At 64.0% G+C, this 112,148-nt stretch carries 105 protein-coding genes, 1 tRNA gene and 1 riboswitch (2 of these 107 running past the window's edge); of the genes, 47 read left to right on the plus strand and 59 right to left on the minus strand.

Annotation, left to right across the window (positions count from 1 at the left end; translation table 11 throughout):
- From AC5I5I_RS15095 to AC5I5I_RS15125, 7 genes are all read right to left on the minus strand, one after another.
- Window positions 1–197 carry the 5' portion of a DUF808 domain-containing protein gene (locus AC5I5I_RS15095; RefSeq protein WP_495974422.1) on the minus strand. 802 nt of this gene lie to the left of the window's left edge, so the window shows 197 of its 999 coding nt (coding positions 1–197); it begins with the start codon at window positions 195–197; its stop codon lies beyond the left edge, outside the window.
- 57 nt (window positions 198–254) lie between these two features.
- Window positions 255–2,117, minus strand: coding sequence for an adenylyl-sulfate kinase (cysC, locus tag AC5I5I_RS15100; protein WP_495974424.1), 1,863 nt, complete (start codon window positions 2,115–2,117; stop codon window positions 255–257).
- Entirely contained in the window at window positions 2,117–3,025 is a 909-nt protein-coding gene (cysD, locus tag AC5I5I_RS15105; protein WP_495974426.1) for a sulfate adenylyltransferase subunit CysD, read from the minus strand. Before cysD ends, cysC begins: the two co-directional genes overlap by 1 nt.
- 188 nt (window positions 3,026–3,213) lie before the next feature.
- The gene (locus AC5I5I_RS15110; RefSeq protein WP_495974428.1) at window positions 3,214–3,861 is read right to left on the minus strand and encodes a cupin domain-containing protein; all 648 of its coding nucleotides are present in this window, start codon (window positions 3,859–3,861) and stop codon (window positions 3,214–3,216) included.
- 21 nt (window positions 3,862–3,882) lie between these two features.
- Entirely contained in the window at window positions 3,883–4,383 is a 501-nt protein-coding gene (locus AC5I5I_RS15115) for a DUF3237 domain-containing protein (RefSeq protein ID WP_495974430.1), read from the minus strand.
- A gap of 68 nt (window positions 4,384–4,451) precedes the next feature.
- Complete coding sequence (locus AC5I5I_RS15120; RefSeq protein WP_495974432.1) at window positions 4,452–6,650, minus strand: amylo-alpha-1,6-glucosidase; 2,199 nt, start codon at window positions 6,648–6,650, stop codon at window positions 4,452–4,454.
- A gap of 9 nt (window positions 6,651–6,659) precedes the next feature.
- Window positions 6,660–7,757: a glycosyltransferase family 4 protein gene (locus tag AC5I5I_RS15125; protein ID WP_495974787.1), complete on the minus strand. Its 1,098-nt coding sequence runs from the start codon at window positions 7,755–7,757 to the stop codon at window positions 6,660–6,662.
- Between the two features lie 250 nt (window positions 7,758–8,007).
- Here AC5I5I_RS15125 and AC5I5I_RS15130 point away from each other — a divergent pair, with 250 nt between their 5' ends.
- The gene (locus AC5I5I_RS15130; protein WP_495974434.1) at window positions 8,008–10,335 is read left to right on the plus strand and encodes a xanthine dehydrogenase family protein molybdopterin-binding subunit; all 2,328 of its coding nucleotides are present in this window, start codon (window positions 8,008–8,010) and stop codon (window positions 10,333–10,335) included.
- Between the two features lie 9 nt (window positions 10,336–10,344).
- On the opposite strand, the gene AC5I5I_RS15135 is transcribed toward AC5I5I_RS15130, so the two are convergent.
- The 4 genes from AC5I5I_RS15135 to AC5I5I_RS15150 form a co-directional block, all read right to left on the minus strand.
- Entirely contained in the window at window positions 10,345–10,836 is a 492-nt protein-coding gene (locus AC5I5I_RS15135; RefSeq protein ID WP_495974436.1) for a CYTH domain-containing protein, read from the minus strand.
- A 62-nt stretch (window positions 10,837–10,898) separates the two neighbouring features.
- On the minus strand, window positions 10,899–11,735 hold the full coding sequence (locus tag AC5I5I_RS15140; RefSeq protein ID WP_495974438.1) for a hypothetical protein: 837 nt from the start codon (window positions 11,733–11,735) through the stop codon (window positions 10,899–10,901).
- An 85-nt stretch (window positions 11,736–11,820) separates the two neighbouring features.
- Window positions 11,821–12,078 (minus strand): hypothetical protein, encoded by a 258-nt coding sequence (locus tag AC5I5I_RS15145; protein WP_495974440.1) that lies wholly within the window; start codon window positions 12,076–12,078, stop codon window positions 11,821–11,823.
- Between the two features lie 658 nt (window positions 12,079–12,736).
- On the minus strand, window positions 12,737–12,889 hold the full coding sequence (locus AC5I5I_RS15150) for a hypothetical protein (RefSeq protein WP_495974442.1): 153 nt from the start codon (window positions 12,887–12,889) through the stop codon (window positions 12,737–12,739).
- 300 nt (window positions 12,890–13,189) lie between these two features.
- Between AC5I5I_RS15150 and recA the strand changes: the two genes are divergently transcribed.
- The 3 genes from recA to AC5I5I_RS15165 all read left to right on the plus strand — a co-directional run bounded on the left by recA (window position 13,190) and on the right by AC5I5I_RS15165 (window position 19,323).
- Window positions 13,190–14,278 carry a recombinase RecA gene (recA, locus tag AC5I5I_RS15155; RefSeq protein ID WP_495974444.1) on the plus strand — a complete coding sequence of 363 codons (1,089 nt, stop codon included), beginning with the start codon at window positions 13,190–13,192 and terminating at the stop codon, window positions 14,276–14,278.
- Window positions 14,279–14,705: 427 nt separating this feature from the next.
- The gene (gene alaS / locus AC5I5I_RS15160; protein WP_495974446.1) at window positions 14,706–17,372 is read left to right on the plus strand and encodes an alanine--tRNA ligase; all 2,667 of its coding nucleotides are present in this window, start codon (window positions 14,706–14,708) and stop codon (window positions 17,370–17,372) included.
- 160 nt (window positions 17,373–17,532) lie between these two features.
- A complete protein-coding gene (locus AC5I5I_RS15165) occupies window positions 17,533–19,323 on the plus strand; it encodes a cation:proton antiporter domain-containing protein (RefSeq protein WP_495974448.1) in 1,791 nt (596 codons plus the stop codon).
- Between the two features lie 132 nt (window positions 19,324–19,455).
- Here the strand turns inward: AC5I5I_RS15165 and AC5I5I_RS15170 are convergent, their stop codons facing one another.
- The gene (locus AC5I5I_RS15170) at window positions 19,456–20,667 is read right to left on the minus strand and encodes an NADP-dependent isocitrate dehydrogenase (RefSeq protein ID WP_495974450.1); all 1,212 of its coding nucleotides are present in this window, start codon (window positions 20,665–20,667) and stop codon (window positions 19,456–19,458) included.
- Window positions 20,668–21,032: 365 nt separating this feature from the next.
- Between AC5I5I_RS15170 and AC5I5I_RS15175 the strand changes: the two genes are divergently transcribed.
- On the plus strand, window positions 21,033–21,545 hold the full coding sequence (locus tag AC5I5I_RS15175) for a peptidase associated/transthyretin-like domain-containing protein (protein ID WP_495974452.1): 513 nt from the start codon (window positions 21,033–21,035) through the stop codon (window positions 21,543–21,545).
- 28 nt (window positions 21,546–21,573) lie between these two features.
- Window positions 21,574–22,203: a ferric reductase-like transmembrane domain-containing protein gene (locus AC5I5I_RS15180; protein WP_495974454.1), complete on the plus strand. Its 630-nt coding sequence runs from the start codon at window positions 21,574–21,576 to the stop codon at window positions 22,201–22,203.
- A 159-nt stretch (window positions 22,204–22,362) separates the two neighbouring features.
- Here the strand turns inward: AC5I5I_RS15180 and AC5I5I_RS15185 are convergent, their stop codons facing one another.
- From AC5I5I_RS15185 to AC5I5I_RS15200, 4 genes are all read right to left on the minus strand, one after another.
- Window positions 22,363–24,585: an NADP-dependent isocitrate dehydrogenase gene (locus AC5I5I_RS15185; RefSeq protein WP_495974456.1), complete on the minus strand. Its 2,223-nt coding sequence runs from the start codon at window positions 24,583–24,585 to the stop codon at window positions 22,363–22,365.
- Window positions 24,586–24,802: 217 nt separating this feature from the next.
- Complete coding sequence (locus AC5I5I_RS15190) at window positions 24,803–26,524, minus strand: carbamoyltransferase C-terminal domain-containing protein (RefSeq protein WP_495974458.1); 1,722 nt, start codon at window positions 26,522–26,524, stop codon at window positions 24,803–24,805.
- Between the two features lie 77 nt (window positions 26,525–26,601).
- The gene (locus tag AC5I5I_RS15195) at window positions 26,602–27,399 is read right to left on the minus strand and encodes a hypothetical protein (RefSeq protein WP_495974460.1); all 798 of its coding nucleotides are present in this window, start codon (window positions 27,397–27,399) and stop codon (window positions 26,602–26,604) included.
- A 3-nt stretch (window positions 27,400–27,402) separates the two neighbouring features.
- Window positions 27,403–28,194 (minus strand): hypothetical protein, encoded by a 792-nt coding sequence (locus AC5I5I_RS15200; protein WP_495758421.1) that lies wholly within the window; start codon window positions 28,192–28,194, stop codon window positions 27,403–27,405.
- A 138-nt stretch (window positions 28,195–28,332) separates the two neighbouring features.
- On the opposite strand from AC5I5I_RS15200, the gene AC5I5I_RS15205 reads away from it, so the two are divergent.
- Window positions 28,333–29,556: a TrmJ/YjtD family RNA methyltransferase gene (locus AC5I5I_RS15205; RefSeq protein ID WP_495974462.1), complete on the plus strand. Its 1,224-nt coding sequence runs from the start codon at window positions 28,333–28,335 to the stop codon at window positions 29,554–29,556.
- A 4-nt stretch (window positions 29,557–29,560) separates the two neighbouring features.
- On the opposite strand, the gene AC5I5I_RS15210 is transcribed toward AC5I5I_RS15205, so the two are convergent.
- The 3 genes from AC5I5I_RS15210 to AC5I5I_RS15220 are packed head-to-tail and all read right to left on the minus strand — an operon-like array spanning window position 29,561 to window position 31,341.
- Entirely contained in the window at window positions 29,561–30,337 is a 777-nt protein-coding gene (locus AC5I5I_RS15210; RefSeq protein WP_495974464.1) for an HpcH/HpaI aldolase family protein, read from the minus strand.
- Between the two features lie 23 nt (window positions 30,338–30,360).
- Window positions 30,361–31,008, minus strand: coding sequence for a class I SAM-dependent methyltransferase (locus AC5I5I_RS15215; RefSeq protein WP_495974466.1), 648 nt, complete (start codon window positions 31,006–31,008; stop codon window positions 30,361–30,363).
- Between the two features lie 15 nt (window positions 31,009–31,023).
- A complete protein-coding gene (locus AC5I5I_RS15220) occupies window positions 31,024–31,341 on the minus strand; it encodes a DUF1476 domain-containing protein (protein WP_495974468.1) in 318 nt (105 codons plus the stop codon).
- A gap of 503 nt (window positions 31,342–31,844) precedes the next feature.
- Between AC5I5I_RS15220 and purC the strand changes: the two genes are divergently transcribed.
- From purC to AC5I5I_RS15245, 5 genes are all read left to right on the plus strand, one after another.
- A complete protein-coding gene (purC, locus tag AC5I5I_RS15225; protein ID WP_495974470.1) occupies window positions 31,845–32,612 on the plus strand; it encodes a phosphoribosylaminoimidazolesuccinocarboxamide synthase in 768 nt (255 codons plus the stop codon).
- A gap of 3 nt (window positions 32,613–32,615) precedes the next feature.
- Window positions 32,616–33,305 carry a hypothetical protein gene (locus AC5I5I_RS15230; RefSeq protein ID WP_495974472.1) on the plus strand — a complete coding sequence of 230 codons (690 nt, stop codon included), beginning with the start codon at window positions 32,616–32,618 and terminating at the stop codon, window positions 33,303–33,305.
- 81 nt (window positions 33,306–33,386) lie between these two features.
- Entirely contained in the window at window positions 33,387–33,626 is a 240-nt protein-coding gene (gene purS / locus AC5I5I_RS15235; RefSeq protein ID WP_495974474.1) for a phosphoribosylformylglycinamidine synthase subunit PurS, read from the plus strand.
- A gap of 15 nt (window positions 33,627–33,641) precedes the next feature.
- The gene (purQ, locus tag AC5I5I_RS15240) at window positions 33,642–34,343 is read left to right on the plus strand and encodes a phosphoribosylformylglycinamidine synthase subunit PurQ (RefSeq protein ID WP_495974476.1); all 702 of its coding nucleotides are present in this window, start codon (window positions 33,642–33,644) and stop codon (window positions 34,341–34,343) included.
- 82 nt (window positions 34,344–34,425) lie between these two features.
- On the plus strand, window positions 34,426–34,704 hold the full coding sequence (locus AC5I5I_RS15245; protein WP_495974478.1) for a hypothetical protein: 279 nt from the start codon (window positions 34,426–34,428) through the stop codon (window positions 34,702–34,704).
- 52 nt (window positions 34,705–34,756) lie between these two features.
- On the opposite strand, the gene AC5I5I_RS15250 is transcribed toward AC5I5I_RS15245, so the two are convergent.
- Complete coding sequence (locus tag AC5I5I_RS15250; RefSeq protein ID WP_495974480.1) at window positions 34,757–36,439, minus strand: methyl-accepting chemotaxis protein; 1,683 nt, start codon at window positions 36,437–36,439, stop codon at window positions 34,757–34,759.
- A gap of 192 nt (window positions 36,440–36,631) precedes the next feature.
- Between AC5I5I_RS15250 and purL the strand changes: the two genes are divergently transcribed.
- Window positions 36,632–38,845, plus strand: coding sequence for a phosphoribosylformylglycinamidine synthase subunit PurL (gene purL, locus AC5I5I_RS15255; protein WP_495974482.1), 2,214 nt, complete (start codon window positions 36,632–36,634; stop codon window positions 38,843–38,845).
- On the opposite strand, the gene AC5I5I_RS15260 is transcribed toward purL, so the two are convergent.
- A complete protein-coding gene (locus tag AC5I5I_RS15260) occupies window positions 38,842–39,549 on the minus strand; it encodes a hypothetical protein (protein WP_495974484.1) in 708 nt (235 codons plus the stop codon). The two genes, purL and AC5I5I_RS15260, sit on opposite strands and share 4 nt — an antisense overlap.
- Window positions 39,550–39,636: 87 nt before the next feature.
- Entirely contained in the window at window positions 39,637–40,383 is a 747-nt protein-coding gene (locus AC5I5I_RS15265; RefSeq protein WP_495974486.1) for a hypothetical protein, read from the minus strand.
- A gap of 187 nt (window positions 40,384–40,570) precedes the next feature.
- Between AC5I5I_RS15265 and AC5I5I_RS15270 the strand changes: the two genes are divergently transcribed.
- The 3 genes from AC5I5I_RS15270 (at window position 40,571) to AC5I5I_RS15280 (ending at window position 41,815) form a co-directional block, all read left to right on the plus strand.
- The gene (locus AC5I5I_RS15270; protein ID WP_495974488.1) at window positions 40,571–40,807 is read left to right on the plus strand and encodes a BolA family protein; all 237 of its coding nucleotides are present in this window, start codon (window positions 40,571–40,573) and stop codon (window positions 40,805–40,807) included.
- Between the two features lie 101 nt (window positions 40,808–40,908).
- Window positions 40,909–41,247, plus strand: coding sequence for a Grx4 family monothiol glutaredoxin (grxD, locus tag AC5I5I_RS15275; protein WP_495974490.1), 339 nt, complete (start codon window positions 40,909–40,911; stop codon window positions 41,245–41,247).
- 214 nt (window positions 41,248–41,461) lie between these two features.
- Entirely contained in the window at window positions 41,462–41,815 is a 354-nt protein-coding gene (locus AC5I5I_RS15280; protein WP_495974492.1) for an HdeA/HdeB family chaperone, read from the plus strand.
- A gap of 57 nt (window positions 41,816–41,872) precedes the next feature.
- Here the strand turns inward: AC5I5I_RS15280 and AC5I5I_RS15285 are convergent, their stop codons facing one another.
- Window positions 41,873–42,295 (minus strand): hypothetical protein, encoded by a 423-nt coding sequence (locus AC5I5I_RS15285; RefSeq protein ID WP_495974494.1) that lies wholly within the window; start codon window positions 42,293–42,295, stop codon window positions 41,873–41,875.
- A 142-nt stretch (window positions 42,296–42,437) separates the two neighbouring features.
- Entirely contained in the window at window positions 42,438–43,055 is a 618-nt protein-coding gene (rpsD, locus tag AC5I5I_RS15290) for a 30S ribosomal protein S4 (protein WP_495974496.1), read from the minus strand.
- A gap of 278 nt (window positions 43,056–43,333) precedes the next feature.
- On the opposite strand from rpsD, the gene AC5I5I_RS15295 reads away from it, so the two are divergent.
- Window positions 43,334–43,960: an SOUL family heme-binding protein gene (locus AC5I5I_RS15295; protein WP_495974498.1), complete on the plus strand. Its 627-nt coding sequence runs from the start codon at window positions 43,334–43,336 to the stop codon at window positions 43,958–43,960.
- A gap of 39 nt (window positions 43,961–43,999) precedes the next feature.
- Here AC5I5I_RS15295 and AC5I5I_RS15300 read toward each other — a convergent pair whose 3' ends face one another.
- From AC5I5I_RS15300 to AC5I5I_RS15310, 3 genes are read right to left on the minus strand one after another with little or no spacing between them, the layout of a single operon-like run.
- Window positions 44,000–44,584 carry a hypothetical protein gene (locus AC5I5I_RS15300; protein ID WP_495974500.1) on the minus strand — a complete coding sequence of 195 codons (585 nt, stop codon included), beginning with the start codon at window positions 44,582–44,584 and terminating at the stop codon, window positions 44,000–44,002.
- A gap of 12 nt (window positions 44,585–44,596) precedes the next feature.
- Window positions 44,597–45,373: a glutamate racemase gene (murI, locus tag AC5I5I_RS15305; RefSeq protein ID WP_495974502.1), complete on the minus strand. Its 777-nt coding sequence runs from the start codon at window positions 45,371–45,373 to the stop codon at window positions 44,597–44,599.
- A gap of 21 nt (window positions 45,374–45,394) precedes the next feature.
- Window positions 45,395–46,201 carry an aspartate dehydrogenase gene (locus AC5I5I_RS15310; RefSeq protein ID WP_495974504.1) on the minus strand — a complete coding sequence of 269 codons (807 nt, stop codon included), beginning with the start codon at window positions 46,199–46,201 and terminating at the stop codon, window positions 45,395–45,397.
- Between the two features lie 120 nt (window positions 46,202–46,321).
- On the opposite strand from AC5I5I_RS15310, the gene AC5I5I_RS15315 reads away from it, so the two are divergent.
- Both AC5I5I_RS15315 and AC5I5I_RS15320 read left to right on the plus strand, forming a co-directional pair.
- Entirely contained in the window at window positions 46,322–47,317 is a 996-nt protein-coding gene (locus AC5I5I_RS15315) for a Bug family tripartite tricarboxylate transporter substrate binding protein (RefSeq protein ID WP_495974506.1), read from the plus strand.
- Window positions 47,318–47,499: 182 nt separating this feature from the next.
- A complete protein-coding gene (locus AC5I5I_RS15320) occupies window positions 47,500–47,868 on the plus strand; it encodes a response regulator (RefSeq protein ID WP_495974508.1) in 369 nt (122 codons plus the stop codon).
- Window positions 47,869–48,200: 332 nt separating this feature from the next.
- Here the strand turns inward: AC5I5I_RS15320 and AC5I5I_RS15325 are convergent, their stop codons facing one another.
- From AC5I5I_RS15325 to AC5I5I_RS15345, 5 genes are all read right to left on the minus strand, one after another.
- Window positions 48,201–49,379 carry a hypothetical protein gene (locus AC5I5I_RS15325; protein ID WP_495974510.1) on the minus strand — a complete coding sequence of 393 codons (1,179 nt, stop codon included), beginning with the start codon at window positions 49,377–49,379 and terminating at the stop codon, window positions 48,201–48,203.
- Between the two features lie 117 nt (window positions 49,380–49,496).
- On the minus strand, window positions 49,497–50,708 hold the full coding sequence (locus AC5I5I_RS15330; protein ID WP_495974512.1) for a CaiB/BaiF CoA transferase family protein: 1,212 nt from the start codon (window positions 50,706–50,708) through the stop codon (window positions 49,497–49,499).
- A gap of 48 nt (window positions 50,709–50,756) precedes the next feature.
- Window positions 50,757–52,583 (minus strand): B12-binding domain-containing radical SAM protein, encoded by a 1,827-nt coding sequence (locus AC5I5I_RS15335; protein ID WP_495974514.1) that lies wholly within the window; start codon window positions 52,581–52,583, stop codon window positions 50,757–50,759.
- Window positions 52,584–52,664: 81 nt separating this feature from the next.
- Window positions 52,665–53,093, minus strand: coding sequence for a hypothetical protein (locus AC5I5I_RS15340; RefSeq protein WP_495974516.1), 429 nt, complete (start codon window positions 53,091–53,093; stop codon window positions 52,665–52,667).
- 14 nt (window positions 53,094–53,107) lie between these two features.
- Complete coding sequence (locus tag AC5I5I_RS15345; protein ID WP_495974518.1) at window positions 53,108–56,299, minus strand: CHAT domain-containing tetratricopeptide repeat protein; 3,192 nt, start codon at window positions 56,297–56,299, stop codon at window positions 53,108–53,110.
- 172 nt (window positions 56,300–56,471) lie between these two features.
- Between AC5I5I_RS15345 and AC5I5I_RS15350 the strand changes: the two genes are divergently transcribed.
- The 5 genes from AC5I5I_RS15350 to AC5I5I_RS15370 all read left to right on the plus strand — a co-directional run bounded on the left by AC5I5I_RS15350 (window position 56,472) and on the right by AC5I5I_RS15370 (window position 60,155).
- Window positions 56,472–57,848: an ethanolamine ammonia-lyase subunit EutB gene (locus AC5I5I_RS15350; RefSeq protein WP_495974520.1), complete on the plus strand. Its 1,377-nt coding sequence runs from the start codon at window positions 56,472–56,474 to the stop codon at window positions 57,846–57,848.
- Window positions 57,845–58,612, plus strand: a complete 768-nt coding sequence (eutC, locus tag AC5I5I_RS15355) for an ethanolamine ammonia-lyase subunit EutC (RefSeq protein ID WP_495974522.1) — start codon at window positions 57,845–57,847, stop codon at window positions 58,610–58,612. The genes AC5I5I_RS15350 and eutC overlap by 4 nt, the downstream gene beginning before the upstream one ends.
- Window positions 58,613–58,704: 92 nt before the next feature.
- Window positions 58,705–58,893, plus strand: a complete 189-nt coding sequence (locus AC5I5I_RS15360) for a hypothetical protein (protein ID WP_495974524.1) — start codon at window positions 58,705–58,707, stop codon at window positions 58,891–58,893.
- 83 nt (window positions 58,894–58,976) lie between these two features.
- Window positions 58,977–59,050, plus strand: a tRNA-Gln gene (locus AC5I5I_RS15365).
- 469 nt (window positions 59,051–59,519) lie between these two features.
- Window positions 59,520–60,155, plus strand: coding sequence for a GDSL-type esterase/lipase family protein (locus AC5I5I_RS15370; RefSeq protein ID WP_495974526.1), 636 nt, complete (start codon window positions 59,520–59,522; stop codon window positions 60,153–60,155).
- Between the two features lie 22 nt (window positions 60,156–60,177).
- Here the strand turns inward: AC5I5I_RS15370 and AC5I5I_RS15375 are convergent, their stop codons facing one another.
- The 6 genes from AC5I5I_RS15375 to AC5I5I_RS15400 form a co-directional block, all read right to left on the minus strand.
- The gene (locus AC5I5I_RS15375; RefSeq protein ID WP_495974528.1) at window positions 60,178–61,050 is read right to left on the minus strand and encodes an amidohydrolase family protein; all 873 of its coding nucleotides are present in this window, start codon (window positions 61,048–61,050) and stop codon (window positions 60,178–60,180) included.
- 46 nt (window positions 61,051–61,096) lie between these two features.
- The gene (locus tag AC5I5I_RS15380) at window positions 61,097–62,968 is read right to left on the minus strand and encodes an AMP-binding protein (protein WP_495974530.1); all 1,872 of its coding nucleotides are present in this window, start codon (window positions 62,966–62,968) and stop codon (window positions 61,097–61,099) included.
- A 111-nt stretch (window positions 62,969–63,079) separates the two neighbouring features.
- Window positions 63,080–63,268: a hypothetical protein gene (locus tag AC5I5I_RS15385; protein WP_495974532.1), complete on the minus strand. Its 189-nt coding sequence runs from the start codon at window positions 63,266–63,268 to the stop codon at window positions 63,080–63,082.
- Between the two features lie 88 nt (window positions 63,269–63,356).
- Window positions 63,357–64,091 (minus strand): bestrophin-like domain, encoded by a 735-nt coding sequence (locus AC5I5I_RS15390; protein WP_495974534.1) that lies wholly within the window; start codon window positions 64,089–64,091, stop codon window positions 63,357–63,359.
- Window positions 64,092–64,122: 31 nt separating this feature from the next.
- Complete coding sequence (locus tag AC5I5I_RS15395; protein ID WP_495974536.1) at window positions 64,123–65,337, minus strand: O-succinylhomoserine sulfhydrylase; 1,215 nt, start codon at window positions 65,335–65,337, stop codon at window positions 64,123–64,125.
- 82 nt (window positions 65,338–65,419) lie between these two features.
- A riboswitch (SAM riboswitch) is annotated at window positions 65,420–65,498 on the minus strand.
- Window positions 65,499–65,534: 36 nt separating this feature from the next.
- A complete protein-coding gene (locus AC5I5I_RS15400; RefSeq protein ID WP_495974538.1) occupies window positions 65,535–67,904 on the minus strand; it encodes a xanthine dehydrogenase family protein molybdopterin-binding subunit in 2,370 nt (789 codons plus the stop codon).
- Window positions 67,905–68,143: 239 nt separating this feature from the next.
- On the opposite strand from AC5I5I_RS15400, the gene AC5I5I_RS15405 reads away from it, so the two are divergent.
- Together AC5I5I_RS15405 and AC5I5I_RS15410 are read left to right on the plus strand one after the other, a co-directional pair.
- Window positions 68,144–69,361, plus strand: a complete 1,218-nt coding sequence (locus tag AC5I5I_RS15405) for a Ppx/GppA phosphatase family protein (RefSeq protein ID WP_495974540.1) — start codon at window positions 68,144–68,146, stop codon at window positions 69,359–69,361.
- Complete coding sequence (locus AC5I5I_RS15410; RefSeq protein WP_495974542.1) at window positions 69,358–70,056, plus strand: RlmE family RNA methyltransferase; 699 nt, start codon at window positions 69,358–69,360, stop codon at window positions 70,054–70,056. The genes AC5I5I_RS15405 and AC5I5I_RS15410 overlap by 4 nt, the downstream gene beginning before the upstream one ends.
- A 7-nt stretch (window positions 70,057–70,063) precedes the next feature.
- On the opposite strand, the gene AC5I5I_RS15415 is transcribed toward AC5I5I_RS15410, so the two are convergent.
- Complete coding sequence (locus AC5I5I_RS15415) at window positions 70,064–70,597, minus strand: hypothetical protein (protein ID WP_495974544.1); 534 nt, start codon at window positions 70,595–70,597, stop codon at window positions 70,064–70,066.
- A 257-nt stretch (window positions 70,598–70,854) separates the two neighbouring features.
- On the opposite strand from AC5I5I_RS15415, the gene AC5I5I_RS15420 reads away from it, so the two are divergent.
- Entirely contained in the window at window positions 70,855–71,223 is a 369-nt protein-coding gene (locus AC5I5I_RS15420) for an HU family DNA-binding protein (protein WP_495974546.1), read from the plus strand.
- A gap of 122 nt (window positions 71,224–71,345) precedes the next feature.
- Here AC5I5I_RS15420 and AC5I5I_RS15425 read toward each other — a convergent pair whose 3' ends face one another.
- Entirely contained in the window at window positions 71,346–72,806 is a 1,461-nt protein-coding gene (locus AC5I5I_RS15425; RefSeq protein ID WP_495974548.1) for a DHA2 family efflux MFS transporter permease subunit, read from the minus strand.
- Between the two features lie 147 nt (window positions 72,807–72,953).
- Here AC5I5I_RS15425 and AC5I5I_RS15430 point away from each other — a divergent pair, with 147 nt between their 5' ends.
- Window positions 72,954–73,208 carry a hypothetical protein gene (locus tag AC5I5I_RS15430; RefSeq protein WP_495974550.1) on the plus strand — a complete coding sequence of 85 codons (255 nt, stop codon included), beginning with the start codon at window positions 72,954–72,956 and terminating at the stop codon, window positions 73,206–73,208.
- Window positions 73,209–73,266: 58 nt separating this feature from the next.
- Here the strand turns inward: AC5I5I_RS15430 and AC5I5I_RS15435 are convergent, their stop codons facing one another.
- Both AC5I5I_RS15435 and AC5I5I_RS15440 read right to left on the minus strand, forming a co-directional pair.
- Complete coding sequence (locus AC5I5I_RS15435) at window positions 73,267–74,439, minus strand: caspase family protein (protein ID WP_495974552.1); 1,173 nt, start codon at window positions 74,437–74,439, stop codon at window positions 73,267–73,269.
- 94 nt (window positions 74,440–74,533) lie between these two features.
- Window positions 74,534–74,950, minus strand: a complete 417-nt coding sequence (locus AC5I5I_RS15440; protein WP_495974554.1) for a hypothetical protein — start codon at window positions 74,948–74,950, stop codon at window positions 74,534–74,536.
- A gap of 135 nt (window positions 74,951–75,085) precedes the next feature.
- Between AC5I5I_RS15440 and AC5I5I_RS15445 the strand changes: the two genes are divergently transcribed.
- Both AC5I5I_RS15445 and guaB read left to right on the plus strand, forming a co-directional pair.
- On the plus strand, window positions 75,086–75,886 hold the full coding sequence (locus AC5I5I_RS15445; protein WP_495974789.1) for a helix-turn-helix domain-containing protein: 801 nt from the start codon (window positions 75,086–75,088) through the stop codon (window positions 75,884–75,886).
- Window positions 75,887–75,984: 98 nt separating this feature from the next.
- Entirely contained in the window at window positions 75,985–77,493 is a 1,509-nt protein-coding gene (gene guaB / locus AC5I5I_RS15450) for an IMP dehydrogenase (protein ID WP_495974556.1), read from the plus strand.
- 58 nt (window positions 77,494–77,551) lie between these two features.
- Here guaB and AC5I5I_RS15455 read toward each other — a convergent pair whose 3' ends face one another.
- The 3 genes from AC5I5I_RS15455 to AC5I5I_RS15465 form a co-directional block, all read right to left on the minus strand.
- Complete coding sequence (locus AC5I5I_RS15455) at window positions 77,552–77,905, minus strand: DUF4870 family protein (RefSeq protein WP_495974558.1); 354 nt, start codon at window positions 77,903–77,905, stop codon at window positions 77,552–77,554.
- A gap of 149 nt (window positions 77,906–78,054) precedes the next feature.
- The gene (locus AC5I5I_RS15460; protein WP_495974560.1) at window positions 78,055–78,432 is read right to left on the minus strand and encodes a DUF4870 family protein; all 378 of its coding nucleotides are present in this window, start codon (window positions 78,430–78,432) and stop codon (window positions 78,055–78,057) included.
- A gap of 74 nt (window positions 78,433–78,506) precedes the next feature.
- Window positions 78,507–79,217 (minus strand): hypothetical protein, encoded by a 711-nt coding sequence (locus AC5I5I_RS15465; RefSeq protein WP_495974562.1) that lies wholly within the window; start codon window positions 79,215–79,217, stop codon window positions 78,507–78,509.
- Between the two features lie 114 nt (window positions 79,218–79,331).
- On the opposite strand from AC5I5I_RS15465, the gene curA reads away from it, so the two are divergent.
- The 3 genes from curA (at window position 79,332) to AC5I5I_RS15480 (ending at window position 82,263) form a co-directional block, all read left to right on the plus strand.
- Window positions 79,332–80,345 carry an NADPH-dependent curcumin/dihydrocurcumin reductase gene (gene curA, locus AC5I5I_RS15470; protein ID WP_495974564.1) on the plus strand — a complete coding sequence of 338 codons (1,014 nt, stop codon included), beginning with the start codon at window positions 79,332–79,334 and terminating at the stop codon, window positions 80,343–80,345.
- Window positions 80,346–80,522: 177 nt separating this feature from the next.
- Entirely contained in the window at window positions 80,523–80,939 is a 417-nt protein-coding gene (locus AC5I5I_RS15475; protein ID WP_495974566.1) for an MAPEG family protein, read from the plus strand.
- Window positions 80,940–80,964: 25 nt separating this feature from the next.
- Complete coding sequence (locus AC5I5I_RS15480; protein WP_495974568.1) at window positions 80,965–82,263, plus strand: RsmB/NOP family class I SAM-dependent RNA methyltransferase; 1,299 nt, start codon at window positions 80,965–80,967, stop codon at window positions 82,261–82,263.
- Window positions 82,264–82,320: 57 nt separating this feature from the next.
- Here the strand turns inward: AC5I5I_RS15480 and amaB are convergent, their stop codons facing one another.
- Window positions 82,321–83,862: an L-piperidine-6-carboxylate dehydrogenase gene (amaB, locus tag AC5I5I_RS15485; RefSeq protein WP_495974570.1), complete on the minus strand. Its 1,542-nt coding sequence runs from the start codon at window positions 83,860–83,862 to the stop codon at window positions 82,321–82,323.
- A 265-nt stretch (window positions 83,863–84,127) separates the two neighbouring features.
- Between amaB and guaA the strand changes: the two genes are divergently transcribed.
- Window positions 84,128–85,690 (plus strand): glutamine-hydrolyzing GMP synthase, encoded by a 1,563-nt coding sequence (guaA, locus tag AC5I5I_RS15490; RefSeq protein WP_495974572.1) that lies wholly within the window; start codon window positions 84,128–84,130, stop codon window positions 85,688–85,690.
- Window positions 85,691–85,731: 41 nt separating this feature from the next.
- Here the strand turns inward: guaA and AC5I5I_RS15495 are convergent, their stop codons facing one another.
- The gene (locus tag AC5I5I_RS15495; RefSeq protein WP_495974574.1) at window positions 85,732–86,931 is read right to left on the minus strand and encodes an MFS transporter; all 1,200 of its coding nucleotides are present in this window, start codon (window positions 86,929–86,931) and stop codon (window positions 85,732–85,734) included.
- Window positions 86,932–87,090: 159 nt separating this feature from the next.
- Here AC5I5I_RS15495 and AC5I5I_RS15500 point away from each other — a divergent pair, with 159 nt between their 5' ends.
- The 3 genes from AC5I5I_RS15500 to AC5I5I_RS15510 all read left to right on the plus strand — a co-directional run bounded on the left by AC5I5I_RS15500 (window position 87,091) and on the right by AC5I5I_RS15510 (window position 89,444).
- Window positions 87,091–88,272: a cytochrome P450 gene (locus tag AC5I5I_RS15500; RefSeq protein ID WP_495974576.1), complete on the plus strand. Its 1,182-nt coding sequence runs from the start codon at window positions 87,091–87,093 to the stop codon at window positions 88,270–88,272.
- Window positions 88,273–88,293: 21 nt separating this feature from the next.
- The gene (locus AC5I5I_RS15505; RefSeq protein ID WP_495974578.1) at window positions 88,294–88,509 is read left to right on the plus strand and encodes a hypothetical protein; all 216 of its coding nucleotides are present in this window, start codon (window positions 88,294–88,296) and stop codon (window positions 88,507–88,509) included.
- 110 nt (window positions 88,510–88,619) lie between these two features.
- Complete coding sequence (locus AC5I5I_RS15510) at window positions 88,620–89,444, plus strand: alpha/beta fold hydrolase (protein WP_495974580.1); 825 nt, start codon at window positions 88,620–88,622, stop codon at window positions 89,442–89,444.
- A gap of 336 nt (window positions 89,445–89,780) precedes the next feature.
- Here AC5I5I_RS15510 and AC5I5I_RS15515 read toward each other — a convergent pair whose 3' ends face one another.
- Window positions 89,781–90,791, minus strand: coding sequence for an isopenicillin N synthase family dioxygenase (locus AC5I5I_RS15515; RefSeq protein ID WP_495974582.1), 1,011 nt, complete (start codon window positions 90,789–90,791; stop codon window positions 89,781–89,783).
- 457 nt (window positions 90,792–91,248) lie between these two features.
- Here AC5I5I_RS15515 and AC5I5I_RS15520 point away from each other — a divergent pair, with 457 nt between their 5' ends.
- The 5 genes from AC5I5I_RS15520 (at window position 91,249) to AC5I5I_RS15540 (ending at window position 95,576) form a co-directional block, all read left to right on the plus strand.
- Entirely contained in the window at window positions 91,249–92,265 is a 1,017-nt protein-coding gene (locus AC5I5I_RS15520; protein WP_495974584.1) for an alpha/beta fold hydrolase, read from the plus strand.
- Between the two features lie 63 nt (window positions 92,266–92,328).
- On the plus strand, window positions 92,329–92,796 hold the full coding sequence (locus tag AC5I5I_RS15525) for a cytochrome P460 family protein (RefSeq protein ID WP_495974791.1): 468 nt from the start codon (window positions 92,329–92,331) through the stop codon (window positions 92,794–92,796).
- A gap of 167 nt (window positions 92,797–92,963) precedes the next feature.
- On the plus strand, window positions 92,964–93,422 hold the full coding sequence (locus AC5I5I_RS15530; RefSeq protein ID WP_495974586.1) for a carboxymuconolactone decarboxylase family protein: 459 nt from the start codon (window positions 92,964–92,966) through the stop codon (window positions 93,420–93,422).
- Window positions 93,423–93,427: 5 nt separating this feature from the next.
- Complete coding sequence (locus AC5I5I_RS15535; RefSeq protein WP_495974588.1) at window positions 93,428–94,312, plus strand: sigma-70 family RNA polymerase sigma factor; 885 nt, start codon at window positions 93,428–93,430, stop codon at window positions 94,310–94,312.
- 169 nt (window positions 94,313–94,481) lie between these two features.
- Window positions 94,482–95,576 carry a Rieske 2Fe-2S domain-containing protein gene (locus AC5I5I_RS15540; protein WP_495974590.1) on the plus strand — a complete coding sequence of 365 codons (1,095 nt, stop codon included), beginning with the start codon at window positions 94,482–94,484 and terminating at the stop codon, window positions 95,574–95,576.
- Between the two features lie 15 nt (window positions 95,577–95,591).
- On the opposite strand, the gene AC5I5I_RS15545 is transcribed toward AC5I5I_RS15540, so the two are convergent.
- The 5 genes from AC5I5I_RS15545 to AC5I5I_RS15565 all read right to left on the minus strand — a co-directional run bounded on the left by AC5I5I_RS15545 (window position 95,592) and on the right by AC5I5I_RS15565 (window position 99,677).
- A complete protein-coding gene (locus AC5I5I_RS15545) occupies window positions 95,592–96,716 on the minus strand; it encodes a hypothetical protein (protein WP_495974592.1) in 1,125 nt (374 codons plus the stop codon).
- 94 nt (window positions 96,717–96,810) lie between these two features.
- Complete coding sequence (locus AC5I5I_RS15550; RefSeq protein WP_495974594.1) at window positions 96,811–97,836, minus strand: TRAP transporter substrate-binding protein; 1,026 nt, start codon at window positions 97,834–97,836, stop codon at window positions 96,811–96,813.
- 43 nt (window positions 97,837–97,879) lie between these two features.
- Window positions 97,880–98,626 (minus strand): GntR family transcriptional regulator, encoded by a 747-nt coding sequence (locus AC5I5I_RS15555; RefSeq protein ID WP_495974596.1) that lies wholly within the window; start codon window positions 98,624–98,626, stop codon window positions 97,880–97,882.
- Window positions 98,627–98,847: 221 nt separating this feature from the next.
- Window positions 98,848–99,327 carry an SRPBCC family protein gene (locus tag AC5I5I_RS15560; RefSeq protein WP_495974598.1) on the minus strand — a complete coding sequence of 160 codons (480 nt, stop codon included), beginning with the start codon at window positions 99,325–99,327 and terminating at the stop codon, window positions 98,848–98,850.
- On the minus strand, window positions 99,324–99,677 hold the full coding sequence (locus tag AC5I5I_RS15565; protein ID WP_495974600.1) for an ArsR/SmtB family transcription factor: 354 nt from the start codon (window positions 99,675–99,677) through the stop codon (window positions 99,324–99,326). Before AC5I5I_RS15565 ends, AC5I5I_RS15560 begins: the two co-directional genes overlap by 4 nt.
- A 183-nt stretch (window positions 99,678–99,860) precedes the next feature.
- Here AC5I5I_RS15565 and AC5I5I_RS15570 point away from each other — a divergent pair, with 183 nt between their 5' ends.
- Window positions 99,861–100,211, plus strand: coding sequence for an ArsC family reductase (locus AC5I5I_RS15570; protein WP_495974602.1), 351 nt, complete (start codon window positions 99,861–99,863; stop codon window positions 100,209–100,211).
- Window positions 100,212–100,285: 74 nt separating this feature from the next.
- Here AC5I5I_RS15570 and AC5I5I_RS15575 read toward each other — a convergent pair whose 3' ends face one another.
- The gene (locus AC5I5I_RS15575) at window positions 100,286–101,293 is read right to left on the minus strand and encodes a metal-dependent hydrolase (RefSeq protein ID WP_495974604.1); all 1,008 of its coding nucleotides are present in this window, start codon (window positions 101,291–101,293) and stop codon (window positions 100,286–100,288) included.
- Between the two features lie 137 nt (window positions 101,294–101,430).
- On the minus strand, window positions 101,431–102,393 hold the full coding sequence (locus AC5I5I_RS15580; protein WP_495974606.1) for a Bug family tripartite tricarboxylate transporter substrate binding protein: 963 nt from the start codon (window positions 102,391–102,393) through the stop codon (window positions 101,431–101,433).
- A 308-nt stretch (window positions 102,394–102,701) separates the two neighbouring features.
- On the opposite strand from AC5I5I_RS15580, the gene AC5I5I_RS15585 reads away from it, so the two are divergent.
- Window positions 102,702–103,286: an NnrU family protein gene (locus AC5I5I_RS15585; protein ID WP_495974608.1), complete on the plus strand. Its 585-nt coding sequence runs from the start codon at window positions 102,702–102,704 to the stop codon at window positions 103,284–103,286.
- Window positions 103,287–103,315: 29 nt separating this feature from the next.
- Here AC5I5I_RS15585 and AC5I5I_RS15590 read toward each other — a convergent pair whose 3' ends face one another.
- The 3 genes from AC5I5I_RS15590 to AC5I5I_RS15600 all read right to left on the minus strand — a co-directional run bounded on the left by AC5I5I_RS15590 (window position 103,316) and on the right by AC5I5I_RS15600 (window position 107,220).
- Window positions 103,316–104,539, minus strand: a complete 1,224-nt coding sequence (locus AC5I5I_RS15590; protein WP_495974610.1) for a sensor domain-containing diguanylate cyclase — start codon at window positions 104,537–104,539, stop codon at window positions 103,316–103,318.
- 124 nt (window positions 104,540–104,663) lie between these two features.
- Window positions 104,664–105,614, minus strand: a complete 951-nt coding sequence (locus tag AC5I5I_RS15595) for an acetamidase/formamidase family protein (RefSeq protein WP_495974612.1) — start codon at window positions 105,612–105,614, stop codon at window positions 104,664–104,666.
- 181 nt (window positions 105,615–105,795) lie between these two features.
- Window positions 105,796–107,220 carry an arylsulfatase B gene (locus AC5I5I_RS15600; protein WP_495974614.1) on the minus strand — a complete coding sequence of 475 codons (1,425 nt, stop codon included), beginning with the start codon at window positions 107,218–107,220 and terminating at the stop codon, window positions 105,796–105,798.
- 188 nt (window positions 107,221–107,408) lie between these two features.
- Between AC5I5I_RS15600 and AC5I5I_RS15605 the strand changes: the two genes are divergently transcribed.
- Window positions 107,409–108,437 (plus strand): AraC family transcriptional regulator, encoded by a 1,029-nt coding sequence (locus tag AC5I5I_RS15605; protein ID WP_495974616.1) that lies wholly within the window; start codon window positions 107,409–107,411, stop codon window positions 108,435–108,437.
- On the opposite strand, the gene AC5I5I_RS15610 is transcribed toward AC5I5I_RS15605, so the two are convergent.
- Entirely contained in the window at window positions 108,434–109,924 is a 1,491-nt protein-coding gene (locus AC5I5I_RS15610; RefSeq protein ID WP_495974618.1) for an amino acid permease, read from the minus strand. The genes AC5I5I_RS15605 and AC5I5I_RS15610 overlap by 4 nt on opposite strands.
- Window positions 109,925–110,148: 224 nt before the next feature.
- Here AC5I5I_RS15610 and panB point away from each other — a divergent pair, with 224 nt between their 5' ends.
- Window positions 110,149–110,973: a 3-methyl-2-oxobutanoate hydroxymethyltransferase gene (gene panB, locus AC5I5I_RS15615; RefSeq protein ID WP_495974620.1), complete on the plus strand. Its 825-nt coding sequence runs from the start codon at window positions 110,149–110,151 to the stop codon at window positions 110,971–110,973.
- Window positions 110,974–111,087: 114 nt separating this feature from the next.
- On the plus strand, window positions 111,088–112,148 hold the 5' portion of the coding sequence (ampC, locus tag AC5I5I_RS15620; protein ID WP_495974622.1) for a class C beta-lactamase. The gene runs 109 nt beyond the window's last position; 1,061 of the gene's 1,170 nt are visible here — the first part of the coding sequence; its start codon is at window positions 111,088–111,090; its stop codon lies beyond the right edge, outside the window.

Raw genomic sequence — 112,148 nt, forward strand, 5'->3', positions numbered from 1 at the left:
TTGCGGACGATCGGGATTTCGCGCACCGCGGCAAAGCCCATCATGTAGCGCGGGGTCACAGCAGCGTCATCGATGACTACGCCGGCGGCCTTGGCGCCCGCCTTTGCCGCCTGGGTGGCGATGTCATCGAGTTGTGCCGCGGCCACCTTGGCGATGGCGGCGACATCATCGAGAAGGGCGAGTAGACCGACGCTCACGACCGGATCGTTCCTAGCGAAGGACGGTCCAACGCGGTGCCGGCCCGTTGGTTCCGTTCAGCGCGCAATCACACCGCGCCGCGCCATCTGGGCGATGACCTGTTCGGCCATCTCCTCCGGCGAACCTTGCTCGGTATGCAGCCTGATTTCGGGCTCGAGCGGCGGCTCGTAGGGGGAGTCGATGCCGGTGACGTGAAACGCCTTGCCGGCCCGCGCCTTGGCGTAGAGCCCCTTGGGATCGCGCTCCTCGCAGATGGCGAGCGGGGTATCGACGAAAACCTCGAGGAATTCACCCGGCTCGTGACGCTCGCGCACGGATTGCCGTTCATTGCGGAACGGCGAGACGAAGGCACACAGCACCACCAGACCCGCATCCACCATGAGACGGGCGACTTCGCCGGCGCGGCGCACATTTTCCACGCGGTCGGCTTCGGTGAAGCCGAGATCGCGGTTCAGCCCGAGCCGCATATTGTCACCGTCGAGCGCGTAGGTGTGGATGCCCCGCAGGCTGAGTTTCTGTTCGACGATATTGAGAATCGTGGATTTCCCCGCACTCGGCAATCCGGTGAACCAGACGGTCGCCGGGCGCTGGGCCTTCATCTTGGCGCGGAACGCCTTGTCGATTTCGTAGCTCTGCTTGACCAGGTTGCTGGCGCGGTAGAGCGCAAAATCGGCCATGCCCGCGCCCGCAGTGGCGCCGGTCTGCCGGTCGATCAGAATGAACGCGCCGGTCTCGCGATTCGTGATGTAGGGGTCGAATGCGATCGGCTCGGTGGTAGCGATGTTGCAATAGCCGATGTCGTTGATGTTGAGTGTCGTCACCGCCGCGTGTTCGCCGGTTTCGATATCGGTGCCGTGCTTCAGCGCGGTGATGGTTGCGGCCACCGTGTGGGTGCCGATCCGGAGCGAATAGGTGCGACCGGGCAGCATCGGATTCTCGTTCAACCACACCAGATGCGCGGAGAACTGGTCGGCAACCTGGGGCGCGGCATCCACCGGAGTCAAAATATCTCCACGCGACACGTCGACCTGGTCGGCAAGCTCGATGGTCGCCGCCTGACCGGTTTCGACGCTGTCGACGGTGTCGGGATAGATGTAGATTTCCCTGATCGTGGACGGGCGCAGCGAGCGTCCGACGATGATGCTGTCGCCACGGTTGAGCACGCCTGACGACATGTAGCCGGCATAGCCGCGCCCGCCGGACTGCGTCCGCACCACCGATTGCACATGAAAGCGCGCCGGCTGCTCGTGCTGGTGCGTCGAGATCGGCACGGTCTCGAGATGCTGCAGCACGGTCGGCCCCTTGTACCAGGGCATGCGCTCGCTGCGGCGCACGATATTTTCGCCGTCGCGCGCGACGATCGGGATCGCCTCGACATGCTCGAAGGCAAGCTGCCCCGCGAACACCTGATACTCGTCGCGGATGGCGTTGAACGGCGCCTCCCGGCAATCGACCAGATCCATCTTGTTGACGACCAGCAGAACCCGCCGGATGCCGAGCAACGACAGAATGCGGCTATGGCGGAGCGTCTGCCGGGTCAGGCCGGCCTTGGCGTCGACCAGCAGCAGCGCGAACTCGGCGTTGGAGGCGCCGGTCACCATATTGCGGGTATATTGCTCGTGGCCCGGTGTGTCGGCGACGATGAAAGCGCGCTTCGGCGTGCCGAAATAGCGATAGGCGACGTCGATGGTGATGCCTTGTTCGCGCTCGGCCTCCAGGCCGTCGAGCAGCAAGGCGTAGTCGAGGTCGTCGCCGGTGGTTCCGAATTTCTTCGACAGGTGAACGAGGTTTGCCATCTGGTCGTCCGGCACCGAGCCGGTTTCCACCATCAAGCGGCCGATCAGGGTCGACTTGCCATCGTCCACCGCGCCGCAGGCGAGGAAGCGCAGATGATCGCGTTCGCTGACAGGGGCGCGCATCAGAAGTAACCCTCGCGCTTCTTGCGTTCCATCGACGACACCTCGTCGGCATCGATCAGGCGGCCGGCGCGCTCCGACTGTCGCGTCGTCCGCAATTCCTCGACGATGTCGGAGACGCTTGCGGCCTCCGACAACACCGCTGCGGATAGCGGATAGCAGCCGAGCGAGCGGAAGCGGATCAAGACCTCCCGGCTCTGCTCTCCCGGCAGCATTTCAAACCTGTGGTCGTCCACCATGATTAGGCTGCCGCCGCGTTCGACCACCGGGCGTTTCTCGGCGAAATACAGCGGCACCACGGGGATGTCTTCTGCGAGGATGTATTCCCACACGTCGAGTTCGGTCCAGTTCGAGAGCGGGAACACCCGCATGGTCTCGTCGTCGGCGATCTGCGGATTGTACAGATGCCAGAGTTCTGGCCGCTGCCGCCGCGGATCCCAGGAATGGTTCGGTCCGCGCACCGAGAAGATGCGCTCCTTGGAACGGCTCGGCTCCTCGTCACGCCGCGCACCGCCGATGGCGGCGTCGAACTTGTACGCGTCGAGCGCTTCGCGGAGCGCGACGGTCTTCATCTCCCGGGTCCAGACGGACGATCCCGAGCGGATCGGATGGACGCCGTTCTCGAGCGCTTTTTTGTTGGTGTGGACGATCAGGTTCAGATCGAGTTCCGACTTCATGCGCTCGCGATGGGTGATCATGTCCCGGAATTTCCAGGTGGTATCGATATGCAGCGCGGTGAACGGGATCTTTGCCGGGTGGAAGGCCTTGCGGCACAGATGCAGGAGGACGCTCGAATCCTTGCCGATCGAATACATCAGCACCGGGCGTTCGAACGCTGCCGCGGTCTCGCGCAGGATGACGATAGCTTCCGTCTCAAGACTGGACAGATGGCGGGAGAGATTGCGGGTCATGATGGCCGTTTGGGGAAAAAAATTCCATGCGGGGCTTCGGGCCGGTCGGGAAATTCTACCTTTCGGCCCGATAGTTAGCAGCCAAGGGGTGCTTTCGGACGGCGCTATTTAGCGGCGCGGCAGGGGCCTGTCGAGGTTTGATTCAACACCCGAACCGAGCCTTTCGGCTAGGCCAGCTGTCAGCGCCTTTAGTGTCGCCGTACGATCGGCATGTCCGCATAGACCTTGTAGGACTGCGATTTCGGCTTCGCCTTGTCCTCTTCGTTGACATACTGGATCGAGCTCTTCCCGAGCAGCGCTTGCGGCAGGATCATCACCCGGATGAAGCGGCTCGGCCGGTCGAGTGCGGCTTGGGCAAAGACCGGTTCGGATCCGGATTCGAACCACGCACCACCCGGGCCGTAACTGGTCGATCGGCCGTGCGTATCGATGCGGATGCCGCCTTCGATCAGGCATCGGATCCCTGGGCCCTGGTGCCTGTGCAGATAGGCCACTCCCCCCGGTGGAAAGGCGACGCTGTCGCCGCGAAGCAGCAGATCACCGGCCGGCAGATATTCGAGTGGAGCGGCAAGCCTGGTACGCGACGCAACGCCGTTTGCGATCACCACATCGTCGCCTGCCGATTGCGACAGTTCGTAACGCCAGCACATCGCCCCGCCGGGGCCGGCGACAATCCTGGCGGCGCCGTCGCCGTGCCAGGTTTCGCCGTCGATCGCCGACACCCCCGCGACCGATATCGCACCGTGCAGGACGAAAATCATGCGCGGCTCGGCCGCGAGCGTCATCACGGCGCCGTCGCTGAAAACGTCCTCAACCAAACGCAGGATCGGGTTCATGTTCTCTGACTTGGCTTCTGGTTAGAGGATTTCGAACACGCTGTAGACCGGGCCGGTCGCCAGCCGGTGGCCATAGGCGACCGAAGCGATCAGGTTGAGAAAATTGTATTTCTCCGATGCGGTCTCGAAATAGGGCGTGGCGCGCATGTAGTAGAGCGAAGGATTGACGACTTCGCCCTTGGCGATGCGGTCGAGCACATCCTTCGGTCCGTGGCGGATGCCGCGATAGGTCATTCCGATCAGGGCGCCGTCGTCGGTCTCCATCACGCAGCGCACGTCAAGCATCCAGGCGCCGTCGGCGCGCACCGCCTGCCAGTCGCTGCCGCCCGACAGAATTTTGCCACGCAGTCTTTCGCCCTCGAAGCGGCCGCCGGTGATTTCGCCGACGCGGCGGTCAACCCCCGGGGTTTTGCCGATGACGCTGGCGGGCTTCACCGCCAGTTCGAACAGGAATAACGGCCGCAGCCGCAGCTCCGTCATTTCGCGCGGCAGGATCGACGCAAGAGATGCGCGATCGACCATGGCATTTCCCCCATTACCACTTTTTTCGCAGCCTAGACGCATGGCAGCGCGCGGTCGAGGGCGTTCTGTCAGCTCAGGAGCACCGCCACCTTGACGTGGCCCTCGTTGCGCAAAAGACGGATGGCGACGCCTGTGTCCTGTCGATGGATGGCAAGGTCGACGCTCAGCGCGCCGACACGGAGGTCGCGCAAAACAATCTCATCGAGAAACGGCGGAAGTGCCGGGTCGCGCAGGCTGATCTCGTTTCGCTCGGGATCGAATTCGATTCCGAGGGCGGCCTGGATCATCAAAAACGGCGCGCCGGCCGCCCAGGCCTGCGGCGCGCAGGCCACCGGATACAGGGTCGGGCCGCGGCCGCGCGAGCGCTGAAATCCGCAATAGAGTTCGGGAAGCCGCCGCAGATCCATATAGACTGCCGCATCGAACATTGCCCGGAATACGCGCATGACTGCGTTCTTGTGGCCGTAATGCGCAAAGCCCGCGGCAATCAGCGAATTGTCGTGCGGCCAGACTGACCCATTGTGATAGGACATCGGATTGTAGCGCGGCTCCTCGCGCGCGAGCGTCCGGATTCCCCAGCCGGAGAAGAATGTCGGCTGCAAGAGTTGCTGCGCCACCAGGGCGGCACGTTCCGCCGATGCGATGCCGCTGAACAGCACCTGTCCGGCATTCGAACTGCGCACCCGGCAAGGCCGCTTGCGCCCGTCCAGCGCAAGCGCGTAACTGCCGATATCCTCGCACCAGAACGCGTCTTCGAACCGCAATCGCAGCTCTTCAGCGGAGCGCGCCAGCCGGTCGGCCGTGTCGCGATGCCCGAGTCGACGCGCGATCTTTGCTGCGTTCGCCTTGGCTGCATAAACATAGCCTTGCACCTCGCACAACGCGATCGGTCCGGCAGCGGTGGTGCCATCGGAATGGAAAATCGAATCGTGGGAGTCCTTCCAGCCCTGATTGATCAGCCCATCGTCATTGGCACGGTGATATTCGACGAAGCCATCGCCGTCAGGATCGCCCGGTCCATCGATCCAGCTGATGGCGCGCTCGATATTCGGCCAGAGTTCGTTTAGCAGGCCGACATCGCCGGTGCGATCGAGATACAGACCCGCCAGCAGTACGAACAACGGCGTGGAATCAACGCTGCCATAATAGCGGCGGAACGGTACCTCGCCCAAATGCGCCATTTCCCCGTTTCGCATTTCGTGCAGAATCTTGCCGGGTTCGGCGTCGGCAGCCCGATCGAATGTATCTGCCTGCAACGCCGCAAGGTGGCGCAACACGCCGCGCGCGATCTCGGGCCGGCACCACAGCATCTGGATTGCCGTGATGATGCCGTCGCGGCCGAACGCGGTCGAGTACCAGGGAATGCCGGCATAGGGATAGGGGCCATGCTCGGTCACGGTCAGCAGCATTGCGAGATCGGACGTGCAGCGGCACAGCATCTCGTTGAAGATCGCGTTCGATGTTGTGATCGCGGTCTGGCCGCGGCTCGCGGCTTTTCGTGCCTGAAGGGCCGAGCGCATGCTGCGCCGGAACGGCGGTGGTAAGGATGCGCGCGCGTCCTCGCGACATTGCACGGCGAGATCGATTATCTCGAATTTCCCGGGTGCCAGCGCGAGATTATATGTGGCCATGCCGGTCGACAGCTGGTCAGGGGGCGGTTCGAAAGTCAGCGCGGTACACCGCAGGGTGTCGTCGAGTCCGCAATATTTCATCTGGACCTGACCGGACGTAATAATTTCGGTCGTGGCCCGGCCTCGACGCTCGCGCCGCATACCGCGGACCTCGAACAGATCCGCAAAATCGCTCGAAAAGGAAAGGCCGAGAACGCTGCTGACCGCGCGGTCTCCGTGATTCTGGACCCGCAGCCGCTGATAGGCGGTGTTATTCCAAAGAAAGACCGTCCGGATGATGTGAAGTGTGTCCTTCGGCAGCACGAGCTTCTGCTCGAAGTAAATGTCGGGATTGGTCAGATCGACGGTCAGCAGCGCATTGTCGTCGCGCACATTGGAACCGAGCGACAGCAGTTGAGTGCCGTTGAGTTGCAGTTCAAGAAGCCCGAGAAAACGCGTGTCGCGGCAATACAGGCCGTCAGCGCCTCCGGGCGTGGCGCCGATGTCGCCGTGGCTGTCGAAAATTGCAAAGCAGTCATCGTGTTTGAGATTCCGGCGAGGACGCGTGGATGGACCCGTCGCCGGAATGTAGAAGGGCACCTCGGCAATCTGCTCGATCAGTTGCGCTGTCGGCTCCTGCTGTTTCGGCCGTTGCAAAGCCAAAACCTATAGTCCGGACGCGATGACTTGAGGCGGCGCCATGTCCGGTTTCACAAATGAAGCGGGACTGTTTCCGGCTGCTTGCAGGGCGCGGTAAACGGCGACATAGTCCATGGCCATTCGGGTGGCGGAGAATCGTTGCTCGAACCGCCTCCTGATCTTCCGCCGGTCGAGTCCGATGACACCCGGCAATGCGGCCACCGCCTGGTCGACGCTGTCGACAACCGCGCCGGTGATGCCGTCCTCCACGATCTCAGGCACCGACCCGCAGCCGAAAGCGAGGACCGGCGTACCGCAGGCCATCGCCTCGATCATGACGAGGCCGAACGGCTCCGGCCAATCAATCGGGAATAGCAGCGCACTGGCTTCACCGAGAAAATCGCTCTTCTGGCGCTCGTTGATCTCGCCGATGAACTCGATTCCGTCGCTCTCATTGATGAGGGGTGCGATCTGCTCGCGAAAATAGGCTTCATCGACCCGATCGATCTTGGCGGCGATCTTCAACTTCGCGCCGGTTGCCCGCGCAATCGCGATAGCACGATCCGGCCGCTTTTCAGGAGCGATGCGCCCGAGAAAGGCGAGGTAGCCCCCACGCGGATTATCGATGGCTCGATGCAGGTCCGTCGGCAGCCCGTGAGGCACGTTGGCTGCGAAATTGGCAATTGGGATCGGTTGGCGCTGAGCCTTCGAGATCGACACCAGCGGCATCTCCGGGAAGCCGAGATAAAGCGGCATCAGGTCGGGCAGGTCCTGACGCCCATGCAACGTCGTCAGGGTCCGTCCCGCAATCGACCGGAACAGCGGGAAGTGAAACTGATCGATATGGAAATGCAGGATGTCAAATTCGTCGGCCCGGCGCGCCACCCGATCCAGCATCAGCATGTAGTAAGGAATGACATCGCGAATATTCTTTTCGAGCCGGAGAGCGCGGGGAACGCAGGGCACGAGTTCGGCGGCCGTGATTGAATCGCCGCTGGCAAACAGCGTCACATCGTGTCCGAGCCGGACCAGTTCCTCGGTAAGGTAGTGCACGATGCGTTCAGTCCCGCCGTAGGTTTTCGGGGGAACGCCTTCAATAAGAGGCGCGATTTGGGCGATGCGCATCGGAGGCCCTTTGGGTTCTCCCAACGGAAAGGCCTTTGGGTTCGCTTCACAACGTCTCGCAGCGCAATAAGTTGCGCGTGTCCCCAATATCGTTTGACGGGACGCCCGCCGCGAAGGCTCCAGGGCCGACCTACGGGTTGGGCAAAGCGGGACATACGGCCACGGACGGCCCACAATTCAGCAATTGTCCCACCGGCATGGTTGAAGGTATCGTCGCGGCAGAAACAAGTTTCTTCCGGAGGGAATGGGAATGGCCAAATTCGGCATCGGGCAAGCGGTCAAGCGGGTCGAGGACCAGCGTTTTCTGACCGGCAAAGGGCGGTATGTCGACGATATCAACCTGCCGAACCAGGCTTATGCGGTCGCCGTGGCGTCTCCCTACGCCAACGCCCGGGTCAAGCGCATTGATACCTCGAAAGCCAAGGCCTCACCGGGCGTGCTGCTGGTCCTGACCGGCGCCGATGCCAAGGCGGACAAACTCGGCGAATTGACCGCGCATCCGATGCCGGAAGAGGTTGGCGCGCCGGCCGGCTTCCGCACCTGGCTGCCGCTGATCTGCGACGACCGTGTCCGCTATGTCGGCGACCGCGTCGCTTTCGTGATTGCCGAAACCCAGATGCAGGCCCGCGATGCCGCCGATCTGGTTGAGGTCGAGTATGAGGAATTGCCGGCGGTCACCGATCTCGAGGACGCCGCCAGGGAGGGCGCGCCCAAGGTCTGGGAAGCCAACGAGAAGGGCAACTGGGCGTTCGGCCTGATGTTCGGCGACCAGGCCGCGACCGATGCCGCTTTTGCCAAGGCCAAACGTGTCGTCAAGGCGCGCATCGAGCACAATCGTCTCGCACCCAATGCGATGGAGCCGCGGGTCGCCATCGGCGATTACGACGAGGCCGACGACCAGTACACGCTCTATACCTGTTCGCAGAACCCGCATGGCGTGCGCATGGAATTGTCGCACATCTTCCACTGCGCCGAGAGCCAGATCCGCGTGGTGTCGCCCGATGTCGGCGGCGGCTTCGGTCTGAAGGGCAGCCCGTTCCCGGACGATTGCGTGACGTTGTGGGCGTCGAAGAAACTCGGCCGTCCGGTCAAATGGCTCGCCACCCGCACCGAGAGCCTGCTCACCGACCGGCACGGGCGCGAGATGGTGATGTACGGCGAAATGGCGCTGGACGAGAGCGGCAAGATTCTCGGCCTGCGCATGAAGGCGCTGTATCAGGTCGGTGCCTATTTCGTCGGCCCGGGCCTCGTGCCGGCGGCCTTTGCGCTGCGGTTCTCGCCGGAGGCCTACGACATCCAGGCGCTGCATGTGATGGTGCAGGGCCTGCTGACCAATACGTCGCCAGTCGGTCCCTATCGCGGCGCCGGACGCCCGGAAGCGGCGTATTTCACCGAGCGCATGATCGAGCAGGCCGCACGCGAGATGGGGATTGCGTCGGATGAAATCCGCCGCCGCAATCTCATTCCGGAAAGCAAGCTGCCCTACACGACACCGACCTTCTGGGTCTACGATTCCGGCGAATTCCATCGCGTGATGGACAAGTGCCTCGATGTCAGCGACTGGAAGGGCTACGAGGCGCGCAAGAAGAAGTCGGAGAGCGAAGGCAAGCTGCGCGGCCGGGCCGTGACTTTCTATATCGAGCAGGGCGGCATCTTCAACGATCGCATGGACCTGCGCTTCGATCCGTCGGGCTCGGTGTCGATCATCGCCGGTACGCATTCGCACGGGCAGGGGCACGCCACGGTGTTCGCGCAACTGGTGCACGAATGGCTCGGCGTGCCGTTCGAGACCATCCGTTACATCCAGGGCGACACCGCATCGGTGCCGTTCGGCCGTGGCACTTACGCCGCCCGCTCGTCGCTGGTCGGTGGCAACGCGCTCAAGGTTGCGTCGAATGCCATCATCGACAAGGCCAAACCGATGGCGGCCGCGCTGATGGAAGCCGCTGAAGGCGACCTCGAATTCAAGGATGGGTCGTTCCGGGTGGTCGGCACCGACAAGACCATTCCGCTGACGGAAGTGGCCAAGGCGTTTTATGCCCCGATGGGTCCTCTCACCGAGAAGATGGGCGTCGGCCTCGAAGCGCAGGGCACCTATTCGACCAATCCGCCGAACCATCCGAACGGATCGCATGTCGCCGAGGTCGAGGTCGATCCGGAGACCGGCGAGGTGCGTGTCGACCGCTATTATGTGGTCGACGATCTTGGCGTGGTGCTCAATCCGATGATCGTGCGCGGGCAGATCCATGGCGGCATCGCACAAGGCATCGGCCAGGCGCTGATGGAGCATGCGGTCTACGACAAGGAGTCGGGCCAGATGCTGTCCGCCACCTTCATGGATTACGGCATGCCGCGCGCCGACCTGTTCCCGGAGATCGAGACCCATCTCGAAGAGGTGCCGTCGAAGACCAATCCGCTCGGCGTCAAGGGCATCGGCGAAAGCGGCACGATCGGCGCGCCGCCGACCGTGATCAACGCGATCCTCGATGCGCTGAAACCGCTGGGCGTGAAGGAGCTCGATATGCCCGCCACGCCGGCGCGGGTCTGGGATGCGATGAGCAAGGCGCGCGCGGCGTAAGCCCGAGCGTCAACCGGCGGCGCGTGCGTCCTGCGGCCATGACTGGTACGGCCGCAGCACCAGCGCGCCGTTGTAATAGTCCGGCTGGCCGGTGATCTCGGCGCCGACCCAGTCCGGCACCGCGAATTGCTGCAACTCGTCGCGCAATTCGATTTCCGCGATGACGAGGCCCTCGTTCTCGCCGGCAAAGACGTCGACTTCAAAGGTAAGGTCGCCGTGCGGCACGAGGTGGCGCACCTTTTCGATCACCGCGCCGTGCCGCAATCCGATCATCGCCTCGGCCTCGATCACCGGCACCGGATATTCCAGCTCCAGCCGCCGCAGAGTCGTCGAGCGCGACTTGACGCTGAGCGTCGCCTCGAGGTTGTCGCGGATACGCACGCGCACCGACGCATTGCCTTCGGTTGCGAGATAGGCCTGCCGGATTGCGATGCGTTTGCTGACCTCGCCGCGCCATGCGTCGCTGCGCACCAGGAACTTGCGTTCGATTTCGAAAGCCATCGGTTACCACACCTTCCGCAACAATCCGTACCTGCCCGATACCGGTTCGCACCGCGACCGGCTCACCCGCGATACTCCGCCGGCAGAGAGAACGATACCGTCTGCCCGCTCAGCCGGTCTTTGACTGCAAGCGAAAAGTCGTGATCGCTGTCGGACAATCCGCCATCTGCCGTTTGCCGGACCACGAAAACAAGCTCGCGGCGCAGGCTCTGGCGCGGCGCGAGCATGATCGGACCGCGAAACACCGCGTCGGCGGCCAGGCCGCGCCGGGCGATGGCGATGAGATCGTCGCGCGTCGGCATTGCGGTTTGCGGAACCGCACGTGCCCGATCGCGCGGCGTGACCAGCAGCGACAGATCGAGATCGAGGCTCCGGTATCGCGAGCGGTTGCACATCGTCACTTCGCCGAAACTCGCGCAATGCGACCGCAATCCATCGCCGCCGGAATAATTTGCGAAATAGCGCCGCTGCACGGTGGAGATAGACAGCGGCAATTGCCCGGTCCTGACGCTGATGTGGCGCGACTGGTGGCTGAACGGCCAGCCATTCGAGCCGATCAGGATCAGCCCCGCCATGAGCGAGGCTGTGCCGCCGATTGCCAGCACCCATCCGAGCACGACCCACCGCTCCGCATCGCTGTCGTAGCTGACCGTGCGTCGCCCCCGCTGCCACTGCATCAGCAGCGCCAACGTTAGCGCGATCAGGGCGATGGCCGCCACCGCAATGATGACTGGATCTTGGATAAACGGATATTGCGTAAACGCATGATAACGCGACGTTGCCGGCACCAGCCGCGGCAAGATCGGGCACAGACCCGCGATTGAGTGCGCGCCACCAATGAGCGCCGCCAGCAACGCGGCGCCGAGCAGCGCGGGAACGAGCCGGAGGAGATGGCGCATGCGCGCAGGCTAGCACGCCATACGCGGACGCCTTAGCCCGATCGCGCCTGTCCGTCCACATATGTCGAGAAACGTCTCGTGGAAGTTACGCGCCGGTTACCGCGTTTGCACGATCGCTCCGGACCTTTTCGCGCTTTTCGCTCGATGCACTGACGCGCTTGCCGGCGGCTTTAGGGGCGGGCTCCGAATCGGCCTGCGCCGCTTCCGTTTCGGCGTCGCGCTGCAGGCGGGCTGCGCGCAGCTTTTCGATCCGGTCGATCGCGGCCTGATGGGCCTTGCGATAATCGTCCGCGGCCTTGGCGCGTTCGGCGATAACTTCGGGAAGGAGAGGTTTTGTTGCCATGGCCTGGACAACGCGCAGGCACCTTTTTGGTTCCATTCCTGAGGTTCGCCTCCAAGACCAAGCCGACCCGCTTGCCGCGCCGGGTCGCGGTTCTGCGACGCACGGCTTCACCCTGAGCCACGCGGCCTGGACGCAATCGCGAGACCAGGCTGTTGCCCCGCGAACGCGGGACCCCATACGCGCTGGCCATCGGTTCTCGCGCCCGGCAACGGCCCGGTGCGCGCATTCGCATATCCACCTATCCACATGCGCGCTGAACGTTTCGCGAACGGCGCCGCGGACGACCGCGACGCGCGGCTTTGCATCGCCGGTCTTGGATCGCCCGCCTTAAATCTTAAGATTTTTTCGTCGCGCCGCCTCACCGGGCTTGCGCTGGCTCAATACCGGCCGCCCGCCGAGCGTTAGAATTCACAAGCTTCGTCGGGCCAACGAAGCCGGCGGCCTGAGCCGAATGGCGAAGATCCACTCCGGTTCAGGTCGCTCTGTCATGCGCGGGGCGATCCGCCCGAGACGATCAGCCCGCGGGCGCGCCAATCTTTGCCGTTCTCACCGGCAGTCGTGAGGGTTGCGGCGCCTGAATCAGGCCAGAACCCAAAATCGAGCTGAGAAAAAGGCCGCCGACTGAGGCAGCCTCTTTAGTGGACAGTGAGAAACTGGATCAGAACACCGGGCAGGTCTGGATGGCGGTGCAGCCGCCGAGCGTATAATTCACCGATGCCTCGCCACCGGCAGCGCTTTCCAGCGTGTCGTCCGAGACGTCGAAGCTGAGGATGTCCTCTTCCGACTGATTTGGTCTTGTCGCCTGCTTCATCGCACGATCCCTCCATGGTTGGGGCCGTCACCATAGCATGTCACGGGATCACCGCCGTCTGTGACGAATGTCTCAGGCACACGAAATAAGGCCACTCCCGAAATCTAAACCGGCCACTCTCGGTCAAAACAGGCCAGTACCCGTACCCGCAAAAAGAACATATTGCGAACTTAGAACAAATGGTGTACATTGAGTCTTGTTCGGTCGAAACAGCCCGAACGGTCCGAAACCAGCCGAGCGGAGAAGCGGGCGAGAGCCGCGCGTATACGCCGCCCGAATCGTCAGTCATAAGGAGCGACAATGGCCCAGGCCGCCCTGCGTTTGGTTGAAGGTTCCTCCATGGACAAGTCGAAGGCTCTTGACGCCGCGGTCTCCCAGATCGAACGCGCGTTCGGCAAGGGCTCGATCATGCGGCTCGGCAAGAACGACAAGGCGATGGATATCGCCACCGTGTCGACCGGGTCGCTCGGGCTCGACATCGCGCTCGGCGTCGGCGGTCTGCCGCGCGGCCGGGTGATCGAAATCTACGGGCCGGAATCCTCCGGCAAGACCACGCTGGCGCTGCACACCGTGGCCGAAGCGCAGAAGAAGGGCGGCATCTGCGCCTTCGTCGATGCCGAACACGCGCTCGACCCGGTCTATGCGCGCAAGCTCGGCGTCAATGTCGACGACCTCCTGATCTCGCAGCCCGATGCCGGCGAGCAGGCGCTGGAAATCACCGATACGCTGGTGCGTTCCGGCGCGGTCGACGTGGTGGTGGTGGATTCGGTCGCGGCGCTTGTGCCGAAGGCCGAACTCGACGGCGAGATGGGCGATTCGCTGCCCGGTTTGCAGGCCCGGCTGATGAGCCAGGCGTTGCGCAAGCTCACCGCCTCGATCAACAAGTCCAAGACCATGGTGATCTTCATCAACCAGATCCGGATGAAGATCGGCGTGATGTATGGCTCGCCGGAAACCACCACCGGTGGCAATGCGCTGAAATTCTATGCCTCGATCCGGCTCGATATCCGCCGCATCGGCGCGATCAAGGATCGCGACGAGGTGGTCGGCAACCAGACCCGCGTCAAGGTGGTGAAGAACAAGCTGGCGCCGCCGTTCAAGCAGGTCGAGTTCGACATCATGTATGGCGAGGGCGTGTCGAAGATGGGCGAGCTGATCGACCTCGGCGTCAAGGCCGGCGTGGTGGAGAAGTCCGGTGCCTGGTTCTCCTATGACTCACAGCGGATCGGGCAGGGGCGCGAGAACGCCAAGACCTTCCTGCGCAACAATCCCGACATGGCTGCGTCGATCGAGGCTGCCGTGCGGCAGAATTCAGGGCTGATCGCCGACAAGATCCTGGCCGGCGAGGAAGAGACCGACGACGACGGCGAGGACGACGCCAAGGAATAATCCGGACTGCCCTCCATCCGCGTCGCCGCGCGGGCCGGGTGAGGGGACCGCTTGCCTCGCGGTCCGCTCCCCGGCGTTTTTTTGAGCGGCTTCCGTAGGTCGGACCTGCCTAGGCAGTGCGGTGGCCTGTTCGCGCGGGCACCGAGCGCGGGCCCCAACGGGCTGACGGGCCGGCGATGACCGCCGTTGCCGCCCGGCCTGTCATCTCCTGGCGCCTGTCATCTCCTCAAGTCGCCATCTGCTCGCGTGTCCGGCGGCTCCTCGCCTCTGGCAGACCCGAACGGCCCGCAAGCGCCGGAAATCGGTCCGTTTCTGGACTTGGCCGGGCGGCGTCGCTACATATCCCCCGAAACATCAATCCGATCCGGGCCTTCAACCCCGGCGCAGACAGGGGCCGCGGACAGGCTGCCGCGGCGGCAAATCTTTCATGAGCGGCGTCAACGATATCCGGGCTGGGTTCATCGACTACTTCGCGCGCAACGGCCATGAGCCGCTGGCGTCCTCGCCGCTGGTGCCGCGCAACGATCCGACCCTGATGTTCACCAATGCGGGCATGGTGCAGTTCAAGAACGTTTTCACTGGCCTTGAGAAGCGCCCCTATGCGCGGGCGGTGACTTCGCAGAAATGCGTCCGCGCCGGCGGCAAGCATAACGATCTCGACAATGTCGGCTACACCGCGCGCCACCACACTTTCTTCGAGATGCTCGGCAACTTCTCGTTCGGCGATTATTTCAAGGATCACGCGATCGAGCTGGCCTGGAATCTGGTCACCAAGGATTTCGGCCTGCCGAAGGACAAGCTCACCGCCACCGTCTATATCGACGACGATGTTGCCTTCGACCTGTGGAAGAAGATCGCGGGCCTGCCCGAGAGCCGCATCATCCGCATCGCCGGCTCCGACAATTTCTGGGCGATGGGCGATACCGGGCCGTGCGGTCCGTGCTCGGAAATCTTCTATGATCACGGCGACAAGATCCCGGGCGGTCCTCCCGGCTCGCCGGACCAGGACGGCGATCGCTTCATCGAGATCTGGAATCTCGTCTTCATGCAATACGAGGCGCTGCCCGATGGCAGCCGCCTCGATCTGCCGAAGCCGTCGATCGACACCGGCATGGGGCTCGAGCGCATCGCCGCGGTGCTGCAGGGCACTCACGACAATTACAGCATCGATCTGTTCCGCGCGATCATCCAGGTGATCGCCGAATTGACCAAGGTGTCAGCCGAAGGCCCGCAGAAGGCGTCGCATCGCGTGATCGCCGATCACCTGCGTGCCTCGTCGTTCCTGATCGCCGATGGCGTGTTGCCGTCGAACGAGGGCCGTGGCTATGTGCTGCGCCGGATCATGCGGCGCGCCATGCGCCACGCGCAATTGCTGGGCGCGCGTGACCCGCTGATGTGGCGGCTGGTTCCGGTGCTGGTGCGCGAGATGGGTCAGGCTTATCCGGAACTGCATCGGGCCGAGGCGCTGATTACCGAAACGCTGAAGCTCGAGGAGACGCGCTTCCGCAAGACGCTGGAGCGCGGGCTGTCGATCCTGGAAGACGAGTCGAAAGGGCTGAAGCAGGGCGACGCGCTAAAGGGCGAGACCGCGTTCACGCTCTACGACACCTATGGCTTTCCGCTCGATCTGACCCAGGATGCGCTGCGCCCGCGCGGCATCGGGGTCGACCTCGATGCCTTCAATGCGGCGATGGATAAGCAGCGCGAAAAGGCACGCGAATCGTGGAAGGGCTCCGGCGATGCCGCGGCCGAGACAGTTTATTTCGGGCTGCGCGAAAAGCTCGGCGCCACCGAATTTCTCGGCTACGAAACCGAAAGCGCCGAAGGCGTGGTGATGGCGCTCTTGCGCGACGGCGCGCGCACTGCCGAGTTGAATGCGGGCGAAACCGGCGCGGTGATCGTCAACCAGACGCCGTTCTATGGCGAGTCGGGCGGCCAGGTCGGCGATACCGGCGTGATGACCGCGGACGGCGTGCGCTTCCGTGTCACCGAAACCCAGAAGAAGGCCGGCGACCTGTTCGTGCATACCGGCGTGGTGGAGGAGGGCAGCCTGAAGGACGGCCTCGCGCTGCAGCTCGACGTCGAGCACGGCCGCCGCTCCGCGATCCGCGCCAACCATTCGGCGACGCATCTCCTGCACGAGGCGCTGCGCCAGATCCTCGGCGATCATGTCGCGCAGAAGGGCTCGCTGGTCGCGGAAGAGCGGCTGCGCTTCGACTTCTCGCATCCGAAGCCGATGACGCCCGAGGAGATCGAGAAGGTCGAGGACCTTGCCAACGATTTCGTCACCCAGAATTCCGAAGTCACCACGCGGCTGATGGGGCTCGACGAGGCGCGCGCGTCCGGCGCCCGGGCGCTGTTCGGCGAGAAATACGGCGATGAGGTGCGGGTGGTGGCGATGGGCGAAAAGCCCGGCTCCAATACGCTCGGCTGGTCGGTCGAATTGTGCGGCGGCACCCATGTCAAGCGCACCGGCGATATCGGGTTGATCTCGATCGTGGCCGATCAGGGCGTCGCCGCCGGCGTGCGGCGTCTTGAGGCGCTGACCGGCCGCTCCGCCCGCAAGGCCGCGAATGCAACCATGCAGGCGGCGCAATCGGTGGCGACGGATCTCCTGCGTGTGTCGGTCGCCGACATGCCCTCGCGCATCACCCAGTTGCTCGACGAGCGCAAGAAGCTCGAGCGCGATCTGGCAGACGCGAAAAAGAAACTCGCCATGGGCGGCGGTGGCGCCAAGGCGGGCGGCGACGACGGCGTAAGGACCGTCGGCGACATCAAGCTCCTGGCGCGCGCCGTGACCGGCATCGACATCAAGGATCTCAAGGGTCTAGCCGACGAGGGCAAGAAGCAGGTCGGCTCCGGTGTGGTCGCGTTGGTCGCAACCAGCGACGACGGCAAGGGCAGCATCGTGGTCGGGGTCACCCCCGATCTCGTCTCGCGCTTCTCGGCTGTCGACCTGGTGCGCAAGGCGTCCGAGGTGCTGGGCGGCAAGGGTGGCGGCGGCAAGCCCGACATGGCCCAGGCCGGGGGGCCGGACGGCTCCAAGGCGGACGCGGCACTGAAGGCGATTGAGGCAGCGATCGGCGGCAGCTAGCGTCGCCGGAGCGGCTTGTCGCCTGACGGTCTTCCCGCGACATCGGCAAGCCACCTGCAGGCCCTGTCTGCAGGTTCTTGATACAGCATATTGGCTCGCCCGTTGCATGGGGCGCCGATGACGGGCTCGCGCCCGATCGCGTTTTAGGGGACGAAGACCTTTGCTTCACGCCGAACATCTGAAAAGCGTCCTGATCTTTCTCGTCGCCGCCGGGATCCTGGTGCCGCTGCTGCACCGGTTTCTCGGCACGGTGCTCGGCTTCCTCCTGATCGGCCTGGTGCTCGGCCCCTTCGGCATCGGCTATCTCGACGATTTTTACCCCTTCCTGCAGTACGTCACGCTGGAGGATCCGAAAGCGGCGGAGCCGCTCGCCGAACTCGGCGTCGTGTTTCTGTTGTTTCTGCTCGGCATGGAATTGTCGCTGCCGCGGCTGTGGCAATTGCGGCGCTATGTGCTCGGCGTCGGGCTCGTGCAGGTGGCGATCTGCATTGTGGTGATCGGGACCACCATCCGCATGAGCGGGATCACGCCGCCCACCGGCCTTATTCTCGGCATGTGCTTCGCGCTGTCCTCGACGGCGATCGTGATGCAGCTTCTGATCGATCAGCACCGGGCCGCGACACCGGTCGGGCGCGTGGCGCTGTCGGTCCTGCTGTTTCAGGATCTGATGGTGGTGCCGGTGCTGTTCGCGATCGGCATCCTGGAAGCGCGCAATGCCGGCGACAAGTCGCTGGTCGACCTGCTGTTGCCATTCGGCCAGGCTTTCGTCGCGGTCGGCGTCATCATGGTGGTCGGCCGCTATGTGGTCACACCGCTGATGCGCTCGGCGGCGCGCACCGGCTCGCGTGAACTGATCATGGCGATCACCCTGACCATCGTGGTCGGCATCTCGGCGGCGACCGGGGCATCGGGCCTTTCGGTGGCGCTCGGCGCGTTCCTCGCCGGGCTGCTGCTCAGCGACAGCGAGTACCGTCATCAGATCGAGGTCGATCTCGACCCGTTCAAGGGCCTGCTACTCGGCATCTTCTTCGTCACCGTCGGCATGGTGATCGACCTCAAGGTGGTCTGGAACCATATCGGATGGATTTTGCTCGCGCTGGTCGGCCTGATCGCGGTCAAAGCGAGCGCGCTGTATTTCGCGGCGCGGCTATTCAAGGTGGCGCGGCCGGTTGCAGCCGAAGTCGCGCTGCTGCTGGCGCAAGGCGGCGAATTTGCCTTCATCGTGATCGGCCTTGCGAGCGGCAAGGGGCTGCTCGACCAGGAGATTGCAACCTCGGCAATCGCCGTCGCGGGCTTGAGCATGATGGTGACGCCGTTACTGGCGAGCGTTGCGCGCCGGATTGCGGAGCGGCTCGACACAATGGATCATGAACATCACACGCCCGAAGCCGGTACGGCCGAGCTGCGCGATCATGTGGTGATCGGCGGCTTCGGACGCGTCGGACAGACGGTGGCGCGCGTGCTCGACAGCGAAAACGTGCCCTGGATTGCGTTCGATACCAACGGCGCGCTGGTGACCGAGCAGCGCGAACAGGATCGGCCGGTCTATTTCGGCGACGCCAGCCGGCACGAGATTCTGCACCATGCCGGCATCAGGAAGGCGCGGGCGTTCATCGTCACGCTCGGAAGCGCGGAAGCGACCGAGCGCATGGTGGCCGAGATCATCAAATTGCGGCCGAAGGCGATGGTGCTCGCGCGCGCCAAGGATTCCGAACACGCGTTGCGGTTGACCAAGCTTGGCGCGGCCGACGCCATTCCCGAGGCGGTCGAGGCCAGCCTGCAACTGGCCGGGCGCCTGCTGGAGAATCTCGATTTCCCCGAAGAGGTCGCCGATCGGCGCATCGCCGATATCCGCAACCTCGAGGTCGTCGCCGTGCAGCGCGCCGCGAAGAAAGCGCGCAAGGCGGAGAGGGCAGCCTCAAAGGCGAGCGAAGCGCCTGCGGCCGAGTAGGCCCGGAGGCGCGCCGTTCGTTCATGAACCCGTTATTCTGAAGTCCGAGCGAAGCGCGCCTCTAAGGATGACGGCCGCAGTCCTTCGAGACTCGGCTGCTGCGCAGTCTCGCATCGCAGGACGACGGCGAACTCAAGCCATCGCCTTTTTCAGGTTCTCGTCGATCTTGTCGAGGAAGCCGGTGGTCGATAGCCACTTCTGCTCGGGGCCGACAAGGAGGGCCAGGTCCTTCGTCATGAAGCCCGACTCGACCGTGTCGATGCAGACCCTCTCCAGCGTGGCCGCGAATTTCGCCAGCGCGGCATTGTCGTCGAGCTTGGCGCGATGCGCGAGGCCGCGGGTCCAGGCGAAGATTGAGGCGATCGAGTTCGTCGAGGTCTCTTTGCCTTTCTGATGTTCGCGATAGTGGCGCGTCACCGTGCCATGCGCGGCTTCCGCTTCCACCACCTTGCCATCCGGCGTCATCAGCACCGAGGTCATCAACCCGAGCGAGCCGAAGCCCTGCGCCACCGTGTCGGACTGCACATCGCCGTCGTAATTCTTGCAGGCCCAGACATAGCCGCCGGACCATTTCAGCGCCGAGGCGACCATGTCGTCGATCAGGCGGTGTTGATAGACGATGTTGCGCTTGTCGAACTCGGCCTTGAAGTCCTTGTCGAACACCTCCTGGAACAGCTCCATGAAGCGGCCGTCATATTGCTTCAGGATGGTGTTCTTGGTGGACAGATAGACCGAGTAATTGCGCGAGAGGCCGTAATTGAACGAGGCATAGGCAAAGTCTCGGATGGAATCGTCGAGATTGTACATCGCCATGGTGACGCCGGAGCCGGGCGCCTTGAACACTTCCTTCTCGATGACCTGGCCGTCGTCGCCGGTGAACTTGATCGTCAGCGTGCCCTTGCCGGGGAACTTGAAGTCGGTGGCGCGATACTGATCGCCGAATGCGTGGCGGCCGATGATGATCGGCTGGGTCCAGCCCGGCACCAGGCGCGGCACGTTCTTGCAGATAATCGGCTCGCGAAAGATGGTGCCGCCGAGAATGTTGCGGATGGTGCCGTTCGGCGACCGCCACATTTCCTTCAGACCGAATTCCTTCACCCGGCCTTCGTCAGGGGTAATGGTGGCGCATTTCACCGCGACGCCGACCTCCCTGGTCTTGTTGGCTGCGTCGATGGTGATCTGGTCGTTGGTCTCATCGCGCTTCTGGACGCTGAGATCGTAATAGAGCAGGTCGATATCGAGATAGGGGTGGATCAGCTTGTCCTTGATGAACTGCCAGATAATCCGGGTCATCTCGTCGCCGTCCATCTCGACAACGGGATTCGTCACCTTGATCTTCGCCATTTCAGGGAGCTACCTTTTGAATCCTCGGCAATCTTCGTCGGCCGACGGGAGAATCGGCACGCCGCATCGCACAGTCCGGCCACTGCAACGGCCCTATAGCATGCCACCGGCGGCCAGGCGAAGCAGGCCAGAAGTAGCATGGTGGCTTGGCCGATGCGTGCTTGAGGCGATTGCGACCGCCGGCAGGGAATATGAAATCCGTTCCGCGGTTTGCCATGGTGCGACCCCCGAACGATCGTCGTGCGTTCACAGAACTGTCATGGCGGTTCGCCGGGTTTGCTGGACTGGCATTTGGTCGCAACCGGGTAGATTCGCGGCGTTCCGCGTCTAACTGGAGTTATCGGATGTCGACCGGAGGAACACACATGCCGACCGCCTTGCTCAACCGCCGCGCACTTCTGGCCGCCGGTGGTTCCGTCCTTGCCAGCTCCGTGCTGGCAACCGGCGTGTCCGTAGCGCCCGGATTCGTGGTGCCGGCGCGCGCGCAAGGTCTCGCACCGACCCAAACGATGCGGGGCGGAGCAAATAACTACATCAAGGGTGCGGCGATCGTCGATCGGATCGGCAAGGGCGGCTTCTGGATGAGCGGCACGGTGCGCCGGGCCGGCGACGGGGCGCCGCTGGCCGGGCAGCGGATCCAGATCTGGGCGCACACGGTCGAAGGCCAGGAGCACGAGCCGCAAAGCCACGGCGCCACCCTCACTGACAAGAACGGGGTGTTCCGGCTGGAGATGCCGCAGATCGTTCCGATCTTCGGCCAGCCGCACGGCCACCTCGCCTATGACAGCGGTGAGTTCAAGACCGTGTTCCTGCGTCCGCTCATGCGCAGCGCCAAGGACAAGAGCCTCGAAGCGCATTTCGTGTTGGAACCGGTCTGAGTCGGCCTGAGCGGGTCGGACGCCGCGCATGAGGCTGGTCCGCGCGACCCTGATCTGGGCGGTCGTGCTCGCGGCCATTCTTGTCCCGCTCGCGCTCGCGGGGACCAGCGAACTGCTCGCCTATCGCGGTCCGGTCTATATCCTTGCCTGCTTTGCGGGGATCGTTGCGCTGGCTCTGGTGCTGGTTCAGCCTTTGCTGATCGCCGGATATTTGCCGGGCCTGTCGGGTTATCTCGGACGGCGTGCCCATGTCTGGATCGGCGGCGCGCTGGTTGCAGCGGTCGCGGTCCATGTCGGCGGCCTCTGGATCGCGAATCCGCCGGACATGGTCGACGCGCTGCTGTTGATGTCGCCGACGCTGTTCTCTCCCTTCGGCGTGATCGCGATGTGGACGATCTTCGCGACAGCGCTGATGGCTGCGTTCCGCCGCCGCTTGGGACTCGCGCCGCGAACGTGGCGCACCGCGCATATGTCTCTGGCGGTTGTCATCGTTATCGGCAGCGTGGCGCACAGCCTGCTCATCGAGGGGACGATGGAGACGATGTCGAAAGCCGTGCTTTGCGCTCTGGTTGCCGGCGCGGCAGCGAAAGTCATCGCGGATAGGGTGTGGCGAAAGCGGGCGCCGGTACGCCAAGTGAGCCCGGCGCGTTCGCGTTAGCGGTCTCGCGCGCTGCGTTGAGGCAACACGCGCATTCGTCATTGCGAGGACTGCGAGGCGAAGCCGAAGCAGGACGAGGCAATCCAATCTGTTGCAAAAGGGATTGCTTCGCCTGACGGCTCGCAATGACGGCGACCGCAAATGCGGGCGTCACCCGCCTCAGAGCGCGTCGAGTGCCGCGTTCAGCGTGGCGCTCGGCCGCATCGCCGCCGACGTCTTGGCGTTGTCCGGCAGATAATAACCGCCGGTATCGACCGGCTTGCCCTGCGCTGCGATCAATTCGGCATTGATCTTGGCCTCGTTCTTCTCGAGCGTCTCGGCCAGCGGCTTGAAGCGGGCGGCGAGGGCGGAGCTGTTGTCGCGCCGCGCCAGCGCCTTGGCCCAATAAAGCGCCAGGTAGAAATGGCTGCCGCGGTTATCCAACTCGCCCACGGCGCGCGCCGGCGAGCGATTATGCTCGAGAATCTCGCCATTGGCTTCGTCGAGGGTCTCGGCGAGGACCTTCACGTCCTCGTTGCCGCTGACCTGCGCCAGATGCTCAAGCGAGGCACCCAGCGCCAGGAATTCGCCGAGCGAATCCCAGCGCAGATAACCTTCGCCCTTGAACTGTTCGACATGCTTGGGAGCGGAGCCGCCGGCGCCGGTCTCGAACAGCCCGCCGCCCTGGAGCAGCGGCACGATCGACAGCATCTTGGCGGAAGTACCGAGCTCCATGATCGGGAACAGGTCGGTCAGGTAATCGCGCAGCACGTTGCCGGTGACCGAGATGGTGTCCAGGCCCTTGCGGATGCGTTCGAGCGAGAATTTGATGGCCTCGACCGGCGGCATGATGCGGATGTCGAGTCCTGACGTGTCCTCGTTCTTGAGGTACTTCTCGACCTTGGCAATGAGTTGGGCGTCGTGCGCGCGGTTCTTGTCGAGCCAGAACACTGCGGGCGTGTTGGTGAGCCGCGCGCGGCGCACGCCAAGCTTGACCCAATCCTGGATCGGCGCGTCCTTGACCTGGCACATGCGGAAGATGTCGCCGGTCTCGACCTTCTGGGACATCAGCACCGTGCCGTCCGCCGCAACCACGTTGACCGTGCCGTCCGCGGGGATGCGGAAGGTCTTGTCGTGCGAGCCGTATTCCTCCGCCGCCTGCGCCATCAGGCCGACATTCGGCACGGTCCCCATCGTCTTCGGATCGAACGCTCCGTTGGCCTTGCAGTCGTCGATGACGGCCTGAAACAACGTCGAATAGCAGCGATCGGGAATCGCGGCGATGACGTCGTGCAGTTTGCCGTCGGCCCCCCACATCTTGCCGGACTCGCGGATCATCGCCGGCATCGAAGCGTCGATGATCACGTCGCTCGGCACGTGCAGATTGGTGATGCCCTTGTCCGAATTGACCATCGCGAGGCCGGGGCGCTTTTTGTATTCGGCGTCGATGTCCGCCTTGATCGCAGCCTTCTCGGTGTCGGGCAGGGTTTCGATCTTGGCCAGCATTTCGCCGAAGCCTGTGTCGGGATTGACACCGAGCTTGGCCAGCGTGGCGCCATGCTTCTCGAACACGTCGGCGAAGAACACCTTGATGCAATGACCGAACAGGATCGGATCGGAGATCTTCATCATCGTGGTCTTGACGTGCAGCGAGAACAGGATGCCATCCTTCTTCGCCGCTTCGATCGCATCGGCGTAGAATGCGTCCAACGCCTTGGCGTTCATCACCGCGCAATCGATGACCTCGCCGGCCTGAACCGGCACCTTCTCCTTCAGCACGGTCGTCTTGCCGCCAGCCTCGACCAACTCGATGCGGGCGTTGGTCGCTGCCGCAACGGTGGTCGCGACTTCCGAACCGTAGAAATCCTTGCCGGTCATGTGCGCGACGCGGGTCTTTGAGTCCTTGCTCCACGCACCCATCTTGTGCGGATGGCTGCGCGCATAGGCCTTCACAGCGCCGGCGGCGCGGCGGTCGGAGTTGCCTTCGCGCAGGACCGGGTTGACGGCGCTGCCCAGGACCTTGCCGTAGCGGGCCTTGATGTCCTTCTCGGCGTCGGTTGTGGGATTCTCGGGATAATCGGGAACCGCATAGCCCTTGCTCTGTAATTCCTTGATCGCGGCCTTGAGCTGCGGGATCGACGCGGAAATATTGGGCAGCTTGATGATGTTCGCTTCCGGCTTGACCGCGAGCTTGCCGAGTTCGGCCAGTTCGTCGTTGATCTTCTGTTCCGGCTTCAGCTTGTCGGGGAAGTTGGCGATGATCCGACCGGTCAGCGATATGTCCTTCAGCTTCATCTTGACGCCGGCCGTGGCCACGAATGCCTCGACGATCGGCAGGAGGGAATAGGTCGCAAGCGCCGGGGCTTCATCGACTTTTGTCCACACAATTTCGAGATCTGGCATGCTCGCACCTTTAGGTCGCCATACGTGTTGGGCCGACCGGAAACTGACCATCTACGGGCGGAGGGAATCTTCTCCCCCAAGCCTTCAAATGAATTGTTCTCGGCGGATACCGTCAACCGGGGATCCGACTGACGGAAGTTGGGCGCGCGCCCTATAGCATCCGGACCCCGCCGGTAAAAGCCTTGTCCGCAGGCACAGGAAACGGGCCGCCGGCCGGTCAGCCCCGCACGTACAGGGCCTGATCGGTCACCACGAAATCGATCCGGCCGTCGGTCAGCGCCCGGGCGCACTCGGCGGGCGTGTTCACGATAGGCTCCTCGTGGACGTTGAACGAGGTATTGACCAGTGCGGCAAGCCCGGTGGCGCTTTCGAATGCCGTGAGGATGTCGTGGTAGAGCGGATTGTCGGCGCGCTCGATCACCTGCGGGCGCGCCGACTGGTCGACATGCACCACCGCGGCGATCCGCTTGCGCCAGTCCGGGCGAACGTCGGTTGCGATCGTCATGTAGCGGCAGGCGCGGCGGTTCACGTTGGTGATGTCGAAAACCGCAGCTGCGCGTTCGGCGGTGGCGACCGGTGCGAACGGCATGAACTCGGATCGTGATAGCCGCTGGTTCAGGAGGTCATGGGTGTCCCGGCGGGCGGGATTGGCGAGGATGGTGCGGTTGCCTAGCGCACGGGGGCCATATTCCATCCGGCCGGTATAGATCGCGCCGAGTTGTCCGGCTTCGAGCCGCTGCACCGCGCCCGCGACCGGCGCCTCGTCGGTGCGCTTCACGTTGGGGATGCCAGCGAGGGCGGCATCGACGGTCGCAGTGAAGTCGCGGCCGAGATAGACCGGGCCGAGGTCTCGGCGATTGTCGAGCCAGGTGGCGAGGCCGTCACGGCGCAAAAGCCATGCAAGCGCTCCGCCGACCGGGAGACCATCGTCGCCCATGGCTGGGAAGACGAAGACCTCGTCGAGCCCGAATTTTTCGGCCAGCAGCCGGTTGAGCTTCACATTGGCGAATACGCCGCCCGACACGCCGATATGCTTTGCGGGATATTTGGCCAGCAGCCGCTCGAACGACAGCTGCATGGTGTCTTCCAGCACCTGCTGCACGCTCGCCGCATAATCTTCCTTGCTGAGGCCCTTGAGCAGCGCCTGCATGAAGGCGTTGATCTCGCGGTCGGAGCGGAGCGTGGAATGCACGCGCCCGTTGGCGTCGACAGAGAATTTTGCCGCGAGCTCCGCAGCGCGCACGGGCTTGCCCATGGCCGCGAGGCCGGTGACCTTCCCCTCGTGGCGCACACGCCGGAAGCCGAGCGCGCGGGTGGCGGCGCCATACATCTTGCCGAGCGAGTCTTCGACCGCGGGTGTCAGGATCGTGTCTTCGCCGCCATAGATGTCGGTCAGGGTGCCGTTGGCGAAATGCCGATGGCTGTAATGCACATTGTCGCCGCCGCCGTCGGCGGTGACGAGGAGCGCATCGTCCCAGCCGGGGCTGTAGAACAGCGCGGGCAGCGCATGCGCCTCATGGTGATTGTAGAAAAAGGATTGCGTACCGTCGCGGAAGCCCTTGTCACGCAGGAGCGCGGCAGAATCGTAGAAGCGTTCGACGTCGGCGCTGCCGTGGCGGACGATCTCGGGCATCATCTGCCGGCGCGGCTTGCCCCGCAGATGCGTGCGGTATTGCTCCTTGATCCGGTCGAATAACGAAAGGTCGCGGAAATACCGGGTCGGCATCAGGGTGCGGCTGTGGCAGACCACCTCCACATCCTTGCGGGTCGCGCCGGCGATCGAGAGCACCTCATCGATGGCGAGGTCGGGATAGGCGCCATCGCCCTTGTTGCGGGTCAGACGTTCGAGCGACACCGCGGCTTTCAGCGCGTAGCCGTCGAACAGGGCCGCCGCGGCGTCATGAGAGCCGGAGTGAACACCGAGAATGAGTTGGGACATCAGGAGGATCGACTGCCTTTAGGGCGCGCTGTTTAGCCCGATTTGGGGCAGGGGACAATCGCCCCGCCACCGAGGCGCTATATCCGGCCGTGTTGCAACCTAGCGAGATAATTGCCGACGAATTTCTGGGGTCCGACATGAGCGATCGTTTCGGTCGCCACCGCCCAGATCTCGCCGCCACAGCCCTCGACCCAGCGGCGGCAGAATGCAGTGTCTTCGCCGGCGTAAACACCGTGTTCGTTCGGCAGGGGCTGGAAGCACTGCAACAGGCCGCCTTTAAGGCCAAATTTGTCGTAGAAACCCGCCGCCGCCTGGCACCACAAATCCGGATAACGCTCCTTCATGCGCTCGAAGACGTAACGTTTGATCAACATCACGCCGGTGCCGATGTCCCGCACCCGGATGCATGGGCCGTCAATCACGAGGCTGGTACCGGGGCTGACGTCGCCGTCCTTCGTCGTGCTCCCCACGACATCCACGCCTGATGCATTGACGTATTCGATCGCCACCAGTCTGGCGATGGCCGGGTCGGCGATCTCGTCATGCAATGCGTAGAACGCATTGAGATCGAGCTGACGGAAAGGTGACATGACACCGACCACCGGCTTGTCGGCGGCTATCATTTTTTCAATCAGCGAAGGGGCGAAGCCCATATCTGCGTCGATAAACAGAAGATGGGTGAAGCTCTCGTCGTCCAGGACGATGCTCGCATAGACGGCGCGCATGAACGCCAGCAGCGACAGCGACATGAACTTTTGCTCGAAGCGAATATGCGGATGCCTGTCGCGGAAATGCGCGCGCAGCGCGATCAGCGACTCGCAATAGGCGGTGGTCAGCTCCCCGCCATAGGCCGGTGTCGCGATCAGGACTTTCATCGGCTACATCCGTTCGTGCTGCAGCTTGGTCAGGAAATTGCCGACGAACTTCTCGGTCCCGACATGAATGATGGTCTCGGTCACGACCGCCCAGACCTCGCCGCCACAGCCCTGCACCCAGCGCCGGCAGAACGACGTGTCCTCGCCGCAATAATGGCCATGCTCGTCGGGCATCGGCTCGAAGCATTGCAGGACGCCGCCTGTCAGGCCGAACTTGCCATAGGTATGTTCGACCGCCTCACACCATAATTGCGGATAGCTCGCCTTGATCCTGTCGAAGACGTCGCGCCTGACCAGCATGATGCCGGCGCCGACATCGCGAACGCGGACGCAGCGGCCGTCGATCACCAGATTGCTGGCGGAGCGGGGCTCGCCGTTTCCGGACGCGCCATCGACGAGTTCGACCGAGCCGGCATAGTCGATTGCCACCAGCCGGGCGACGGCGGGGTCCGCAATCTCGCGATGCAACGCATAGAATGTCGCAAGGTCAAAGCGGCGATGCGGATAGATCGCGCCGACCACCGGCTTGTCGGCAGCTATCATGTGTTCGATCAGCGAAGGGGCGAAGCCCATATCGGCATCGACGAACAGAAGATGAGTGAAGCTCTCGTCCTGCATGATCAGGTTCGCATAGACGTTGCGCATGAAGGGCAGCAGCGAAAGCGACAGGAACTTGTGTTCGAACCGGATATGCGGGTGCTTGTCCGCAAAGTGGTCGATCAGTGCGGTCACGGCTTCGCAATAGGTCGTGGTCACCTTGCCGCCATAGGCCGGTGTCGCCAGCAATATCTTCATGGCCGCTACTGTCCCGAATCCGAAGTCTGCGTCAATCGGCGCCCCTGCGGCGGTCATGCCACGATCGCTGTCGCGCGCGGGCAAATCCGGTAGCCACCGTCGCCGGTCGCGCGATATAGAGCGCGCGGAGGACTGCCAATGCCGGGCGCGGGTACGGACAAGACCAGGAACTGGGTGGCGGAGCCTGCACCGGTGATGATTCTTGTCGAGTCGCAGCTCGGCCAGAATATCGGCGCCGCCGCCCGCGCCATGGCGAATTTCGGCCTGTCGGAGCTGCGTCTCGTCAATCCGCGCTGCGGCTGGCCGAGCCGGGAGGCGGCGATCATGGCGGCCGGCGCCGACCGGGTCCTGGACGCTGCAACGGTTTACGAAACCCTCGCTGACGCGATTGCCGATTGCAATTTCGTGATCGCCGCGACGGCGCGTTCGCACGATCAGGCCAAGCCGGTCATTGCCGCGGATGAGGCCGCGCGGCTCGCGCGTCCCCGCATTGCCGCGGGCGAGAAGGTGGCGCTTGTCTTCGGCCGGGAGCGCAACGGCCTAGAAAACGACGAGGTCGGCCTCGCCGATGCGATCCTGACGCTGCCGGTCAACCCGGCCTTCGCGTCGCTCAATCTGGCGCAGGCGGTCGTGATCGCGGGGTACGAATGGTTCAAGCTGAGCACGGCCGGCGATCTGCCATTTGCAACGCCAGAGAAGTCGCCGCCGGCGCCGAAGCAGCAATTGCTCGCCTTCTTCAACGATCTCGAACGCGAACTGGAGCGCATCGAATATTTCCGGCCGCATGAGAAACGCGGCACCATGACCGTGAACATGCGCAACATCTTCACACGCATGCAGCCGACCCAGCAGGACATCCGCACGCTGCATGGTGTTGTCATGGCGCTGGTCGAGGGCCGCAAGGGTCCAGCGCGCGGCGGCCTGCTCGACGGACCGGAAGCCGAGATGCTGCGCAACCTTCTTGCCCAACACGGCAAGGCGGAAATCGTGCGTTCGGACTCGCCGGTGCGCGGGCTGGCGCGACTCCTGCGCCGCAATCCGACCGACGCGGAGCGGGCGCTGTGGACCGCGATGACCGGCGACCGGCGTTTCGCCGAGCTTGGCTTCAAGCGGCAGACGCCGATCGGACCGCATGTCGCCGACCTGGTGTCGTTCCCACTCCGCATCGTGGTCGATGTGGTGCCGGACAGCGAGGATGCGAAAGCAGCCGAAGCGCGGCGGCAGAAACTCGACTGGATGCGCGAGCGCGATTACCGGATCGTCGAAGTGAGGGCGGACGCGGTCATGGCGGATGTGGACGCGGTGCTCGACCGCATCCTCGCGGTCACCGCGCTAGAGCCGCCGGACGGTGGGACGACGTGACGCGCTATCGGTTCAACACCTTAAGCTGAGCGGCGGTCCCGGCGCGCAGGAAGATGAGGTCGCTGCCCACTGTCAGGAATTTGAACCCGGCTGCCGCCTTTTCCAATGCGCGCTCGGCATCGCGGCAGAACAGCCCTGGGATTTTCTTGTGGCGGTCGCAGGCGGCGAGCACTTGCTCTAGCGCCTTGTCGACCGCCGCCGAATGCGGGTCGAGCGTCGCGCCGTTCGAGAGGCTGAAAGAAAGATCGGCGGGGCCGACGAACAGCACGTCGATACCGGGCATCGCCGCGATCAGGTCAAGACTGTCGAGTGCGGCCCGGGTTTCGATCATCGCGAAGGTCAGGGTCGTGTCGTTGGCGTCGGCGATATAGAGCTTCTGATCCGGTACGCCTGCGATCATCGCCGCGCGATGCGCGCCGATCGAGCGTTCGCCGACTGGCGGATACTTCGCAGCCTGCACGAAAGCGTGCGCTTCGGCCTCTCCGTTGATCATCGGCGCAATGATGCCTTCGGCACCCCAGTCGAGCATGCGGCTGACCAGCGAGTTATGCCAAAGCGGCACGCGGACGACCGGAGCCGCACCAGCGAGATGCACATGTGCAACCGCCTGCAGTGCGGACGGCTCGTCCCACATGCCATGTTGCATGTCGACAACGACGGCGGCGAAGCCCTCCCGTGCAATCGCTTCGCAGATCAGCGGCTCGGGCAGGCTGCACCACGCCGAATAGACGGTTTCGCCTGCGCGCAGGCGGCGGGCAAGCGTGAAGGCGGGGGAGGACATGTCTGGTTTCCCGGCGGGGGCCGCTACAGCTTGGCGATCGCGACCTGATAATCGTTGTGGACCATACGATACTGGCCCTCGATCGACGCCAGGAAGGCATCGACGCCGGGCTTCGGATTGTCCATCGGGTCGGGCATCTCGGCCCATAGATAATCGTCCAAGATCACAAGCCCGCCCGGCGCCATCAGCGGCCAGGTCAGCGCGCTGTCGGCATAGACTTCACGCGCCCGATGGCCGCCATCGATATAGGCGATGTCGAAGCGGCGATCGGCGAGGCCGAGCTGGATCAGGCCGTCCACTGACGGCGCCTTGAGCTTTTCAAGGCGCCCGGAGAAGGCGCCGGTATTGGCGTCGAAACGCGATTCGACGCCAGCCAGCATCTCGGCTTCTTCCGCGGTTCGCGCGGCCGCCTCCTGGTGTTCCTGGCCGCCGGCGAAGGTGTCGATGCAGGTCAATTTCACCTGCGGCAGATAATTCAGGAAGAAGATCGCCGAGCGGCCTTCCCAGGAGCCGATTTCGAGCATCCGCGCCGGACGGTCGCGAAACGGTGCAAGCAACGTCATCCAGTTCGGGAAATGCCACGACGTCCAGTCGGTGCGAAACTGCTTCCCGTCATACCAGCGGGCGGTCTCCTCGATGGAGACCGGTGAGAGCGAATGAGATGCCTGCATGACGATTGTAATGCTCTATGTGCCGGCCTGAATCTGCCTGACGGCTTCCGCCAGCAATTCCGTCATCTTGGCGCGGACCTGACCCTCTGTCACGCCCTTGGCGGCGAGATCCGCGACAACCTTGCGCACCACATCATCGTCGCCGGGTTCGTCGAAGTCTGCGGCGACGACTTCTTTGGCATAGGCGGCGGCCTCGTCGGCGGTCTTGCCGAGTTCGGCGGCGGCCCACAGGCCGAGCAGCTTGTTGCGGCGGGCCGTGGCCTTGAATTTCAACTCCTCATCATGCGCAAACTTCTTCTCGAAGCCTTCTTCGCGCTTGTCGAACGTCGTCATCGATTCCTCACTGCCAGTTGGTATCGCGGGACATAGGGTGCAGGCGCCGCCGGATCAACGGAACTCAGCAATTGTGGTTCACCAGGTAGCGGATATCGTACAGCGTGCCTTCCATTCGCCCGCCGGCCGAAGCGGCGGCAGAGATGCCGACCACTTCCAAAAGCGCTGCATACCGGCCCCGATCGTGCGAAGTCCAGTATAGCGGGCCAGGCCGTGCGAAGTGAAGGATTGCCTCCCGCACCGCAGACCGGAAGCTCGGCTGGCTTGCATATCGGCCGAATCGCGTCAAGGCGAGGCCGATTCGATGGTGCGGCGACATTGCCGTGTGGATGCGCGCCCCTATCTGATTTGTGCTTCTGATCCCAATCGGCTAGGTTCGCGGCGACTGGAACGGCCGCGCCGCGCTCGCCGCAGGTCGTGCCGTTCGCCTCCGCCGCGGACTTCAAGAACACCAACAGGAACCCCGGCATTCGATGGACTTCCACAACACACGGTATATTCCGATGAGCCGCCGTCGCCGCATCTATGAAGGCAAAGCCAAAGTCCTGTACGAGGGCCCGGAGCCGGGCACCCTCATCCAGCATTTCAAGGACGACGCCACCGCCTTCAATGCCAAGAAACATGAAGTGATCGAAGGCAAGGGCGTGCTGAACAACCGGATTTCGGAATATATTTTCCAGAATCTGAACGATATCGGCGTGCCGACCCACTTCATCCGCCGGCTCAACATGCGTGAGCAGCTCATCCGCGAGGTGGAAATCATTCCGCTCGAGGTGGTGGTGCGCAACGTTGCCGCAGGCTCGCTGTCGACCCGACTCGGCATCGAGGAGGGGACGCAGCTTCCGCGCTCGATCATCGAGTTTTATTACAAGAACGATCAGCTCGGCGATCCGATGGTGTCGGAAGAGCACATCACTGCGTTTGGCTGGGCCAATCCGCAGGAGATCGACGACATCATGGCGCTCGCCATTCGCGTCAACGATTTCCTGTCCGGCCTGTTCCTCGGAGTCGGCATCCGTCTGGTCGACTTCAAGATGGAATGCGGGCGGCTGTGGGAAAACGACATGATGCGGATCGTCGTCGCCGACGAGATCTCGCCGGATTCATGCCGGCTGTGGGACATCAAGTCGAACGAGAAGCTCGACAAGGACCGCTTCCGCCGCGATCTCGGCGGGCTGCTGGAGGCCTATACCGAGGTCGCCAAGCGTCTCGGCATCATGAATGAGGGCGAGCCGCCGCGCGGCACGGGTCCGGTCCTCGTCAAGGGCTGAGGCATGTCGCGCTACGACCGGATTGAAACGGGAGCCGTCGGCTCCCGTTTCCATGTCAGGCGCATGCTGACGGGCGGATGTGTTGCGGCGATCATTCTGCTCGGACGCACATTCGCATTCGGTGCGGAATACGCAGATTCAGTGGGCACATTCACGCTGCCCTATGACGAGACCCTGTGGAGCATTACCGGAGACGGGGACGGCGATTTCTCGGTCGCGTGCCGACCCGAAGCCTGCCGCGGTGTGGTCGCCGCATGTTCCGGCAGCAGGGTCTGGGTGCCGGTGGCGTCGGTCCGCCGCCTGATATCGGGATTCGACGCCGAGGACACCGCGCGTGCGGTTATTGAAGGCTTGGCCGCGGAGAAGGCTTCCAGCGAGAAGGAGCGCGCGCAATCAGGCGCCGCAAGCGATGCCGCGGATGTCCCGCCGGAGGCAGTGAAGCCTTATACGCTTGCCCGGACCCGCAGCGGCCACCCGTTCTACGAGTCCGAATACCGGGTCTCGTTCAACGGCCGGGTGACCCGTTTCCTGTCGTTTTCCACGGGCGCGCGCAGCCATTCGATTGCCATCGTCTGCCATGTCCCGGAGGACCAACTCGCGACATGGCGTCCCCATTTCGACGCATTGATAGGCGGCTTCAAGCCTGCGCCGGACCCGTTTTGGCTGCGCTGGCTCGCCTATATCGGGCTGTGACGGCGGCATAGGCGCATTGAGGGGGACCGCGAAGGGTGCTAGGTCGAAACCTCAACCGGCCCCGAATCTGCGATTGTCCTCATGAAAGCGCGCGTCACCGTCACCTTGAAATCGGGCATTCTCGATCCTCAGGGCAAGGCGATCGAGGGAGCCCTGAAATCGCTGGGCGTGTCGGGAGTCGCCAGCGTCCGCCAAGGCAAGGTGTTCGATATCGAACTCGAGGGCACCGACAAGGCTGCGGCCGAAGCCGCGCTGAAAAATGCGGCGGACAAGCTCCTGGCGAATACGGTGATCGAGAATTATCGCATCGAGGTCCTCTGAACCCATATCAGCGCCATGAAATCCGCCGTCCTCGTCTTCCCCGGAATCAATCGCGAGCGCGACATGGCGCGTACGCTGAAACTCGTCTCCGGCGTCGAACCGGCGATGGTCTGGCACGCCGAGACTGAACTGCCCGCGGGCACCGATCTGGTCGTGGTGCCGGGCGGCTTTTCCTATGGCGATTATCTGCGCTGCGGCGCGATCGCGGCGCGGGCGCCGATCATGGATGCCGTGCGCGCCTTCGCGGCGAAGGGCGGGCTGGTGCTCGGCGTCTGCAACGGCTTCCAGATTCTGTGCGAGTCCGGCCTCCTGCCCGGCGTCCTGATGCGCAACGCGCAACTGAAATTCATTTGCCGCGACGTGCATCTCAAGGTCGAGCGGTCGGATACGCCGTTCACCCGCGGTTACAATGCGGGGCAGGTGATCCGCGTCCCGGTCGCGCATGGCGAAGGCAACTGGATCGCCGATGCGCAGACCGTTCAGCGGATCGAGGACGAGGGGCGGGTGCTGTTTCGATATTGCGCGCCGGATGGTTCGCTCGATCCGCAGGCCAACATCAACGGTGCGATCAATGCCATCGCCGGGATCCTCAACGAGGGCGGCAATGTCGCCGGCATGATGCCGCATCCGGAAAACCATGTCGAAAGTATCATTGGCTGCACCCACGGCCGCGGCCTGTTCGCAGGCCTCGTGGACCAGTTTCGCCAGGCGGCGTGAACGCCGCGATCTGACCAGGCGGCGTGAGCCGCTGCGGGTAGACAAGGTGACGTGAGGTTGCGGCGCAGGGGAGGGAGTGCGAATGACCGACACAGCCCCGATAACGCAAGGCCCCAAGCCGGCCGCCATCTGGAAACGGGTCGTCGCCTCTATTCTGGATTTTCTGACGGTGTTTCTGGTCGGCGGCTATGTCATCGGCGTCTTGACCGGCAACACCACGTCCGAAGGTTTTCAGCTGTCGGGCTGGCCGGCGCTGGTGCTGTTCGCCATCATTGTTGTCTATTTCTATGTCGGCCGTCGTCGCCTTGGCGGCACCTTGTGGGACCGCATTTTCGCAATATCTCGCCCGCAGCCGACGTGACTTCCCGGTCCGTCACGGCACTCATGCTCACAATCAGACCGGATCCCCGCGGTCAGGCGGCGTTGATCTCTTTCAGGAGCGTACTCACCTCCTGCTCCAGCCGCACCGCCTGATCCTTCAGCGATCCGACGACATTGGATGCCGATTGGCTCGCCTCGTGGGTGCGCCTGATGCCATCGTTGATGCCGATCACCCCGCGTGAGAGGGCCTCCACGTTCTGCGCCGAGACGGTGACGCCGCCGCTGATTTCGTGGGTCGCGGCGTTCTGCTGGCGCACCGCTTCGGTGATCGCGCCGACCGCCTGGTTGAGGTCTGCGATTGCCGCATCGAATGTCTGGATGACGCCGACGGCGTCGCGCGCGGCGCTCTGCACCGTCGCGATCTGCCGCTGGATGTCGCCGGTTGCGGTCGAGGTTTGCTGGGCCAGCGTTTTGACTTCGCCCGCCACCACGCTGAAACCGCGCCCGGCGTCGCCGGCGCGCGCGGATTCGATAGTGGCATTCAACGCCAGCAGGTTGGTCTGTTCGGCGATGGCGTTGATCAGCGCCACCACCTCGCCGATCTTGGTGACCGCGCCATCCAGCTGATCCACGGTGTGAGAGGCTGTCTCCGCATTGCGTGCGGCCGCGGCCGCGGTTGCCGATGAGCGCGCGGTTTGCTGAAAGATGGCGGACGCGGTCGCCTGCAATTGTTCTGTTGCCGTCGCGATCGATTGTGCATTGGCCGCAGCGACATTCGCGGAGCCAGCCAGGATTTGAGATTCCCGGGTCGAGGTGGCGGCGAGCGCCCGGAGTGCATCCGCCACCTCCACCACCTGTGCGATCGAGCGATGCAGGTTGGCGATGCAATCGCGGATCGCCTGTTCGAACCGTCCGGTCGCACGCTGGACGCGCTCCGCGCGCGCGATGCGCTGCAGGTCGTTTTGATGCTCACGTTCCTGGATCGCGCGCATCTGGTTCAGGCTATGCCGGAAATTCTCGGTCGAGCGAGCGATAGAGCCGATTTCGTCGCCCCGAGCGGTTTCGCTGATCGGCCGTTCCAGATCGCCCTGGGCCATCCGGTCGAGGCTCATCCTAAGCGCGCTGAGCGGCCGCAGGATGGTGCGGGAGGCGACCACCCAGGCTGCAATCAACGCCGCGATCAGCCCGAGCCCGCCGATCAGAAACAGTAGCGTGATCGCGCTACGCTGGTAGTCGGCAATCTCGCTCATCACCCGGCGGACATCATCCTCGCCGTAAAGGTCGCCGATTGTTTGAAGATGAGCGTTCAATTGCTGACGATCGTTGCGATTGGTTTCGCCGACCTCACGGGCCGCGTCCGGACCCTTTTCAAAGGCGGTAGCGACGAGGTTGCGGCGAAGGTCGGAAAAGGTCTTCAGGCTGTCGGCCAACGCTTCGATTTGCTGACGACGCTCCGGGGTCGCGATCGCGCGCCATTGCGTCATCGTATGGTCGATCTGGTCGAGATGGCGGATCAGCCCGTCGGCGAAATACCGGATTTCGGCCGGATCGCGGGCGGCGTAGATCCCGCGCGAATCCATCACCACCATGGCGACGAGCCGGTTGACGCGCTCTGCGTAGACCGCTTTCAGGGCCGCCTTTTGCAGGAGCTCGGTCCGGGAGCGCAGGCCGTCCATCGACAGGATAGCGGCGCCCACCAAGGCGGCCGCGACCAGACCAAGGCCCATGACGGTCGCGACCACGCGCGCCGAAATCGAATTGTGGAAAGCCTGCATGGGGCTAGTCTTTCAGAGTCCGCAGCGGAGTTCCAACCTCGCTGATTCCAGCACTTTCCACAACTTTGTCGTGGTATTTACTGTGGACCCTCGGCACCGGCGGCGGTGGCGTTCCGTATTCTGCCCCTGTATGGGATTGCCGTGCCGCCGCATCCGGCGCTGTCCCGCGCCCATACCTTGACCTGAGCCGACGTGATCCCGAACAGCATCCGCATCACTCCCGAACTCGTCGCCGAACACGGGCTCAAGCCCGACGAGTACCAGCGCGTCCTCGACCTGATCGGGCGCGAGCCGACGCTGACCGAGCTGGGCATCTTCTCGGCGATGTGGAACGAGCATTGCTCCTACAAGTCGTCGAAGGTGCATCTGCGCGGGCTGCCGACCGAGGCGCCATGGGTGATCCAGGGACCGGGCGAGAATGCCGGGGTGATCGATATCGGCGACGGGCTCGCGGTGGTCTTCAAGATGGAGAGCCACAATCACCCGAGCTATATCGAGCCCTATCAGGGCGCGACCACCGGCGTCGGCGGCATCCTGCGCGACGTCTTCACCATGGGCGCGCGGCCGATTGCCTGCCTGAACGCGCTGTCGTTCGGCGACCCCAGGCATCCAAAGACGCGGCACCTCGTCTCCGGCGTGGTCGCCGGTGTCGGCGGTTACGGCAATTCCTTCGGCGTGCCGACGGTCGGCGGGCAGACCCGCTTCCACACACGCTATGACGGCAACATCCTGGTCAACGCGATGGCGGTCGGCCTCGCGCGTGCGGATTCGATCTTCTATGCGGCGGCGTCCGGCGTGGGCATGCCGATCGTCTATCTCGGCTCCAAGACCGGTCGCGACGGCATCCACGGCGCGTCGATGGCGTCGGCGGAGTTCGATGACGATTCCGAGGAGAAGCGTCCGACTGTGCAGGTCGGCGATCCGTTCGCCGAGAAGCTGCTGCTCGAGGCCTGTCTCGAGATCATGCAGAAGGGCTGCGTGATCGCGATCCAGGATATGGGCGCGGCGGGGCTCACCTGCTCCGCGGTCGAGATGGGCGCCAAGGGCGATCTCGGCGTCACGCTCGATCTCGAGAAGGTGCCGACGCGCGAGACCGGCATGAGCGGCTACGAGATGATGCTCTCGGAAAGCCAGGAGCGCATGCTCATGGTGCTCAAGCCGGAGAAGGAAAAGGAAGCCGAAGCGATCTTCCGCAAATGGGGACTGGACTTCGCCATCGTCGGCGAGACCACGCCGACCAAGCGTTTTCTCATTCGTCACCATGGAGAGACGCTCGCCGATCTGCCGATCAAGGAGCTGGGCGACGAGGCGCCGGTCTATAACCGGCCGTTCGTCGAGACGCCGAAGAAGCCGGTGATCGCTGCCGCCGCTGTGAAGCCGCCGCTGTCGAATGCCGATGCTTTGCTCAAGCTGATCGGCTCGCCCGATCTCTGCTCAAAGCGCTGGGTGTGGGAGCAATACGACCACATCATTCTCGGCAACACCGTGCAGCGGCCGGGCGGCGATGCCGCGGTGGTGCGCATCGAGGACGGCCCGAAGGGCCTTGCCATGACCTGCGACGTGACGCCCCGCTATTGCGAGGCCGATCCGTTCGAGGGCGGGAAGCAGGCGGTGGCGGAAGCCTATCGCAATCTCTCCGCCGTCGGTGCGACGCCGCTCGCGATCACCGACAATCTGAATTTCGGCAATCCAGAGCGGCCCGAGATCATGGGCCAGTTCGTCGGCTGCGTGCGCGGCATCGCAGCCGCGTGCAAGACGCTCGACTTCCCGGTCGTGTCCGGCAACGTGTCGCTCTACAATGAGACCAACGGTCGCGCGATCCTGCCGACGCCGTCCATCGGCGGTGTCGGCGTGCTGTCGGATTTCACGACGTCCGCGAGCCTTGCCTTCAAGAACGATGGCGATGCCATTATACTCATCGGTGACACCGCAGGCTGGCTCGGCCAGTCGATGTATCTACGCGAAATCTGCGGGCGCGAGGAGGGGGCTCCGCCGCCGGTCGATCTCGCTGTCGAGAAACGTCACGGCGAATTCGTGCGCAAGCTGATCGCCGATGGCCGCGTCACCGCGGTCCATGACCTTTCAGACGGCGGTCTTGCCGTTGCGCTGGCCGAGATGGCCATGGCATCGGGGCTTGGTGCGACGCTCGAAGCCCCGCAGGGCGTCGCGGCGCACGCCTTCTGGTTCGGCGAGGATCAGGGGCGTTACATCGTGACCGCGACGCAGGCACAGCTTGCGGCTTTGGTCGAAGCCGCGCAGGTGGCGGGTGTTGCGGTGAAGCGGATCGGCACGGTCGGCGGCCAGTCGCTCACCCTCGGCAGCGAGACGCCTGTGGCCGTCGCCGATCTCACGACCCGCTTCGAAGCCTGGCTGCCCGACTACATGGCCGGCAAAGTCGACGGCTAAGGCCGCAACTCACCCGTCTGGGCCATTGCCTGGCGGCAACCGGGCGACAGCGCCGGGGCATTGTTGGCGAGGCACTGGATTGCCCGGCCCTGGCCCAGCGGCACGCCTTTGCACAGCACCCGGAAATCGGTAGTGCAGAACCGCCGGATCAGGATCGCCTCGCCGAGCCGGGGTTGGCTCGGGGCAGCGGCTGGAGGCGGCGCCACCGGGACGGCGGCAGGTGCTGCAGCCTGCGGCACCACCGGAGGCGCGGGACGCGCCGGGGTGGCGACGGCTTTGGGTGCGGGCTTTGGTTTGGCGCGAGGCTCGGTCGGGGCCGTTGCCGTCGGGGATTGCGGCGGTGGCGGCGCTGCCTGAGTCGGTGCCGTCTGGGCCGGTGCGGCGGCCGCTGCCGGCGGTTCGGCTCTCGGCACGGCCGCCTGCGGTTCAGGCTTGGCGGGCTTGGCTGCCGCGGGCGCCGGTGCTGCGATCGCGTTCAGCGCGCCCTGGCAGCCGGCGGAAACCTTGGCCTTGTTCTGCATCAGGCATTCCAGCGCCTCGCGGCCGCCGCGGGGAACGCTGGAGCAATTGCGCATGAAGTCGGAGCGGCAATTGCTTCGGATGGCGTCCTGCTGCGCCTTGTCGGGCGTCTGGGCCTGCCCCAGCACCGTCCCGAACGAAAGCAGGGCGGCGCCGGCCAGCGCATAGGCGCACCAGGGTCTCATCTCGGCAACTCCTCAGGTGTTGGTGATTATGGGGGCGTCGCCGCCGCGGAAATCGCGCCGGCACGGCCATTCACAGGCAGAAAGCGATCAGCGCTTGGCCAGCGCCTTCCTGCAATTGTTGGTCAGCGACGAGTGATGCGACAGCAGGCATCGCAACACCCGGCTCTGTCCGAAGGTCACGCCCTGGCACAGCAGCGAGTGATCTTCCCTGCAATAGCGGTTCACCCAGCGCGCCTCCTGGGTCGGGCGCATCGCCGGCAGCTTGAGGTCGGGGGCGTCCGCTTCCTTCGCGCCCTCGGGCCGGGTGATGCGGTCGGTGGATACGACGCGCGGCGAGTCAGTGGTGCCGGCGGGCTGGGTCGAGGTATTTGCCGAACGTGCGGGGGCCGGTCCCGCCGCCGCGAAAGCCTTGCTGAGGGCCGCCTGACAGGGCGGCGTATGCACCGCGAAATTCGGGCGCAGGCATTGCACAGATTCGGTGCTGCCGGGGGCGACGCCCGCGCAGGTGCTCCTAATCTCGGCGCCGCAGGCGTTGCGCACCTCGGGGAAGGGCACGGCGGCGGTTGCGGGTGGTGCCTTCTGCGCCGGATCGCTGGCCTTTTGCTGCTGTGGCTGAGTCTTGCGAGCGGGAGCCTGCGCCGGCTGGCTCGGCCGGGTTTGCTGGCTCGGCCGCGACTGCTGCGGCGGAGGTGGCGGCGCCGGCTGCTGTTGCGGTTGCTGCTGCTGGAAAAACGGGAAAAACTGCGCCCGCGCGTCGTCTGCGGCCATGATGAGCGCGGCCGCGCCGATCCCACATCCCAGCATTCTCGCCAGCGTTCCTGTAATCAAAGCCACGCCTCGCTTCCTTCTGTCTGGCCTCGTCCCTATTGTCGCACAATAGTCGGACCTTCGCCCCGCGTCAGCCACAACGATGCCCGGCAGATGCGTTTGTCAGCCACCACAAATCACCCTATTTCTACTCCGGTCGGCGCCCCGATGTGGCGTAAGCTGGTGCCGCCCGATGAATCGAGGAGTTTCCCCAATGCCCATGGATGCCGCCGAGATCGAGCGGCTGATCAAGACCCATATCCCGGATGCCGAGGTCCAGATCCGCGATCTCGCTGGCGACGGAGACCATTACGCCGCCACAGTGCTGGCGGAAAGTTTCCGTGGCAAATCCCGGGTACAGCAGCACCAACTCGTCTATCAGGCGCTTCAGGGCCAGATGGGCGGGGCGCTGCACGCGCTCGCTCTGCAGACCGGGGTTCCGGAGAATTGACCCTGAATGGCCTGGTTCGACTGTTGCGGCGCATCGGGCCCGTCTATATTTGACCAGACAAGCCGGATCGCCGGACGTGACCCGAAGAGATCGGATATTCCATGAGCATCAATCAGTTCATCGACAGCCAGGTAAAATCCAACGACGTCGTCCTTTTCATGAAAGGTACGCCGCAATTCCCGCAATGCGGGTTTTCCGGCCAGGTCGTGCAGATCCTCGATTATCTGCAGGTGCCGTATAAAGGCGTAAACGTGCTCGAATCCGGCGAATTGCGCGACGGCATCAAGGCCTATTCGCAGTGGCCGACCATTCCGCAGCTCTACATCAAGGGCGAGTTTGTCGGCGGTTGCGATATCGTACGTGAGATGTTTCAGGCCGGCGAATTGCAGAACCTGATGATCGAAAAGGGTCTCGCGGTTCAGGGCAAGGCCATCGCCTGAGCTGCCAATCAATCGTCGTTAGAGGCCCGCCGCGTGCGGGCCTTTTGCGTTTCGGGCGTCGCCGATGATCGGTCGGGCGTTTTGTGGCGGCTGGCTCCAAATGGCAATGGGTTGCGTCTAGGCTGGAGATATAGAACCGGCGATGCCACCGGCGGCAACAGAATGTCCGGATGAACTCCGTTTCCGTCATCGGTTTAAAGGGCGAGGGCCCGATATGCGCAAATACCTGATCATCGCTGCAGCAGCGGCTTCGATGACAATCTCGAGTGCGAACGCTCAGGTCGATCTCAGCACATATGCGGATGCCGAGGGCTTTCTCAATGTTCAGGCCCTGACCTGCGCCCAGCTTGCAAATACGTGGCAGGAGGACGCAGACCGTCTCGCGACCTGGTACAGCGGCTGGTACAACGGCCTAGCCAAGAAACACTACATGGACATCCGCAAGGGCAAGGAAGTCGAGCATGAGGTGATCGTCTATTGCAAGGCGAACCCTCAATTGCGGATCATCGAGGCGATGGACATTGTGATCAAGAGCATGCGCGAGCGCCTGGGCATTCAGGTGAAGTAGCGCGTTTTGAATTGCGGTGGTGCGGCCATGCGCGATCGTGGCGCTCGTGATCGTTGATCACGATGGCCGGAAAGGTCCGCACTTCGCCTTCGTGCCAAAGCGTTGATCGAAATCCAGCGTGCCGCCCGTCATCGGAATGCTGGTGGGCTTCAGTCCTTTGCGGGTGAACTGGTCGATGCCGATGGACTTGTTGTCCTTACTCGAGCGCAGCCGAACCGGCTCGATGACCTTGCCTTTGCCTGCATCCGTCAGATCGAGCGCATAAAGCCCGTTCACTGTGCCGCCGAGGCCCTGCCTTTCGATATTGCGCTTGGCAAGCACCGATTGCGGGGCATAGATCTCGAACCGCGCGTCCGGTCCTTCGCACACGAAGACGCGGGTCATCGGGACGTCCAGGAACACACCGCCGGCGAGGCTCGGCGATGCCGCGGACAGCAAGAGCAGCGACACCAGCGTCGTAAGGATGTGTGTGCGGGGCATGCCGCCGCTCCGGTGATGTGGTTTTCTTCACACTAGGCGAGAGCGATCGGACGTTCCACGGCCTGGCCATCACGCATGCGTGTGCCCACGCAAAAGGGCCGCCCAATGGGCGGCCCTTGCTATGTCGTCGTGTTGAGAACGATCAGCGCGAATAGAATTCGACCACCAGGTTCGGTTCCATCTGGACCGGGTAGGGGACTTCGCTGAGCGTCGGGATGCGCAGAAATTTCGCGGTCTTCTTGCTCTCGTCGACCTCGATATAGTCGGGGATGTCGCGCTCGGCGAGCGACAGCGCCTCGATCACGAGCGCCATCTCCTTCGACTTGTCCTTCACCTCGATCACGTCGCCGACCTTGACCTTGTAGCTCGGGATGTTGACCCGGCGGCCGTTCACCTTGACGTGCCCATGGTTCACGAACTGGCGGGCGGCGAAGATCGTCGGCACGAACTTGCAGCGATAGACCACCGCGTCGAGACGGCGCTCCAGCAGGCCGATCAGGTTGGCGCCGGAATCGCCGCGCAGGCGGATCGCCTCGGTATAGACGGCGCGGAACTGCTTCTCGGACAGGTCGCCGTAATAGCCCTTGAGCTTCTGCTTGGCGCGCAGTTGCACGCCGTAGTCCGAGAGCTTGCCCTTGCGGCGCTGGCCGTGCTGGCCGGGGCCGTATTCACGCCGGTTCACGGGGCTCTTCGGGCGGCCCCAGATATTCTGCCCCATACGGCGGTCGAGCTTGTATTTTGCTTCAGTGCGCTTGGTCATCGCGTCCTCTTGAAAAGACCGTGGATTGAGGAAACGCGCCCTCCTCTGTGCCGGGGTCTAGCCCGGTACCGACAGGTTCCAACTGGCCAAAGCGGATGGCCGGAACCACGGGTCGCGAAACGGGGAACGGCCCCGAAGGGGGCCGAACCGCGAAGCTGTCTAGTGTTTCGGCCGCCGAATGTCAAACCTGGCCCGGCCACCCTGGCCGTCTCGCGCGATGAAACCGCCCGGCGTCCAGGCCGTAGGTCAAATGAGCCAACGTCAAGGGGCGATCCCGGATGAGCGCTTTTTTCTACTATGCCATGCTGGTGATTGAATCCGCTCTGAACGTGGTCGGCGTCAGGATCTACGAGGAACCCCGATACGTGGTGGTCGAGCGGCTTTCGGACGGCGTGGAAATCCGCCGCTATGGGCCGCGACTGGCAGCGGAGGTCCAGACAAAGCAGGACGGGCAGGCCGGCAGGAGCGAGGCGTTCCGCCTGCTGTTCGAATACATCGCCGGTGCTAACCGCTCGAAGGACGCCAGCAGCGAGCGCATTGCCATGACCACGCCGGTTGCGACGCAATCGGCGCGGGTGTCGATGACGGCGCCGGTCGCAACCACGGACGTGCCGGAGGGGCTGCGCATGCGCTTCTTTCTGCCGGCCAAACTCACGCGCGAGACCGCGCCGAAGCCGCTCGACCCGCGGGTCCGCCTTGTCGACGTCCCGCCGGAGGACATGGCGGTCCTGCGCTATTCCGGAAACGGCAAAGATTACCCGGCCCGCGCGGCCGCGTTGCTTTCGGTATTGTCGCCGTCGCGCTGGCGTCCCAGCGGAGAGCCGCAGTCGATGAACTATGACGCGCCGTTCGTCCCGCCATTCCTCAGGCGCAACGAAGCGGCAGTAACGGTCACGCAGCGCTAGCGGGATTGCGTCACGTCCGGTCGACGAATGAACGGCTGATCAGGCCGCAGTCTTCGTCACCCGGCATGACGACGAAACGGTCTTTGCCGAGAGGATTTCGATCCGCTGCTTGGTCGTCTGCGACGTGGTGTCGACACCGCGTCCGGCGCCTTCCTCCTTCGACAACGGAGCATCGACGCTGCAGGTCAGGCCGCCGGGCGTCCGCTTGAACGAGAGCGTGATCTTGCGGCCCCCTTTATTGAAGGTCTGAAGCCTGATCAGGCTGTCGTTCTCGAACACGAACACCATCTCTCCATGCTGCCATTTCGTCGGCTTGTTCAATTCGGCCTTGATGCGTCCGGTGAAACCGCCGACATCGCGCCCGTTCGGCGCCACGATCTGGATCCTGTATTGCTGATCGATGCGCCCGTCCGCATGAAGCGCAAGAGTGATGGTCTGCCGGTTCTCGTTGTTGACGGTGCGGCCCTGATCGAGCACTCGCACGGTTTGCGCGTAGACGAAGTTCGCCGTCACCGTATGGTTTGCGAGATCGGCAAATGTCACAGGCTGAGCCTCGCCTGGGGAAGACATCGCCAGGATACTGGCCAGCACGCCGCAGGCTGCGAAAACAATCCGCCCCATCATGATGCGCTCCCCTCAGCCGAACCTTGAAAACACGGCCTCCAGCGCAGGTGCGGGCTTCTGACCCGACGTGAATACGAATTGCGCTCCAGCCTTCCCGGCCGAGGCTGGCACGGCCGGGCCAAGCAAGTCCAGAACCCGGCGCGCGATCGCCGGCGCCGGATCGACATAGGTGACCGGCCACGGCGCAAGACGCCTCAGCTGGATATCCAGCAGCGGATAGTGCGTGCAGGCCAGCACCACCGTGTCGGTGCGCAGGCCGTCGCGTTCGACGAAGCACGGCATGATCTCGTCGGCGATGTCGGCGTCGTCTACCGCCTCACCGCGGAGCAGCGCCTCTGCCAGAACCGCCAGCCGCCGCGAGCCGACCAGGGTCACGTCGCAGCCCTGGCCGAAATCGGCGATCAGCTTCTTGGTGTATTCGCGCACGACCGTGGCTTCGGTCCCCAGCACCGAAACCAGCCTGGTCTGCGAGGCTGCGCAGGCCGGCTTGATGGCGGGGACAGTGCCGACGAACGGCACGCTGAAATGCTGGCGCAGATCCGCCAGCACCAGTGTCGAGGCGGTGTTGCAGGCGATTACGACCAAGTCGGGCCGGTACGTGTCGATCAGCGTGCCCATCACCGAGACCACGCGCTCGCTCAGTTCGCGCTCCGACAGACGGCCGTACGGAAAACCGGCATCGTCCGCGGCATAGACGAAGCGCGCGTCGGGGCGCAGTGGCACGATCTCGCGGAAGACTGTCAGTCCGCCAAGTCCGGAATCGAAGACGAGGATGCTGGGAGATTGCACGGTCAGACAGAGGCCTTGCGGTCAGGTCCCGACGCTGAGCGGCGCACCGAGCTTGCGCAAGGCTGCGAGCACTGACAGCGCCACGATCCTCCCGGTCTTGGGATTTTCGGATGGCACATTCTCGATCGACATCCGCAAGCGCGCCGAATCCGCCTCGACCTCGATGTCGTGGCAATTGCGCGTGACGGCAGGGTCGGCCCAGATATCGATCTGGGTGCGGTCCGGGCCGATCCCGGCGAGCGACAGAGCCGCCGCGACATTCACATTCGCCGGAAAGCCGGCCGCGGCTTCGCGCGCGCTGCCGGAAAAGACACGCTTGGCCTCCGTGAGGCCATCCACCGAGATGCCATGCTGTTCGAGATAGGGGGCGCCCTTCAGCCCGCCCGGCGGCTTGCGGGTGGTCATGCGCACGGAGGAGATGTCGCCCTCGGCGGCGGCCACCACCGCATCGAGACCGAGCAGGGCGCCGGTCGGAACGATGATCCGGCCTCCCTTGGCCTTGGCCAGTTCCAGCAGTTCGGGACGCGGCAGCAGCGCGCCGCAGCTCAGCACGATCACCGATTTGCCGGCTTCGAGCATCGGTCGGCAGATGTCCTCGATGATCGCCGCCGGCGCGCATTCGACCGCGATGTCGGCATGCTCCGGAAACGCGTTCAGTGGCACGATCGGGCAGGCGATGCCTTTCGCGTCGAGAAAGGCCTGCGCCTTGGCGCGGTCGCCTGCGGCGGCGCAGGCCAGCGTCAGGCCGGGCAGGCCGGCGCTCAGTTTGCGAGCCAGCATGCGGCCGATGGCTCCCAGTCCTCCGATAGCGACGCGAATATCAGGCATTTTAACCGTGTTCTCCTTTGTCAGGCTGCTGTTTACGTGTGCGCCATCATGCCCACAAGGTCCGGCTTGACCCCAGGCGGCGCCGTGGGCAAGTCTGCTGGAAAGTTAAGGGAGGATTTCATGTTCAAAAAGTTGCTGCTGGCGGGTCTTTCCGCCAGCGTTCTGTCCGCGGGTCTGATGGTCTCCGGTGGGCCCGCCTCGGCGCAGGATTTCCCGACCCGTCCGATGACCATGATCGTCCCGTTTGCCGCGGGCGGCCCGACCGACGTGCTCGGGCGGGTGGTGGCGGCGCGGATGAGCGAGATCCTCGGCCAGCAGGTGGTGGTCGAGAATGTCGGCGGAGCCGGCGGCCAGACAGGATCCAAGCGAGTCGCCGATGCCAAGCCCGACGGCTACACTTTCGTGCTCGGCACCGTCGGCACCCATGCGCAGAGCCAGACCCTGAGCAAGAAACCGCTCTACAATGCAGCGGACGATTTCACGCCGGTGGCGCTGATCGCCGAAGTGCCGATCGCTCTGATCGCGCGCAAGGATTTCCCGGCCAATAACCTGAAGGAGTTCGTCGACTATTCGAAGGCCAATGCCTCGAAGATGCAGTTCGGTTCGGCCGGTGCGGGGTCTGCGACCCATCTGGGCTGCGTGGTTGCCAACATGGTGATGGGCACCGACATCGTGCACGTGCCTTACAAGGGCACCGGTCCGGCGATGCAGGATCTGCAGGGCGGACGCATCGACTTCCTGTGCGAAATTATTTCCACCGCAAAACCGCAGGTCGATGGCGGCACCGTGAAGGCGATCGCGATCATGACCAAGGAGCGCTCGCCGGCGCTGCCGAACCTGCCGACCGCCGAAGAGCAGGGAACCAAGGGTATGGAAGCCTATACGTGGAACGCGATTTTCCTGCCCAAGGACACGCCCGAGGCGATCGTCAAGAAGCTTGCGGACGCCGCCAACCAGGCGATGGAGACCCCGGGGGTGAAGGAAAAGCTGGCGGGGCTCGGCGCGACGATCGTCGCACCGGACCGCCGCTCGCCGCAATATCTGCAGAAATTCGTGAAGGACGAGATCACGAAATGGCGGGAGCCGATCCTCAAGAGCGGCGCCCAGACCAATTAAGGGCGAATTCGAAGCGAGACATCAGCGGCGGGCCGTCCGGTCCGCCGCTGTTTTTTGAACACCGGTTCCACATGATGTAACAATCCGGTTCTTCCGAATGGACCGGGAATCGGTCGCGAGACCGACAACCGAAAGCCCCACCTTTCGGGGCATTGTCAGACAGGTTTTAAGAGCGAGGGGACATGAGTTCGGGCCGGGTGCTCGTTGTCGAAGACGAGGTGCTGATCCGTATGCTTGCCGTCGATATGCTGCTCGATCTCGGGCGCGAGGCGGACGAAGCGGGGACAGCCGCGGAGGCGATTGAGCTGCTGCGCGCGCCGGGCGCGGATTACGCGCTCGTGTTGCTTGATCTCGGCCTTCCGGACCGGCGCGGCGACGACCTCGTGCGCGACATCCGGCAATCGCACGCGGCTTTACCCCTGATCGTTGCCAGCGGCGAGGATCAGACCGAAGTTTCAGCGCGATTGAAGGAATTCAAACCGATCGGCTTTCTCGGCAAGCCGTTCGATCTCGACGGGCTGCAAAAAGCGATCGACGAAATTGCGCCCTGAATGGCGGAGCACTTTCGCCTTTACTCGAAGCGCGAAGAGATTCTGGTTTCCTGCGCCGGCGCGTTTTCTTGACGCGAACCGGTACCGGCGTCTCTCGAAAATGCCTTAGACGGCCAGCACCGTCACCACCACCAGCGTGCAACTGACAAGCGCCGCCGCCACGCACAGCGTCATCAGGCGCGCGGCGTTCTGGTCGAACAGCGGTCGGGACAGAGGCAGCATGTCCAATCCTGGCGAGACATTTCGACTGCCGCCATGAATCGCGATTCTGCCCCTGCAGGGCGAGTCATTTATCTGCGGCGCTCAGCTTGACTCGATGCGACTCGGATCGATCAGCGCCGCGTGTTTTCCGCCAAAGTGAAGCCGAGTTCGCGCAAGCCTTCTTTCGCGCGCGGCGTTGCCTGACCCGAAATCAGCAATTCGGGGCGGCCGAGCCGATTGGAGCGGATCGCGCTTGCGGCATTGCTCATGGCGCGGCTGGTGCCGCTGGTCCACGAGATGGCGTCGACCGGCCAGATGCCGACGACCGTACCATTGGCGGTCTGGTTGAAAGGAAATTCTGCCGCCGACACGAAGCTCACGATCGACCGGTTCTTCAGATGATAATCCGCCACCATCTCGGTGTAGCGGCGGTTGAACACCGCGGCGTCGCGCCGCTTGACGGCGACGGCGCGGCGCAGGAATTCGTCGCGGCCAGCGACCGCCACGACTTCCAGCGATGACACCATCGACGTCATGTCGAGCGGCGTGTAGTTGCGGTTCTGCAGCAGCGCGTCCGCGGCGGCGCGGTCGAGCCCCATCGCCAGCATCTTCTCGCGATTCATGTCCATGAGCTGGGCGGCGGTGCGATCGCGCAGCGAATCCTTGACCCGGCCCGAGGTCGCCGTGTTCGACACCACGATGCCGACGGCGCCGGGGATCGCCATCATCGCGCCGGACACCACAAGACCGCCGGCCGCGGCGGCTTGCGAAAGCTTCTGCAGTCGCGCCTGCAGCGGCTCGTAATCGGTATAGGGATCGACGCCGAGCTTGGCCGCGAGTTCGCGCCGCTTCTGGTCGGCGCCGAAGCCGCCGAAAGCCTGGTCCTGCGACTTGCCGGCGTTGTGGATGCCGGAGCCGATCTGCCCGATCTGGTTGCCGATGCCGGCCAGCGTGTTGCCCAGCGCCTCGACCGGATTGACCAGCAACTCGCCAGCGAACTTCACAGGAGCGAGGCCAGCCTGGCCGAGCGCATTGTTGAACTCGGTCGACTCCGTGAGCTTGTCGAGTTCCGCCACCGCCGCGAGTTCGCGGATGCGCATCTGCATCATCGCATCGCTGATGACGCTGAAGTCGCCATAGGGAGAGCGCACGTTGTAAATGCGCAGAAAGCCGTCGCTGCGGACCGGGCTCAGGATCGTGTAATTGGGGCCGGACGGTTTGATCCCGGAAATCTTGCCGGGGCTGAACGAAGCGGGGCCTTCGATTTCCGCACCCCACGCGCCGAACGACCCGAAGATAAAAGCCGCCATCGCGACCGCACCAACACCCGCACAAGACCGCGCGCGCATCTTACCCCCCGCTACTGGTACCAGGAGGCCATTTGACCGCGAATGCGGTGCCGCCGCAAGCCGCGTCTGCAGCGCCGATCAGCCGGCGGGCCTGCTGTTTGGCGTGGCAGCGGCGATCTCATCCTCCGACAATCCCGCCTCGCGCAAAACATCGGCGGTGTGCTCGCCAAGATTGGGCGGCAGGCTGCGGACCGACGGCTGTGAGCCGGACCATGTGCCCGGCACGCCGGTCATCCGCAGGCGCCCCTCGGTCGGATGCTCGACGACACGGACGAAGCCGGCATCGTTCAGATGCGGATCGTCGAGCAGGCTCGCGATGTCATGCAACGGCGCCGCCGGAATGTCGGCGGCCTCGAGCAGGGCCAGCCATTCCGCCGTGGTCCTTTCCTTCAGGGTGTCGGCAACGAAGGCATAGACCGCGTCGATATTGTCGGCGCGCCCGCCATGGGTGGAAAAGCGCGGGTCCTGCAGCAGGTCTTCGCGTACAATCGCCTTGAAGAAGTTCTTCCAGTGCGTGTCGGTATAGACCAGCACGCAGACGTAACCGTCCTTGGTCGCGTATGGCTTGCGATGCTTTGAAACAAGCCGCGGATAATATTGTGGGCCCTCCGGCGGGTCGAAGGTCAGGCCCGACAGGTGATCGCCCAGCACATATTCGACGAACACTTCGAACATCGGAATTTCGATCGCCTGGCCTTCGCCCGAGCGCTCGCGATGAAAGAGCGCGGCAGAGATCGCATTGGCGAGATAGAGCCCGGTGGTGCGGTCGGCGATCGCGAGCGGCATGTAGCGCGGCTCGTCGCCCCACGCGTCGGGCGCGATGGCCGCGATCCCCGAGAGACCCTGAATCAGGTCGTCATAGGCGGGCTTGCCGGCATAGCGGCCGCCGGCGCCGAAGCCGGTGGCGCTGGCATAGACGATGCGCGGATTGATGGCACGGATGTCGTCGTAGCCGAGCCCCAGCCGCGCCATCGCCGCCGGCCGCACATTGGTGACGAACACATCCGCGGTGGCTGCCAGCTTGCGCAGCGCATCGCGTGCGGGCTCCTGCTTCAGGTCGAGTGCGATCGAACGCTTGTTGCGGTTGAGGTTGAGATAGATGTGGCCCATGGCCTTGTTCCGCATCGGACCGACATGGCGCATGATGTCGCCTGCGGGCGACTCGACCTTGATCACGTCGGCGCCGAAATCGGCCAGGATTTGCGTGGCATAGGGCCCCAGAATGACGCTGGTCAGGTCGAGAATGCGGATGCCGGCGAGGGGGCCGGTGGGAGCGGGGCGTTCGGTCATGCGCAAAGCATTAGCGCGCGTTGCATACGTGCCGCAACTGCAGCCCGCTCAGATGGCCGCCGCTTCGCGCACCGGTGCGCCATGCGTCTGCGGTATCTTGTCGGCATAGGTCTTCACGAAATCCGACATCGGCGCGTTGTGGCCGGCCGGCGGGTCGAGCGCGTGATCGGTATATTTGCCGGCATCCGGATCCGAATAAACCTTCTTCAGGATCTTGCGATATTTCCTCACCAGCTTGACCCACCGCACCGCCGTCCGGGTGAAATCGTAGGCGCGCCACGGATAGAAGATCAGCGGGTTGACGATCGCCATGCCGTAACGGCGCTGCGTCCTGATCTTACGGCGCACGAAACCGAATTGCAGCGGATGCACGCCCTCGATCCGAGAGGCGCCGGAAAACAGCGTGATGCCGTCCATCACCTTGGTCTTGTTGAGGCCGGTGGCGGCCGCGCGGCGCATGATGGTCTCGACATGTTCGTCGCTGTAATAGCGCGTCCAGGCGCTGCGATAGACCTCCTCCCAGGTCTCTTTCGACATGATCGGGTGCGCGGTGCAGGCGTGCTCGAGGTCGTATTTGTTGAGGTCCGGATCGACCGGCACGCCCTTCAGGTGCAGGACCTTGTGATCCTCGGAGCCGGGCAGGGGCGTCAGATAGAAGAACTCGAGGATATCGACCGGCAATTCCTTCTTGATGATCTCGATGTCGTGCGCGATCGAGTCCGGCGTGTCGGTCGGGAAGCCGAGAATGTATCCGGCAAAGGTCATCACCTTGGCCTTGCGCCAGGCGTGGAACATCTCCTGATATTCCCAGATCTTGTTCTGCCGCTTCTTGGCTCCGGCGAGCGATTGCGGATTGATGTTCTCCAGCCCGATGAAGACCGCGGTACATCCGGCGCGCGCCGCCTTCTCGATGAAGCCCGGAATCTTGTGGCACAGCGTGTCGACCTGCAGCAGCAGCCGGATCTTGAAGCCTTCCTTTTCCCGCAGTTCGATCAGGCGGTCGAGGATTGGCTCCCAGTTCTTGTTGCGCGCGTAATTGTCGTCGGTGATGAAGAAGCGGGTGATGTTCTGCTTGGCATTGGCGCGCACGATGCCTTCGACATCGTCAGCGGTGCGGTAACGTGACTTGCGGCCCTGCACATTGATGATGGTGCAGAAGCTGCACTGGAACGGGCAGCCGCGGCCGGCATCGAAGCTCGCATAATGTCCGGCCACCCGCGTCACCACCTCGCGCGGCAGGATCGGGTAGGTCGCCGCTTCCATGCCGGGCTGGTCTTTCAGATAATTGTAGATGCCGGTCGCCTCGCCCGAGGCCATGTCGCGCAGGAAATTCGCCATCCGGCCTTCGGCCTCGCCGGCATAGAGCACCACGCCCAGATCGAGCGCTTCCTGCAATTCCGGCGTCAGCTTCGGCAGCATCGAGATTACGCCGCTGACATGGAAGCCGCCGATGGCGACCTTGATCTCCTGCTTGCGGAAGATGCGCGCGAGATCGAGGGCGCGGGGATACTGGTTCGACTGCACGCCGACCAGCGCCACGAACCCGCCGCCTGCATTGCGGATGTCGCGCACGATGCGTTTGGTGTCGATGACGGTATTGCACTCGTCATAGGCCTCGATGTCGATCCCGACATCGGCGCCCAGCGCGTGGTCCTCGGCGCATTCGCGCAGCAGGCCGTAGACGCTGGCTAGACTGTTGGAGGGAATGGTCGAGCGCCACCACTGGATGACATAGCCGTCCGCGTCGTAATGCGACGGCTTGATCAGGACGATTTTGAAGCGGCGCGACGGGGCACCAGCTAACGGCAGTGGCGCCGTGGCCGTTTCGCGGTCGTCCGCAATGATGCCCGAAGTCCCCATCCGGGTAGTGGACATGGTTTCCGTCGAAATCGCAAGACGCCAAAAGTCTGCAAGAAAGCCCGCGGAGGCCCGGAAAACACGTCGATACCGGCCTGCTCAGAAGCCGGGATGGAAGATGTCGTCGAAATTGGTGCCGCTTTCGTCGTTCATCTCGGTCTGCATCTCGTTTTCGAGATTGACGCCGCCGGTGTCCCGTCCAACGTCGCCAACGCCCGGCAAAAAGCCCCTGCCGGACGGCGCTACCATGTCGCGATAGGCCTTCATCGCGTTGTCGTCACCGACAAAGGCGCAACGGCAGGCGGGATCGGCATAGACGTAATAGCGCGCCCCGTTCTTGCGGTGTGGCACGAACTTGTAGGGCGGAATCGAATTGAGCCGCGCCATCTTCTGCGGCGTGTTGGCTTCGCGCATCTTGAAGCCGGCATCCTCGAGCTTCATGTCCTTGCCGAGCTGGGATTGCGCGGCAAGCGATGTCGCCCCTAGCAAGGCGACAACAAGTCCAAACACGATCGCACGTATCGTCATCCTGTCCCCGCTCCTCACTGACGGACACCCTCACCGACGATGGCGAAGGCGCCCCAATATCCCGGATAAGCCTGCTCCAGCTTCGACTGGTCGCTCAGATAGGCGACCATCGCGCGCCGCATCGCCTCCGCGCGGCCGAGTTTCGCATCGGTTTTGAGATTCGCGAAGGTGGTTGTGGCGATGGTCGTGGTCGCGGCCGAGTCCACGGCCCAATGTGTGACCAGCAGCGCCCGGGTGCCGGCATAGAAGAATGCACGCGCGAGGCCCGACAACGCTTCCGCGCCCGGCTTGTCGCCGGCGATGGTGTTGCACGCCGACAGCACCACGAAATCGGCATTGAGCTTGAGCTGCGCGATCTCGCTCGCGGTGACAAGGCCGTCATCCTCCGGTGTGGGCGTGCGCGGAATGCTGAGCGCGAGCGATGGCTCGGCCAATCCCTTCACGTCGCCAGCAACGAGCCCGTGGGTGGCGAAATAGACGATCCGATAGTCCGACAGCGGCAGCGATTTGAGCTTTGCCTCGCTCGCGGCGTGGCCGAGAAAGATATCGTTGTCGGCCGCCCCGAGCCGCTTGGCGACATCGCGTATCTCGTCGGCGGTGTCCGGGAGTGGCGATAGCGCCTGTCCGAGCAGCGCCGGATCGACACTCGCGCCCTGCCAGAAATCCGCATAGGAGCGCGTCTTGCCCGGCACCGCCCGGGATGCGGTCTTGACCGGTTTTGCTGCGCTTGCGGTCTTGGCCGGATTGCCTTTGGCCGCGCGCGCTCCGGCCGGGGCCGGCGCCGCACCGGGATCGAAAACCGGATCGCCGAATCCGACGATCGGCTTCGCCGCCTGATCCTTGGCTGCGAACACCCGCAACGCCTTGAGCGCCGAGACAGACGGCACGACCGTCACCGCATTCTGCTTCACCAGCCACGCCGCATCGCGATATGCGGCGAGATCGCCCGACGCCACGGCCGGTGGCGTTGTCACCAGCAACTGGAAGGGCAGGGCGGTCAGCGCCCCGGTCGGGACGACCAGAAGATTACGTTTGCGCTTGAGCACGCCGTCAATTGGAGCCAGCAGGTCTTTGTAGAAGGCATGGGCGACGGCGAGGTCGAACTGCTCGGACGCCGCGGCGCTTGCCGCGTCGACGCTGAGCCCGCGCCGGAAGACCGCGACCTTTTGCGTCAACTCTTCGGATTTGATCGGCAGGGTATGCCAGTCGGCGCTGTCGCGGGTGATCGCGAACAACTCCGTCCTGTCCTCCGATGTGATCCACAGGATCAGCGCCTCGTCGGGTCCGAGCAGCGCCTGCGCGTCCTTGATCGCGAGCGGCTTCGGGCTGGTCAACGCCACGAAGTCCGGAAACTGCTTGTCCAGCCGCGCGCCGACATCGGCGAGCCTGGCGCGAATATCGGCAAGAGCCTGCCGGGTCTGCGCGATCGCAGTTGCATCCTGCTGGCCGGCCGGCCGTGAGATTGCAGCGACCAGCGCCTTGTCGCGCTCGCGTGCGGCTGCGATCAGATCCTGGTTCTCCCGCACCAGTGCGGCCAGCGCGCCGGTACCGGCGGCAAAGCGCAGGCCCATCTGCTGGAGTGCGGCCGCGGCCGCGGAATGGTTCGCCCATTGTGCCATTTCGAAGGCTTCGCTTGCTGAGGTCGTGCTTCGCTTTGCACCGGCAGAGGCGGCGATGGCTGCGATCCGCGTGGTGAATGCGCCGGACAGGTTTTCCACCAGGCAGCCCTGGCCCCCCTGGTCGTTCGCCGTCGCGGCCGCCGCTGCTTTCAGCAATCCATCGGTGGCCTTGCGCGACAGGTCGAGCGCGGCCTTCGGATTGCCGCGCAGCAGCTCGAGCCGCGCGCGGTTGTTGGCGACGCGTGCCGTTTCCGCATGATCGGAACCGACCGTGCCGGCATAGATTGCCGAAGCCCGTTCGAACAGGGCATTCGCCTCATCATATTTCTTCTGCGAGACCAGCGCGTTTCCGAAATTGTTGAGCGAACCCGCAAGCTCGGGATGGTTTGCACCGAATGCCTTTTCGCGGATCGCGACGGTGCGTCGATAATAGGCTTCGGCCTCGTCGTTGCGCTGCTGCGCCTCCGCCGCGTAGCCGAGATTGTGCAGCGTGTAGGAAACGTTGGGGTGCTCGCTGCCGAGCGCGCGCTCCTGCAGCGTCAGCGCGCGCTTGTAGAGCGGTTCTCCGTCCGCGAATTTCTTCTGCAGCACATAGATATTGGCGAGGTTGTTGAGCAGCGCCGCGACATCGGGATGGTCGCGCCCCAAAGCCTTTTCCCGGATCGATAGCGAGCGCAGCGCCAGATTCGCGGCCTCGTCGTAGCGGCATTGCGACTTCAGCACCGCGGCAAGATTTTGCAGCGGCTCGGCCACCATCGGGTGGCTGGGTCCAAGCACCTGCTCCTCGATGGTCAGCGCGCGCTTGAAGCTGACCTCCGCATCGGACTGCTTTCCGACGGCGAATTGCATGATGCCGAGATTGTTGTAGGTGCGGGCAGCCGCGACGAGGTCCATCCCCGGCCGCTCCTGGACCGCGAGCGTGCGCCTGAACAGCGGCTCGGCTTCGCCGTAGCGGCCCATGGCCTGGTAAAGGGTCGCGAGCTTGCCGATTGCGTCGGCCGTGTCCGGATGGTCCGGTCCCTGCGACTGTTCATAGACGCTGACAACATGTTTGCGGACCTTTTCCGCATCGGCGAATTTACCCTGGGCCTGATAGACCACGCCAAGATTGTTCAGCACGAACACGAACTCGCGGGAGTTGTTGCCCTTGAGCTGCTGCTGGATGCCGGCCGCGCGGGCCATGTAATCCTCGGCCTCGGCATACTGTCCCTGCCGCAGCTTCGCATTGCCGATGTTGTTCAGGGAATCGGCGGCCTGCGCGCTGGTGGGGCCGTACATTCGCTCCCGGATCGCGAGCACCCGCTCATGGGCCTCGACCGCTTCCGCATACTGGCCCATGCCGTTGAGCGAATTGCCGACGAATTCCAGCACCAGCGGATAATTCGGATGGTTCGTGCCGCCAAGCCTGCGCACGGCCTGTTCGAGCTTGCGGGCCTCGACCAGCGCCGCGCCGTAATTGCCGCTGGCATAGAGCCGCTGATAGCGCTTGTTGGTGGCCTCGATGTCGATGCGCTGGGCGAAGGCTGGAAGAACGGCGAGGAACGAGAGCGAAACGACGATGGAAAAGCCGAGAGCCTTGATGGACACCGATCGATCCTCTGACGCACAAGCCGCAATCGTCACTCCCTATAATAATGCGAGGCTGCATGCGATAGAAATTGCGGGCGGTTTGCCGGCGAACGGTCGCGTCCTGCAGGCGCCGGGTTGGTGCACCGCGAAAGCCGCGTTACAGTCCCGGTGATCGCACGCGGAACCGGCCATGTACTACGCGACACTCGGAGCACGCCGCTATGTCTTCGCCGATCTCAAGACCCTGATGGCCCGGGCCACGCCGCCGCGTTCGGGCGACCGGCTGGCGGGCGTGGCGGCAGAGAGCGGTGAGGAGCGGGTGGCGGCGCAATTCGCGCTCGCCGATCTGCCGCTGTCCACTTTTCTCAATGAAGCGGTGGTGCCTTACGAGCACGACGAGGTCACGCGGCTGATCGTCGACACCCATGACCGCGCAGCCTTCGCGGCGGTGTCGCATCTCACCGTCGGCGGCTTGCGCGACTTTCTGTTATCCGACGAGGCGACAACAACGGTGCTCACCGCGCTTGCGCCCGGGCTGACTCCGGAAATGGTGGCGGCTGTGGCGAAGCTCAGCCGGCTGCAGGATCTGATGGTGATCGCGGCGAAATGCTCTGTGGTCACGCGCTTCCGCAACACCATCGGATCGCCCGGCACGCTGTCGGTGCGGCTGCAGCCCAATCATCCGACCGACGATCCGCGGGGCATTGCCGCCAGCATCCTCGACGGCCTGCTGCTCGGCGCGGGCGATGCTGTGATCGGCATCAATCCGGCGACCGACAGTCCTGAGCGCGCGCATGCGCTGCTATCGATGCTGGATGACATCCGTGTGAAGCTCGACGTCCCCACCCAGTCCTGCGTGCTGGCGCATGTCACGACCACGCTCGACCTGATCCGCAGGGGCTCGCCGGTCGATCTGGTGTTTCAGTCGATCGCCGGAACGCAAGGCGCCAACACCAGCTTCGGAGTGGACCTCGCTCTGCTTGCAGAAGCCCGCGACGCGGCGTTGTCACTTCACCGCGGCAGCATCGGCGACAATGTCATGTATTTCGAGACCGGGCAGGGCTCGGCGCTCTCGGCCAACGCGCATCATGGTGTCGACCAGCAGACGCTGGAAGCGCGGGCCTATGCGGTGGCGCGGCATTTCAAGCCGCTGCTGGTCAATTCCGTGGTCGGCTTCATCGGTCCTGAATATCTCTATGACGGCAAGGAGATTGCGCGCGCTGGACTCGAGGATCATTGCTGCGGCAAGCTGCTCGGCCTGCCGATGGGCGTCGACGTCTGTTACACCAATCATGCCGATGCCGATCAGGACGACGCCGACGCGCTGCTGGCGCTGCTCACCTCCGCGGGCGTCACCTTCGTCATGGGTGTGCCTGGCGCCGACGACATCATGCTCGGCTACCAGAGCACGTCGTTTCATGACGCGCTGGCGATGCGCGAACTGTACGGCAAGCGGCCGGCGCCGGAATTCGCCGATTGGCTGCAGCGGCAGGGCTTGATGGACCGGGCCGATCGTATCCGGCCGGATGCGTTGCCCGGCCGCTTCCGCGCGTTGTTGCCGGCATGAGCGACGATCTGGCACCGAAGGGAGCCGGCGCGCTGTGGCGCGATCTGCGAAGCTTGACCGCAGCCCGCATCGGGCTTGACCGGACCGGCGCTTCGATCGCGACCAATCCGCTGCTTGAATTCAAGCTGGCGCACGCCCGCGCCCGCGACGCCGTGAATGAGGAACTCGATGCGGAGAGGCTGCGTGCCGAACTCGCGCCACTCGGCCTGCCGGTGCTTGTGGTCGACAGCGCGGTGGGCGCGCGGCGCGATTATCTGATGCGGCCCGATCTTGGGCGAAAGCTCTCCGCGGACGCGCAGTCGGCGCTCACGCCCTATGCCGGCCGCTACGACGTGGCGTTCGTCATCGCCGACGGGCTGTCCGCCCGGGCGGTGCAGACCCACGCGGCGCCAGTGCTGGCGGCTTTGCTGCCGATCCTCCGCGAGCGGGGGCTTTCGTTCGCGCCGCTGGTCATCGCGCGCAATGGCCGGGTTGCGATCGGTGACGCCGTCGCGGAGATTTTAGGTGCCAGCGCGGTCGCGATTTTGATCGGCGAGCGGCCGGGCCTGTCCGCGCCGGACTCCATGGGGGCCTATCTGACCTGGCAGCCTGGCCCTGCCACCACCGACGCCGACCGCAACTGCATCTCCAACATCCGGCCCGAGGGTATCGGCACCGCCGACGCCGTGCGCACGATCGCGCACCTTCTGCACGCGATGCGGACCCGCGGAGTCTCAGGGGTCCGGCTGAAAGACGAGTCCGGGCGGCTGCCGGAGGGTGGTTGAGCGAAGGCCGGTTGGTTTCCGGCCAAAGCTGACGCTCAGGACGAAATGTCTCGCCCTGGAACGCCCGGCGGACCAACGCGTTGGGCCGCGCAATGACAAAAAAGACTAAGCGGCCAACGATGTTCGGGTTCCTGTGTGCCGGCTGTGGCCGCTGTCTGGAGGAGTTGCCAGCCTGGCAACTCGGTGCCGAACGGTTCTATTGCGGGATTTTCTGCCGCGAAGTGGATGAGCGGCTGCTGGAGCAGCCATCGCCGCCCCGCCGCAACTCCGCCGCGGCCTGATGCATTCTGAGCATTTGAAATGCCGGGCGGGTCCGTATATCTAGGGCCCGACTCTGGTCCCGGCAGCGCCCCGCGCGGCCTGTTGGGGGATGGTGAAATGGTATCACGACAGACTCTGACTCTGTTTTTCTAGGTTCGAATCCTAGTCCCCCAGCCAATTCTGACCGACGATTTTATCATTTAAAATCAATGGCTTGAATTATCCTCCGCCGACGGACGCGGCTCGATGCAGCGCCACCGTGCCGGCGGATCGGGCAACACCCGCATTGGTTCGTGCCTACACGAGTGCACCTGCGGCGCGGCTGCCAAGACGATGCCGAGTATGGAGCTTGAGCATCCAGACAGCCGCGCGGACCATGCTGTCTCGTCCGTCGTCCAGTGATGTCATAGCGACCGATCGCCCGGTGGCGGCTTGAACCGGAGCGTCGTTGACAACATCCACATGAAGTGGCGTTGAGCGATGAAACCAGCAGCCTTCGTGCTGCCGTTTGGTCGTTGTTAACATTGAATGGCAAAAGGTCCGCAACCGGCCGCATCCGGTTCGGCCGCAGGCTTACGCTAATGCGGCACGGAAATCGCATGTGCGTCGGTCGTCGTAACGTCGTCGTCACAGGAGCCCGATCCGAATGATCGCGCGCTGGTTCCACCTCTGCGGTCTGCTGATTGTTGGTTGCCTCATTTGCGGCACGGCATCCTCGCAGCCGCTGGTCGTCGCTTTGGGCGACAGCAACACCGCTGGCTACGGCGTTGGTCAGGGCAATGCATTTCCGGCCCAGCTCAGCACGATGCTGCAGCGTCGCGGCTACAACGCCCGGATCGCCAACGCCGGCATTTCCGGCGACACCTTTGGCGGCATGCTGAACAGGCTCGATACCAGTGTGCCGGCGGGTACGCGACTGGTGATCGTGCAAGGCGGCTATAACGATCTGATCCGCGGCACGCCCCGCGATGTCATCATTGCCCGGATGCAGGGCATCCTGCAGCAGCTCCGCGCGCGGCGGGTATCGGCGATCCTGTGCGGATTCTTCTTTCCGGAATGGGATGCCGTCGGCCGTAAGCTTGCGGCGCAATACGGCGCCCGGTTCGTGCCAGGAAGTACCTGTTATTCGCCGAGCCACACCGGGCCCGACCGGCTGCATATGTCGGCGCAGGGACATACGGTGGTGGCACAGCGGCTGGTGCCGGTGGTCGCGAGCGCGTTGAGCGCCTCCAGAACGCAACCCGCAAAGCGCGTTGCCGCGAAGAAACCGGCGGGCCGCTGATCGCGCGACCTGAGATGTGCGATTAAGGCCGCAGATTGAGCAGCTTGATCGCGTTTTCCTTCAGGATCAGCGGACGGACTTCCGGCTTGATGTCGATTTTTTCGAAATCCGCCAGCCAGCGGTCCGGCGTGATCGCCGGAAAATCCGAGCCGAACAGCACCTTGTGTTTCAGCAGCGAGTTCGCGTAGCGCACCAGGATCGGCGGGAAATATTTCGGCGACCACCCGGACAGGTCGATATAGACATTCGGCTTGTGCTGCGCGACCGCCAGCGCTTCCTCCTGCCAGGGGAAGGACGGGTGCGCCATCACGATCTTCATGTCGGGGAAGTCGATCGCGACCTGATCGAGATGGATCGGGTTTGAATATTCGAGCTTGATCCCGTAGCCGCCGCGCATGCCGGAGCCGACGCCGGTCTGGCCGGTATGAAACAGCGCCGGCTTGCCGCTGGCCTGAATCTCTTCATAGAGCGGATACGCCATGCGGTCGTGCGGATAGAAGCCCTGCGAGGACGGGTGAAACTTGAATCCCTGTACGCCGAAATCCTCGACCAGCCGGCGTGCTTCGCGAACGCCGAGCTTGCCCTTGTGCGGATCGATCGAGGCGAACGGGATCATGACATCGGAATTTTCGTTGGCGAGCCGCGCCACCTCTTCGTTTGCGTAGCGCCGGATACCGAGATGGTGTTCGCAATCGACATGGAAGATCACGAGCGCCAGCTTTCGCTGACGATAATAGTCGGCGATCTCCGAAATGGTCGGCTCCCAGAGGTCCTGCTTGAAATAGGCCTTCATGCCCTCGCGAAGCTCGGCGCCGTCCTCGAAGGCGTGGGTGCCGCAGGGGCCCTCCGCATGGGTGTGGATGTCGATGGCAACGATGTTGTCGAGATCAATCATGGGAATGGCAGTTCGTCCGGTTGTCGGGTCAATTTAACGTCGTGTTTCAGCGTCTGAACAGCATCACGGAATTCTCCGGCGCGTCGCTATAAAGCGTCTCGATCAGGGCCGTCCTCCGCGCGATGATCCGGCGCTGGTTGAGATAGCCCTTGTCGGTAATTTCGCCGGCATCGATGTCCGGTGGTTCGGTCATGATAATGGCGCGCGCGATCCGTCGGCTGGAGCCGCTTTCACCTGCATTATAGGCTTCGATCTTCTGCCGCAATGCGTCGCGGTACGCGCGGCTGTCCGGTGCCGCGGGTGCATTGGGACTGGGAATGACAAGAAGGCCGATGTCGCTGCGGTTCTCTCCGGCAACGACGACGTCCTGCACGTAAGGTTCGCAGGCCTTGATCAGGTCGAGGCGCAGCAGGCCGACGACCACGAAAATCCCGGTGGTGAGCTTGAAATTCTCGGACAGTCGTCCGTGATAGGCGAGACCCGCCGCAATGTTCTGCGGATCGGAGAAGCGCACGGCGTCGCCGATGCGCAGGAAGCCTTCTTCGTCGAAAGCCTCTCGCGTTGCCTCCGGCTGCCCCCAATAGCCGGGTGTGATGCCGATGCCGCGGAAGCGCACTTCCATGTCTTCGTCATTCACCTTGATCAGCTTGGCCTCGATGCCGGGGATCGGCAGACCGAGCGAGCCGGACACGCCGGTGCCCCACCATCCGAGCGTTGCGGGGGAGGCGGTTTCCGTTGAGCCGAGTGAAGAGACAATGGGAATGCGCGCGCCGCGTACCTTAATCGACAAGTGTTCGAGCCGGTCCCACAGGTTCTGCGGCAGGCCTGCCGCGGCATAGAGCAAAAGATCCATGTTCGAGAGAAGATGCCTTGCGAAGTCCGGATCCTGCTCCATCTGCGGGATCACGGCATCGTAGGCGCTCGGGACATTGAACATCAGCGTCGGCGCGACCGAACGCAGGTTCTCGACCGAGCGGCCGATGCCGCCGGGCGTCGGTTTCCCGTCGTCGATATAGAGTGCGCCGCCCGCGCGCAGCATCAGGTTGAAGGAGCCGTTGGCGCCGGCGGTGTGATTCCAGGGCAGCCAGTCGACCATCACCGGAGGCCGGTCGAGCAGAAACGGCCAGACCGTAACGAAGCCTTCGGCGACCGCCAGCATCATCCGCTGCGTCACCATCACGCCCTTCGGATCGCCGGTCGATCCGGATGTCAGCATGATGCGGGCGACGCTGTCCGGTGACACCGCGGAGAAGCGCGCTTCGACCTCCGGCCCCGGCACGGTGGATGTCAGGTCATCGAACGCGACGGCGTATGCGAATGGCCCGGATGAGGCTCCCGCAATCAACCGCCCGTCGAGGCCCGCGAGACGGCTCAGCGCCCCAGCAAACGGCTGCGTGTCTTCGACGAACACATGACTGGGATCGAACCTTTCGATCAGGCCGATCAGCTTGCGGTGATCCTTCGAGACCAGAGAATAGGCCGGCGACAGCGCCAGCACCGGCACGCCGATCTGCATCGCGGCGAGTTGCAGGATAGCGTTCCGGATCGAGTTGTGGCTCAGGATCGCGACCGGCCGCGTGCCGTCGGCGCCGTGATCGATCAGCCATTGCGACGCCGCATCGACATCGCGGCGGATGCTGCCATAGGAGCGGCGGTCCCAGGCAACGCTGTCGCCGCTCTTCTGCCGCTCCGCGAGGAAGATCGCATCCGGACTGTGCTCGGCGTGTCGGCGCAGGAAAACGCCGGTCTGAGCCACGCGCAGATCCGGGGCGATCGCGTTTCCGAGGATGATCGTGCCGTCGTCGCGATACGTCACGAGCGGCGAACGGTCGGCAAAACGGGTGGGAACGAACGGCGATTGCTTGGGATCGAGGGGCATGTCGACAATGCCCTGACTGTAGCGCATATGGCCCTGCATTCTGCTCCGCGTCACGCGGCAGCAAGCGAATATACGCAGCGCCGGCGCTTTTCAAATGCCGGACGCGCGTATCAGGGTCTCAAATACGGCACCCCGCCGGCGCAATCGAGCTTACGCCGGATGCCCGTCGTCGGGATCGACCGGCATGTTCTTTTTCTGCTGCGGCGTCATGCGCGCGGGATCGGGCTCGCCCGGCACGCCGCGCGGTCCGAGATGCTCGCGCTGCATCTCGTCCTCGGTCTTCAGGTGATCGCGGTTTTCGGAGAGGGGGCGTGGCTCTTTGGGGGGATCGGCGGTCATCACGATTCTCCTGCGAGAAGCGAAAACGTATCACGCCCCGGCTTCGTTCCCTATAACGCCCGGTCGCGCCGCCACCGCGACTTACCCCTTAGAGCGGCGGCAGCGCGTGCGCGAGCGGGGCGCTCGGGATCATGAGCAGTCCCGAAAAAGGACTTCCAAGCTCGAGGATGAGATAAATCGCGCCGGTCGCCGATAGAGCGAAAATCCCGAGTGTCCCGATCATCACCGGACCGGGCCGGGCGAACATGCTGAAGCTTGCAAAGAGCATGGTCAACCAGAACACCAGGATTGCGAGAAATGGCAGCGGGATCGGACTCTGCCCCTGGGTGAACATGAGAACGCGCGTCTGCGCCGTGTCGGAAATCAGTTGAAGCGCGCGGGCCTGCAAAAAGCGCTGCGCGTCAGTGGCCGGTTTCAGCCCCTGGGTCAGTTCGTAGAGTGCCAGACCTTCCGGACTGACTTCGAATCTCTCATGTGATCTGCGGTTGTCCGTCCATACCCGGTCGACCAGCGACGCCGTTTGTTTTCGCAATGCACGGCGGGCGTCCGTCGTCTCCGGCCCGTATTCCTTCAGGAACACGTCGAGCAGCATGATATTGGCTGTGATCTGGCGGATCTGTCCGGTCTGCGTATCGAACGAACTTTTGGCCGACGCGATCAGCAGGCCAAGAACCAGTGCGGCGATCGTGCCGATCAGGCCGGTGCCGAGCCTGATCGCTTCCTTGGTATCGGAATTGAGTTTGTCGCCCGGGAGAAGGCTGCCGAGCACGATGCCGGCGACGATGCAGCCGAACGTCAGGAGAGACAGCTCAACGGAATTCATCGTCGCCTCCGGCAAAGCGTAGCGGGTGAGGTCAAGCCTTTTCGAGCGCGAGCGACAGATCCTCGATGATGTCGTCGGGATGTTCCAGCCCGACTGACAATCGCAAGAACCCGTCGGTGATACCGAGATCCGCGCGCGCCTGCTGCGTGATCCGCTGATGCGTGGTCGTCGCCGGATGCGTGATCAGGCTCTTGGCGTCGCCGAGATTGTTGGAAATGCGCACGACCTGCAGCGCGTCCTGCACCGCGAAGGCGGCTTTCTTGCCGCCCTTGACCTCGAACGCGACCAGGTTCGAGCCGCCCTTCATCTGGCGCTTGATCACGTCTGCCTGCGGATGGTCGGCACGGCCGGGATAGATCAGCCGCGTGACCTTGGGATGGTCGGCAAGAAAATCCGCGACCTTGGCAGCGGACTCGGTCTGCTGGCGCACGCGCAGCGGCAGCGTCTCCAGTCCTTTCAGCATCACCCAGGCATTGAAGGGCGACATCGACGGGCCGGTCTGCCGGTGCAGGTTGTGGATGTTGTCCTGGATGAATTTCGCCGATCCGAGCACGATGCCGCCAAGGCAGCGGCCCTGGCCGTCAATGTGCTTGGTGGTCGAATACACCACGCAATCGGCGCCGAGCGCGAGCGGGCTCTGCCACAGCGGCGTCGAGAACACGTTGTCGACGGTCACGGTGGCGCCGGCATCGTGCGCGATCTTCGAGACCGCTTCGATGTCGATCACCTCGAGCGTAGGATTGGATGGCGTCTCCATGAAGAAGGTCTTGGTGTTGGGACGCACCGCGTTCTTCCACTGAGCGAGATCGGTCCCATCGACCAGCGTGGAGGCGACGCCGAAGCGCGGCAGCAATTCCTCGACCACATAGAGACACGAGCCGAACAGCGCGCGCGACGACACGATGTGGTCGCCGGCCTTGACCTGACCCATCAGCGCCAGCGTCACCGCCGCCATGCCGGTCGCGGTCGCGCGTCCGTCCTCGGCGCCCTCGAAATCCGCCATCCGGGTCTCGAACATCCGCACCGTCGGATTGGCAAAGCGCGAATATTGAAAGCCGGGGCTCTCGCCCTTGAAGCGCGCCTCGGCCTGCGCCGCGTTCTCGTAGACATAGCCTTGGGTCAGAAACAGCGCTTCCGACGTTTCAGCAAATTGCGAGCGCAAAATCCCATGATGGACAAGGCGCGTCTCGGGCCGAAAATTGCGTTGTGGCGACTTTGCATCCGACGACTTTGAATCAGACGACATGGGATACTTCCTTCGTGCTTTTCTGCCCGAGCCTGCGCGGCATGCTCGAGGCACAAAAAATCCCGGCCGAAATTCGAGCCGGGCACACGTGTCCCCGGCCTTTTAGCGATTTGTTTTACGTGGCTGCAAGCCGGCCGGCTCAAATGACCACGGATCGGATTTGGTCTTACGATGCGGGGAGAGGGCGCGTCAAGGCGCTACGCCGCCTTCGCTTGCTTCGCCGCCTGGATCGCCGCCCACACCCGGGCAGGGGACGCGGGCATGTCGATATGGCGGATGCCATAGACCGACAGCGCATCCACGATCGCATTCATCACGCAAACCAGCGCGCCGGCACAGCCGGCCTCGCCGCAGCCCTTGGTGCCGAGCGGATTGGTGGTCGCGGGCGACGGATGGCTGACAAAGCCGATATCGGGGAAAGAGTGCGCGCGCGGCATCGCGTAATCCTGGAACGAGCCGGTCAGCAATTGGCCGTCCTCGTCATAGACCGCGTTCTCCATCAGCGCCTGGCCGATGCCCTGGATCACGCCGCCATGCACCTGGCCCTGGACCAGCAGCGGATTGACGATGGTGCCAAAATCGTTGACCGAGGAATAGCGCACGACCTCGACCTCGCCGGTATCGGGATCGATCTCGACCTCGGCAACGTGACAGCCATTCGGGAAGCTCGACGGCACGCCCTCGTTGACGATGCTGGCATCGAGCTTGGCGGGGGTATCGCCGGGCAGCTTCAGCCCGGCGCGCAGCTTGTCGGCCAGGTCCATGATGCCGATGGCGCGGTCGGTGCCGGCAATCGTGAAGCGCCCGTTGGCGAATTCGATATCCGCGACGGCCGCTTCCAGCACATGCGAGGCGATCGCCTTGCCGTTCTCGATCACCTTGTCAGATGCTTCGAGGATCGCAGCCCCACTTGCGGTGATCGAGCGCGAGCCGCCGGTGCCGCCGCCGGCGATCAGCTGATCGCTGTCGCCTTGCACAAGGCGGATGCGCTCGAACGGAATGCCGAGCGCGCGCGACAGCACCTGCGCAAACGGCGCCGCGTGGCCCTGGCCGTAATCGAGCGTGCCGGTGATGATGGTGACGTCGCCGTTGTCTTCGAACCGGATGCCGCCCATTTCCTTGCCGGGAGGCGCGGTGACTTCCAGGAACGAACCGATGCCGAGACCGCGCAATTTGCCGCGCGCTTCGCTCTCGCGCTTGCGGGCGGCGAAGCCTGCGAAGTCGGCGCCGGCGAGGGCTTCCTCGAACAAAGCGGTGAAGTCGCCGGAATCGTATTTCATGCCCGAAGAGGCCGCGAACGGGATCTGCGACGGCGCGATATGATTGCGGCGTCGCAATTCAAGCCGGTCGATCCCCATCTCGGCGGCGGCATTGTCGATCAGCCGCTCCATGTAATAATTGCCCTCGGGGCGGCCGGCGCCGCGATAGGCCGAGACCTGCGTGGTGTTGGTGAACATGCATTTGACGGCGACCTCGAGCAGTGGCGTGCGGTAGACGCTGGGCGTATTCTTCACCGCATTGAGGGTGCCGGGCAGCGGCGCCACCATTGCGAGGAAGGCGCCCATATTGGCGTAGCCCGTCAGCCGCACCGCGAGGAAATGCCCGTCCTTGTCGAGCGCAAGCTCGGCGGTGATCTCGTGGTCGCGCCCATGCGAGTCGGACACGAAGGCACCGGAGCGGTCGTCGGTCCATTTCACCGGACGTCCGAGCAGGCGCGCCGCGTGCAGGATGCAGACATATTCGGAATAGGCCTGCCCCTTCATGCCGAACGAGCCACCGACATTAGGGGTCACGACGCGTACCTTGTCGGGTTTGACCCCCATCAGGTCGACGATCTGGCCCTTCATGCCGAACGCGCCCTGGCTCTGCGCATGGAGTGTGAAATGTTCGGCCGCAGGATCATACTCGGCGACCGCCGCACGTGGCTCCATCGCCGCCACCACGAGCCGCGTATTGCGCAGCGACAGCCGCGAGACATGCGCGGCTTGCGCGAATGCGGCCGCGACCTTGTCGGCATCGCCATAATGATAGTCGAGCGCGAGATTGCCCGGCGCGTCGTCGTAGATTTGCGGCGCGTCCGCCGCCGCAGCCTCGCTAGCGAGCGTCACCGCCGGCAGCGCCTCGATGTCGAGCACCACCGCCTCCGCCGCATCGCGCGCCTGCAATGCGGTCTCCGCCACCACGAAAGCGACCGGATCGCCGGCGAAGCGCACCTTGCCTTCCGCCAGCGCAAACCGCTGCGGCTTCCGCATCTCGGTGCCGTCGCTGTTCTTGAACGGCACGATGCATTTGAAGGTGCCGTAGCCCGCCAGATCCTTCGCGGTATAGACGCCGAGCACGCCCGGCATCGTGGCCGCCTCGGTGGTGTCGATGCCGTTGATCACACCATGCGCGTAGGGAGAGCGCACCATCACCGCATAGGCCTGGCCGGGCAGGGCGATGTCGTCGGTATAATGGCCCTTGCCCTGGATCAGGGTCGGATCCTCGGTCCGCGGGACCGGCTGACCGACACCGAATTTCGCAACGGCCCAGTCGTCGGTGTTGGAGACGTCTTCGCGGATATTCATGCGGGCCTTTGCGAGGTTAGCGCTGCGTCCGATCCGACATAGCGGCGGCAACCGGGCGCGGCAAGGTTGGGCAGCGGCATGCCAGTTTCCCTGCGGAAGCAGGGCGACGTTCGCTTTCGGGACGCGAAGCGGCCTGTGGGCAGACCCGGTTTCCCACGGACGGAAAACCACGCTAGACTTTGCCTGATCTTTGGACACAGGCGCCGCGGAACCCGCGAGGGTGCGGCAGGACAAGTTTGATGAGCGACGAGGTTCGGGCGACCGGCCTCGATCCCGCGCGTGACCGCGCTCAGGCCGAACCGCCCCAACAAGCGGGAGACGGAGCGGCAGGGGGGGTGCGGTCCGGATACGAGGGGGGTCGAGGCTCGCCCAGATATCCCTCGCAGGAGGGCAAGGCGCAGGATGAACCGGCGCCTCATGAGCATGCGCGCCGCGAGGTTCGCGTCGACTCTTCGGCATTGGGCACCGACCTTTACGGGCCGACCTATGCAGCGCTCGATCTCGGGACCAACAATTGCCGCCTCCTGGTGGCGCGCGCCACCCATGACGGGTTCCGCGTCATCGATGCGTTCTCCCGAATCATCCGGCTGGGAGAGGGCATCACCGCCTCGGGCCGGCTTGGGGAACCTGCGATCGGGCGCGCGATCGAGGTGCTTGGCATCTGCCGCGACAAGATGCGCAATCGCGGCGTCACCCGTTCGCGCCTGATCGCCACCGAAGCCTGCCGGCTTGCGGAAAACGGTGATGAATTCCTCGACCGGGTCCGTGCCGAGGTCGGCATCTCCCTCGAAGTGGTCGACCGCGAGACCGAGGCGATGCTCGCGGCGACCGGTTGTACCCCGCTGGTCGATCCCGATGCCGAGGGGGCGATCCTGTTCGATATCGGCGGCGGCTCCTCGGAAATCGCAAGCCTCGGCCCTTCGAAGCCCAGCCGGCGCGGGCCGCCGGAGCCCGCGATGCAGGGCTGGACCTCGCTGCCGCTCGGTGTGGTGACGCTGGCGGAGCGCCATGGCGGCATCACCGTGACGCGTGAGATCTTCGAGGCGATGGTCGCGGAAGCGGCAGGGCATATCGCGCCCTTCGCGCGCGCGCACACGCCGCATGCGGCCACCATGCATCTGCTCGGCACATCGGGCACCGTGACCACCATTGCCGGCGTCCATCTCGGGCTGCGGCGCTACGACCGCAGGCGGGTCGATGGCTGCTGGATGATGGACCACGAGGTGACCGAGGTGATGCAGCGGCTGCTGGCGATGTCCTATGACGAGCGCGTCTGCAATGCCTGTATCGGCGCCGAACGCGCCGACCTCGTGCTGGCGGGCTGTGCGATCCTGGAAGCGATCCGCCGGGCGTTCCCGGCCGGACGGCTGCGCGTCGCCGATCGCGGCCTGCGTGAGGGCATGCTGGTGCAGATGATGCGTGCCGACGGCGTCTGGCGCGAGGCGGGCGTTTCGTGAAAACAACACGCGGTAGTGGCGGGCGCGAACTCAAGACTCGCGTCAAGACCGGCAAGAGCCGTTCGCTCTCGTCCAAGCTCTGGCTCGAGCGCCAGCTCAACGATCCGTATGTGGCGCGTGCGAAGCGCGAGGGTTATCGCGCCCGCGCGGTCTACAAGCTGTCCGAAATCGACGACAAGGCCAAATTCCTCAAGCCCGGCGCGCGGGTTGTCGATCTTGGCGCCGCACCCGGAGGCTGGAGCCAGCTGGCGGCGCAGCGCGTGCGGGCTGCCGACGGCAAAGGGCGCGTGGTGGCGATCGACCTGCTCGACATGGATCCGGTGGCGGGCGTCGATTTCATGCAGATCGACTTTCTCGATCCGGCGGCGCCCGACATCCTGAAGGAGAAACTCGGCGGGCCGGCCGATGTGGTCCTGTCCGACATGGCCGCGAACGCCACCGGGCACCGCAAGACCGATCACCTCAAGATCGTTGCGCTCGTGGAAGCGGCGGCCGCCTTCGGCGCGGAGGTGCTGAAGCCCGGCGGCACGTTTCTCGCCAAGGTGATTCAGGGTGGCACCGAGGGCGACCTGCTCGCCATGCTCAAGCGCGACTTTGCCAGCGTGAAACACGTCAAGCCGGCGGCGAGCCGTCAGGATTCGGCGGAGCTTTACGTGTTGGCGACCGGCTTTCGCGGCGGCGACAGTAAAACCTGACCGCGCGCTACTTCTTCTTCGCCAGGCACTGATCGAGCGCGTAGCTGGTGTTGCAGAGCCTGCCCGCGGTCTCCGCGCTGGCGCCCTTGACCGCTTGCTGTAACTTGCATTCGGCGACCGACACATTGGTTTGCAGATAGCGCATCTGGCAGGAGTCCCGCCGGTTCTTCGCACGCATCCCCTTGCGCACAATCGCCTGATAGCGCTTGCGATATTCGGGATCTTTCGTCGTGATCGCAGCCAGCGCCTTCTCGTAATCGCCCTGCGCCGAGAATGGTGCAGCATACAGGCCGAGCGCGACCAGCGCTTCGAACGCCTTGCGGCCCTGTTTCGGTGGCGGCGGGTTGTCGCGAAAGGCCGCGGCAAGCGCGAGGCTCTCCCGGCTCAAGGCCTCGCCGCGGGCTTTCTGATCGGCATTGCCGATCTCGATCTTGCGCAGCTCATCCCGCAATGTCATCGCCTTGTCACAGACCGCGCAATCCGTCTGTGCGAACGCCGTGGCCGCTGTCATCAGCAGAAAAACAAGAGCGAGCTTTGTCATGCGACCTCTGTTCGCGGCTTTTCGACAGCCTTGATAAGGCTATCACTATCAGGGTGAAAGGGCCTCGCGATCGTGCCGCCAGCATGCGCCGTTCGCAGAAATGCCGTGTTTACGGGCGCTTTTGGCCCCTCATTGTCCGGCAAGCCTGATTTATCGACATTTTTTGCATGTCCGATGTGCGCTTTCCCTTCGCAAGACACCGCGAATCTCCTATGCGGGGGCTCTTGCGCACACCGCGCATCTTAGAGGGCATTCTCATGGCGGCAAAAGCCAAAGCAAAATCAAAGGCAAAACCGGCGGCAGCGAAGCCGGCAGCAAAGAAGTCGGCGGCGCCGAAGGCCGCCACTGCGAACCGGGTCACACTGAAGCATCTGGCTGCGGCGCTGGCCGAAGACCATCAGATGACCAAGAAGCAGGGCGAGGCGATGCTGAACGATCTCGTCGCGCTGATCACCAAGCATCTGAAGAAGGGCGAGCGCATCCGCATCGCGGGCCTCGGCATCCTTCAGGTGCGCAAGCGCGCAGCCCGCATGGGCCGCAATCCTGCGACCGGCGAGGCGATCAAGATCAAGGCGTCAAAGAAGGTCGCGTTCCGCCCGGCCAAGGAACTCAAAGAAGCCGTCTAAGGCGGCCCCCGTTCGCTCATTTCCGCTCAAGCGGAAATGCGGAGCATGTAGCCTCCAGAACTTCATTGCTCCGGGTCCCCGCCTGCATGGCGGGGACGAGCGGGGCATTGCTTGTTTGAGAGTCAGCCGAGGCGCCGGTCGGATGTTTCCGATGCGGCGATCGGTTCGGCGGTGGCTTCGACCGGCTCGGTCTTGACCGGAACGCGGCCGGACATTTCCGCACCGGCATCGGCCGGCAGTCTCCAGAACCAGATCGCCGACGACGCCGAGATGGCGGCGACCACCAGGAAGGCGGGCGTGAAGTCCGCCGCCGTGAAGGCGCTCGCGCCGCGCCAGCCGAGCGACATCTCGACCATCAGCGCGCCGACCGCGACACCGGCCGAAATCGACAATTGCTGGCCGACGGACGCGAGCGCGGTGGCGCGGCTCATCCGCCGTTCCTCGACCTCGGCATAGGCGATGGTGTTGACCGCGGTGAATTCCAGCGCACGGAAGAATCCGCCGACCAGCAGGATCGTGATCAGGATCGAGACCGGCATGCCGGGGCGGAAGATGGCGACCGCGGCCAGCAGCGAGGCGCTGATCAGCGCATTCGCGATCAGGACGCGCCGGAAGCCGAAGCGATTGATGGTGCGCGCGGCCACCGTCTTCATGCCGATGGCGCCGAGCGCACCGGCAAAGGTCACCATGCCGGACTGGAACGGCGTCATGCCAAAGCCGGTCTGCAGCATCAGCGGAAGCAGGAACGGGAGCGCGCCGATGCCGAGCCTGAACATGAAGCCGCCGACCACACTCGCGCGAAAGGTGGCATAGCGGAGAAGCGAGAAATCGAGGATCGGCGCCGGCACCCTCCTTGCGTGGAAGAGGTACGCCGTCATCGACACCGCACCGCCCGCGACCAGCGCCACGATGACCTGCCACGGCAACATGTCGAGGCCCGCGACCGACAATCCGAAGGCAAGGCCGGCGACGCCCAATCCGGCGAGCAGCATGCCGGTGCCGTCGAACGGCTCCTGATGCTCGGCCGGTACCGGATCGATATAGATCAGCACCAGCACGATGCCGACGATGCCGATCGGAATGTTGATCAGGAAAATCCAGTGCCACGATGCGTAGGTGGTGATGAAGCCGCCGACCGGTGGTCCGATCACCGGGCCGATCAGCGCCGGTATCGTGACCCAGGCCATGGCGCTGACGAGTTCGCGCTTCTCGATGGTGCGCACCAGCACCAGCCGTCCGACCGGCGTCATCATCGCGCCGCCCATGCCCTGCACGATGCGCGCGGCGACGAAGCCTTCGAGCGAACTCGCCAGAGCGCAGCCGATCGAGCCCAGCATGAAGACGAAGATCGCCGCGGCGAAAACGCGGCGCGCGCCGAAACGGTCGGCAGTCCAGCCGCTGGCCGGAATGAACACGGCGAGCGACAGCAGATACGAGGTAACCGCGAGTTTCAGCGCCAGCGGGTTGGCGCCGATATCGGCGGCGATCGCCGGCAGCGAGGTGGCGATCACGGTCGAGTCGAGATTTTCCATGAACAGCGCGCATGCCACGATCAGTGGCACGAGGCGCGGGTGGTGCTGCATCGGGGTTCCGGCAGACGACAAACGTGTTGGCGGGCGTTCTAGCATTTCGTTGTTGTGCCGGCGCGGGAAGTCTTGCGTGGGGGTCTGCCCTTCCTACATGGAATGGCTGCGAAGGCCGCGCTGTCTCGGCCGGGAGGGCTCTGGAAAATGATCTATGTTCTGGCGTTCTTTCTGCCGCCTCTGGCGCTGCTGCTGAACGGGCAGATTTTCGCGGCGATCTTCAACGCCGTGCTCTTCGTCCTGTTCCTTGTGGTCGGCTTGCTGACGTTGTCGCCCTATCTGTGGCTGATCGCGCCGGCGCACGCCATGATCGCGATCTATTCGCGGCGTGAGGATCGCAAGCATCGCGAACTGGTCGAGGCGATCGAGCGGCACGGTCCGCCGGCGAACTGGCGGCCGTAATCGCATTGTCATTCCGGTTCGCGGGCGAACGCCCGCGAACGCGGAAGCCGACGCGCCGCTACCGCGGTAATGCCCCTGTGCGTTCGCTGACGATGCAGCAGGCCGAGGTCCAGCCCGAATGGCCGCGCCACGTCACCTCGCACCAGGAATGCGAACTGCGGCGATCGAGCGGCGGACGACACTGTCCAACGGTCAGCCCGGTCGCGCCGGCCGGGATTGACACCACCAGCGGGAAATTGGTGCCCGGTCCTTTGCGCACATTGTGGATGCCCTGCGAGACATTGCCGAGCACGCGATAGGTCTCTCGCGGCAGCGCTGCGACCTGCGGCGGAGGTGACGGCGCTGGCTGCGGCGCGGCAATCGCGGGCGGCGGTGCGACCGCGGCCGGAGGCGCTGGGGGCGGCGGCGTCGGCTGAGCACGCGGTGGCTGCGGTGCGTCGGCATTGGTACGCGCGAGAAAGATCCGGCCCGGGATCTGGTCGTAATAGGCCGGCAATTGCTCGTGCCCGACACTGGCCGCGAGCTTCGGCACTTCGATCTGCAATTCCTTGGCGACATCGATCAGATCGAGGTCGGGCCGCTTCACCAGATCGATGAACAGGCGCGTGAACACCGAGTTGGGATGGGTGTCGTTTTCGCCCAGCCGGTCGAGCGCTTCCTGTCCGGCGCCGGCAGAGAACATCACGAACATGCCGCGCCGGGTATCCATGCGCGACAGCCCGCGTGATTGCCCGATCGAGCGGCCGGGTCCAGCCTTGAACGGATTGTTGCGGCAGGCATCGAGGATCATCACCGTGGTGGCAGCGCCGCGATCGCGCAGCCGTTCGGAGATGTCGTCGGCGAGAAAGCCCTCGGTGCGCAGAAGGTTGCGCTGACCTTCGGTGACATTCGGGACGTCGGTCGGCATCAGGTAATTGCCGCCGTCGAGCGCGACGCCATGCCCGGCAAAGAAAAACAGCGCCGTATCGCCCGGTGCGACCCGGGTCTCGAAATCGACCAGCGCGCGCGCCATGCGCTGGCGGTTGGCGTCGAGCAGGGTGATGACGCTGAAGCCGAGCCCTTGCAGTGTTGCGGAAATCGCCTGCGCGTCGCCGGTGGCCTTTTCGAGCTTCGACACTTCGCTATAGGCGTTGTTGCCGATCACCAGCGCGACGCGCTTGGCCGCCTGCGCCGCGCCGTGCGGCGCACAGCAGAACAGGATGGTGGCGAGTGCGAGGAGATAGGCGCGCAAAGGTCCGTTCCGTCGTGGGCTGGACGGGAGGATAGTGGATGCGGCGCGCGCGGCCAATAGAGCAACGCGCCGCATCGCCGGACGGGCCCATCTCTCAAATGGCGCAATGCTGACCGAGACGCTTCAGCCCGATCCATTGCAGTAGAGCGAAGGCGCCGACTGTTGTGGCCTGCGCGATCACGAATGCGGCACCGAGCAGGGTCGGGTTCACGAAGCCGCTTGCGAGCAGGACCACGCTGTCGATCGCCCACAGCGCGTTGTAGGCGATGATCGCCACCACTGCCGCGCGGGGCGGGTTGGCGCGCAGGCCAATCATGAGCACGATGGCGGCGAAGGGTAGGAGACTCATCCCGACATAGCGCATCAGCGCAACCGGAAGGCCGAGCAGATCGGTGAGGTGTTGCGCGCCGAGGGCGATCAGAAGCCCGGTGGCGGCGCTGGCGGCGGCGTCGGCAAGCAGCGCGCGGCGCAGGAACATCGCGTCGTAGGATTGGCGGATCAGGGCTTTCATGTCTCGCTCCGTGGTTGGACCGGACCGTCGCGGCCGGCGTTGCAGCGAAGATGGAGCGGACGTCCGCGCGGGTCGATTACCTCGCAGGTCATGGAAGCCGTTATAGTCGTCCGGTACACATCGGGCATGAGCATGATGGGGCAATCGCAAACTCAATTCGGTGCGCATTTGCGCGAATGGCGACAGCGCCGCCGCATGAGCCAGCTCGATCTCGCGCTGGAGGCGGAGATTTCGGCACGTCATCTGAGTTTCGTCGAAACCGGAAAGTCTCAGCCGTCGCGCGAGATGGTGCTGCGGCTCGCCGAACAGCTCGACGTGCCGCTGCGCGAGCGTAACGTGCTGCTCAGCGCTGCCGGGTTTGCACCGGTGTTTCCGGAACGGACACTCGACGATCCGCAGATGCAGAATGCCAGGCGTGCGGTCGAGCTCGTGCTGAAAGGGCACGAGCCTTATCCCGCGCTCGCGATCGACCGGCACTGGACCATGATTGCCGCGAATGCGGCGGTGTCGCCGCTGCTCGCCGGTATTCCGGCCGCCCTCGTGACGCCGCCGGTCAACGTGCTGCGGCTCAGCCTGCATCCTGACGGACTCAGCGGACGGATCGTGAACCTCCCGCAATGGCGTGCGCATCTGCTGGAGCGGGTGCGGCGGCAGACCGAGCTCACCGCCGATCCGGTGCTGGTCGACCTGCTGCGCGAACTCGAGAGCTATCCGGCCCCCCGTTCGGCGGGACCGGCGTCGAAGTCGGACTATGCCGATGTGATCGTGCCGCTGCGGCTGAAGGCGGGAGATGCGGTCCTGTCTTTTATTTCGACCACGACGGTGTTCGGCACCCCGCAGGACATCACCCTGTCCGAACTGGCGCTGGAGACGTTTTTTCCGGCGGATCCGCAGACCGCTGAAATATTGCGCGGGATGACGGCCGCGGCCCGGTGACGGCGCCGCCCGGCCGTGCTATCCGCCCACGCCAACCGGATTTTCCGACCGCTTTTCGCCCGCCTTGCGGGAGCCCGAATCCGTCGCTAGGTATGGCAATGGCAAACCCCAATTCGCATAATTTGAACGGCGCCCCGCGAGAGGCGCTGACCTTCGACGACGTCCTGCTTCAGCCGGGACTGTCGGACGTGCTGCCGTCCGAAGTCGACATCCGCTCGCGCATCACCCGCGACATCTCCCTGAACATCCCGATCGTGGCCTCGGCCATGGATACCGTCACCGAGGCGCGGATGGCGATCGCCATGGCGCAGGCTGGCGGCATCGGGGTGATCCACCGCAATCTCGATCCGGACGAGCAGGCCGCCCAGGTGCGCCAGGTCAAGAAGTTCGAATCCGGCATGGTGGTCAATCCTCTGACCATCGCACCCGACGCCACGCTCGCCGACGCCTTCGCGCTGATGAACGAGAACGGCATCTCCGGCATCCCGGTGGTGGAGGGCGGCGGACGCAACGGAAAGGCCGGCAAGTTGGTCGGCATCCTGACCAACCGCGACGTGCGCTTTGCCACCGATCCGTCGCAGAAAGTGTCGGAGTTGATGACCCATGAGGGGCTCATCACCGTGCGCGAGAATGTCGGCCAGGACGAGGCCAAGCGGCTGCTGCATCAGCACCGCATCGAGAAGCTGCTGGTAGTCGATACCGATTATCGCTGCGTCGGCCTGATCACCGTGAAGGATATCGAGAAGGCCGTCGCCAATCCGAATGCCTGCAAGGACGAGCAGGGGCGTCTGCGCGTCGCTGCCGCCACTACGGTCGGCGACAAGGGCTTCGACCGTACCGAACGGCTGATGGCGGCGGGCGTCGATCTAGTCGTGGTCGACACCGCGCACGGCCATTCGCGGCATGTGCTGGAGGCGGTGAACCGCATCAAGCGGCAATCCAACAAGGTTCAGGTGGTCGCGGGCAATGTCGCAACCGCTGACGGCGCCAAGGCGCTGATCGATTCCGGCGCGGATTCGATCAAGGTCGGCATCGGGCCGGGCTCGATCTGCACGACGCGGATCGTGGCGGGCGTCGGCGTGCCGCAGCTCACCGCGATCATGGATGCGGTCGAGGCGGCGCGAAAGACCGGCACGCCGGTGATCGCCGATGGCGGCATCAAGTATTCGGGCGATCTTGCAAAGGCGATCGCGGCCGGAGCCGATTGCGCCATGGTCGGATCGCTGCTCGCCGGCACCGACGAGACCCCGGGCGAAGTGTTCCTGTATCAGGGCCGCTCCTACAAGACCTATCGCGGCATGGGCTCGGTCAGCGCGATGGCGCGCGGCTCCGCCGACCGCTATTTCCAGCAGGACATCAAGGATACGCTGAAGCTGGTGCCGGAAGGCGTCGAAGGGCAGGTGCCTTACAAGGGCGCGACCGCAACCGTACTGCATCAACTGGCGGGCGGGCTTCGCGCGGCGATGGGCTATGTCGGTGCCGCGACCGTCGACGAGCTCCACAACAAGGCGACCTTCGTGAAGATCACCAGCGCGGGCCTGCGCGAGAGCCATGTCCACGATGTGACCATCACCCGCGAGAGCCCCAATTATCCGGGACGGGCGTAGGCTGTCTTATCCCTCTCCTGAGGGGAGGATGACCTCACGCGCGGCGCCATCCAAAGGATCACATCCAGCCCGTCGGGTCGTCGATCGGTTCGCCGTTCAGCGCGCGGACCAGGCCGCGCAGGCAGCGAAACAGCAGCCAGGCCGCGACCGCGACGACGATCGGAATGCCGATACTGAAAAAGCTGAGATAGAAACCGATCAGGCCAACCGACGCGCCAATCCAGAAGGTATAGATCGCCGACGTCATGTGCGAGGCGTAGGGCGAGCCGCCGCACTGGACGCGCTTCAGATAGGCGAGGCCGAGTCCGAGGAAAAACGTGAACAGCGTGAAGCAGCCGGCAAGGTAAAGCAGCCACACGGCGATGGCCGCATTGCGCTCCTCACAGGGTTTCACCGGGTTCTGGGCCGTCATCGTGCCTCCGCGCGAGATCGCGTCGCAGCCCGCGCCAACGCCCGCCCATGCAGGCGGTCTGTCGAAGGGCGAGCCTCATGTATCAGCATGTGGCAGAACCGCCAGTGCCCGAATGTGACATTTCCGCGAGCGCACGATCACCGATCCGCTCACAACCACCCGGTCGGATTGTCGATCGGCTGGCCGTTGATGGCCCGGACCAGCCCGCGCACGCATCGGAAAATTGTCCAGATGACGAGCCCGATCAGGATGAAAATGCCGACCCCGACAATAACGAGAAGGATCCCGACCAGCCCGACCACAAGGCTGATCCAGAACGTCCGGATCGCCGAGACCATGTGCGATTGATAGGGCGTGCCCGCAAAGGCGTCACGCTTCATGTAGGCGATGATCAGGCCCGCGATGACCGTCACCACGGTGATGTGGCCGCCGAGATAAAGCAGCCAGACCGCCATGGTCCAGTTGCGCTGTTCCGTAGACGGGACCGGCTCCGGAAACTGTTGTTGAGGCGGCTCCTGGACCGACATGTCATTTCCTCGCGGCAAGGCACGTTCGAGGCTAACGGCCACGGAACGCAGTGTCTATCGGAGCGACGCGACGTTCACATGTATCGGCGGACGCGATAGCGGATGAGGTATTCGCCCGCGGGTAGCGGCATGACACCCTCGCGCGGCGAGGGCAGGAATTCGATCCGTTGCCAGGGGCCGAATTGCGTCTCGAGCGCCGAATCGCCCGTATAGGGGATGCGCCAGCGGGATTCGACATTCGGTGCCCAACCAAGCGCCATGTCGGAGCCCTTGCTGTGGCGGTCGATCGCAAAGTCGCCTGCAATCTGCGCTCGTCCGTCGACAATTCCGGTCCGGTCGATATAAATGCCGTGCCCTGATTTGCCTTGCCATTGTGCCAGCCGTATTTCACCGACAGGCGGTAGCGCGACGCCGGGCGGCAGCCGCAGTTCATAGCGTACGACCGGGTGGCCTGTGCTTTTTGGCCAGTCATAAGCCGCAACCATCATGGCGCTTCCGCCCAGGACCGAGATCACGAGGACCGCGAGCGCGCTGCGCTGGACCCAGCGCTGGATCGGGGCGAGTGCCACTGTGATCCAGAAGCCTGCGGCGGCGCCGATGGCCAGTCCGGCGATCGCGCTCGAGATCAGCATGTCCTTTAGTTCGGCAATGTCGTGGTCGGTCAGCCAGGCGATCGCGTAGCTCAGCGATTGTCCGAGTTGCATGCCACCAACGCCCCCGGCGGTGGCGACGATCATCGCAAGCAGCAGGATCGCGATGGTGCGCGGGATGCCCGCTTCGGTCATGGCATTATCGTCCGGTCAGCAATGAATGCTGGAACCATTGGTCGCTTTGACCTTCGCAACGGTTCAATTTCAATTCTATCGGACATGGTCTAAAGAGCGCGTCCGGAGATCACCATGCCCGATCAGGCTCGCCGATTCGTCCTTGCTTCGCGCCCTTTGGGCGAACCGAAGGAAGCGGACCTGCGGCTGGAGACCTTTGCCGTTCCTGCGCCCGGCGCCGGCGAGGTGCTGCTGCGCACGCTCTATCTCTCGCTCGACCCCTATATGCGCGGACGCATGAGCGACGCGAAATCCTACGCCGCCCCGGTTCCCGTCGGCGGGGTGATGGAGGGTGGCACCGTCAGCGAAGTCGTCGCATCCAGCAATCCGGCTTTCAGCGTCGGCGACATCGTGCTCGGCCGCACCGGCTGGCAGACCCATGCGGTGTCGGACGGCGCATCGCTGCGCAAGGTCGATCCGGATCTGGCGCCGATTTCAACCGCCGTTGGCGTGCTCGGCATGCCGGGCATGACCGCCTATGCCGGCCTGCTCGAAGTCGGCCAGCCGAAGGCGGGCGAAACGCTCGTGGTCGCGGCGGCATCCGGAGCGGTCGGCTCGGTGGTCGGACAGATTGCGAAGATCAAGGGCCTGCGCGCGGTCGGCATCGCCGGCGGCGCGGACAAATGCCGCTACGTGAAGGACGTGCTCGGCTTCGACGATTGCATCGACCATCGCGCGCCGGATCTGCCGGGCCGGCTTGCTGCGGCCTGTCCCAACGGCATCGATGTCTATTTCGAGAATGTTGCCGGTCCCGTGCTCGACGCGGTGCTGCCGCTGCTGAATACATTCGCCCGCATCCCGGTTTGCGGAACCATCGCGCATTACAACGACACCGCGCCGCCGCCGGGTCCCGACAAGCTGCCCGCGGTGTGGCGGATGATCCTGACCAAGCGGCTGACGGTGCGCGGTCTCCTGGTGACCGACTTCGCCGCATTGCATGGCGACTTCTTGCGCGACATGGGGCAATGGGTGAAAGAGGGCCGGGTGAAATATCGCGAGGACATCGTCGACGGCTTCGAGAACGCGCCGCGTGCGCTGATCGGGCTCCTGCGCGGCGAGAATTTTGGCAAGCTAGTGGTCCGATGCTAACATTCGCACCCCTTCTCAGCGAACTTTTTTGCGAATGTTTGCATCAAAGGACCACTAGCAAGCATTGAATTCTAGTGGAGCTTTGGATTTGACATTCGCTTGCGAGCCCGCCGCCGGGTTGGTGCGAATGTCAAATCCGCTCCACTAGTGGTGCGTGTCGCGGAACGGAGCAAGTAGATGTCGGTTCAGATGATACTGTTGCCGCTGTTCGTGCAGGTGCTGCTCACGATCGCGCTTGGCGTGCATCTCGCAGTCAGACGCCGGATCGCTTTCGCCGAGGGCACGCGCTGGCAGGACATTGCGGCGCGCGAGCCGAACTGGCCGAAGCACGCCATCGTCGCGCACAATGCCTATCTCAATCAGTTCGAGATCCCGGTGCTGTTCTATGTGCTGACGATTCTGGCGCTGATCACCAAGCAGGCCGACCTGCTGTTCGTGATGATGGCGTGGATCTTCGTCGTCATGCGCATTCTGCAGGCGGGTGTGTTCGTGACCTCCAATCACGTGCCGATCCGCGGCGCCTTCTTCGGCATCGGTGTCATCATCCTCTTTATCATGTGGATCATCTACATCGTCCGCATCCTCACGCTGTGATGGTATTGATGCGGAACGTAACGACATGATCCCCGCTGCGCGCATTTCAGCCTCGATCGAGGTTCTGGCCGATATCGAGATCAAGCGCCGGCCCGCCAACGATGCCTTGAAGGAATGGGGGCAGATGCACCGGTTCGCCGGCTCGGGGGACCGCGCGGCGATTGCCGGCCTGGTTTATGATGCGCTGCGTCGCAAGGCGTCGAGCGCCTATGTGATGGGTGAGGCCACACCGCGCGCGGTCATGCTCGGCATGCTGCGGCTGGAGCGTGAGCTTGGCGTGGATGCGGTCGCGTCGTTGTTCAGCGGCGCGCGCTTCGCGCCGGAGCCGCTGAGCGATGGCGAGCGGCAGAGGCTGTCTGCGGCCAGTCTCCAGGATGCGCCGGCGCATGTCGCGGGCGACTATCCGGACTGGCTGGATACAAGCTTCGTCACCATATTCGGCGAGGCGCGGGCCGAGGAATTGTCGGCGCTGGCATCGCGCGCGCCGATCGACCTGCGGGTCAACCCGATCAAGGCCGACCGTGACAGAGCGTCTGCAGAACTCGGCGAGTATAACCCCGAGCAAACCAGCTGGTCGCCGTGGGGCTTGCGCATTCCCGTTGCGCCGGACGCCAAAAGTCCGGCGATCCAGTCCGATCCGGCCTTCATCAAGGGCCATGTCGAAATCCAGGACGAAGGCTCTCAGCTTGCTGCGCTTTTGTCCGGCGCCAAGCCCGGCGAACAGGTCGTGGACCTGTGCGCCGGGGCAGGGGGTAAGACGCTGGCTCTGGCCGCGATGATGGAGAATTCCGGCCAGATCTACGCCACCGATACCGACAAGCGCCGCCTTGCTCCGATCCACGCCCGGCTGGAGCGCGCCGGCGTCCGTAATGTTCAGGTTCGCACCCCGCGCGGAGCCACTGAAATCCTTGATGATTTGGCGGGCAAGGTCGACCTCGTTCTGATTGATGCGCCGTGCACCGGCACCGGCTCGTGGCGGCGTAATCCGGATGCCAAATGGCGGCTGCGCCCCGGTGCGCTGGAGATCCGCCGCCGCGATCAGGTCGCCGCGCTCGACCGCGCCGTACCGCCGCTTAAAGCCAATGGTCGCATCGCCTACGTCACCTGTTCGGTGCTGGATGAGGAAAATGGCGCGCAGATTAGGGATTTTCTGGCGCGGCATCCGGATTTCGTCGTGGAGAAGCCCGAGCAGGTCGCGGCGGCACTCGGCGAGCGCAGTTTTCTGTTTCTCAAGGCGGCGCTGGTCTCTGAGACAGGAATTCTCATGACCCCCCGCCGCACCGGCACCGACGGCTTTTTCATCTCGGTGCTGCGGCGAAGCTGAAGCGTTTTCAAGCGGGCGCCGACTTCGCGCGAAGAAAACGCGTCGACGCAAGAGACTTTAACCCACGTCGAATTTTACCCCCTGTGCCAGCGGCAATGTCCGGCCGTAATTGATGGTGTTGGTGGCGCGCCGCATATAGGCCTTCCAGGAATCCGAGCCGGATTCCCGGCCGCCGCCGGTCTCCTTCTCGCCGCCAAACGCGCCGCCGATCTCCGCGCCGGACGGACCGATATTCACATTGGCGATCCCGCAATCCGACCCGCGCGCGGACAGGAACAGCTCCGCCTCGCGCAGATCGTTGGTGAAGATCGAGGAGGCAAGGCCCTGCGGCACCGCGTTGTGCAGATCGAGCGCGGATTCGAGATCGCTGTAGCGCATGACCCAGAGCAGCGGCGCAAACGTCTCGTGCTTCACAAGATCGGTTTGCTCTGTGGTTTCGGCAAGCGCGGGGCGCACATAATAGGCATCCTTCCATCCGCCGACATCGACGCGCTCCCCGCCGGTCACGACAGCGCCGCCAGCTTTCGCGTCCGCCAGCATGGTCTGCATGGCGTCGAATGCACCGCGGTCAATCAGCGGGCCGACGAGGGTGCCGGCCTCAAGCGGATTGCCGACAGCGACCGATTCATAGGCGCTTTTCAGCCGTGGCAGGAAGCGGTCATAGATTGAGTCATGCACGAACAGGCGTCGGAGCGTGGTGCAGCGCTGGCCCGCCGTGCCCATCGCCGCGAAAGCGACGCCGCGCAGCGTCAGGTCGAGATCGGCCGATGGGCAAACGATGGCGGCGTTGTTGCCGCCGAGTTCGAGGATCGCGCGCGCGAAGCGCTGCGCCAGACGCGGCGCAACCTGACGGCCCATCGCGGTCGAGCCGGTCGCCGACACCAGCGGCACCTTCGGATGGTCGGCGAGCATTTCGCCAAGTGCGCGTCCGCCGATCAGCACCGCGGACAACCCCTCCGGCGCGGTGCCGCCCTCGGCCTTGAAACGTCCGAGCGCGCGCTCGAACAGCGCCTGCGTCGCCAGCGCGGTCAGTGGCGTCTTCTCCGATGGCTTCCAGACGATGCTGTTGCCGCAGACCAATGCGAGCGCGGCATTCCACGACCACACTGCGACCGGGAAGTTGAACGCCGAAATGATGCCCGTGACGCCGAGCGGATGCCAGGTCTCCATCATGCGGTGTTCGGGGCGTTCGGTCGCAATAGTCAGGCCGTAGAGCTGACGCGACAGGCCGACCGCGAAGTCGCAGATGTCGATCATCTCCTGCACTTCGCCGAGACCCTCCGACACGATCTTGCCGGCTTCGATCGACACCAGCCGGCCGAGCGCGGCCTTGTTCGCCCGCAATTCCTCGCCGAGCAGCCGCACCAGTTCGCCGCGCTTGGGTGCCGGAACGTTGCGCCAGACGAGGAAGGCCGCGTGCGCGCGTTCGATGGCGTCCCGGGCAGCGTCGGGGGAGGTCTCGGCAAGCTCGGCAATGGTTTCGCCCGTGATCGGCGAACGGGCCTTCAGCGTCCCATGGTGGCAGTCGAAAGGCACGCCCAGCCTGGCCAGGAGGGCTGCGGCGTCGTCGGCAAGGCTTCGAGGTTTTGCAGCGGTCATGGTCCCGGTCCCGGTGCGGTCGTGAGAGTGCGACTTGCAGCATAATGGGCCGCGAATGTCATCGGTCCCCTGTTCTGAGCGGAGATGGCGGCAGGTGCCGCTGGCAAAGCCTCCGCCGATCCTATATTTGCGTGGATATCGTCCGGAAATGGCTCGTTTTGCAGGCGATTGGCGCTACCCCTTGAACGGCCGGACGCCACAAAGGCGGTCTCAAACCTTGATTCACGCGTCTCGACAGCACCCGAATCCGTCTCTAGAACCCGCCATGGCGCACGCACCCCAGCACGACAAGCTCCTCATCGTCGATTTCGGTTCGCAGGTCACCCAGCTCATTGCGAGGCGGGTGCGCGAGGAAGGCGTTTATTCCGAGATCGTCCCGTTCCAGAAAGCCGAAGAGGCCTTCCGCGCGATGAAGCCGAAGGCCGTGATCCTGTCCGGCGGACCGGCCTCGGTCCACGAGCAGGGCGCGCCACTCGCACCGCCCGCAATCTACGAGGCCGGCGTACCGGTGCTCGGCATCTGCTATGGCGAGCAGGCGATGGCGCAGCAGCTCGGCGGCAAGGTCGAGGGCGGGCATCACCGCGAATTCGGCCGCGCCGAGGTCACCGTGACCGACGATACGCCGCTGTTCGAGGGCGTGTGGGAGAAGGGCCAGAGCTATCCGGTGTGGATGAGCCACGGCGACCGCGTGACCGTGCCGCCGGCGGGCTTCCGCACGGTCGCGACCTCGCCGAATGCACCGATCGCCGCGATCGCCGACGACGCGCGGAAATTCTACGCCACCCAGTTTCACCTCGAAGTGATGCACACCCCGCATGGCGCGGCGCTGATCCGCAACTTCGTGCGCAAGATCGCGGGCTTCACCGGCGACTGGACCATGCGCGCCTTCAAGGACGAGGCGATCGAGAAGATCCGCAAGCAGGTCGGCAACGGCAAGGTGATCTGCGGGCTGTCCGGCGGCGTCGATTCGTCGGTCGCCGCGGTGCTGATCCATGAGGCGATCGGCGACCAGCTCACCTGCGTGTTTGTCGATCACGGGCTGCTGCGGCTCGGCGAGGCGGAGAAAGTCGTCGCGCTGTTTCGCGGCTCCTACAACATCCCGCTGATCCATGTCGAAGCCGAAGAGATGTTTCTGAAGGAGCTTGACGGCGTCGACGACCCCGAGACCAAGCGCAAGATCATCGGCCGGCTGTTCATCGATGTGTTCGATGCGGAGGCGAAGAAGCTCGGCGGCGCCGATTTTCTCGCGCAGGGCACGCTGTATCCGGACGTGATCGAGAGCGTGTCGTTCACCGGCGGACCCTCGGTCACGATCAAGTCGCACCACAATGTCGGCGGCCTGCCCGAGCGCATGAAGATGAAGCTCGTGGAGCCGCTGCGCGAATTGTTCAAGGACGAGGTGCGCGCACTCGGCCGCGAGCTTGGGCTGCCGGATGTGTTCGTCGGCCGCCATCCGTTTCCGGGACCGGGGCTTGCGATCCGCTGCCCCGGCGTCATCACGCGCGAGAAGCTCGATATCCTGCGCTACGCCGACGACATCTATATCGAGGAAATCCGCCGTCACGGGCTCTACGACGATATCTGGCAGGCCTTTGCGGTGATCCTGCCGGTGAAGACCGTCGGCGTGATGGGCGACGGCCGCACCTATGATTTCGTGGTCGGCCTGCGCGCCGTCACCTCGACCGACGGCATGACCGCGGATTTCTATCCGTTCGACATGAAGTTTCTCGGCCACGTCGCGACGCGCATCATCAACGAGGTGAAGGGCGTCAACCGCGTGGTTTATGATGTGACCAGCAAGCCGCCGGGTACGATCGAGTGGGAATGAGAACGGTGCCAACGGCTCGATCCTGAGCGCCGTATTGGCCGCTATCTGCGCGAACCGGCCCTGCCTCGCCATTGCAGAAGCGTCGCAGCCAGCGTAAGTACGGCGCCAACGAGGCAGAGTGCGTTCCATCCGCCGAAGGACCAGGCCGCGCTTGCAGCCGCCGATCCTGCCGCGCCGCCCACGAACATCGATCCCATGAACAACGTGTTGATGCGCGCACGCGCTTCCGGCCGTAGCGCGAAGATGATGTGCTGATTGGATACGAGCGCGCCTTGTACGGCGAGATCGAGAACGATCACGCCGACGATCAGGCCTGCAATCGATGTCCACAGACCGAAGATCGCCCAGGATAGAAATGCCAGTGCGCCGCTCGTGACTACGACGCGTCGTGGACCGTGCCGATCGGAGATCCGCCCGGCGATTGGCGCGGCCACAATGCCGACGGCGCCGACAATGCCAAACACACCGGCGACTTCGGCGCCCAGCCCAAAATCGGGTTGTTCAAGTCGCAAGGCCAGAATAGTCCAGAAGGCCGTAAACGCTCCGAACAGCAGGGCCTGCGTCACGGCTGCAAGACGCAATGCGGAAAACTCGTGCCAAAGATGGCGTAGCGACGCGAGTAACGTGCGATAGCCGATGCGCGCCTCGGGTGCGATTGCCGGAAGACACAGCATTGCCCACGCGCCGACCGCCAGCGCGAGCGGTGCGCTGAGCCAGAACATTTCGCGCCAGCCTGCGTGGACCGCGACGAATCCGGCCACCGTTCGACTCAGTAGAATTCCGCTCAGCAGCCCTGCCATGACGGTTCCGACGATAGCTCCGCGCCGCTCCGGCGGTGCGATATGTGCAGCGAAGGGAACGATCTGTTGAGCCGCTGTCGACAGAATGCCGACGAAGATCGAGGCGACGACGAGAAGCCACGCGCTGGGTGCAAACCCCGCGCCGACGAGCGCGAGCGCCAGGAGCGAAAACTGCATCGCTATCAACTTGCGCCGCTCGATGACGTCGCCGAGCGGCACCAGCAGGAACAGGCCGGCGGCGTAGCCGAGTTGTGTTGCGGTCGGGATCAGCCCGGCGGTTGCGCCTGGAAAGTCACGCTCGATCACCCCTAGCATCGGTTGATTGTAATAGATGTTGGCGATGGCGAGCCCGGCCGCACAAGCCATTGCAAAGGTCAGAAGGCGCCCGGGACCAACACCGGGTCTGACGAACGAATGACTGCGATCGAAGAGCGTGGACATGCAACCCTCCTGAGACAGGAGCCATGTGCTCGCCAGCGCTGCAAACGGCAATCATATCATGGTGTTAGCCGCCAATACGTTATGGCTGTATGTCCGCGATGTGACGAGCCGCGCCCGGGACGATAGGGTGTCAGTGAGGTCAGCAACAATCCAGCCGCCATGAGCACCGCACCGCATTTCGACATCGACATGGCTGCGCTCTGGCGCGATCCGTATCCGGCCTACGCGAAATTGCGCGAGGAAGCGCCGATCGCCTTCGTGCCGCAGCTCGGCGGCACGGTGTTCGCATGCCGTGACGACATCTTTGTGTGCGAAAAGCAGATCGAGATTTTCAGTTCGCACCAGCCCGGCGGCCTGATGAACACGCTGATGGGCGTCAACCTGATGCGCAAGGATGGCGACGCGCATCTGGCGGAGCGCAAGGCGATCTTTCCCGCAGTCTCGCCGAAAACCGTCAAGGCGCACTGGACCGCGCAATTCCAGGCGCATGCGGACCGTATTCTGGACGCGCTCGAGCCGGGGCGCGAGACCGATTTTTGCGCCGGCTTCGCGCTGCCGTTCTCTGCCGAATGTCTAAAATCGATCACCGGCCTGACCAACATGCGCTACCAGGACATGGATGCGTGGTCGCAGGCCATGATCGACGGCATCGCCAATTATACCGGCGTGCCCGAGATCGCGGCGCGCTGCCATGGCGCGACCGCCGGCATCGATGCGGCGATCGACGACATGCTTCCCGTCGTGAAGAGGGCGCCGGACCAGAGCCTGCTCAGCGTGATGCTGCAATCCGGTATGCCCATGGACAGCATGCGCGCCAACATCAAGCTTGCGATCAGCGGCGGGCAGAACGAACCGCGCGATGCGATCGCCGGGACGGTGTGGGCGCTGCTGACGCATCCTGACCAACTGGGGCTGGTGCGGTCGGGACAGGTCTCCTGGCTGCAGGCCTTCGAGGAATATGCGCGCTGGATTTCACCGATCGGCATGTCGCCGCGCCGGATCGCCAGGCAGCACCGCTTTCGCGACATCGAATTTGAACCTGATGACCGGATTTTCTTTCTCTACGGATCGGCCAACCGCGACGAAGCGCATTTCGACAAGCCCGATCGGTTCGATGTACGGCGCGATACCTCGAAGAGCATCGCCTTCGGCGCAGGCCCGCATTTCTGTGCCGGCGCCTTCGCCTCGCGCGCCATGATCGCCGATGTGGCGCTGCCGACGATTTTTTCCAGGCTGTCTCATCTGCGTCTTGCCGGTGACGCGGAGGTGCGCTTCGGGGGCTGGGCGTTCCGCGGGCTTGCCCGGCTGCCGGTGACATGGGAACGATCCGGTCATCACTGACGTCGCAATCGGACCTGTGGCATGCCCCGCTTTCTCAAGATCATTCTCGCCTTTCTCGCCGGCTTGATCGTCGGCTGGGCGATTCCGGTCGTCTGGTACATCGCAGCCACCAACTATTTCGGTCTTCACGATCGCGACGGCGGCGGCGCGATGGGGGCCATATTCATCATGGGGCCGATCGCCGCGCTTCTGCTCGCAACCATCGCCGCGATCGTGACGATCAGACGAACCGCTTGAGGCTGCTCTCCGTCCGGATGAACACCCTTTCCTTTCGTATGATTGGCGGACCTTGCGCAGGGGCCTAACTGACTCATGTCAATTTTGCCAAGCGCAAGGGAAACAGAGCCATGCCGACGATCACCACCAAGGACGGAGTGCAGATCTTCTACAAGGACTGGGGCAAGGGACAGCCGATCGTGTTCAGCCACGGCTGGCCGCTCTCAGCGGACGACTGGGACGCGCAGATGCTGTTTTTCATCGGCAAGGGCTATCGCGTCATCGCGCATGATCGCCGTGGACATGGCCGCTCCAGCCAGGTCGCGGATGGTCACGACATGGATCACTATGCCGACGACCTCGCGGCTGTGGTCGAGCATCTCGATCTCAAGGATGCCATTCACGTCGGGCATTCGACCGGTGGCGGTGAGGTAGTCCATTATCTCGCGCGTCATGGCGAGAAGCGCGTGGCGAAAGCGGCGATCATCTCCGCCGTGCCGCCGCTGATGCTGAAAACGGCGGCCAATCCGAACGGACTGCCGAAGGAGGTGTTCGACGATCTGCAGGCGCAGCTCGCCGCCAGCCGCGCGAAATTCTACTACGATCTGCCGGCCGGGCCGTTCTACGGCTTCAACCGACCGGGCGTCGAGAAACTGGAGCCGGTGATCCGGAACTGGTGGCGTCAGGGGATGATGGGTGGCGCGAAGGCGCACTACGACGGGATTGTCGCGTTCTCGCAGACCGATTTCACCGACGATCTGAAGAAGATCAACGTGCCGGTGCTGGTGATGCACAGCGAAGACGACCAGATCGTGCCGTATGTCGCCGCCGGGCCGCTCTCGGCCAAGCTTCTGAAGAACGGCACGCTGAAGACCTACAAGGATTATCCGCACGGCATGCCGACCACGCATGCGGATGTGATCAACGTTGACCTGCTCGCTTTCTTCAAAGCCTGAGACAGGATGGCCTGCGATGGAGGGCGCAAGCTGGCACCCTCCATAGCGCCTGCGCTGTGGAGGCTGTCCGCGGTATCGCCGCGGACATAGCTCAAGCTGCCGGTACTAGGGACTGCCGACCTGCGCGTCGGCGTTCCGCCCGGCGAGATCGAGGATTATGTTCGCGGTCCGGTCGTCATCGGCGGCGCAAGGTCACCGGCTGCGAGTCGGCTCATGTCCGGCCTCACTCCTGCGGCAGCAGAAAGGCGAGCCGTTGGTCGGCCTTCGACGGCGCGATCTCATCCCGGATAGAAGAAGGGAGTGCCCGCGACGGCGCAGCCGCGGGCCATGTCCCGGTCACCCCATCGCTGCGAAATTCGCCGCGATCCGCTGCTGCAGGAAGTCATGCGCGGTCACCGGCGGATAGACCTTGCCGGGTCCCTGCACGAAGGCGTTGCAATTTGCCTGGCAGAAGAACGGCAGCGAATAGCGCGAGCCGAGATATTCATGCGCATGCGGCATGCGCACGCGGTGCAGCGTCGACTGAAGCTTGTCGTCGCTCCAGCGCTTCAGCATGTCGCCGATATTGCAAGTGACAACACCGTCCTCCGGCTCGACATCGGTCCAGGCCAGTTCGCCGGCTTCCTTGCCGGGGCAAAGCTGCAGTCCGCCCTGGCCCTTGCGCTGATGCAGAAGCGTGAGACATGCATAGTCGGTATGCGCGCCGGCGCGCCAGCCGGTGAAGTCTTCCGGCTTGGCGTCCACCATCGGCAGGTAATGCAGCAGTCGCAGCGTGCTCTGATACTCTGGCGATTGCGGATCATGTGCGTCAGTGAAGAAATCCGGCGCGAAGCCGAGCTTCAGCGCGAAGCAGGACAGCACTTTCATGCCCAGCGCCCAGTTGGCGCGCTCGAACGCCAGCATGGTGGCGTGGAAACCCGGCAGGTTGTCGCCGCCTGGCCACAGATTCAACGGGCCCATGCGCGGCACCGTGATCTGGTAGCTCTCCTTGTTGTCGGCCGTGCCGGTGGAAGGCCGCACCTGGCTCTTGTACTCCCACCCCGAGTTGGTCCCCTTTTGCAGCGGCAGCTTCGCCTTCACCTCATGCGGCAGGTCGAAGAAGCGCGCCGTCATCTCGAAGGCCTCGTCGATCTGCGCCTGCGGGATGTCGTGGTTGACGAGCTGGAAGAAGCCGATTTCGGTCGAGGCATTCCAGAGTTGGTCGGCGATCTCGTGCTTGCGCTTTTCGAAATTGCTCAGATCGATGCGCGGCACATCGCGCTGCTTGGTGGTGCCGATGCCGCCGAAGGTGGTCTCAAGATTGAGTTCGGGCAGGTCGTAGGTCGCTGCGGTTGCGGATTTGGTCATGACATTCTCCACGGAAGGTCCGGCGCGTCAGGCCGAGGTTGCGGGGAGCAAGGATCGTTGCGGAGCATGCGCTGCCCAATTTCTGAGCCGCACCGAAGCCGTAATCCGGGCACGCCGAAGCGCTCGACGCGCAAAGGTGAAACCCGGACCAAGGATGCGGATAGACTCAGATGAAGCATCTTTCGCGCGGCTCCAGAACGATAAAATCGATCCTTGCCGAGCAATGTCCCGGGCGCTTGGGCCCTGACCGCTTCTACTCGCAGGCGAAGTCTAGCAGGAGCGGGCGGCGCGCCGAAGCCTGAAAAGTCGGCAATGAACGTGGGCAGGGGGCACCTGTGCGCATCACCGCAAGATCGCACAAGAGAGGGCAGGGAATGACGCTGCCGGCGCGATCGTACGGAGGTTAGCTGAACGTCGCGCCACCAAGCGCCGCCGAAAAACAATCGGGAGGTTCCAGATGCTCAGCCGTCGTAACGTTTCTGCAGCACTTGCAGGCGGCATGGCCGCCGCGTTACTCGCACGTTTCTCACATGCACAGGACAATCCGGCACGCCCCGCGACGCCGGGGGCCGCGACGTCCTTCCGCGCCCTGAAGCAGATCCGGGCCGGCGTCCTGGATGTTGGCTACGCGGAAGACGGCCCCGCCGATGGACCGGCGGTCATTCTGCTGCATGGCTGGCCCTACGACATCTACAGCTATGTCGATGTGGTGCCGTTGCTGGCTCAGGCCGGATACCGCGTGATCGTGCCGTATCTGCGCGGCTACGGCTCGACGCGTTTCCTGTCGGAGGCGACGTTACGCAACGGTCAGCAGGCCGCTCTCGCCGTCGACGTCATCGCGCTGATGGATGCGCTCCGGATCGGGAAGGCCATCATCGCAGGATATGACTGGGGTGCGCGCACCGCCGACATTGTCGCCGCGCTATGGCCGCAGCGCTGCACGGGGCTGGTATCGGTGAGCGGCTATCTGATTGGAAGCCAGGCGGCCAACGCGATGCCGCTGCCGCCGAAGGCCGAACTCGAATGGTGGTACCAATATTACTTCGCCACCGAGCGCGGACGCGCCGGCTATGACAAATATCGGCGCGATTTCGCAAAGCTGATCTGGCGGCTGGCGTCACCCGAGTGGCGATTCGACGAAGCGACCTTCGCCCGCAGCGCCGCTGCCTTCGACAATCCCGATCACGTCGCGATCGTGATCCACAATTATCGCTGGCGGCTTGGCCTGGCGGAGGGTGAGGCGCAATACGACGATCTGGAAAAGCGCCTCAGTGCTTTTCCGGTCATTTCCGTGCCGACCATCACGCTTGAAGGCGATGCCAACGGCGCGCCGCATCCGGACGCCTCGACCTATGCCGCGAAGTTCTTCGGCCCCTACCTGCACCGGGTAATCGATGGCGGGGTCGGCCACAATCTGCCGCAGGAAGCGCCGCGCGCTTTTGCCGATGCCGTGATCGATGTCGATCGCGCCTGATGCCGGGAGGTCAGAGTGTCGCGCACCACAGCATTGGCGCTGGCGGCCGGCGCCGCCGCCGCGCTGACGATCCTTTCGCTGTCGCCTGCCGATAGCGGGGCCGGCGCGCGGCCCGCGTCACCGATTTTCGGTGTCACGGTTCCGGACAGCTACCGGCAAAGGGAGTTGATCGCGCCGGCCCAGGAGGGCGAGCCGCTGAATGAATTGCGCGCCGTGCTCGGCAATGCGGTCGCGATCAGGGCTTATCGCGAGGGCACGATCCCGTTTCCGGATGGGACCATCCTGGTCAAGCTGGCCTGGAAGCAGGAGCGGTCGTCGGACTTCAAGTCCGCGTCCATTCCCGGGGCAGCGACGACGATCCAGATCATGGTCAAGGACTCTAAAAGATTTGCGTCCACCGGCGGCTGGGGTTTCGGCCGCTTCACGGGCGGCGAGCCGGCCGACGAGGCACAGCATAAGACCTGCTTCGCCTGCCACGACGCGCGAGCGCCGAAGGACCACGATTACGTTTTCACCCGCTACGCGCCGTAGCCCAGCGATAGCGCTGCTGTTGCGGCTGCAACGCGGACCATCAGCCCTGTCGAGGCGGGGTGACGTTGGACGCCTGACAGGTGTTTGGGAAAAAAAGATCACAAGGCATGTCACATCTGCGCGGTCCGGCTCGTCATGCCATCAGATCAACCGATGGAGCTGACCCCATGCAACCCCGACTGAACGCCTTCGCCGCCGCGCCTGCACCGATGAAGGCCTGGCTCGACTGGAGCCAGGAACACCTGAAGAGCGGACTCGAGCCGAGCCTGATGGAACTCGTCAAGATCCGGGCCTCGCAGATCAATGGCTGCGGCTATTGCCTGCATATGCATACCGCCGAGGCACGGAAGAAAGGCGAGACCGAAGAGCGGCTCTATCTGCTGGATGCCTGGCGGGAATCTCCGCTTTATAACGAGCGGGAAAGGGCCGCGTTGGCCTGGACCGAGGCACTCACCCGCGTCGCCCAGGCGCCCGTCGACGATGCCGTCTATGATGCCTTGCGCGCGCAATTTTCGGAGGAGGAGCAGGTGAAGCTCACGCTGCTGGTGGTCGCAATCAATGGCTGGAACCGGATTCAGGTCGGCTTCCGCGCCATCCATCCGGTCAAGCAGCGCGACACCGCCTGATCGCCATGTCGCGACCGAAATCCGAAGCCGCCGATGCGATCGCGCAATTCGACCCGCTGCGTCCCGTGCTGATCCGCGTCGCGTACCGGATGCTGGGTTCGGTCGCGGACGCCGAGGACATCGTGCAGGAGGCGTTTCTGCGCTGGCTCAACACCGATCGCGAGCAGGTGCGTGAGCCGGCGGCCTTTCTGCGGCGCGTGGTGACGCGTCTGTGTCTCGATCAGTTGAAGTCGGCCCGCCACCGCCGCGAAAGCTATATCGGGCCGTGGCTGCCGGACCCCGTGGTCGAGAGCGAGGAGGATGCTGCCGACGACGTGACCTTGCCGCTGCTGCTTGCCCTGGAGCGATTGTCGCCGCTCGAGCGTGCTGCGTTTCTCCTCCACGATGTGTTCGGCGCGAGTTTCAAGGACGTTGCCGAAACCATCGGTCGCGAGCCGGCGACTTGCCGTCAGCTCGCGACCCGCGCGCGCCTGCATGTGCGGTCTGCGCGGCCCCGCTTCGCCATGCCGAAGGAGCGCGGGCTTGAGATCGCCAGCGCTTTCTTTGCCGCCTCACGCTCGGGCGACATGAAGACGCTGCAATCGATGCTGGCCGACGATGTCGTGATTTACTCCGACGGCGGCGGCAAGAAGCGGGCCGCGCTGCGCCCGCTTACCGGACTTGATGACGTCATGAAGCTGCACACCGCGCTGGCCCGCGCCTTTGCGCGGGAGATGTCGCAACTGCTCGAATATGGCGTCATCAACGGGCTGCCGGGTTTCGTCACGCGCGAGGCGGGCGACACCTTGCAGACCACGGCGCTTCAAATCGACAACGGCAAGATCACCGCGATCTATGTCATGCGCAATCCGGACAAGCTGCGCCATCTGGCGCGCGAGGCGCTGCACTGAGGGAGGGAGCCAGCGATGAAACCTGTCCGCCCGCCATTGCGCGCGCCTGAACGGGCGCGGTAATTCGTCCGCAGCTCATCAGTGGCTTTTGATTTGCGCGTCTGTCCCGGTCTTGCAAGACTGCCCACCGGCTGAAGCGACCAGCGGCAGATTCGGGAGCGGCGCGCGGATGAATGACGAGTGGATCGATATCGGCGACGCCGCAACGTTATCCGCGCAACCGCTTCAGCGGCACAAGGCCGGCACGATCGAGATTGCGCTGTCCTGCAAGGGCGGACAATTCGGGGCCATTCATAACGCCTGCAATCATGTCGGCGGTCCGCTCGGCGAGGGGACGCTCGACAGCGATTATGTGGTCTGTCCGTGGCATCAATGGAAATTCCATAGGGTCACCGGCTTGGGCGAGCCGGGCTTCGAGGACGATCGCGTACCGTCCTATCCGGTCAAGGTCGAGGCCGGGCGTGTCCTCGTCAACGTGACGGCCGGCACTCAGCGCCATCGTGCCCCGCATAAACCGCATCCGCTGGCGCGGTCGATCGTTCGCGCCGACGGGCCGGTGCGGGTCGCCGGCATTTCGACTACGGCCATGGATTCGAAGGCGCCGCGCTATTCGGGGTCCGACGATTTGCTGGCGTCGTCGCTGGCGGCAGCGGCGGAGCGGGGCTGTGAGACGCAGCTCATCAAGCTCAACGAGCTGAAGTTTCATGCCTGCGAAGGCTATTATTCCAAAGCGGCGCGCGCCTGCACCTGGCCATGCTCGATCACCCAGATGCACCCGAAGGACGAACTGACGCCGGTCTACGAGGCACTGGTACACTGGGCCGATGTCATTATCGTGGGAACGCCGATCCGCTGGGGGCAGGCGAGTTCGCTCTATTTCAAGATGGCGGAGCGGCTGAACTGCATCCAAAACCAGGTCACCACCCATAATCGCGTGATGATCCGCAACAAGGTTGCGGCCTTCATCATCGTCGGCGGGCAGGACAATGTGCAGGGCGTCGCCGGGCAGATGCTCGGTTTCTTCGCCGAGCTTGGCTTTCAATTCCCGCAATTTCCCTACATCGCGCACAGCCGCGGCTGGTCGGCCGAGGACATGGAGAATAATGTCCGCGATGTCAGGAATTCAAAGGACCTGCACGAGGGCGCGGCGGAACTGGCCCGCCGCTCGATCGAATTGTCGGAGCGATTGCTGCAGACGATCCCGGCGGAAAAACTCGAACGCGGCGGCCGCAAGGCGCACGCCGACCGGCATCGTGCCGGCTGACGCGCACCCTTCGGCTTAACCCCAGAGCTGCTTGCTCGCGAGTTTCGCACCTTCGGCGAGGCTTTCGAATTTCGCCCACATCACCTGCGGATGCACGCGCTGCGTGGTCTCGCCCTGCGCGAAGCCGCAATCCGTTCCGGCAATCAGGTTCTCCTTGCCGATCGCGCCGGCGAAATTGATGATGCGCTCGGCGACCAGCTCGGGATGCTCCACCGTCGTGGTGTGATGGGTGATCACGCCCGGGATCAGGATCTTGCCGGCCGGCAGCTTCTTGGTCTTCCACAGCTTCCATTCGTGCTCGTGGCGCACATTGGCGGCCTCGATCGAATAGGCGCCGGCCTTCACCGACAACATCAGGTCGGCGATGTCGGATAGCTTGGCGTCGGCGACATGCGGCACATGCCAGCTGCCGAAGCAGATATGATAGCGGATGCGATCCTCGGGAATGCCTTCCAGCGCCTGGTTCAGTGCGGCGACCCGCAATTCGGCCCAGGCGTAGTATTTTTTCGGATCGTCCTGGGTAAGATGGTCGAACATGTTGGCGAGCACCGCGTCGTCGACCTGCAGCACAAAGCCGGCCTTGATGATTTCGAGATATTCCTCGCGCAACGCGTTGGCGATCGCGAAAACGTAGTCCTCTTCGTTCTTGTAATACTCGTTCTCGGCATCGTAGCCGACGCTTGCCGGCGCGACGGCGGTGAAGAACACGTCTTCGACCTTGGTCTTGTCGAGAGCGGCCTTGAGTGCCGCGATGTTGCCGCGGATCGCATCCTGCCCGGTATAGGTGATGGGCCCGACGCAAGCGTGCCCGGGAGATCCGGTCACGGCGCGCGGGAACTGCTCCTTCATGAATTCGCTGAAGCGGATGCGGTCGCGGCCGACCCAAACCGCTTCATACATCTTGTCGGGGCGGGACTCGAAACCGCTCAGACGCGCGAGTATGTAATTCGCCCAGCCCGACTTGCCGTATTCGCCGTCATTGACCACGTCGATGCCAGCCTTGGCCTGACGCGCAACGATGTCCGTCACCTCCGCCTCGAGTTTCTTCTGGTCGTGATTTCTGACGGCGTCGATCGCGGCCTGCGATCGGACGAGGCTGCCCACATGCGTGGTCAGGATGCGGTTTTCGCTACGCTTCATTGTCTTGCCTGTTGAGGTTTCTTGGACGGTAAGTCCGGGAGGGAGAAAAAAGAGGCGCGGCGATTTTGCCGCGCCTCGTCGCCTTGCCAATAGTCTAGTAGGCCGAATTGCGCTTCTTGACGGTCGCCTTCAGGTCGTCGAGCACGGCCTTCGGATCCTGGCCGGTCTTCTTCACGTCGGCTTCCCAGTTGGCGACAATCGGCTCGGCCGATTTGCGCCATTCGGCGAGTTGCTCGGGAGTGAGCGGATAGACCTCGTGGCCGGGCAGCGCCTTGATCTTCGCGTTGCCGCCCGACTCATAATCCGCCCAGGGGGTAGCGATCTTCAGCGCCCAGTCGCTGGAGCAATGATCGTCCATCACCTTCTTCTGGGCGGGAGAGAGCTTGGCATAGGTTGCCGGGTTCAGCACCCAGACCTGTTCGGAGACGTAGATCGGCGCATCGATGTGATACTTCGTCACCTTGTCGATGCCGAACAGCAGGACCGAGCCCCACGGCGCGCCCGCGCCTTCCGCCACGCCCTTGTCCAGCACGTCGCGGATTTCCGGCGCCGAGGCCTGCACGTTGCTGGCGCCGAGCGAACGCATCCAGTTGGCGATTACCGCGTTGGCGGGGCGGAATTTCATGCCGTTCATGTCGGTCGGGACCTGCACCTTCTTCTTGGTGAAGTGGAAGGTGCCGGGGTCGTGCGCGAACATCAGACAGTATTTGACGTCCTTCATCTCCTTGTCGGCATATTTGCGATACCACTCGTCCATCGCAGCGCTGCCTTCCTTCGAATTATTGAAGATGAAGGGCAGTTCGACCGCTGCGACGATCGGGAAACGGCCGGGCTCATAGCCAGGATTCACATGGGAGATATCGACAATGCCGTCGCGCGCCATGTTGTAATGGTCGAAGGCCTTGCCGAGCTGCTGCGACGGATAGATCGTGACCTTGATCGTTCCGTTCGACGCCTTGCTGATTGATTCTGCCCAGGCGACCGCCGCGGCATGCATCGGATGCTGCGGAGGCACCCAGTGCGAGAAGCGCATTTCGACCGGCTTGTCCTGGGCCGCGGCAGGCACAGTGGCGAGGCCGATCACCGACAGTGCCGTCAAACACAATAACGCATTCCTCATATCGCATTCCTCCGATGTTGTTTTCGTTGAAGTGGGAAGGCACTCATACAGCAACCTTGGTCTTGAATCGAATGAGCGGCGACCCGGGCACGAGGTCACGGGTCAGGTGGTTTCGCAACGCGAGCTCGAGGTTCCGGCGCGCCAGCCGCGCATGTTCGCGCATCAGAAATTCGGCGCGCTCGCCTTCGCCGTCCTCGATCGCGCGGGCGATGCAGCGGTGATGATCCTGCGCCACCGTAAACAGGATCAGCGTTTCTGGCAGTCTCGCCTGTACGTTGACGAATGCCGAGGCCGACGCGAATGGGAGCGAGACCGCGCGCGTGATCTGCCGCTTCAGCACCGCGCTGTCGGCGAGATCGATCACCAGTTGGTGGAAGCGCTCGTTCAGCGCGACATAGTGGGAGAAATTGTCGGAGGTTACGCCGCGCCCAAGCACGAGTTCGTCGAGTGCGGCAAGACAATCCTTCAGCGCGGTCAGGTCGGCTGGCGCCAGGCGGCGCTCGCCGGCGAGGCGGGCGGCCAGGCCCTCGAGCGTGCCGCGGATCTCGATCGCGGCATGGATGTCCTGTTCGCTGAAAGCCGAGACCGCAAACCCCCCGGTCGGGATCGAATGCGTCAGGCCCTCCTGTTCGAGGCGCATCATCGCGGTGCGGATGGGAGTGCGCGATACGCCGAGGCGTTCGACCAGCGCAAGCTCCGACAGCCGCTCGCCGGCCTTGACGTCGCCGCTCAGGATCAGCTCGCGCAACTTCAGCAACGCGGTCAGATTTTGCGAGGAGGGCGCTTCCATTGATTGATTTGTTTGGACGTTTCCTGTTGCGCAGGCTGTATACAATCCTTGGCGATGTCAACTGCAAAGCGGCCGTAGTAGCGATGGTGCGACCTCGCGGCGTGGCTGCGATTGTATGCAGCCCACCCGGTCATGACCGGCGCGGTTTGGGCGAACGAACGAAAAATCCGGCCCTTTAGAGCCGGATTCGGTGGCGTGCCGAGCTCGTGGCTTTGAGGCGCCTACATCGACGTTTTGATATACGCCACCATCTGGTCGACGACCGTGCCCCAACCGTCATGGAATCCCATGTCCTCGTGCTGCTTGCGGCCGTCCGGGTCGCGATGAATCGCGGTCGCGACATAGCGCGTGCCCTTGCCCTGTTCGAACAATTGCAGGGTCGCGGTGAAGAACGGCTTTTCGGACGGCCGATAGCCCGGCAGCAGGGCGTCGGTGAACACCAGCAATTCGTTCGGGATGATGTCGAGATAACACCCGACATTCGGAAACTCCTCGCCTTCGGGCGAGCGCATGACGGTGCGGAAAATGCCGCCACGGCGCAGGTCGATCTCGCATTCGGTCACCGACCATGGCTTCGGACAGAACCAGTGCTTGAGATGCTCCGGCGTGGTCCACGCTTTCCAGACCAGTTCGCGCGGCACGTCGACGACCCGCTCGAGGACAAGGTCGAGTTTCGGGTCGGGCTTTATCAGGGCACTCACTTCTCTTTCTCCTTTATGTTGAGCAGATAGGCGTCGAGTTGATCGAGGCGCCGCTCCCACAGGCTGCGCTGGCGCGAGAGCCAGTCTTCCGCGAGTTTCAGCCGCTTCGGCGAGAGTTCGTAGGTCCGGACCCGTCCTGTCTTGTGGGATTTGACGAGGCCGGATTCCTCGAGGATGCGCAGGTGCTGCAAAAAGGAGGGCAGCGCCATTTCGAACGGCTCGGCCAATTCGCTGACCGAAGCGGAACTGCGGCTCAGCCGCTCCAGGACATGCCGGCGCGTGGGGTCGGATAATGCTCGGAACACATTGTCCACCGGGGGTGCATCGGAGGTCGCGAGCGAAGATGGCATGAGCGTTCAATGCTCGGTTGGGCGGCGGGTTCGCAATGACGCCGGAGGTCATAGCGGCCGAAAATAGTTAGGTCAACGCCTAACTATTGAATGTGCCCGCATGTTGTCCACACAGGCGCCGCATCGTCTTGTTCGGGCGGAGGCCGGCGGCGTGATAGACAATTGCGGCGAGGGAGCTTCCGCATGACCGTTACGATCTATGGCATCAAGAATTGCGACACGATGAAGAAGGCGCGGGCCTGGCTCGACAAGGCCGGCGTCGAGTATGTGTTCCATGACTACAAGAGCGCGGGCATCGACAAGGCGCATCTCGAGCGCTGGAGCAAGGCGGTCGGCTGGGAGACGCTGCTCAACCGCGCCGGAACGACCTTCCGCAAGTTGCCGGACACCGACAAGGAAGGCTTGACCGGGGCCAAGGCGATCAAGCTGATGCTGGAGCAGCCGTCGATGATCAAGCGGCCGGTGCTTGAAACCGGCAAGGCCTTGCTGGTCGGGTTCAAGCCCGATGACTACAAGGCGGCGTTCGGGAAGTAGCCTGAATTAAGCGAAACGAAATTCGGGGCCGACAGTCTCGCGTTTCGCTGCACTCGACGCGCCGGCCGCCACCCTTACTTCGGCGACGGAATCGTCTCTCCCCACATCCGCCGCCACAACCATGACAATCCGCTCCGCACGTCATGCTGTTCGCGGAAGCGCGCCGGTGCAATAGCGGCGATGGTCGGGCTCTGCCGCTGTCCGACCACGAAGTTGAAACTGTAATATGGCTCCTGACCCATGCGCAGGTCGGAGACGATCACCTTGCCGTCGCGTTCGCCGACCTTGAATAGCCCTTGCGTGAACCACGCGATCCTTGCGACCGAAGGATAATCGCGCACAGCGTCATACAGTTTTTCGCCACGTGGATAAGCCTCGAACGTCATGTGCGGATCGCGGTCAAGGAACGAGCGGAAACCTTCGAGATAGCCGTCCGGCGTCACCGCGACCACGCGCCATAGCACCGTGTTGAACGGAGTCGGGGTGACCAGCAGGCGCTCGACCTTTTTCCCGTCGGCGCGCAGCGACGCTTCGGCGATCGCTGTCACCTGCGCCTGCGCGAACACGCCCCAGCCGAGATAAAGCGTGCTCAGCACGAGTCCCGCGATATTCCAGCGCCAGCCGCGTTCGTTGCGTAACATCAACGCGGCCGCGATCCCGATCAGCAGCGGCAGCGTATAGAGCGGATCGATGATGAAGATGCTGCCGACCGCATAGGGGAAGTCGGTGAACGGCCGCAGGATCTGCGTGCCGTAGACCGTGAACCAGTCGAGGATCGGATGCGTCACCAGCGCCAGCCAGACCGCCAGCCACCAGCGCATGTAATTTTCACGCTCGCGCGACGCCACCGCGGCGATGAAGGCGATCACCGGCGAGGCCAGCGTCAGCCAGAACAGCGCATGGCTGTTGGCGCGATGCAGTGTCACATTCGAGACCGGATCGCCGTGATCGTAGAAGGCGTCGAGATCGGGCAGGGTGGCGACGAGCCCGCCGATTAGCGCGGCCTTCCACGGCCGGGTCCGGCGATGCATGACCGCAACACCGATGGCGGCGCCGAGCGCAAATTGAGAGAGCGAATCCATTGAGTCTCAGCGCCGCGGGGACAGTTCACGGGGCACTGGACTGTCCGGGCAGGCGGCAACGCCGCAGATGGCCAGTGCGGACAGCATATTGGCGGTCGTTCGCCCGATCGCAAGACAGGTCGGGTACGCGATACCGGTTAGTTGATCTTCACGTCGCCGGCCTTGATAACCGGGGACCAGCGGGTGATCTCGCCATCGATCACCGCACGGAATTCGGCCGGCGAATTGCCGACCGGTTCCATGTATTGGGTGGCAAGCTTGTCGCGGACGGCGCGCGTCCCGAGCGCTTCGGTGACGTCCTTGTTGATCGCGGCGATCAGCGTGGGCGGTGTGCCGCCGGGTGCGATCAGACCCATCCAGGTGTCGGCTTCGACGTCGACGCCCGATTCCTTCAGCGTCGGAATGTTGGACAGATAGGGTGAGCGCTTCGGCAGCGAGACCGCGAGGATGTTGACCTTGCCGACATCGGCTTGCGGCGTCACGGCGATGGCCGGAAGTACCGCCATGTGCACGTCGCCGCGCACCAGCGCGGTCATCGCCGCGGGCGATGACGCGTAGGGGATATGAACCATCTTGGCGCCGCTCTTCTGAGCGATCGCTTCCATCGTCAGGTGCGAGAGCGAACCGTTTCCGATCGAGCCGAAATTGTATTTGCCCGGTTCCTTCTTCAGGAGCGCGATCAGATCCGCCACGGTCTTGACGCCAAGATCGGGATGTACCGCCAGTGCGCTCGGCATGGTGACGAGCTGCGTCACCGGCGCGATGTCCTTCTGCGGGTCGTAGGGCAATTTGGAAAACAGCAGCGTGTTGATCGCGAGCGGTCCGCCGATCGAGACGCCGATGGTCGTGCCGTCCGGCGCGGCCTTCGCGACCGCGTCGGTCCCGGTATTGCCGCCCGCGCCGGTCTTGTTCTCGATCACAAAGGCAGAGCCGGGATATTTGGCCTGCAATTGCTCGCTGAGGAGCCGGGCCACGATATCGGGCGTGGATCCGGGACCGAACGGCACGACGATTCGCACTGTCTTGGCCGGCCAGTCCTGGGCCTGCGCGGGCGCGAAGGCCGCAAGGATGGCAGCGAGGGCCAGAGCTGTACGCGTCATGAGCTTCCCTTTCCCGGCAAGGCGCGGCTTTTCCCCGCAGCTATTGTCCCGGTGCCAAATCGGCCGGACGATATCTATCCAGCCCACCGATTGTTTCTGCAAGACGTTTTACCCTTGGAATGCCGCGGCGCAATGGGAATGGACTTTCATCCGGCCAAAGTGTCTTCCCAGGCCTCGCATCCCCAAAGCGTATCCCCAAGGCGCATCCATGAGTCGCCTCTGCTTCCGCGGTATGCGCGGACTTGCAAGCGGCGTCCGGCTGGCCTTAAGTGGAAGCGTTCCAGATTGGCACCTCCACCGGGCGTCCCATGGGTCTCACTCTTCTCATCCTCGGACTGATCGTGTTTTTCGCACCGCATGTGTTCGTCACCCGGCGAGAAGCGCGGGCGCGGCTGATCGCGCGGATCGGCGAGGCACCCTACAAGATCGCGTTCTCGGTGATTTCCGTGATCGGTATCGTGCTGATCGCATATGGTTTTGCGCGCTATCGCGCCGGCGGATGGATCGATCTCTGGTATCCGCCGGTCTGGACGAGGCATCTCGCGCTGTTGCTGAACTGGGTGGCGCTTGTCTGCGTCGTCGCCGCCTACATCCCCGGCAATATCAAGCGCGTGCTGAAGCACCCCATGCTGGTCGGCGTGAAGCTCTGGGCCGTCGCGCATCTGATGTCGAACGGCGACCTCGGATCGATCATCCTGTTCGGTTCGTTTCTCGCCTGGGCGGTTTTCGACCGCATCGCGGTGAAGCGCCGCACCGATCCCGCTGCGCCCAATGTCAGGACGGGCGGCTGGACGGGCGATGTGGCGGTGCTCGTGGTCGGCACGGTCGCCTATGCGGCGGTGATCTTCTGGTTCCACCCGGACGTGATCGGTGTGCCGGTGATTCCCCGTTAGACGCGATCTATCCGGAAGACGTCGTACCCTTACGCGAACTGAACCTGCACGTTCTTTTCGCGGGCATTGGTGACGGTGCATGCCCGGGAGAAATTGTCGGCGCCGATCTGCAGCTTGAAACGCTGCGGAATGCCGGCGGTGCTGGCGACGTCGAGGCTTGCGCCGGTATCGGACAGACCACGCACGGTGCAGTCGATGGTCGAGTGGCCGGCATTGAAACTGATCCGCCCGGCCTTGAAGACCCGCCGCAGCAGGTTAGGCGGGGCGGCGTCCGGCGTCTTCCAGAGCGAGCAGGTGTTGCGACCGGCCGCTTTTGCCGCGTAAAGCGCCTGGTCGGCATGTTCGAGCAGTTCGGCAATGTCGCGGACCGTGCCGTCGATCGATGCGACACCGAAACTCGCGGTGAACCGCACCGGACTGAACTTGCCCGGAACGAATATCTGTCCGATGGCAGCACGAATCTTCTGCGCCACGTTCATCGCCGCGTCGCCCGCGACATGCGGCAACACGATCGCGAATTCCTCGCCGCCCATCCGGCCAACCAGATCGCTGGTGCGCAGTTGCTGATGGCAGACCTCGACGCAAGCCTTGAGCACCAGATCGCCGACGGCATGACCATTCTCGTCATTGACCGCTTTGAAATGGTCGAGATCGAAAACGATGCAGCTCAGCGAATGCGCGTGGCGACGGGCAAGCGAAAAGGCCCGCTCGGCTTCCTGCCGGAAGGCTTGCCGGGCCAGCGCCCCGGTCATGCCATCGCGCAGCACCAGCGTGCGCAATTCGAGTTCGCTCATCACTATCGCGGCGAGATCGGACAGGGTCCTTGCGTCTTCGTCGCCGAAAGCACGTGGCTGCGTATCCATCGCACACAGCGTGCCGACGGCGGTCCCGTCGGTGGTGCGCAACTGCATGCCGGCATAGAAGCGCAGATAGGGCGGACCGACGACGAACGGATTGTCGCTGAAGCGGTCGTCGATATGCGTATCGGGGACGATCAGCGGGTCGCCGCTCTGGACCGCCAGATTGCAGAAGGCCGGTCCCTTTTCGGTCTCGCAGGCGTCCACGCCCTGCCGCGCCTTGAACCACTGACGATGCCCGTCAAGGAATGTCACCGTCGACATCGGAACATTGAAGATGCGTGCGGTCAGCCGCGTGATCCGGTCGAACGCCTCTTCCGGTGGCGTGTCGAGAATGTCGTATTTGGCGAGCGCGGAAAGACGGGCGTCTTCCGCGAGGTCAGTGTCGGCCTGCATGACCTGAAATCCCGGCGGCAGATATCCAGCGCGAACCGCCGCAATATGGACGGAAGTCGTTGAGGAACCATGTCCGGATGTGGTTGATGCCCGGTATATCGCCTCGCGGCGAAGCGCCAGGATGCTAGGCGGCTCGCGCGAGATAGCGCTTCTCCAGCATCACATGCACGCCCTTGCTGCCATTGACCACCTGGGTGATGCGCAGATCGGCGGCGAGGCTGCAGAGCGTATAGGCGTCCTCGCGCGACAATCCGGTGCGCAAGCAGATCGCGGCGATCATGTCGCGCAGCGCGATGGTCACGCAGACATCAAGATCGGGGTCGAAGGCCATCGTGATCAGATGCGTCGGCGTCTCCGCATAGGGCCAGTCGAGCGCAGGGCCCTTGTGCAGGTGCAGTTCGAATGTCCCGGTCAGTCCGGTCTCGATCGCGGTCAGGCAGACCTCGCCATCGCCCTGGGCGCCATGTCCGTCGCCGACCGAGAACAATGCGCCATCCACATGCACCGGCAGATACAGCGTCGCGCCCGGCACCAGTTCCTTGTTGTCGATATTGCCGCCATGGCGTCCCGGCGGCACCGACGAGACGGTGCCCGCGGACGGCGCAGGGGCGACACCCATCACGCCGAAAAACGGCCGCAGCGGGAGTTCGAGACCCCAGGGCAGGCGGCCCATCATCCTTTGGGCATCGAGCCCGATATGGATGACGCGTTCCCGCGTGAAATCGTCGGGCAGCGCGCCCGCGCCGGGCCGGATCATGTTGTAGCCCCAGTCGTCGGCGAGCCTGATCGACTTAATCCGCACCTCCAGCGTATCGCCAGGCCTGGCGCCGCGGATTGCGACAGGTCCGGTGCAGATATGCGGGCCCATCTTGCGCGCGGCGCCGGCATGGATCGCGCGCAGCGCCGGCGCCACCGTGTAACCGCTCGTCGCGTCCGGCAATTGCTCCGGCAAGCCGGACACCGATGTCATCGTAATGGTGTCGCCGCTCTCGATCGTGAGCGCCGGCTTGAGCGCGGCGTCGAAATGGCCCCAATGAACAGTGGCAGGCGACGGGTCGAGACGGTGCTGGGTCATTGCGGCAGCTCTCGGAATGCGTTCGCCATCGCGTGTGCAAGGACGAAATGGCGCGGGAGACGCACCATACCCGCGATGCCGGCATGCGCAAGGAATCGCGGCGAACCCGCCGCAGCGAGGCCGGAGCGATGCCAATCTGACCCGAGGTCGCGCGTTCGCGGCGCGACCTCGGACCCACACGCTAGGGCGTATCGGACTCGTAGAACGCATCCTCGTTCGGCAGAGCCATCGGCGCTTCCGGCCTGGACTGGTATGCCTTGAATGTCGCCGTGAGGAACAGCGACTTCGCCATCTCGCCGGACAAGCCGAGGATTCGCTTTTGCAGGTCGGCAACCAAAGCCGGATTCTGTTCGGCCAGATTGTTCTTCTCCGACGGGTCCTTGGCGAGATCGTAAAGCTCGATCCTGGATGGAAGCGTCGTGCGCCAGAACAGCTTCCAGTCGCCCTGGCGTACCGCGCCGCGGAACATCTCGATATTGTAGACGACTTCCCGGCGCGGAGACGGTTTGCCTTCGGACAGCGTTGGCCACATGTCGAGTCCGTCCAGCGGCAAGCCGCCATCCGGTTTGGCGCCGGCGAGCGCCGTCAGCGTCGGAAACCAGTCCACCACATGCATCGGCTGATTGCTGACGCCGGGCTTGATGCGGGCAGGCCAGTTCACCAGCGCGGCGACACGCGTGCCGCCTTCGTAAAGAGATCCCTTGCCGTCGCGGAACGGGCCGTTGTCGGCGGGGAGCGCGCCCTTGGTTTCGATCTGGCCGGCGAACAATGCGGAGCGGGTGCCGCCATTGTCGCTGTGGAAGACGATGATGGTGTTGTCGCGCATGCCGCGCTTCTCCAGCGCCTGCACAACATTGCCGATCTGGTCGTCCATCGCCGTGATCATGGCCGAATAGGCGCGGCGCTGCGGATCGGCGACCGATTTGTATTTGTCTAGATAAGCCTGCGGCGCCTGATACGGCGTATGCGGCGCCGTGAACGCCAGATACATGAAGAGCGGCTTCTGCGTGTCGTGCTTGTCGATCAGCCGCACCGCATCCTGCCCGAGCAGGGTTGTGACGTAGCCCTTCTCCTTCAGCGGCTGGTTGTTGCGGTACCAGTCGCGCTGCCCGTGCATTTCATGCGTGAAATAGTCGATCTCCCCGATCAGCGGGCCGTAGTGATAATCGAAGCCGCGCTGTCGTGGCCAATATTCACGCTTGGCGTGACCGATATGCCATTTGCCGACGATCGCCGTGCTGTAGCCGCTCTCTTTCAGCGCCTGCGGCAACAGGCGCTCGGTGGTCGGCAGGCCGTAGGTCTGATCCGGCAGGATGACAAGCGTCTGCAGTCCGTATCGCATCGGATATCGGCCGGTCAGCAGCGCCGCGCGGGTCGGCGTACACATCGGCTGTGCGTAGAATTGCTCGAGCCGGACGCCGGTCTCGGCGAGCCGGTCGATATTCGGCGTCCTGATGTCGGAGCCGTGGAAGCCGACATCCTTCCATCCGAGATCGTCGGCCAGAATATAGACGATATTCGGCTTGCTGCCCGGCTGCGCGAACGCCGCGACGGGTGCGGCCGCGATCGATGCTGCGGTCAGAAGCCATAAAGCGGGTCGTTGCATGGGGTTCTCCCGGTCCTTTGACCGACGGCTATCCAACCAGGCCGCGTCCGGCTACTCAAATTGCGCAACGGACCGATCGCAGAGCCAGGAAAACTGCGTCATATCAATTGCTTGTGAAATCGGCGCGCTGCGGCTCCAAATCGGCTAGCGTCCGGCCGCACTCTTCCGATCCGCCGCCCCCGCGAACCATGCGCCGAACTGTCGCCCACGCTCCGGCCACCGCGCCCCTGGACGCCTTCCCGCTGATCCGCGCGGATGCGGTCGATACGTTCTGCGACGGCATCACCCGGCTGTTCGCCGATTCCAGCTTCGACGTGTCGGTCGACCGCAAGTCGCATCAGCCTTTTCACGCCAGCGTCAATTTCCGCCGCTTCGGACGTGTCGGACTGATGCACGCGTCCTACGGCGCGCGCATCCGCGCACAATTTTCCGATGTGAAATTCTACACCCAGGGACTTCCGGTGGCCGGTGTGGGAGAACAGGCGACGGCCGGCCGTGCCCATAGCGTTGGCAGCAAGATTGGCGGGGTCTTGTCGCCCGATACGATGATCGGACTCGTTTTCGATGCCGGCTTTGAGCATTACGCCTTCCTGATCGATCCGGATGCCGTGGTCGCAACGCTGACTGCCTTGACCGGTCAGCGCGTCGATACGCCGCCCCGGTTCAGTGGCGTGACCGATTTCCGGACTCCGGCGGCGCGGCGCCTGCGCGAACTCGGTGCGCAATTTGCGCGCCGATCGCACAATGCCGCCGCCATTCCGCTTATCATCTCCGAACTGGAGCAGCGAACGATCGTGATGTTCCTGTTCGCGAACGTCCATGATCATTCGCACCTGCTCGACACCGAACCGCCGGCGGCCGCGCCCTGGCAGGTTCGCCGCGCGGAGGATCATATCGAAGCCAACTGGCACCGACCGATTGCGATCGAGACGTTGAGCGCGCTGTGCGAATGCAGCATGCGCAGCCTGTTCCATCAATTCAGACGCAGCCGTGGCTATTCGCCGATGGAATTCCTGCGCCATGTGCGGCTGCATCGTGCCCGCTTGATGCTGTCGCGTCCCGACGACACCACGTCCGTGACCGATGTCGCTTTTGCATGCGGCTTCGGCAATCTTGGCCACTTCTCGAAATATTTTCGCCATGCGTTCGGCGAGAAGCCATCGGAAACGCTGGCTCGGGGGCGCGGCGGTGACGCTCGCCTGGGTGAGCGAGGCTAGCGCTGGACGGCCGCCGCTTCTGTCACGCGCACGCGGCTGTGGCGCAAGCTATACAGGAAGTAGACGCCAAGACCGATCGCGCCCCAGATCACCAGGCGCAGCCAGGTCGCGCCCGGCAGTCCCAGCATCAGCGCCACCGACGTGATCGCGCCCGCGGGTGCTACGAACCAGATCGCCGGCACTTTGAACGCCCGCGGCATGTCGGGCTGGCGCACCCGCAGCACCAGCACGCCGATGCAGACGATGGCGAATGCCATCAGCGTGCCGATGGAGACCAGTTGCGCCACCATGTTGATCGGCAACGTTCCCGCCAGCGTCATGACGATGGCCGCGATCAACAGCGAACTGACATAGGGCGTACGGAAGCGCGGATGGATCCGCGCGCCCCAGGCCGGCAGCAGCCCGTCGCGCGCCATGGTGAAAAAGATGCGCGCCTGACCGAGCAGCAGGACGAGGATCGCAGAGGTCAGGCCCAGCACGGCGCCGAGCTTCACAAGCGGCTCGAGCCAGGTCAGCCCGGTCGCGTCGATGCCGACGGCGATGGGGTCGGCGACGTTGAGCTTGTCGTAGGGCACGATCCCGGTCAGCACCGCGCTGACCATCACATAGAGGATTGCGCAGATCAGCAGCGATCCGAGAATGCCGATCGGCATGTCGCGGCGCGGATTGGTCGCCTCCTGCGCCGCGGTCGAGATCGCGTCGAAACCGATATAGGCGAAGAACACGATCGCCGCGCCGCGCAGGACGCCGCTCCAGCCGAACACGCCGGGCGCTTCGTTCGGCGGAATGAAATGGCCCTCGGGATTGCCCGCCGTCACCCAGTTGCCGGTGTCGAAATAGAAGGCGCCGGCAACGATGAACAGCACCACGATCGTGACCTTGATCGCGACGATGATATTGTTGACGCGGGAGGATTCGCTGGTGCCGACGATGAGCAAGGCCGTCATCGCGGCAATGATCAGCATGGCCGGGAGATTGACCAGCGCGCCGGTGAAGGACCAGAGTCCGGTCGCCGCATCATAGGCTAGCGGCGAAGCGGCCAGTCGCGGTGAGATCGGCAGGCCGATGTCCTGCATGAAGCTCACGACATAGCCGGACCACCCGATCGCGACCGCGGTGGCGCCGAACGCATATTCGAGGATGAGGTCCCAGCCGATGATCCAGGCGATGAGTTCACCGAGGGTGGCATAGGCATACGTGTAGGCGCTGCCGGCGACCGGCACGCTCGACGCCATCTCGGCGTAGCACAATCCGGCCAGCGCGCAGACGACGGCGCTCATCAGAAACGACAGCGAAGCCGCTGGGCCGGCATTGGTGGCGGCGGCATTGCCGGTCAGGACGAAGATGCCGGCGCCGATGATGCAGCCGACACCGAGCGCGACCAGGCTCGACGCGGACAGCGTGCGCTTCAGTCCGTCGCGGCGGTCGGTGCTCTCGGCCTCGCGTTTCAGCTCGGCAAAGGACTTCGTGGCGAAAAAATCGGTCACGCGGCAACTCCACCCGGCAGCGATGCGAGGCGGCCGCTGCGGCGAAATCGCCTGCGGCCGTCCTATGCGCCCGGTGCGGAACCTATAACCGCCCGCCGTTAATGGGTTCTGGCTGAGCCCTGTCCTCCGACGCACCCTCCTGCATGCATGGCTAACACTTCCCAACTCCGGTCCAATCCGCTACCTCGCTGCCGATAGGGCCAACCCTGCCGGGAGTGCAACCAGTGTCCGTCCAGCAAGAGATCAGGCGCCTGACCGCGCCGGATATTCGCGCCCGCAAGAACGGCGAGCCGATCGTGATGCTGACCTCGTATCACGCCCATACCGCCAGCCTCGTTGATCGGTATTGCGACGTGATCCTGGTCGGAGACTCGCTCGGCATGGTGATGCACGGGCTTGAGACCACCATTCCGGTGACGCTTGACATGATGATCCTGCAGGGTCACGCGGTGATGCGCGGGTCCAAGCGGTCGCTGGTCGTGGTCGACATGCCGTTCGGCAGTTACGAACAATCGAAGGAGCAGGCTTTCGCCTCCTGCGCACGCGTGCTGAAGGAAACCACCTGCGGCGCGATCAAGCTCGAAGGCGGCGTGCGCATGGCCGAGACCATCCGCTTTCTGGCCGAGCGCGGTGTTCCGGTGATGGCGCATGTCGGCATGACGCCGCAATCGATCAACACGCTGGGCTCGTTCCGCGCGCAGGGTCGCGAGGAAGCCGACTGGGCTCCGATCGAAGCGGATGCGAGGGCGGTGGCGGAGGCGGGGGCGTTCTCGGTGGTGATCGAGGCGGTGGCGGAGCCGCTCGCGCGCAAGATCACGAGCGAGATTGCGATCCCGACCATCGGCATCGGCGCGAGCCCGGCCTGTGACGGTCAGGTGCTGGTGCTGGAGGACATGCTCGGCCTGTCGCCGCGCGTGCCGAAATTCGTCAAGCGCTACGGCGATCTCGGCCCCGGCATCGAAGCCGCGATCAAGGGCTATGCGGATGAGGTGCGAAGCCGCGCCTTTCCCGGTCCGGATCATGTCTACGGGATGAAGAAGAAGGGGTAAGGATCGTAGGGCGCAAGACGCGGAGCGGATTGCGCCATGGACAATATGTAAGGAGAGTTGTCGCGCATGCTCGACTTGCCGCAGACTGCCAACCGAAGCGCTCGGGAAACACTGATGCTGCGCCTCTCTTCGTGTCTGGCGCCCTGCGCGTTCTTAGTCGCAGCATGTATGTTGCCGATAGCGCTCCACGCCCAGGACGCCACCACCGTCCGCAGCGCCGTCGATCGCGCCATCCTGCCTTTAATGAAGGAGCATGATGTGCCCGGCCTCGCTGTCGGCGTCACCGCTGGCGGCAAGCAGCACCTCTTCTATTTCGGCGTCGCATCGAAGGACACCGGTGCGCCGGTCAATGCCGATACGCTGTTCGAGATCGGCTCGATCTCGAAAATGTTCACCGCGACGCTGGCCGGCTTCGCGCAGGCGCAGGGCAAGCTGTCGCTCACTGACCATCCCGGCCGATACATGCCGGCTCTGCGCGGCAGCGCGCTCGACAAAGCGAGCCTGATCAATCTCGGCACCTATTCCGCCGGCCTGCCGCTGCATCTGCCGAACGCCATCAAGACTTTCGCGGAAGCCGAAGCTTTCATGCAAAACCTGAAGATCAAGGCCGGGCCGGGCGCGGTGCGGCTCTATTCCAACCCAAGCATCGGGCTGGTCGGTCACATCGCCGCGCTCGCCATGCAGGGCAACTTCCCCGACCTGATGGAAACGCAATTGCTGCCGAAGCTCGGCGTCAGCGGCTGCTTCATCCGCATTCCGTCGTCGCGGGCGCAGGATTATGCGCAGGGCTACAAGGGCAACACGCCGCGGCGGATGGGGCAGGCGGTGCTCGATGCCGAGGCCTACGGGCTGAAATGCAATGCGTCCGGGCTGCTTAAATTCGTAGAGGACAATATCCGTCCCGACACGCTCGAGCCCGCGCTGCGGCGCGCGGTCGAGGCCACCCATGTCGGCTATTTCCGCATCGGCGGCATGGTGCAGGGATTCGGCTGGGAGCAATATCCTTACGCGGTGCCGCTGAAGCAGCTGCTTGCGGGCAATTCAAACGACATGGTCTTCAAGCCAAATGCCGCGACGCTACTCGATCCGCCGCGCGCGCCGTCCGGGCCGGCGCTGTTCAACAAGACCGGCGGTACGGCCGGCTTCAGCGCCTATGCGGCCTTCGTCCCGGCGCA

The sequence above is a fragment of the Pseudorhodoplanes sp. genome (genome assembly GCF_059499825.1).

Excerpts from the sequence above, each read along its gene's own strand:
- cysC (WP_495974424.1), bottom strand. The coding sequence starts at position 2,117 with ATGCGCGCCCCTGTCAGCGAACGCGATCATCTGCGCTTCCTCGCCTGC.
- cysD (WP_495974426.1), bottom strand. The coding sequence starts at position 3,025 with ATGACCCGCAATCTCTCCCGCCATCTGTCCAGTCTTGAGACGGAAGCT.
- AC5I5I_RS15110 (WP_495974428.1), bottom strand. The coding sequence starts at position 3,861 with ATGAACCCGATCCTGCGTTTGGTTGAGGACGTTTTCAGCGACGGCGCC.
- AC5I5I_RS15115 (WP_495974430.1), bottom strand. The coding sequence starts at position 4,383 with ATGGTCGATCGCGCATCTCTTGCGTCGATCCTGCCGCGCGAAATGACG.
- AC5I5I_RS15125 (WP_495974787.1), bottom strand. The coding sequence starts at position 7,757 with ATGCGCATCGCCCAAATCGCGCCTCTTATTGAAGGCGTTCCCCCGAAA.
- AC5I5I_RS15130 (WP_495974434.1), top strand. The coding sequence starts at position 8,008 with ATGGCCAAATTCGGCATCGGGCAAGCGGTCAAGCGGGTCGAGGACCAG.
- AC5I5I_RS15135 (WP_495974436.1), bottom strand. The coding sequence starts at position 10,836 with ATGGCTTTCGAAATCGAACGCAAGTTCCTGGTGCGCAGCGACGCATGG.
- AC5I5I_RS15140 (WP_495974438.1), bottom strand. The coding sequence starts at position 11,735 with ATGCGCCATCTCCTCCGGCTCGTTCCCGCGCTGCTCGGCGCCGCGTTG.
- AC5I5I_RS15145 (WP_495974440.1), bottom strand. The coding sequence starts at position 12,078 with ATGGCAACAAAACCTCTCCTTCCCGAAGTTATCGCCGAACGCGCCAAG.
- AC5I5I_RS15150 (WP_495974442.1), bottom strand. The coding sequence starts at position 12,889 with ATGAAGCAGGCGACAAGACCAAATCAGTCGGAAGAGGACATCCTCAGC.
- recA (WP_495974444.1), top strand. The coding sequence starts at position 13,190 with ATGGCCCAGGCCGCCCTGCGTTTGGTTGAAGGTTCCTCCATGGACAAG.
- alaS (WP_495974446.1), top strand. The coding sequence starts at position 14,706 with ATGAGCGGCGTCAACGATATCCGGGCTGGGTTCATCGACTACTTCGCG.
- AC5I5I_RS15170 (WP_495974450.1), bottom strand. The coding sequence starts at position 20,667 with ATGGCGAAGATCAAGGTGACGAATCCCGTTGTCGAGATGGACGGCGAC.
- AC5I5I_RS15175 (WP_495974452.1), top strand. The coding sequence starts at position 21,033 with ATGCCGACCGCCTTGCTCAACCGCCGCGCACTTCTGGCCGCCGGTGGT.
- AC5I5I_RS15180 (WP_495974454.1), top strand. The coding sequence starts at position 21,574 with ATGAGGCTGGTCCGCGCGACCCTGATCTGGGCGGTCGTGCTCGCGGCC.
- AC5I5I_RS15185 (WP_495974456.1), bottom strand. The coding sequence starts at position 24,585 with ATGCCAGATCTCGAAATTGTGTGGACAAAAGTCGATGAAGCCCCGGCG.
- AC5I5I_RS15190 (WP_495974458.1), bottom strand. The coding sequence starts at position 26,524 with ATGTCCCAACTCATTCTCGGTGTTCACTCCGGCTCTCATGACGCCGCG.
- AC5I5I_RS15195 (WP_495974460.1), bottom strand. The coding sequence starts at position 27,399 with ATGAAAGTCCTGATCGCGACACCGGCCTATGGCGGGGAGCTGACCACC.
- AC5I5I_RS15200 (WP_495758421.1), bottom strand. The coding sequence starts at position 28,194 with ATGAAGATATTGCTGGCGACACCGGCCTATGGCGGCAAGGTGACCACG.
- AC5I5I_RS15205 (WP_495974462.1), top strand. The coding sequence starts at position 28,333 with ATGCCGGGCGCGGGTACGGACAAGACCAGGAACTGGGTGGCGGAGCCT.
- AC5I5I_RS15210 (WP_495974464.1), bottom strand. The coding sequence starts at position 30,337 with ATGTCCTCCCCCGCCTTCACGCTTGCCCGCCGCCTGCGCGCAGGCGAA.
- AC5I5I_RS15215 (WP_495974466.1), bottom strand. The coding sequence starts at position 31,008 with ATGCAGGCATCTCATTCGCTCTCACCGGTCTCCATCGAGGAGACCGCC.
- AC5I5I_RS15220 (WP_495974468.1), bottom strand. The coding sequence starts at position 31,341 with ATGACGACGTTCGACAAGCGCGAAGAAGGCTTCGAGAAGAAGTTTGCG.
- purC (WP_495974470.1), top strand. The coding sequence starts at position 31,845 with ATGAGCCGCCGTCGCCGCATCTATGAAGGCAAAGCCAAAGTCCTGTAC.
- AC5I5I_RS15230 (WP_495974472.1), top strand. The coding sequence starts at position 32,616 with ATGTCGCGCTACGACCGGATTGAAACGGGAGCCGTCGGCTCCCGTTTC.
- purS (WP_495974474.1), top strand. The coding sequence starts at position 33,387 with ATGAAAGCGCGCGTCACCGTCACCTTGAAATCGGGCATTCTCGATCCT.
- purQ (WP_495974476.1), top strand. The coding sequence starts at position 33,642 with ATGAAATCCGCCGTCCTCGTCTTCCCCGGAATCAATCGCGAGCGCGAC.
- AC5I5I_RS15245 (WP_495974478.1), top strand. The coding sequence starts at position 34,426 with ATGACCGACACAGCCCCGATAACGCAAGGCCCCAAGCCGGCCGCCATC.
- AC5I5I_RS15250 (WP_495974480.1), bottom strand. The coding sequence starts at position 36,439 with ATGCAGGCTTTCCACAATTCGATTTCGGCGCGCGTGGTCGCGACCGTC.
- AC5I5I_RS15260 (WP_495974484.1), bottom strand. The coding sequence starts at position 39,549 with ATGAGACCCTGGTGCGCCTATGCGCTGGCCGGCGCCGCCCTGCTTTCG.
- AC5I5I_RS15270 (WP_495974488.1), top strand. The coding sequence starts at position 40,571 with ATGCCCATGGATGCCGCCGAGATCGAGCGGCTGATCAAGACCCATATC.
- grxD (WP_495974490.1), top strand. The coding sequence starts at position 40,909 with ATGAGCATCAATCAGTTCATCGACAGCCAGGTAAAATCCAACGACGTC.
- AC5I5I_RS15280 (WP_495974492.1), top strand. The coding sequence starts at position 41,462 with ATGCGCAAATACCTGATCATCGCTGCAGCAGCGGCTTCGATGACAATC.
- AC5I5I_RS15285 (WP_495974494.1), bottom strand. The coding sequence starts at position 42,295 with ATGCCCCGCACACACATCCTTACGACGCTGGTGTCGCTGCTCTTGCTG.
- rpsD (WP_495974496.1), bottom strand. The coding sequence starts at position 43,055 with ATGACCAAGCGCACTGAAGCAAAATACAAGCTCGACCGCCGTATGGGG.
- AC5I5I_RS15295 (WP_495974498.1), top strand. The coding sequence starts at position 43,334 with ATGAGCGCTTTTTTCTACTATGCCATGCTGGTGATTGAATCCGCTCTG.
- AC5I5I_RS15300 (WP_495974500.1), bottom strand. The coding sequence starts at position 44,584 with ATGATGGGGCGGATTGTTTTCGCAGCCTGCGGCGTGCTGGCCAGTATC.
- AC5I5I_RS15310 (WP_495974504.1), bottom strand. The coding sequence starts at position 46,201 with ATGCCTGATATTCGCGTCGCTATCGGAGGACTGGGAGCCATCGGCCGC.
- AC5I5I_RS15315 (WP_495974506.1), top strand. The coding sequence starts at position 46,322 with ATGTTCAAAAAGTTGCTGCTGGCGGGTCTTTCCGCCAGCGTTCTGTCC.
- AC5I5I_RS15320 (WP_495974508.1), top strand. The coding sequence starts at position 47,500 with ATGAGTTCGGGCCGGGTGCTCGTTGTCGAAGACGAGGTGCTGATCCGT.
- AC5I5I_RS15325 (WP_495974510.1), bottom strand. The coding sequence starts at position 49,379 with ATGGCGGCTTTTATCTTCGGGTCGTTCGGCGCGTGGGGTGCGGAAATC.
- AC5I5I_RS15330 (WP_495974512.1), bottom strand. The coding sequence starts at position 50,708 with ATGACCGAACGCCCCGCTCCCACCGGCCCCCTCGCCGGCATCCGCATT.
- AC5I5I_RS15335 (WP_495974514.1), bottom strand. The coding sequence starts at position 52,583 with ATGTCCACTACCCGGATGGGGACTTCGGGCATCATTGCGGACGACCGC.
- AC5I5I_RS15340 (WP_495974516.1), bottom strand. The coding sequence starts at position 53,093 with ATGACGATACGTGCGATCGTGTTTGGACTTGTTGTCGCCTTGCTAGGG.
- AC5I5I_RS15350 (WP_495974520.1), top strand. The coding sequence starts at position 56,472 with ATGTACTACGCGACACTCGGAGCACGCCGCTATGTCTTCGCCGATCTC.
- eutC (WP_495974522.1), top strand. The coding sequence starts at position 57,845 with ATGAGCGACGATCTGGCACCGAAGGGAGCCGGCGCGCTGTGGCGCGAT.
- AC5I5I_RS15360 (WP_495974524.1), top strand. The coding sequence starts at position 58,705 with ATGACAAAAAAGACTAAGCGGCCAACGATGTTCGGGTTCCTGTGTGCC.
- AC5I5I_RS15370 (WP_495974526.1), top strand. The coding sequence starts at position 59,520 with ATGATCGCGCGCTGGTTCCACCTCTGCGGTCTGCTGATTGTTGGTTGC.
- AC5I5I_RS15375 (WP_495974528.1), bottom strand. The coding sequence starts at position 61,050 with ATGATTGATCTCGACAACATCGTTGCCATCGACATCCACACCCATGCG.
- AC5I5I_RS15380 (WP_495974530.1), bottom strand. The coding sequence starts at position 62,968 with ATGCAGGGCCATATGCGCTACAGTCAGGGCATTGTCGACATGCCCCTC.
- AC5I5I_RS15385 (WP_495974532.1), bottom strand. The coding sequence starts at position 63,268 with ATGACCGCCGATCCCCCCAAAGAGCCACGCCCCCTCTCCGAAAACCGC.
- AC5I5I_RS15390 (WP_495974534.1), bottom strand. The coding sequence starts at position 64,091 with ATGAATTCCGTTGAGCTGTCTCTCCTGACGTTCGGCTGCATCGTCGCC.
- AC5I5I_RS15395 (WP_495974536.1), bottom strand. The coding sequence starts at position 65,337 with ATGTCGTCTGATTCAAAGTCGTCGGATGCAAAGTCGCCACAACGCAAT.
- AC5I5I_RS15400 (WP_495974538.1), bottom strand. The coding sequence starts at position 67,904 with ATGAATATCCGCGAAGACGTCTCCAACACCGACGACTGGGCCGTTGCG.
- AC5I5I_RS15405 (WP_495974540.1), top strand. The coding sequence starts at position 68,144 with ATGAGCGACGAGGTTCGGGCGACCGGCCTCGATCCCGCGCGTGACCGC.
- AC5I5I_RS15415 (WP_495974544.1), bottom strand. The coding sequence starts at position 70,597 with ATGACAAAGCTCGCTCTTGTTTTTCTGCTGATGACAGCGGCCACGGCG.
- AC5I5I_RS15420 (WP_495974546.1), top strand. The coding sequence starts at position 70,855 with ATGGCGGCAAAAGCCAAAGCAAAATCAAAGGCAAAACCGGCGGCAGCG.
- AC5I5I_RS15425 (WP_495974548.1), bottom strand. The coding sequence starts at position 72,806 with ATGCAGCACCACCCGCGCCTCGTGCCACTGATCGTGGCATGCGCGCTG.
- AC5I5I_RS15430 (WP_495974550.1), top strand. The coding sequence starts at position 72,954 with ATGATCTATGTTCTGGCGTTCTTTCTGCCGCCTCTGGCGCTGCTGCTG.
- AC5I5I_RS15440 (WP_495974554.1), bottom strand. The coding sequence starts at position 74,950 with ATGAAAGCCCTGATCCGCCAATCCTACGACGCGATGTTCCTGCGCCGC.
- AC5I5I_RS15445 (WP_495974789.1), top strand. The coding sequence starts at position 75,086 with ATGGGGCAATCGCAAACTCAATTCGGTGCGCATTTGCGCGAATGGCGA.
- guaB (WP_495974556.1), top strand. The coding sequence starts at position 75,985 with ATGGCAAACCCCAATTCGCATAATTTGAACGGCGCCCCGCGAGAGGCG.
- AC5I5I_RS15455 (WP_495974558.1), bottom strand. The coding sequence starts at position 77,905 with ATGACGGCCCAGAACCCGGTGAAACCCTGTGAGGAGCGCAATGCGGCC.
- AC5I5I_RS15460 (WP_495974560.1), bottom strand. The coding sequence starts at position 78,432 with ATGTCGGTCCAGGAGCCGCCTCAACAACAGTTTCCGGAGCCGGTCCCG.
- AC5I5I_RS15465 (WP_495974562.1), bottom strand. The coding sequence starts at position 79,217 with ATGACCGAAGCGGGCATCCCGCGCACCATCGCGATCCTGCTGCTTGCG.
- curA (WP_495974564.1), top strand. The coding sequence starts at position 79,332 with ATGCCCGATCAGGCTCGCCGATTCGTCCTTGCTTCGCGCCCTTTGGGC.
- AC5I5I_RS15475 (WP_495974566.1), top strand. The coding sequence starts at position 80,523 with ATGTCGGTTCAGATGATACTGTTGCCGCTGTTCGTGCAGGTGCTGCTC.
- AC5I5I_RS15480 (WP_495974568.1), top strand. The coding sequence starts at position 80,965 with ATGATCCCCGCTGCGCGCATTTCAGCCTCGATCGAGGTTCTGGCCGAT.
- amaB (WP_495974570.1), bottom strand. The coding sequence starts at position 83,862 with ATGACCGCTGCAAAACCTCGAAGCCTTGCCGACGACGCCGCAGCCCTC.
- guaA (WP_495974572.1), top strand. The coding sequence starts at position 84,128 with ATGGCGCACGCACCCCAGCACGACAAGCTCCTCATCGTCGATTTCGGT.
- AC5I5I_RS15495 (WP_495974574.1), bottom strand. The coding sequence starts at position 86,931 with ATGTCCACGCTCTTCGATCGCAGTCATTCGTTCGTCAGACCCGGTGTT.
- AC5I5I_RS15500 (WP_495974576.1), top strand. The coding sequence starts at position 87,091 with ATGAGCACCGCACCGCATTTCGACATCGACATGGCTGCGCTCTGGCGC.
- AC5I5I_RS15505 (WP_495974578.1), top strand. The coding sequence starts at position 88,294 with ATGCCCCGCTTTCTCAAGATCATTCTCGCCTTTCTCGCCGGCTTGATC.
- AC5I5I_RS15510 (WP_495974580.1), top strand. The coding sequence starts at position 88,620 with ATGCCGACGATCACCACCAAGGACGGAGTGCAGATCTTCTACAAGGAC.
- AC5I5I_RS15515 (WP_495974582.1), bottom strand. The coding sequence starts at position 90,791 with ATGACCAAATCCGCAACCGCAGCGACCTACGACCTGCCCGAACTCAAT.
- AC5I5I_RS15520 (WP_495974584.1), top strand. The coding sequence starts at position 91,249 with ATGCTCAGCCGTCGTAACGTTTCTGCAGCACTTGCAGGCGGCATGGCC.
- AC5I5I_RS15530 (WP_495974586.1), top strand. The coding sequence starts at position 92,964 with ATGCAACCCCGACTGAACGCCTTCGCCGCCGCGCCTGCACCGATGAAG.
- AC5I5I_RS15535 (WP_495974588.1), top strand. The coding sequence starts at position 93,428 with ATGTCGCGACCGAAATCCGAAGCCGCCGATGCGATCGCGCAATTCGAC.
- AC5I5I_RS15540 (WP_495974590.1), top strand. The coding sequence starts at position 94,482 with ATGAATGACGAGTGGATCGATATCGGCGACGCCGCAACGTTATCCGCG.
- AC5I5I_RS15545 (WP_495974592.1), bottom strand. The coding sequence starts at position 96,716 with ATGAAGCGTAGCGAAAACCGCATCCTGACCACGCATGTGGGCAGCCTC.
- AC5I5I_RS15550 (WP_495974594.1), bottom strand. The coding sequence starts at position 97,836 with ATGAGGAATGCGTTATTGTGTTTGACGGCACTGTCGGTGATCGGCCTC.
- AC5I5I_RS15555 (WP_495974596.1), bottom strand. The coding sequence starts at position 98,626 with ATGGAAGCGCCCTCCTCGCAAAATCTGACCGCGTTGCTGAAGTTGCGC.
- AC5I5I_RS15565 (WP_495974600.1), bottom strand. The coding sequence starts at position 99,677 with ATGCCATCTTCGCTCGCGACCTCCGATGCACCCCCGGTGGACAATGTG.
- AC5I5I_RS15570 (WP_495974602.1), top strand. The coding sequence starts at position 99,861 with ATGACCGTTACGATCTATGGCATCAAGAATTGCGACACGATGAAGAAG.
- AC5I5I_RS15575 (WP_495974604.1), bottom strand. The coding sequence starts at position 101,293 with ATGGATTCGCTCTCTCAATTTGCGCTCGGCGCCGCCATCGGTGTTGCG.
- AC5I5I_RS15580 (WP_495974606.1), bottom strand. The coding sequence starts at position 102,393 with ATGACGCGTACAGCTCTGGCCCTCGCTGCCATCCTTGCGGCCTTCGCG.
- AC5I5I_RS15585 (WP_495974608.1), top strand. The coding sequence starts at position 102,702 with ATGGGTCTCACTCTTCTCATCCTCGGACTGATCGTGTTTTTCGCACCG.
- AC5I5I_RS15590 (WP_495974610.1), bottom strand. The coding sequence starts at position 104,539 with ATGCAGGCCGACACTGACCTCGCGGAAGACGCCCGTCTTTCCGCGCTC.
- AC5I5I_RS15595 (WP_495974612.1), bottom strand. The coding sequence starts at position 105,614 with ATGACCCAGCACCGTCTCGACCCGTCGCCTGCCACTGTTCATTGGGGC.
- AC5I5I_RS15600 (WP_495974614.1), bottom strand. The coding sequence starts at position 107,220 with ATGCAACGACCCGCTTTATGGCTTCTGACCGCAGCATCGATCGCGGCC.
- AC5I5I_RS15605 (WP_495974616.1), top strand. The coding sequence starts at position 107,409 with ATGCGCCGAACTGTCGCCCACGCTCCGGCCACCGCGCCCCTGGACGCC.